Origin of the sequence: Streptomyces sp. ADI95-17 (assembly GCF_003846175.1) — a bacterium.
GTDB lineage: Bacteria > Actinomycetota > Actinomycetes > Streptomycetales > Streptomycetaceae > Streptomyces > Streptomyces sanglieri.
The window spans coordinates 630,962-745,153 of record NZ_ML123048.1; the positions used below are offsets into that span (position 1 = coordinate 630,962).

Genomic DNA, 114,192 nt, shown 5'->3' on the forward strand with positions numbered 1-114,192 from the left:
CCTCGCGCGACATGCCCATCGCGAGGCCGCCGAGCACCACGTTGCGCTCACCGGTCAGATCGCTCATCAGCGCCGCGTTCACCCCGAGCAGCGAGGGCTGCCCGTCGGTGTAGACCTTGCCGTGCTCGGTCGGCAGCAGGCCGGCGATGGCCCGCAGCAGGGTCGACTTGCCGGAGCCGTTGGTGCCGATGAGGCCGATCGCCTCGCCACGGTAGGCGGTGAAGGAGACGCCGCGGACGGCGTGCACCTTGCGCACCCCGCGCGATTCGCCCTTGCCGCGCTTCATGATCCGGCTCAGTGCCGCGGTCGCGCTGCCCTTGCCGCCGCCGGCGCCGTTGACGCGGTACACGATGTGCACGTCGTCGGCGATGACGGTGGGAACGCGCCCCGGAGTCTTGTCGTCAGCCACGGCCGTACCGTTCCTCTGCCTTCCAGAAGTACACGAAGCCCACCAGGCCGACCAGGACCGCCCAGCCGAGCGCCACGATCCAGACGTGTGCCGGCAGGTTGCCCGAGCCGTAGCCGTCGATCAGCGCGAAGCGGACCAGGTCCATGTAGATGGCCGCCGGGTTGTACTGCAGAACGTTGGCGATCCAGTCCGGCTTGTCCTTGAGCATCACCGGGATGGAGAACATGACGCCCGACGCGTACATCCAGGTCCGCATGACGAACGGCATCAGCTGCGCGAGGTCGGGGGTCTTGCTGCCGAGCCGGGCCATGATCAGCGCCAGGCCGGTGTTGAAGACGAACTGCATGACCAGCGCCGGAACGATCAGCAGCCAGGAGAGGCTCGGGTAGCTGCCGAAGGCGATCGCCACGGCCGCCAGCACGATCATCGAGAACAGCAGCTGCTGGAGCTGCTGGAGCGAGAACGAGATCGGCAGCGAGGCGCGCGGGAAGTGCAGTGCGCGGACCAGTCCCAGATTGCCGGAAATGGCCCGCACGCCCGCCATCACCGAACTCTGGGTGAAGGTGAAGACGAAGACGCCGGTCACCAGGAACGGGATGAAGACCTCCTGGGTCATTCCCTTCCTGGTCCCCAGGATCAGCCCGAAGATCAAGTAGTAGACCAGGGCGTTCAGCAGCGGTGTGGCCACCTGCCAGAGCTGGCCCAGCTTCGCCTGGCTGTACTGGGCGGTCAGCTTCGCCCTGGAGAACGCCATGATGAAGTGGCGCCGGCCCCAGAGCTGCCGGATGTATTCGAAGAGCCCTGGCCGGGCGCCGCTCACCGTCAGGCCGTACTTGGCGGCCAGGGCGGCCGAGGTCAGGCCGTCGTCGGCGGATGGTGGGGTGCTCAATGCGACCGCACCATCATGGGTTGTGTCACTCACCAGATGAAACTCTCGTATTCAGGATGCGCAGCCAGTCGCGGGCGCGGCTCGGAGCGGACAGGTCCCGTGAAGAAAACGTACGTCCCATGCTCTCAGAGGTGAGCCTCTCAGATCACGGGAGGTCGGCCCAGTCTGGTCAGCCGCCAGACCGTGCGCCATTTCATCGGGCGGCGGGTGCCGCACGGCGTGGCCCAGCCTTCCCGGAAGCCGCTGAGCCATGCCTTCAGCGCCGGGCCCGAGGGCTTGCGGACCAGGGTCAGCAGCAGCCACACCCCGAGGTAGACGGGGACCAGCGGCGCGGGCAGATTGCGGCGGGCCAGCCAGACCCGGTTGCGGGCCACCATGCGGTGGTACACCGCGTGCCGCGAGGGGGCGGTCGTCGGGTGGTTGAGGACCATGTCCGCGCGGTAGTCGATCATCCAGCCGGCGTCCAGCGCCCGCCAGGCGAGATCGGTCTCCTCGTGCGCGTAGAAGAACCGGCCGGGCAGCGGTCCGACCTCGGCGATGACCTTGGTCCGTACGGCGTTGGCGCCGCCCAGGAAGGTCGTCACGCGTGAGGAGCGCATCGGGTCGGCGGCGCGCAGCCGGGGCACGTGGCGGCGCTGTGTGACCCCGGTGTCCGGGTCGGCGATGCGGAAGCTGATGATTCCCAGCCCGGGATCTGCCTCGAATGCCTGCCGGCAGAGCTCGGCGGTGTCGCTGAGCGGCAGCAGTCCGTCGTCGTCGAGGAAGAGCAGGGCGTCCACGTCGGCGCCGGACGGGCCGAAGGCCTCGATCCCGACGTTGCGGCCGCCGGGGATGCCCAGGTTCTCGGGCAGCTCGACGGTCCGCACCCCCGCGGGGACGTCCGGCACGGGGGCGCCGTTGCCGACGACCACCACCTCGATTCGGTCGCCGTCCTGCCCGGCGACCGAATCGAGGAGAGCGCGGAGCTCGTCAGGGCGGTTGCCCATCGTGATGACGACCGCGCCGAGTTTCATGGGGGTGCTCACTTCAGCCTGCTCGACGCCAGGATCGACACCAGGTGCAGGAGCGTCTGGAGCAGCGCGATGCCGGCCAGCACCGCGACCATGAGACGGCTGAAGAACAGGTCGTCACGGACCGCGTCGAGGACGGCCGCCACCAGGATGACCAGTGACGCCTCGACCCCGAGGATGAGCCGGTGGAACTTGAGCGCGCCGGCGGCCCGGCGGGCGAACGCCATTCCGGACGAGCGCGGCTCCGAAGCGGCCTCCTTGACCGGCGGCAGTCCGCCCTGGTGGCGCGCGACACCCACGAGGTCGGTCTCGGCCTTGATCAGGATGGCGCCGAGGGCCGCGAGCGTACCGAGGAAGGCCCAGAGCCAGTCGATCCGTCCGCTGCCCCACAGGTCGGCGGCGCGCAGGCCGAAGCCGACCAGCACGGCCGCGTCGCAGAGGTACGCGCCGACCCGGTCCAGGTAGACCCCGCCCAGCGAGAACTGCTTCTTCCAGCGGGCCACCTCGCCGTCGACGCAGTCGAGCAGCAGGTAGAGCTGGACGGCGAGCACTCCGAGGAGCGCGCCGGGGATGCCGGGAACGAGCAGGGCCGGTGCGGCGAGCACGCCCGCGACGGTCATCACGTAGGTCAGCTGGTTGGGCGTGACCCTGGTGTTCACCAGGTGCCGGTCGATGCGCAGCGAGATCTCGCGCATGTAGAGCCGACCCGCCCAGTGCTCACCGCTGCGCCGGTCCTTCACGCCCGGCGGGTGCACGACCGGACGGAGTTCAGCTATGGATGGCTTTTGCATAGTCGGCGTACGCGTCCCTGATCTGGTCGGTGGACAGGTTGAGGTGTTCCAGGATCGTGAAGCGCCCCGGACGGGTCTGCGGGGCGTAGTCGACGGCCTGGACGAACTCGTCGGCGGTGAAACCGATCTCTTCGGGCACGACCGGCAGCCCGTGGCGGCGCAGCGTGGCAGCCATGTGCAGCGACTCCTCGCGGGCGCCGCGCAGATGCATGGCGAAGCAGGCGCCGAGGCCGACCTGCTCGCCGTGGCTGGCCGCACGCTTGGGGTACAGCAGGTCGAAGGCGTGGTTGATCTCGTGGCAGGCGCCGGAGGCCGGCCGGGAGTCCCCGGCGACGGACATCGAGATGCCGGTGAGCACCAGGCCCTCGGCCAGCACCTTGAGGAAGGCGTCGTCGCCGATCCCGCCCGGGTGGCGCAGCACGGCCTCGCCCGCCTGCCGGGCCATGGCCGCCGCGAGTCCGTCGATCTCCTCGCCGTTGACCTCGTGGGCGAGCTCCCAGTCGGCCACGCAGGAGATGTTGGAGACCGCGTCGCCGATGCCGGAGCGCACGAAGCGGGCCGGTGCCTGGCGGACGATGTCGAGGTCGATGACCACGGCGATCGGGGTGGGTACTCCGTAGGAGCCCCGGCCGTTGTCGTTGTCGAGCGTCGCGACCGGCGAGCAGAGGCCGTCGTGGGCGAGGTTCGTCGCCACCGCGACCATGGGCAGCCCGACCCGCGCCGCGGCGTACTTCGCCACGTCGACGATCTTGCCGCCGCCGAGGCCGACCACGGCGTCGTACCGGTTGCCCTTGATGTCGTCGGCCAGCTTGACCGCCGAGTCGAGGGTGCCGTCGGTCACGGGGTACCAGTGGGCTCCGGGCAGCGCGGGCGTCAGCCGCTCGCGCAGGGCACGCCCCGAGCCGTCGCTGATCGCGACGGCGAGCTTGCCGGAGGCGGAGATCCGCTGGTCGGCGAGGAGGCCGGCCAGATCGTCCAGGGCGCCGCGACGGATGTCGACGACGACCGGGGACGGAATGAGCCGGGTCAGTACTGGCACGCGATCTCACGGCCCTTCGCGAGGTCGTCGTGGTTGTCGATCTCCACCCACGTGACTTCGCCGATGGGGGCCACGTCAATGGTGAAGCCGCGGTTCACGAGCTCCTGGTAGCCGTCCTCGTAGTAGAGGTCGGGGTCGCGCTCGAAGGTCGCCTTCAGGGCGTCCGCGAGCTCCTCGGCGGCCTCGGGCTCGATGAGGGTGACGCCGATGTACTCACCGGTCGCGGTGGCCGGGTCCATCAGCTTGGTGATGCGCCGCACACCCTTGCCGTCCTCGGTGATGACCTTCATCTCCTCGTCGGCGAGCTGCTTCACCGTGTCGAGGGCGAGGATGATCTTCTGCCCCTCGCCGCGGGCGGCGAGCAGGGTCTTCTCGACGGAGACCGGGTGGACGGTGTCTCCGTTGGCCAGGATGACGCCGCGCTTGAGCACCTCGCGGGCGCACCACAGGGAGTAGGCGTTGTTCCACTCCTCGGCCTTGTCGTTGTCGATCAGGGTGAGGGTCACGCCGTACTTGGCCTCGAACTCGGCCTTGCGCGCGTACACGGCCTCCTTGCGGTAGCCGACGACGACGGCGACCTCGGTGAGGCCTATCTCCGCGAAGTTGGCCAGCGTGAGGTCCAGCACCGTCTTCTCGCCGTCGACAGGCACGAGGGCCTTCGGAAGCGTGTCGGTGTAGGGGCGCAGACGCCGTCCTGCACCGGCTGCCAGTACGAGGCCGATCATGCGGGTTCTCCTTCGTCGTGAACGGCGGGTGCTCCGGAGGACACCCAGAAGCGGATGGACTCCACGAGCACCACCAGTGCCACCGCCACCGCGAGGGTGGTGAGCGCCACGGTGAAAGCCGAATGCTGTGTGAATACGGCGGCGAGTACGGCCACCACCAGGGTGCGGCCCTCGTGCCCACCGATCGTGCGTACCAGCCACTGGGGCGGCGCGCCGGTGCCGCCGCGAATGCGGTACACCGTGTCGTAGTGATGGTAGGCGACCGCCGAGACCAGCCCGAAGGCCGCGGGAAGGGCTCCCGGGACGTCGCTGCGGGCGGCGAGGATCAGGACGGTGCAGTACTCGGCCGCCCTGAATATCGGGGGCACGAGCCAGTCGAGTGCGCCCTTGAGCGGGCGGGCCACCGCCACACCGGAGCAGATCGCGTAGAAGACCGCGGCGAAGATCATCTGCTTGCTGCCGAAGGGCTGCTGCAGGGCCGCGGCGATCAGCGCTCCGGTGCCGACGAATGCGATCACCGGGGCGCTGAAGGCACCCGGGATCCGGGGGCCCCGGGCCGCGACGAACTGGGCGAGGGGTCCGGAGTCGGCCAGCTCGGCGAGGGCACGGGCGGCCCGGTCGGTGCGCTCGGCCTTGCGGGTCAGCGAGCGCAGCAGCCGGCCGGCGGTGGTGTAGCAGGCGGCGAAGGCGCAGCCGATGAGCAGGGCGTAGAAGACGATCCGGGGGGTGGTCACCGCGGTCAGTACCGCGATCATCGCCCAGCGCTCACCGATCGGCAGCACTATCATCCGGCGCACCCAGACGGTCCAGCCGACGCTGTCGAGCCGGTCGGAGAGTGCCGCCGTGGGGCTGGAATTGGCCACCGCGTCGTGGTTGGCCTCGTTGAACGAGAAGTCGATGACGTGCCGGCATGCCTGGAGCACCATCGCGCCGAGGGCGAGCGCCCATACGTCGTCACCGCCGCGGGCGGCGCCGAGCGCGAGGCCCGCGTAGTAGGCGTACTCCTTGGCCCGGTCGAAGGTCGCGTCCAGCCAGGCGCCCATCGTCGAGTACTGCAGCGAGTAGCGGGCGAGCTGCCCGTCGGTGCAGTCCAGGATGAAGGAGAGGAGCAACAGCACCCCGGCCGCGACGTAGCCGCCGCGGGTGCCGGTCGCCGCGCTGCCGGCCGCGATCAGCGCGGTCAGCAGGGACGCGGTGGTGACCTGGTTCGGCGTGAGGCCGCGGCGGGCGCACCAGCGGGCGATGTAGCGGGAGTAGGGGCTGATGAAGAACGTGGTGAAGAAGCCGTCGTGGGCCTTCACCGCGCTGCGCAGCCGCACCGCCTCGTCGTCGACCGAGGCGAGGGCGCTCTCCGCCTCGGCGCGCGTGGGTGCGTCCGTCGGCACGGCCGCGACCAGCGAGCCCAGCTCGGGGCGCTGTACGGAGGTGCCCTCGGCGTCCATGGTGACGGCGAGGCGGCCCGGCACGGTGCGGTCAGTGACCGGTGCGGCGGGCGTGCCCGTGGGGACACCGGCGCCGACGGCCTCGGCCGTGGTGTCCAGGGCCCGGACGAGCGCGGGTCGTGCCTCCGGCTGCGCGGTGAGCGCGCCGGGCACGGTGGCGGCGGGGAAGCGCGGGTCGGTCAGTCCGAGCCGGAGGGCATGGACATGGCCGACGAAACGGGGGTCGACCAGTGCGACCCGGCGGTCGGCGGGGACGGCCGAGAGCAGCCGTGCGGCCTCGGTCACATCGGCGGCGACCTGTACGTCGAAGCCCAGCGACCGCAGGTCGTCCGCGAGCGACGACCCGGGTACCGGTGCACCGGTGAGGATGGCGGTCGACAGACGAACTCACTCCTTGGTGCTGACGGGGTCGGCGCGCGACAGTGCGGCCCGGATGCGGGCCGGCGGCACGTCGGCAGAGGCTATCGGATGAACGGAAGCGCGAGTTCACTGCCTGTTTGCGCTCTGTTCGGGGTGGACCGGCATCATGCGACGCCGTCCGCGATCATCATCGTCGATCGCCGCCTCGCCTGACAAAACGCGAGGGTGCGGCCTCAGCCGGGCCCGCCGCGCCACCTCGCTGACCTGCAAGCATTTCCGCAGGTCAGAGCATATGACAACGGTGTTCAGTGCCGTGTTGCCGGATACCCCCCACCCGTAGTTCACTGGCATTGCCCGGGCCGACCGCGTCCGGGCCGAACAACGACCGGGAGGCGTTCCCCATGGGGGCAGGGCACGACCACGGGCACACACACGGCGGGCCGCCGCCCACCGGCACGGCAGCCGCCGCGTACCGGGGGCGGCTGCGGATCGCGCTCGGCATCACACTCACCGTGATGGTCGTGGAGATCGTCGGCGGTGTGCTCGCCGACTCGCTCGCGCTGATCGCCGACGCGGCCCACATGGCGACCGACGCCCTCGGCCTCGGCATGGCGCTGCTGGCGATCCACTTCGCCAACCGGCCGGCCGGGGTGAACCGCACCTTCGGCTACGCCCGCGCCGAGATCCTCGCCGCTCTGGCCAACTGTCTGCTGCTGCTCGGTGTGGGCGGCTTCCTGCTCTTCGAGGCCGTCGAGCGCTTCATCACCCCGGCCGAGACCAGGGGCGGGCTGACGATCGCGTTCGCCCTGGTCGGCATGGCCGCCAACATGGTCTCGCTGTCGCTGCTGATGCGCGGGCAGAAGGACAGTCTCAATGTGCGCGGGGCCTATCTGGAGGTGCTCGCGGACACGCTCGGCTCGTTCGCGGTGCTGGTCTCGGCGGGGATCATCCTGGCCACCGGCTGGCAGGCCGCCGACCCGATCGCCTCGCTGGTCATCGGCCTGATGATCGTCCCCCGTACCGTGAAGCTGCTCAGGGAGACGCTCAACGTGCTGCTGGAGTCGGCGCCCAAGGGGGTCGACATGGGAGAGGTGCGGGCCCACATCACCGCACTGCCCGGGGTGCTGGACGTGCACGACCTGCACGCCTGGACGATCACCTCGGGGATGCCGGTGCTCTCCGCCCATGTGGTGGTGCGCCAGGACATGCTCGACTCGATCGGCCACGAGAAGCTCCTCCATGAGCTGCAGGGCTGCCTCGGCGTCCATTTCGACGTGGAGCACTGCACCTTCCAGCTGGAGCCGAGCGGCCATGCCGAGCACGAGGCCAAGCTCTGCCACTGACCGGCCCCCGGCCCCGGTCAGACGGGCCATGTAAGGTATTCGCAGAGGCGTTCGGCCTCCCCATGTGCGAGAGAGGAGCTGAGGTTGATGACCGTCGCGACGGCGCCCGCCCGGCGCAGCATCCGGTCCTTCCTCATCTCCCGGGTTCTCGGCTAACGCCCCGACTCCCACCGGGTCGACCCGTTGGCCGGAGCCCTCGTATTCAAGGGTTCCCACGTTGACCGACAACGATCACGCCGTCCGTACCGAGGCGTTCTTCTCCCTGCACCACAACCTGCCCCGGCAGAGCCCTGGCTCCGATGCCACCACCCGGCGGCTGCTGGAGCTCACCGGCCCGTTGCCGCGCCGTCCTCGCGTCCTGGATCTGGGCTGCGGGCCCGGCCGCGCCGCGTTGCTCCTCGCCGCGGAGGCCGGTGCCGAGGTGACCGCCGTCGACCTCCACCGGCCGTTCCTCGACGAACTGCGCGAGGCCGCCGGGGCCCGCGGGCTCGGCGACCGCATCCGTACGGTCCGGGCCGACATGGCAGAGCTGTCCGGCCCCGACTTCCCCGACGGGTCCTTCGACCTCGTCTGGGCCGAGGGGTCCGCGTACAACATCGGTTTCGACACCGCGCTGCGTGACTGGAAGCGGCTGCTCGCCCCGGGCGGCTCCCTCGTCGTCACCGAGTGCGTCTGGACCACGGACGCGCCGACGGCCGAGGCGCGCGCCTTCTGGGACCAGGAGACGTCGATGCGCCCCGTGGCGGGCAACACCGCGGCGGCCGTCGCGGCCGGCTACCACGTCCTCGGGGTGCTGGTACAGCCCGACAGCGACTGGGACGAGTACTACGTCCCGCTCGCCGAGCGCGTGGAGAGCGCCGACGCGTCCGCTCCCGGCATGCGGTGGGCGCTCGCGGCGACCCGCGAGGAGCTGGCCATGCGGCGCGACCACGGCACGGAGTACGGCTACGCCGGCCATGTGCTGCGCCCCGCCGACCCCCGCTGGACGACCCGTCCGGAGACGGCGGCGGACGCGGCGGCCGTCCACGCGGTCAACGCCGCGGCGTTCCCGACTCCGGACGAGGCCGATCTCGTCGACGCGCTGCGCGCCGATCCGGCGGCCTGGCTGCCGGGCCTCGGCCGGGTGGCGACGGACGGCCCGGACGGGGACATCGCGGCGTACGCCCTGCTGACCCGGTGCCGGGTCGGGGACGCGCCGGCGCTCGCGCTGGCCCCGGTGGCGACTGTCCCCGGACACCAGCGCCGGGGCGCGGGACAGGCCGCGGTGCGGGCGGTGCTCGACGCGGCGAGGCTGCGCGGCGAATCACTTGTCCTGGTGCTCGGTCATCCCGAGTACTACCCGAGGTTCGGTTTCGTACCGGCCTCGCGGTACGGGATCCGGCCGGGCTTCGACGTCCCGGACGAGGCGATGATGGCCCTGGTGCTGGACGAGTCCGTGCCGGTGCGGCAGGGCACGATCCGTTACCCGGCCGCCTTCGGCGTCTGACGCACCGTCCGGTCCCGCCGCGCCCCGTGGTGCGGCGGGACCGGACATGCCAGACCCCGAGGTGCGGACAAGCGGCTTTTGTACGGCAGACTTGACCGGAATCGACGGGACCGGCGCACCGGGCCGGGACCATAGCGAAGGATGGGTATGCCGACCACACCAGCCACCGCGGCGCACAGCTCGTCGAACGGCACAGCAGAAGCGATCATGCTCGAACTGGTCGACGAGGACGGCACCACCATCGGTACGGCGGAGAAGCTCGCCGCCCATCAGCCGCCCGGTCAGCTGCACCGCGCCTTCTCCGTGTTCCTCTTCGACGAGCAGGGCAGGCTGCTGCTCCAGCGCCGCGCGCTCGGCAAGTACCACTCCCCCGGTGTCTGGTCGAACACCTGCTGCGGCCACCCGTACCCCGGTGAGGCTCCCTTCGCCGCCGCCGCCCGGCGTACGTACGAGGAGCTCGGCGTCTCGCCCTCCCTGCTGGCCGAGGCGGGCACGGTCCGCTACAACCACCCGGACCCGGCCTCGGGTCTGGTGGAGCAGGAGTTCAACCATCTCTTCGTGGGCATGGCGCAGGACCGGCTGGACCCGGACCCGGAGGAGGTCGGCGAGACCGCGTTCGTGACGGCCGCGGAGCTTGCCGAGCGGCACGCCCGCTCGCCGTTCTCGGCCTGGTTCATGACGGTGCTGGACGCCGCGCGTCCGGCGATCCGGGAGCTGACCGGGCCGTCCGCCGGCTGGTGACGGACGGACGGCACCCGGGTGCGCCGTCGGGTACGGGCGGTCAGGGCCGGGGATTCAGCGGCAGCGCCGCCCAGATGATCTTTCCGCCGCCTGCGGTGTGCTCCACATCGCAGGCCCCGCCCGCTTCCCGGGTGATCTCCCGGACCAGCAGCAGACCGCGTCCGCCGGTCTGCGCGTAGTCCGTCTCCAGGGCCGTCGGCCGGTAGGGGTGGTTGTCCTCGACGGACACCCTGATCCACTCCTCGCCGACGGCCACCTCGACGGCGAGCTCCGGCGAGAGCAGCGCGGCGTGCTTCACCGCGTTGGTGACCAGCTCGGAGACGATGAGCAACAGTCCCTCGGCGACGTCGTCGTCCAGCGGCACGCCCTGGCGTTTCAGCAGATCGCGTACCGCGTGCCGGGCCTGCGGTACGGATACGTCCACGGCCGGAGCTGTGAACCGCCAGACTCCCTCGTACGGGACGGGCCGGGCAGGGACACTCCCGCGGCTCTCCATAGTCCGGTACCCGCTCTCCACTCGGTGGTGACTGCACGTCGAAGTACAGAGTGCGGGGCGTAGTCGGCCCGGGCCGTGCCACTGACCACAAGTCGACTTCTATCGGCGGCTTTTGACCGAACAGAACATCAATGAATCAGCCTTTGGACCGTTTCTGCTCGTTTCCCCGGGGTTGGTCGGTCAGCTCGTCGGTCACCCTCTGTTCCGAAACCATCGAGACGATGCGACGGCCGCCCACACCCATGGCGATCAGGCCGAGCCCGTCGAAGAGCAGCGCCAGCGAGAAGAAGAGTCCCAGTACGTAGAGGCTGCTGTGCGGCCAGTCGAAGAGCACCAGCAGCCCCAGCAGCAGGCCGAAGGCTCCTTGCAGCAGCGTCCAGCCGAACTGCGGGCCGCGCACCACGACGCTGCCCACCAGGCGGAACACCCCGCCGGTCAGGAAGAGCAGCGCGGCGAACATGGTCAGCGCCTCGGCGGTGCCGTGCGGGTGGCGGATGACGACGACCCCCGCGGCGATGTTCAGCGCGGCCACCACGACGCCCAGCCAGAAGTAGTCGCTGCCGCGGGAGTCGATGGCGTGCAGCAGCCCGACGATGCCGCCGAGCAGCAGCAGCCAGCCGAACAGGAGCATCGAGGTCAGCGTCGCGACGCCGGTGTAGACGAGACCGACCAGGCCGGCCACGACGAGCAGGGTGCCGAGCAGGGCGAGCCAGCCGAAGCTGCGGCTCAGTCTCCTGCCCTCGGTTGCGGGATCTGCCACGGGAAGCTCCTCACGGTGCGTACCTGGTCCCAGACCCCTTCTTGATCATAGGTTCGAACCGTACGGATAGCATCCGGCACATGGACCGTACGGAACCCGGGCTGGAGCACACCGTCTCGGACGGCGTCGCCACCGTCGTGATCAGCAATCCCGCCAAGCGCAACGCGATGACGGCCGCGATGTGGGGCGAGCTGCCCGGGCTGCTGGAGCGGCTGGCGGCCGACCCCGGGGTCCGGGTGCTGGTGCTGACCGGCGCCGGGGAGACCTTCTGCGCCGGGGCGGACATCTCCTCGCTGCGGGATCCGGAAGGTGATCCGCAGGCGCTCGCGGTGGCGGCCGAGGAGGCACTGGCCGCGTTCCCCCGGCCGACGCTCGCGGTGATCCGGGGGTACTGCGTGGGCGGTGGCAGCCAGTTGGCGGCCGCCTGCGACCTGCGGTTCGCCGAGGAGGGCGCGTCCTTCGGGGTCACCCCGGCCAAGCTCGGCATCGTGTACGCCGCGTCGTCGACGCGGCGTCTGGTGGCGCTGACCGGCCCGGCCACGGCGAAGCACCTGCTGTTCTCCGGCGAGCTGATCGACACCGCGCGGGCGCTGCGCACCGGCCTGGTCGACGAGGTGCTGCCGGCCGGCGAGCTGGACAAGCGGGTCGAGGCGTACACGCGGACCCTGACGGCCCGCTCTCAGCTGACGCAGGCGGCGGCGAAGGAGTTCGCCGACGGCCGCGAGGACCGGGACGCGTACTGGGCCCGGCAGGCGCGCAGCAGCGGCGACACCGCCGAGGGTGTCGCCGCCTTCCTGGAGCGGCGCACGCCGCGGTTCACCTGGACGACCGGGGCCTGACCGCCCGCGCCCTACTGGAGGAGGTAGTGGCGCTGGGCACGGAACTTCTCGACCATGGCCGCCGGGGCCTTCTCCGGCGATCCCGCGTCGTACGGCGGCTGCGGGTCGTACTCGGTCAGCAGCTGTACGGCCAGGGCGTGCTCGTCGCCCGCGATCCGGCCGGCCAGGGTGAGTCCCATGTCGATGCCGGAGGAGACGCCGGCCGCGGTGACGTACTTGCCGTCGATGACGACGCGCTCACCGGTCGGCTCGGCACCGAACTCCGTCAGCACGTCCAGCATGAGCCAGTGCGAGGTGGCCCGCCGCCCGGTCAGCAGTCCCGCCGCGGCGAGCAGCAGCGAGCCGGTGCAGACGGAGGTGGTCCAGGTGCTGGTGGCATCGGCGGCGCGCAGCCAGCCGAGCAGCGCCTCGTTCTCCATCTGGTCGCGCTGGCCGGGGCCTCCGGGCACGACCACCACGTCCGGTGCCGGTACGTCGGCGAAGGTCCTGTCGGCGACGAGCGTGAGGCTGTCGGTGTCGTTGCGTACGGGGCCGGTCCGCTCGGCGACGAACACGGTCCCGGCGCCCGGGGTGCGGGCGAGCATTTCGTGCGGGCCCACCGCGTCGAGTGCGGTGAAGCGGTCGAAGAGGACGATGGCGATCTGCATGGGTTCCCTTTCGTGGTCGGGCGGTCGGGCGGCAGCGGTCACGTCGTGGCGCGTCGATCGGTGGCGGGGTGGGAGCGGAAGCGTCGGCGGTATTCGGCGGGGGCGGTGCCCAGGGCCTTGACGAACGCGCGGCGCATGGCCTCCGGGGTGCCATATCCGCAGGCGCGTGAGATGCCGGTGACGCCGTCGGTGGTGTCCTCCAGCAGCCTGCGGGCCTGCTCCAGGCGTACGCGGTCGACGTAGCGGCCGGGCGTGAGGCCCGTCTCGGCCTGGAAGGCGCGGGCGAAATGCCGGGGAGAGAGGCGGGCGCGGGCGGCGAGCGCCTCGACGCAGAGGTCCTCGCCGGGGTTCTCGGTGATCCAGTGCTGGACCTCGCGCAGCGGTTCGCGCCGGGCGGTCTGGGCGACGAGCTGGGCGCTGAACTGGGCCTGGTTGCCTGGCCTGCGCAGAAAGACCACGAGGTGCCTGGCGACGGTGAGCGCGATGTCCCTGCCGTGGTCCTCCTCCACGAGCGCGAGGGCCAGGTCGATTCCGGCGGTGACTCCGGCGGAGGTGGCCAGCCTGCCGTCGCGTACGAAGATCGGGTCCGGGTCGACCTCGACGGCCGGGTGGCTGCGGGCGAGGTGCTCGCAGACCGTCCAGTGCGTGGTCACCCGGTGTCCGTCCAGCAGTCCGGCCTCGGCGAGCAGCAGTGCACCGGTGCAGACGGAGACGAGCCGTTCGGGGTGCGGGGCGTGCTCGCGCAGCCAGTCCACGAGCGCCGGGTTGGGGTCGCGGGTGCCCTCGCCGCCGGGGACGAGGAGGGTGTGGGGCGGTTCGGCGTCGGCGAGGCTGCTGTCCGGGACGAGGACGAGGCCGCTGCAGGTACGGACCGGGGCGCCGTCGAGCGAGGCGGTGCGCAGTCCGTACCCGGCCCCGGGGAAACGGGAGGCCCCGGCGAAGACCTCCACCGGTCCGGTGACATCGAGGCTCTGGACGCCGTCGTAGAGGACGACGAGAACGGATCGCTGCGTCATGACCGTCATCCTGATGGGCCCGGATGTTGGCCGCAATGACGAAGAACCCACCTTTTCTGCCATCGCGCGACCCTCGCGATTGCGGCGCCGACCCGGGGCTACCGGGCGTACCGACCAGTCGGTAATGTGCCCGCATGAGTACTCTGCCGCCGCGCGCCGGACGCCGCTGCCACAACGCCATCAACCCGCTGCACTCGACGGTCTACTTCTCCCCCGACCTCGGCAAGGAGCTCGGTGAGCTCGGCATCGACGACCCGAACGCCGCCTATTTCGCCGCGCGTTCGGCGGCGATGGGTGCCGTCGGTCCGGGCACCGTCACGGCGGCGTTCTACAACTTCAACCACGACCTCGTCGCCCGGCATCTGCCCGCCGTGTGGTCCGTCGCCGCCCCGCAGGCGGTGCTGGACGCCCGGCTGCGCGCCGCCGACACCACCCTGCGGCGACTGCTGGGCGAGGAGGTCATCGCCTCCCCGGAGCTGGCCGAGGCGGCCGGACTGGCGCTGCGCGCCGCCGAGGGATGCACCCGACACGCCCGGCCGCTCTACGCCGCGCACGCCGATCTCCCGGTGCCCGAGGAGCCGCATCTGGCGTACTGGCACGCCGGCACACTGCTGCGGGAGCACCGCGGCGACGGCCATCTCGCCGCGCTCCTGACCGCCGGGCTCGATCCGCTGGAGGCGCTGGTCAGCCACACGGCGACCGGCAAGGGGATGTCCCCGCGCTGGGTGCTCACCACCCGCGGCTGGCACCGCGACGACTGGGACGCGGCGCGCGAGCGGCTGCGCGGACGCGGAATCCTGGACGCCGAGGGCGAGTTGACGGAGGCGGGCGTCGCGCTCCGGGCGGAGCTGGAGGAGGCCACGGACCGGATGGACGCGGCCCCCTACGAGCACCTGGGCGCGGAGGGTGTGGAGCGGCTGACCGAGCTGGGACGCGGGTTCCTGTTCACGGCGGCGTCGGCGGGCGCGTTCCCGGCCGATCTGATGGGCAAGGACTGATCCTCCGGCCGGCCCGGTCCGGACGAGAGGCCCCGGGGGTGGCCGGGCGACACGGCGCCCGGCCACCCGGCACAATGCAGGCCAAGGGGCCCCGCCCCGGCAAGCACAGCCAGTAGAGCCAGTACGAGAAGGCGAGTCGGTAGAACCGTGACGACGTCCATCGAAGGCAGGATCGCCGAGGAGCTCGGCGTACGCGAACGGCAGGTGAAGGCGGCCGTCGAGCTGCTCGACGGCGGGTCGACCGTGCCGTTCATCGCGCGCTACCGCAAGGAAGCGACCGAGATGCTCGACGACGCGCAGCTGCGCACGTTGGAGGAGCGGCTGCGGTATCTGCGGGAGCTGGAGGACCGCCGGACGGCGATCCTCGACTCGGTGCGCGAGCAGGGCAAGCTGGACGAGGCGCTGGAGGCGCAGATCCGGGCCGCCGACACCAAGGCGCGCCTGGAGGACATCTATCTGCCGTTCAAGCCCAAGCGGCGCACCAAGGCGCAGATCGCCCGGGAGGCGGGGCTCGAACCGCTCGCCGACGGCCTGCTCGGTGACCCGTCCGTGGAGCCGCTCGCGGCCGCCGCCGCCTTCGTGGACGCCGACAAGGGCGTCGCGGACGGCGCCGCCGCGCTGGACGGGGCCCGTGCCATCCTCACCGAGCGGTTCTCCGAGGACGCCGATCTGATCGGTGAGCTGCGTGAGCGCATGTGGTCGCGCGGGCGGCTGGCCGCCAAGGTGCGGGACGGCAAGGAGGAGGCGGGCGCGAAGTTCGCCGACTACTTCGACTTCGCCGAGCCGTTCACCGCACTGCCCTCGCACCGGGTGCTCGCGATGCTCCGGGGCGAGAAGGAGGACGTGCTCGACCTGGTCATGGAGCCGGAGGAGCCCTCCGAGACCCCGGGGCCCTCCACGTACGAGAACATGGTCGCCCGGCGCTTCGGCGTGGCCGACCGCGGCCGCCCCGGCGACAAGTGGCTCGGCGACACCGTGCGCTGGGCCTGGCGGACCAGGATCCTGGTGCACCTGGGCATCGATCTGCGGCTGCGGCTGCGCACCGCGGCCGAGGACGAGGCGGTACGCGTCTTCGCGTCGAACCTGCGCGATCTGCTGCTCGCCGCACCGGCAGGTACGCGCGCCACGCTGGGGCTGGACCCCGGCTTCCGTACCGGTGTGAAGGTCGCCGTCGTCGACGCGACCGGAAAGGTCGTCGCGACGGACGTCATCCACCCGCACGTCCCGGCGAACAAGTGGGACCAGTCGCTGGCCTCGCTGGAGCGGCTGGCGAAGGCGCACAATGTCGACCTGATCGCCATCGGCAACGGCACCGCTTCCCGGGAGACCGACAAGCTCGCCGGTGAACTGATCGACAACCACCCGGAGTTGAAGCTCACCAAGGTGATGGTCTCCGAGGCCGGCGCCTCGGTGTACTCGGCCTCGGCCTTCGCCTCGCAGGAACTCCCCGACATGGACGTGTCGTTGCGCGGGGCCGTCTCCATCGCGCGGCGGCTGCAGGACCCGCTCGCCGAGCTGGTGAAGATCGACCCGAAGTCGATCGGGGTCGGCCAGTACCAGCACGACCTGTCCGAGGTGAAGCTGTCGCGCTCGCTGGACGCGGTCGTCGAGGACTGTGTGAACGGTGTCGGTGTCGACGTCAACACCGCGTCCGCGCCGCTGCTTTCGCGGGTTTCCGGGATCGGCTCGGGGCTCGCCGAGAACATCGTCGCGCACCGCGACGCGAACGGCCCCTTCCGGTCGCGCCGGGCGCTGAAGGACGTGGCGCGGCTGGGTCCGAAGGCGTACGAGCAGTGCGCGGGCTTCCTGCGCATCCGGGGCGACGATCCGCTGGACGCGTCGAGCGTGCACCCGGAGGCGTATCCGGTGGTGCGGTCGATGGTGAAGCGGACCGGCGGCGATGTCGCGTCGCTGATCGGCAACACCGGTGTGCTGCGGTCGCTGCGGGCCGACGACTTCGTGGACGAGAAGTTCGGTCTGCCGACGGTCACCGACATCCTGAAGGAGCTGGAGAAGCCGGGGCGCGACCCGCGGCCCGCCTTCAAGACGGCCACCTTCAAGGAGGGCGTCGAGAAGATCGGTGATCTGGCGTCCGGCATGGTACTGGAGGGTGTGGTCACCAACGTCGCGGCGTTCGGCGCGTTCGTGGACATCGGCGTGCACCAGGACGGCCTGGTGCACGTGTCGGCGATGTCGCGGACGTTCGTGAAGGACCCGAGGGACGTCGTGAAGCCGGGCGACATCGTGAAGGTCAAGGTCATGGACGTCGATGTGCCGCGGAAGCGGATCTCGTTGACGCTGCGGCTGGACGACGAGGCGGCGGCCGACGCGGGCGCTCAGGGCGGCGGCCGGCGGCGCGAGCGCGGTGAGCGCGGCGGACAGGGCGGCCGGCCGCCGAGGCAGCGCCAGGGCCAGGGGCAGGGCGGCCAGGACCGGCGCGGCGGCGGCTCCGCCCGTCAGGCACCCGCGCCGGTGAACAGCGCGATGGCGGACGCACTGCGGCGGGCCGGACTGACGGACCCGGACCAGGGCGGCAGGAAGCGGTAGCCGCACCCGGGGCGGGGAGGGGCGAGCCTGTGACGGCCCCTCCCCGCCCTTCCTCTTCTCTTCACGGGTCCGGTGAGTACGCCCCGGACCACGAACCGGTGCCCTCTTCGCGGCGCCCCCACTCTCGCGACCCGGGCGTACCCCGTTCCGCCCGCGCGATCCGGGGCATTCGCCTTCCGGGGCTCCTGCACGCGCCTCCCCCGTCGATGCCACGCGTGCACGCGGCCGATCCACCATCCGGACGGAACGCCTTGTCGGTATACCAAATCGGTCTCAGGTGAACGTAAAGCCCGGCAGAGGGCGCAGAATTGGGAAACACGATCCCTTTGGCATACCAGGAGGGGTGATGGATCGTCCGGGCTGCCGGTCTCCGGGCCGCCGGTGACGGCCCGGAGCGGGGCTCAGAGCTCCGTGATCCGTCCCGCCGCCACCTCGACCCGCCGGGTCGTGCGTACCGCTTCCAGCATGCGCCGGTCGTGCGTGACCAGCAGCAGCGTTCCGGTGTACGAGTCGAGCGCCGACTCCAGCTGCTCGATCGCGGGCAGATCGAGGTGGTTCGTGGGCTCGTCGAGCACCAGGAGGTTGACGCCCCGGCCCTGGAGCAGGGCGAGCGCCGCCCGGGTGCGTTCGCCCGGGGAGAGCGTCGTGGCGGGGCGCATCACATGGTCGGCGCGCAGGCCGAACTTGGCGAGCAGGGTGCGCACTTCGGCCGGTTCGGTGTCGGGCACGGCGGCGCAGAACGCCTCCAGCAGTGACTCCGAGCCGTGGAAGAGCCTGCGTGCCTGGTCGACCTCGCCGACCACCACGCCCGAGCCGAGCGTCGCATGGCCGGAGTCCAGCGGGAGGCGGCCGAGCAGTGCGGCGAGCAGGGTGGACTTGCCCGCTCCGTTGGCGCCGGTGATGGCGACCCGGTCCGCCCAGTCGATCTGCAGCGACGCCGGGCCGAAGGCGAAGTCCCCGCGTACGGCCTGTGCTTCGCGCAGGGTGGCCACGACCGAGCCGGAGCGGGGCGCGGCGGCGATCTCCATCCGCAGTTCCCATTCCTTGCGCGGTTCCTCGACGACATCGAGCCGTTCGATCATGCGCTGGGTCTGCCGGGCCTTCGCGGCCTGCTTCTCGCTCGACTCGCTGCGGAACTTGCGGCCGAGCTTGTCGGAGTCGGTGGCCTTGCGGCGGGCGTTCTTGACGCCCTTGTCCATCCAGGAGCGCTGCATCTGGGCACGCCCTTCGAGGGCGGAGCGCTTGTCGGCGTACTCCTCGAACTCCTCCCGGGCGTGCCTGCGGGCGCGCTCGCGCTCCTCCAGATAGGCCGCGTAGCCACCGCCGTACAGATTGATCTGCTGCTGGGCGAGGTCCAGTTCGAGGACCTTGGTGACCGTGCGCATCAGGAATTCGCGGTCGTGGCTGATGACCACGGTGCCCGCGCGGAGCCCGGAGACGTAGCGTTCCAAGCGCTCCAGGCCGTCCAGGTCGAGGTCGTTGGTGGGCTCGTCGAGCAGGAAGACGTCGTAGCGGGAGAGCAGCAGGGAGGCCAGGCCCGCGCGGGCGGCCTGTCCGCCGGAGAGCGCGGTCATCGGCAGGTCGAGGCCGACGGTCAGTCCCAGCTCGACGGCGACCTCGTCGGCGCGCTCGTCCAGGTCCGCGCCGCCGAGGGCCAGCCAGCGCTCCAGTGTCTCGGAGTACGCGTCGTCCGCGCCCGGTGCCCCGTCGACGAGGCCCTGTGTGGCTGCGTCCATCGCGGCCTGGGCCTCGGCGACGCCGGTGCGGCGGGCCAGGAATTCCCGCACCGTCTCGCCGGCCCGCCGTTCCGGCTCCTGCGGGAGGTGGCCGACGGTGGCGGTGGGCGGGGAGAGCCGCAGCTCGCCCTCCTCCGGCCGGTCGAGCCCGGCGAGCAGCCGGAGCAGGGAAGATTTTCCGGCGCCGTTGACTCCGACGAGACCGATCACGTCACCGGGCGCGACGACGAGGTCGAGTCCGGCGAAGAGTGCGCGGTCGCCGTGTCCGGCGGCGAGGTCCTTGGCGACGAGAGTGGCAGTCATCAGGGTGTCGATCCTAATCGGCGCCGGGGGCCGGGCCGCCCGGCCGGTCGCGCTCCGGCCGGGCGGCGGGCGTCCTCAGCCGTCGCGCGGTGGGTCCGCCGGGCCGGCGGGGTCCCGGTCGGGTCCGTGGTCCTCGTGGAGCCCGGTGGTGATTTGGCTGCCGCCCGGACCGATCCGGATCTCGAAGTCACCGGCGTATTTCGCGTGCCCTTCGATGACTGCGGATTCGACGGCTTCCACACCGAATTCACGCCGGACGATCAGCGGGTCCTGGCGCAGGTCCCGCATCAGCGCCACACACATGCCGATCATGACGACGGTGAACGGCGCGGCGACCAGGATCGTGAGGTTCTGGAGTCCGGCGAGCGCGTCGCCCTTGCCGTTGCCGATGAGCAGCATGATCGCGGCCACGGCTCCGGTGACCACGCCCCAGAAGACGACGACCCACTTGGCGGGTTCGAGGATGCCCTTCTGGGAGAGCGTGCCCATCACGATGGAGGCGGCGTCGGCGCCCGAGACGAAGAAGATGCCGACCAGGATCATCACCAGCAGGCTCATCACGGTGGCGATCGGGAACTGCTGGAGCACGCCGAAGAGCTGTGCCTCCTGGGTGACGGCGTTGCCGAGCCTGCCCGCCTCCTGGAGGTTGATCGCCGTACCGCCGAAGATCGCGAACCACACCAGACTGACGGTGCTGGGCACCAGGATGACGCCCCCGATGAACTGGCGGATCGTCCGGCCGCGGCTGATCCGGGCGATGAACATGCCGACGAAGGGCGTCCAGGAGATCCACCAGGCCCAGTAGAAGACGGTCCAGTTGCCGAGCCACTCGGCGACGTCGCCCTTGCCGGTCGCCTCGGTGCGTCCGGCGAGCTGGGCCAGATTGCCGAAGTAGGCGGCGATCGAGGTGGGCAGCAGGTCGAGCACGATGATGGTGGGGCCGGCGACGAAGACGAAGACGGCGAGGACCAGGGCGAGGACCATATTGGTGTTGGAGAGCCACTGGATGCCCTTCTCCACACCGGAGATCGCCGAGGCGACGAAGGCCACCGTCAGCACGGCGATGATCAGCACCAGCAGTCCGGTGCCGGTCTCCTCCTTCCAGTGCAGTTCGTGGAAGCCACTGCCGATCTGGAGGGCGCCGAGGCCCAGGGAGGCGGCGGAGCCGAAGAGCGTCGCGAAGATGGCGAGGATGTCGATCAGCCGGCCGAGACCGCCGTGGGCGTGCCGGGCTCCGATGAGCGGCTCGAAGACCGCGCTGACCGTCTGCCTGCGGCGGCGCCGGAAGGTGCTGTACGCGATGGCCAGACCCACCACGGCGTAGATGGCCCAGGGGTGGAGCGTCCAGTGGAAGAGGGTGGTGGCCATCGCCGTCTGCATCGCCTCGGCGGCGTCGGCGGGGTGGGTGCCGGGCGGCGGGCTGGTGAAGTGCGCGAGCGGCTCGCTGACCCCGTAGAACATCAGGCCGATGCCCATGCCGGCGCTGAACATCATGGCGACCCAGGACACGGTCCGGAATTCGGGCTCCTCGCCCTCCTGACCGAGGGCGATCTTGCCGTAGCGGCTGACGGAGAGCCAGAGGGCGAAGACCACGAAGCCGGAAGCGGCGAGCATGAAGGCCCAACCGCCGTTGTGGATCAGCCCGTTGAGCATGGAACTGGAGATGTCCTCCAGCGAGTCGGTGGCGGTGGCTCCCCAGACCACGAAGGCGAGGGTGAGCACGGCGGTGACGCCGAAGACCGCCCGGTCCGTCGTGGGGTGCCGGTTCCGGTCCGGGTCGCCGGGGAGGTCCGCCGTCACCGACAGTTCACCCCGGCCGCCCGTTCTCTGTTCGTCCTGCGACACGAATGGCACCTTTCACGGAAGCAATATTTTCGCTCTCCGTAGGCAGTACCACACGCAGCGCTCACCTCCCGGGATCAACAAGCGGTACCGGTCGGCGCACCGGTCCCCGGGTCCGCAGCCCGCGGCGCTACGCGTGGCCGCCGCCCGGGACGCGGGCGGCGGGGCGCGGCGGTGCGACGCCCCCCGCGTCGGCGGTCCCGGGGCTGTCCGGGACGGCTGCGGAGCCCGTGGTGGCGCGGACGAAGGCTCCGGTGCCGCCGACGAACGGCAGCTTCGCGAAGGTGCGGGCCAGGTCGATGGTGAGGGTGGGGGTGGAGTCCGGCGGGTCGATGAGGTCGCGGTCGGTTCCGGCGACGATCAGGGCGAGGCGGTGGCCGGCCGGGACGACATGGTCGGTGGCGGCCAGGTCGATGGTGAGGGTGACGGCCTTGCCGGGAGTGAGGGGGCGGCCCTTGCGCGCGTCGGCGTATGTGCCCAGGTCGGCCCAGCCGCGGCTGACCACGGTCCGGTCGACGGTGGCGGTGCCGGCCCTGGTCTCCTTGAAGCAGGAACTGTCCCCCGCGGTGCTCGCGCCCCAGCAACTGCGCTCGGTGAGGGTGACGATGCCCTCGCCGGACGAGCCGTAGTCACGGATGGTGTCGGGGCCGATGTCCACGAGGACCGCGGAGAGGTGGGCGGTCGTCGTGGACGGGGTGGCGGTGACGGTGACTCTGGAGGAGCCGGAGAGCCGCAGGCCGGTGGTGAGCGGTGCGGTGCGGAAGCCGGCCTTGGCGCCGGTGGTCCGGTCCAGGTCCGCGGCCCACTCCGTCTCGCTCTGCGACGGATCGTCGGTGAATGTCTCGGTGGCGCCGGGGCGGGCGGGCTTCAGGGCCAGAGTGCCGACGCCCGGCGCGTTCCCGGCGCCGGGGCGCACGGTGGTGACGTGGGTGGTGCGGGGCGGCCAGACCCGGTCGGTGGACCACTGGTCGGGGTGGCGTTCGATGTCGGCCATCGGCTCACGGTCGATGCCGTTGTCGTAGCCGAGCAGGTAGTGGTCGAACCAGCGGTGCAGTGTGTCGACCCATTCGGCGCGCCGGTAGTCGAACGGATCCACGTGTCCGGTCTGGGAGAGCCAGATCTTGCGCTCCACGCCCCGGTCCGCGAGCGCGTCCCACCACTGGCCGAGGTGCTTGGTCCGGACGTTGAGGTCCTGCATGCCGTGTACGGCGAAGACGCTGGCGCGGACCTTGCGGGCGTCCTTCACGTAGTCGCGCCCTGTCCACAGGCCCGTCCAGTCGCCGGTGCGCGGGGCGCCGTCGACGAGCCGTTGCTGGACCGCGGCGCAGCGGCCCTGCGCCTCGGGGCTCTCCACGTAGCCGGAGAGCCATTCGGGGCCGCTGCCGTAGAGGGGTGCGCCCTGCGCGAAGTAGTAGTCGTACCAGGAGGAGATGGCACCGATCGGCACGATGGTCCGCAGCCCCTCGACGCCGGTCGCCGCGACGCCGTTGGCGACGGTGCCGTCGTAGCTCTTGCCGATCATCCCGGTGCGTCCGTCGGACCAGCCGGCCGAGGCGCGCGCGGAGCCGGTGCGGGTGGTGTAGGCGCGGGCGCGGCCGTTGAGCCAGTCGATGACGGCCTTGGCGGACCGGACGTCCGATCGGCCCCCGACGTCCACACAGCCGTCGGACCGGTTGGTTCCGGCCAGATCGACGGCGACGAAGGCGTAACCGCGCGGCACGAAGTAGTTGTCGTAGTGCAGCGGGAACTGTACCGGCCGGCCGTCGGCGTCGTATGTCTTGAGCTGGCCCTCGTTGCCGCGCCCGCAGCAGGAGTAGTACGGGCTGGCGTCCATGATCACGGGGATCTTCCGGCCCTGCCGGGCGGGTTCGCGCGGCCGGACGATGTCGGCGGCGACGCGGTCGTTGCGCCCGTCCCCGTCGCCGTCCAGGCCGGTGTCGACCCAGACCGATTCGCGGACGGCATCCCCGTACGAGTAGACGGGCCTGCTCTCCGGTGGCCGGGCCTTCCCGGGGCTCGCGCCCTGGGCGCCGGCCGGTGAGAGCAGAACGGCCATCAGGGCGGCGACGGCCGCCACCACCAGCGATCGGTAACTCGAACGGGGGCCACGCGCACGAATCGGCATGGGCGGAAGGTACCCCGGTCAACTCCTCCGCGACAGAGGGCGATCAGCGAGATGAATGGCATGATCATGGCGTAAATTCGACGGGCCGGAGTGGCGGCCGAATGGCGATCGTGTGACAGCTGTGGCCATGGACACGACTGTTGCGACGGTCGCTGAATAGTGTCGACGTGACGGTTCGAAAGATCATTCGCCCCGACGACTTGGAGCATTCCGTGCACCGCAGATTCATCGTCCCGAGCGCAATCGCGGCCTCCCTGCTGCTGGCGATCCCGGCCTCGGCCGCCGAAGGCACCGTGGGCGCCCCGGGCATCGGCGACCCCTACTACCCGGCCAGCGGCAACGGCGGCTACGACGTGTCCCACTACGACCTGCGGCTGAAGTACCAGCCCTCGACCGATCTGCTGGAGGGCACGGCGACCATCCTCGCCACGACCACCCAGGAACTCAGCCGCTTCAACCTGGACTTCGGGCTGGAGGTCTCCGAGGTGCGGGTCGACGGCAAGAAGGCCGGCCATGTGAAGAACGGCGAGCAGGAGCTGGAGATCACCCCGGCCGCTCCGCTGGCGAAGGGCAGATCCGTCTCGGTGGTCGTGCGGTACGCCGGGAAGCCCTCCGAGGTGAAGATCAACGGCTGGACGTCCTGGGTCCGCACCCCGGACGGCGCGGTGGCCGCCCAGGAGCCGGAGTCGGCCGCGTGGTGGTACCCGAGCAACGACCACCCGCTGGACAAGGCGACGTACGACATCTCGGTCTCCGTCCCGGACGGCACCCAGGCGATCAGCAACGGCAGGCTCCAGTCCCAGAGTTCGAAGCTCGGCTGGACCCGCTTCAACTGGCGCTCCGCCCAGCCGCAGGCGACCTATCTGACGACGCTGGCGGTCGGGAAGTTCGACATCACCACGGACACCACGTCGGACGGGCTGCCGGTCGTCAACGCCTACAGCAAGGACCTGGGTGCCAACGCCGGTGCGGCCCGCGCCAGCATCGAGCGGACCGCCGAGGTCGCCGAGTGGCTGACCGGTATCTTCGGGCCGTACCCCTTCGACGCGCTCGGCGGCTACTCCCCCAATGTGACCAGCGGCTTCGCCCTGGAGACCCAGACCAGGCCGTTCTACAGCCCCAAGCAGTTCGCCAACGGCTCCAATGTCTCGGTCGTCGTCCATGAGCTGGCGCACCAGTGGTACGGCGACAGCGTGTCCCTCAAGGGCTGGAAGGACATCTGGGTCAACGAGGGCTTCGCCCGCTACAGCCAGTGGCTGTGGTCGGAGAAGGAGGGCGAGGGAACCGCGCAGGAACTGGCGGACTACACCTACGCCCTGCACCCGGCCGACGACCCCTTCTGGGAGGTGAAGCCGGGCGACCCGGGCCCCGACAACCAGTTCGACGCGGCCGTCTACGACCGGGGCGCGATGGCGATCCAGGCGCTGCGCAACGAGCTGGGCGACGAGACGTTCTTCGCGCTGCTGAAGGGCTGGCCCGCCGAGCACGCGCACGGCAACGCGAGCGTGAGCGACTTCGTGACATACGCGGAGCGGGTCTCGGGCAAGCCGCTCGCCGCCCTCTTCGACGCCTGGCTGTTCCGCGCGGAGCGGCCCGCGGCCCCGGCGGCGGCCGGCCCGCACGCCCTGCACTCCGCCGGGCAGCCGGCCCGTCCCGCCTCCTGGAAGAAGATCGCGGCGACGAACTCCGTGCACGACCACCGCTGACCGGAACGCGGACCGGGTCCGGACGCCGTCGCCCCTCCTCCTCCACGTGGGGCGACGGTGCCCCCGGCGGCGGGCCGGCGGCGCCGGTTAGGCTGATGGCGTCGGTGCTGTCCGGCCGGCCCCGGCCGTTTCCGGCCCGATTCCGCGTGTACGAGGAGCGTCCCTTGCCCGGTCCGTCCCACGACCCCGCCGCCGATGCCCGCCCCACCCTGGAAGCGGTGGCGGCCCGCTCCGGGGTCTCCCGGGCGACGGTCTCCCGGGTGGTGAACGGCGGGGCCGGGGTGCGCAAGCCGCTGGCGGACCGGGTGCGCAAGGCGGTCGAGGAGCTCGGCTACGTACCGAACCACGCGGCCCGGACCCTGGTCACCCGGCGCAACGGCGCGGTCGCCGTGATCATCGACGAGCCGGAGTTCCGGATCTTCTCCGACCCGTTCTTCTCTCAGCAGATCCGTGGCATCAGCCGCGAACTCACCTTGCACGACTCCCAGTTGGTCCTGCTCCTGGTGGAGGGCAGCGGAGACTTCGACCGGGTCGCCCGCTATCTGGCCGGTGGCCATGTGGACGGCGTGCTGGCCTTCTCGCTGCACACCGACGACGAACTCCCCGCGATCATCCGCAGGTTCCGGGTGCCCACCGTGTACGGCGGCCGTCCGGGCCTGCCGGGCGCCGCCTCCGAACTGGCCGTCCCGTACGTCGACTGCGACAACCGCGGCGGCGCGGCCGCGGCCGTACGCCATCTCGTCGCCCTGGGGCGGCGGCGGATCGCGCACATCGCCGGACCGCCCGACCAGACCTCGGCCCTGGACCGGGTGGACGGCTACCGCGACGTGCTGCCCGACAACGATCCGACGCTGCTCGCGGAAGGCGATTTCACCGTCGAAGGCGGCGCGCGGGCGATGGCGGAGCTGCTCGATCGCCACCCCGGTCTGGACGCGGTCTTCGCCGCCAACGACCTGATGGCCTCGGGCGCCCTGCGGGTGCTGCGCGAGCGCGGCCGCGGTGTGCCGGACGAGGTGGCCCTGGTCGGCTTCGACGACATGGTGTCGATAGCCGAGGCCACCGAGCCGCCGCTGACGACGGTCCGTCAGGACGTGGAGGGCATGGGCCGGTTGATGGTGCGGATGCTGATGAGCCGGCTCGACGGCGAGGCCGGGGGCGACGAGCAGGACTCGGTGATCACACCGACCGAGCTGGTGCGCCGGGCCTCCGCGTGATCCCGCGGTGGGCCGCCCGTGCCCTGCGCGCGTACGGGAGATAGCGCAGCCGCTCGGGGAGCACCGGCACCACACGCCGCACCACCCCGCTGAAGCGCCGCAGTCTGCGCTCCTGCCGGTCCGTCCACTCCAGCCCGATGGCCTCGCGTGCCTCCGGCGGCATCAGCCCGATGGTGACGAAGCGCCGGAACCGGGCCAGCGGCGGGAACAGCACCGGCCACAGCACCTTCAGCAGCAGCCTGAGCGGCAGGGGTCCGCGGTCCGGCGGCGGGACGGGGCGGTCGACGGCGACCAGGTCCTCGACGACCGCGGTCGCCCCGATCTCGTCGGCGAGCACCTTCCGGTAGTACGGCCAGAACTCCTCGATCGTCTGCGGCATGTCCCGGTCGTGGATGCCGAGGATCCTGCCGACCTGGAGCCATTCCCGGTACAGGGCGCGTTCCTGTGCCGGGGTGAGCGGCCGGACGAGATAGCGGGCGGCGTGCTGGTAGACCGGGAAGCCCGTGGCGTGCACCCACGCGTAGTTGGCGGGCGACAGCGCGTGGTAGCGGCGCCCCCGGGTGTCGGTGCCCTGGATGGTGTGGTGCAGGGCGCGCAGCCTGCGCCCCTCCTCGGCCGCCGCCTCGCCCCCGTACACCCAGAGCTGGAGCGAGCGCAGGGACCTCTCGCCGCGTCCCCAGGGGTCCGTGCGGAAGACGGAGTGTTCGTCGACCCCGGCGCCGACCGCCGGGTGTGCCACCTGGAGGGTGAGCGCGGCGGGCAGCATCAGCAGGGCCCGGATGTCGCCGGAGAGGCTCCAGAGCACACCGCCGGGTGGCGGCGGTACGGGTTCGGCGCCCCTGGCCGGTTCGCTGCTCATACGGTGCTCCCGACGGTCGGCGGGCGCACGGCTCGGCGCCCGGTCCCCTGTGTGACCCAGTATGCGAGCGCCCGGGAAGTCATGCGCACCGGCCCCCCGCGGCAGCCCGTCGCATGCCCGGTCGTCGGTGGTGTTGACGGGACTCGTGAAACAAGTCGATAGTATTTGTAACTTTGACTCCCGGGCCGGACGGTCTCTCATGTTCCTTGCGCAGAGGGTGAGTTGGTCCGTCGCGCAGCGACAACACACAGGAGGGCCCCGCAGGGAGTCGGTACCCGGACAGGAGGGCGCACCATGGGCCGATACAGCCGCCTGCACGAGATACGCCGGATGGATCCGGCGCGCGACTACGCCGAGATCCTTCGGCTGATCTCCCAGTACGAGTTCCCCTGGGACTACCGGCAGGGGGTGAGTGTCGCCTTCCTCCGGGACTACGGCGTGCCCCGGATCTCCCTGCTCCTCGACCGGACCCAGGAGTTCGAACGGGCCGGGCAGAAGCGGTACGACGACACGGTGCTGATCGGGTACGAGATGGCCGCCGACGGCTTCGACTCGGAGCGCGGGCGGGCGGCGGCGCGTCACCTCAACCGGATCCACGGCAAGTACAGGATCCCGAACGACGACTTCCGCTATGTCCTCGCGACCACGGTCGTGGGGCCGAAGCGCTGGATCGACCGGTTCGGCTGGCGTCCCCTGTGCACCCAGGAGGTCCAGGCCCTGGTGGAGGCCGGCCGCAGGACGGCGGCGATGATGGGCATCGAGAGGGTGCCCGACACCTACGAGGGGTTCGAGCGGCTCCTCGACTCCTACGAGGAGCGGATGTTCGCGTACGACCCGGCGAACCGGCGGGTCGCGAACGCCACGTTCCGTGTGATCGCGAGCTGGTATCCGCGTCCGTTGCGGCCCCTGGTGGCGCGATTCGCGCTCGGGCTGCTGGACGAGCCGCTGCTGGCGGCGCTGGGCTTCCGGCCGCAGCCGCCGTGGGTGCGGGCCTCGGCGTCGGCGGCCCTGCGTCTGCGCGCGCGCTGTGTCCGCAGGCTGCCGGCCCGGCCGCGCAGGTTTCCCGCGCGCCCTCGGCCCCGTTCGTACCCCTTCGGCTGGCGGCTCGACGACCTCGGACCGCACTGGGCCCGCAACCGCCCCTTGGAACCCCTGCCCGACGAGACGGAAGGCCGCGCCGGTGGTGCTACCCGGCAGCGAGCAGCGGCACCAGATAGCGGCGGGCGAACTCCCGCACCTGGGTGTCGTCGTCCAGCTCGAAACAGCTGACGGGGTTGAGGAGGAAGGAGACGGTGATCCGCACCATCAGTTCGGCGACCGGGGTCGGATCGCACGCCGGCCGGCCCTCCGCGCGCCGGGCGTCCCGCAGCCGGTCCGCCAGGTACTCGCGGATGGCGAGGAAGGCCGGTCCGCTCTCCAGGGTCAGGAACGGCAGCATCGTCTCGGGCTCCAGCCTCAGCAGACCGCCGATGAGCGGATGCTCGCGGATGTGCCGGAGAACCGCGGCGAAGCCCTCGACGAGCCGGTCCTCCGTCGTCGGCAGCGCGGCCACGGCATCGTCCACCTCCACGACGAAGCGGCGGTACTCGCGCAACAGACAGGCGGAGACGAGGCTGTCCTTGCCGCCGATCCGGCGGTACACGGTCACCCGTGAGACCCTGGCGCGCTTGGCGACGTCGTCGACGGTGGAGCGGCGCAGCCCGAAGGTCATGAACTGCTCGCGCGCGGCGTCCAGGATCTGCTCGCTCAGCGCGTCGGAGGGCGGCGTCGCGCGGAGCGCCAGGGCCAGCCGTGTCTCGTCGGTGCTCCGTGCCGTCATGGGCCCTCTCCCGTTCCGCCGCGTCCACTCCCACGATAGGAGTCGATACGGAGTGACTCACCCCGTATCCCTGTATCAGCGAGGGCAGGGCGCCCACCGGAGTCCGGTGGGCGCCCTGCCCTCGGTACGAAGGTGCGGTCGGTACTACTCGCAGGTCCCGGCGAACGTCTCGCGGGTCACCACGTCGGTGGCCGCCGCGCTCGTGTCCAGCCAGGCGACGCGCTGTCCGTCCCCGAGCGACGGGGCGAGCTGGGCGCCGGAGGAGCAGGAGATCCGGCTGTAGTCGTCGGCACCGGCGATCACGTCGGCGGTCTTGGCGACCATCGCCTTGCCGGGACCGCTCCACGAGCCGAGGGCGCCCCAGAAGTCGTAGGTGGAGTAGGCGAAGTACTCGTCGTTGACCGAGAACTGGGCGAGGTAGGTGCTCGACGGGTACCGCAGTGTCGCTGCCTTGGACAGGTCGTCGAGCGGAGCCGACACGAACTTCGAGGACGGAACCAGGAAGCCGCCGGTCTCACGCCAGAACACCCGGTCCGAGGTGATCTGGATGCCCGAGATGTAGTTGAAGAGGAAGCCGGAGATGCGCTTGGTCTGCGTGGTGCCCTTGGCGATGTCGTAGACGGTGACCCAGGTGCCGTCGACTCCGGCCCAGGCGATCCTGCCGTGCTTCATCGCGAGCCGGGCGGCCTTGGTGCCGGCCTCCGGGGTCACGTTGACCGTCGTTCCGTCGGCCTTGCGGAGCATGACGTCCTGCTCGCCGTCGGGAGTGGTGCTGATGTAGGCGAGCGCGCCGTTGTCGGTCACCGGCTCGGTCTCGTCGGCGCCCGGCAGGTCGACCAGCTTCTTGATCGCGCCCTGGCCCTTTGCGCCGGTCCGGTAGATGCCGATGCCGTCGGCGGTGATCCGGGTGAAGACGATGCGGTCGTCGTCCAGGGAGGGGTCGAGCAGATAGGCGTCCTTCTGGGCCACCTCGTGCACCGGCTTCTTGCCGAAGCGGCCCACGGTGATGCCGAAGGCGGCGCTGCCCTGGTCCCAGGCGATGGCGTCGCCGTGGCTGATCGCGTAGACGTCGCCGTTGATCTGGGCCGCCTGCTCGTCGACGCCGCTGTAGACCTCGTAGGCGGGCAGGATGTCGGCGCCGATGGTGGTGCCGTCGTGTGTGCCGCCCTTGCGCTCCCAGCCGGCCTCGATGCCGTGGTCGTCGAAGGCCTTGCCGATGGTGGCGAGGTCGGCCTTGGAGACCTTCAGGGACTTGGCGGCCAGGGTCACCGCGTTGCGCATGTCGGTGAAGCCGGACAGCGGCGTGAGGTAGTTCTGCGCGGAGCGGTAGATGATGCGGTCCGCGAGCTCGGTGTCGAGGTTCTTGCGGATGTCCCACAGCGCGCCGCCGACGATGGTGGAGTTGTAGTGCACCCCGCCGTTGTCGATGTCGAGCGTGATGGGCTCGTAGTCCTTCTGCGCGTTGCGCCCGTCGTTCAGGTCGCGCAGGGCGCACTCCTCCAGCGGCTTGGTGCCGTTGCAGAGGTACTCCCCGATGAGGCCGGACGTCGGGTCGCTCATCGCGACGCCCTTGTCGGCGGTCTCCATGGCGTTGCCGAAGTAGTCGGATATCGCCTCGTTGAGCGCGCCCGACTGGTTGAGGTAGACGAGCCCGGCGGAATGCTCGGTGACCCCGTGCGTCATCTCGTGGCCGACGACATCCAGGCCGACGGAGAGCGGTACGCCGTCCATGTGGCCGTAGACCATCTTGGAGCCGTCCCAGAAGGCGTTGGCGTAGTCCTTGCCGTTCGCGGCGACGTTGACGACGGATTGGATCGTGCCGCCCTTGCCGTCGATGCCGTCGCGGCCGATCCGGTTCTTGTAGAACTCGTAGACCTTGGCCGCGTTCAGGTGGGCGTCGACCGCGCCCGAGGAGGTGTTCGCGCCGTCGAAGCGGTCGCTCGCCGAGGTGCTCAGCGGGATGTCGTCGGTGACCGGGCCGCCGGCGACGAGCGTGTATTCCTTGCGCTGCGCGTCGTAGGTACGTATCTGGCCGCCGGTCCGCGGGTACATGGCGCGCGTCGAGTCGACGAGCGTGTACGAGCCGTCCGCCTCCTTGCTGACGTCCAGCTTCGCCTCGCCGCCGTCGACGCGTACGCCCGTCCCCTGCGCGGGCGACGCGTCCGCCGCGTCGATGTTGTTGTACGAGAGCGCGATGCCGCCCACCCGTGCGTCGACGTACACCTCCTGGCGCACCGGGCCGCCGTCCGCCTCGGCGCCGGTGACGGTGAAGTGCCAGGCGAGCCTGCCGCCGTGGGTGTCGGGCAGCACGGACAGGCCGTGCGCCTCGGTCTTCGCGCCCCGGACTCCGGACAGGCCGCGGTCGAGCGTGAACATCCGCTGCTTCGCGGTGGCTTCGGCGACCTTCGGTGTGGTGGAGACGGTGAGGTCGGTGTAGAGCGTGCCGGTCGCGGAGGTGACCTGCCGGCCGCCGTCGGCCGCCTCGGTCTGGACCGCGTACTCGGCGCCGAAGACCGGCACGCCGTCGTGCTGCTGCTGGAATCGCACCGAGGACTGCTTGCCCTCCTCGGTGGTGCTCAGCGTCTTCAGGTCGGAGACCGGGACCTTGTACGTGTCCTTGTGGTCCTTGATGTGGGCGCGGGCCGCCTCGGCGGGGGTGCCCTGCCGGGCGGTCCGGTCCAGGCCCTGGGTCATCGCCGGGGCGACGGCCACCGGCTCCGTCGGCTGCGCCGTGGCGGTGTCGTCCGCCCAGGCGGGTGCGGCCAGCAACGTCGCGCCGGTCGCGGCGGCGACCACTCCGGTCGCCAGCATCCGCAGCACACTCGTTCGTCTCACGGGACCTCCCCATCGCACACCTGCGCCTGAACCACGGGGGCTCAGGCGTTGACGTGCTGATCGTTCGCCATGGAGATCGGGTGAACAAGAGATGACGCTGGCGCGAAAGTGCCGTGGCGTAATTACGCCTCAGCTGCCTTCCGGGGCCCCGGAGTTGTCCGCGATGTCGGGCAGCCACCCGGCTCGTGCGGCGTACCAGCCGAGCTGGAAGCGGGTGGCCGCGCCCACTTCGTCCATCAGCGCGTGCAGTCTCCGCTGGACGGTGCGGTGGCCCATGCCCAACTGGCGGGCTATGGCCGCGTCGGTCAGGCCGACGTGGAGGAGCGCCACGATCTGCCGGTCGATCGCCGCGACCGGGGCCTCGTGTTCCTCCTCCGTACCGGAGACGCTCAGTCTCCAGCCCTTCTCGAAGTGCTCCTCGAAGAGCGAGACCAGCGCGGCGAGCAGGCCGGTCCGGTGCACCACGAGCGCCACCGGTTCCGCCTCGCGCTCCGGGTCCAGCGGCAGCAGGGCGACCCGGCGGTCCACGATGGCGAGCTTGATCGGCAGCCGGTCCGTGACGGAGATGTGCTGGCCCTGGGCGACACAGGAGGCCAGTACGGCCGCGGTCTCCGGGTGCTCCAGCCATTCGCGTTCGACGACGCTGCGCACGGTCACGCCGCGGTCCATCATCTCCGAGTCCACCTCTTGGTGGTTGTCCTCGAAGCTGAGCACCGCGGGCACATGCCTGGCCGGCACCAGGGTGCACACCTCGGTCCTGGCCTGGCGCTGCATGGTCAGCAGGCGTCGCCGGATCGCCGCCGGACCGGACAGCACCTCCACCGGTGCCCCCGACGCGTGCGACTGGGCCGCGCGGTGGCGTTCGGTGAGGTCGCCGACCAGCGACTCGACGCGGTGCAGCGCGGACCGGCGGGATTCCAGGAACGGCCCGAGCGCGAGGACGGGCGAGGCGGCCCGGTACCGGACGGTTCCGTCGGCGTCCGGCCGCGAGGCGCTGGCGAGCCCGCGTTCGACGAGCGAGTCGAGGACGCGTGCCGCCTCGGGGCCGCTCACCGGGCCCGCGAGCGCGGCCGGTTCGCTGTCGGGACGGTCCACGAGCAGGCGGTAGACCGCATCCTCGTCCGCCCCGAGGCCGAGCAGGGTCAGCAGGGACATGTCCACCGGGTCGCGCGGTGCGGCGGCTTCGGGGCGCCCGGGCTCTCCGCGCCCCGTCTCGGCACCCGTCACCGGCCCCACCCCTTCCCGCCGCCCCTCGACCGGGGTCAGATTATCCGGCGGAACACGGCCGGACGGCTCCTAGTCGAAGTCGTACACCGTCACCGGTATGCCCCGTCCGGTCAGCCGCCGCTCTATCAGGGGCTCGATCCGGGACCACTTCCCGCCCGCGAGCCCGCAGCCGATCCGCGGCATGTGGACCGAGGCCCCCAGCTCGCGGGCCCGGACGGCCACCGCCTCCAGGGCCGTGTCGATCGCCTCGTAGCGCACCGGAACCCCGTTGCTGCCCGTGCGCATCCCCCGCTGGCCCACCGTGTTCGCCACCCAGATGTACGGGCTCACCTGCACGAACTGCACCGCGCCGAGGGCGAAGTCGTTGCCCGCGCGCTCCCGGTGCCAGCGGCGGTAGGCCGCCTCGGGCTCGGGCCAGCGGCGGGAGACGGCCAGGACGAACCCCTTGCCCCAGCCGCCGAGGTCGTTGCAGACGTGGACGATCAGCTTGACGCCGTTGCCATGGGGTGCGGTCGCGTCCCCCCGTACATATGAGATCTCGGACATGGCAGCAGGCTACGTCCCGCCTCTGACACCGAGCACTTTCACATCAATGGTGAGACAGCAATACTGTTGCACCGGGGCGGGCCACGCGTACAGCCGCTCGCCCTCAGGGTCGGACACGAGGAGCAGACATGGCGACCGGCACCGAGGAGCCGACGCTCACCGTCGACGAGCTGGCGGCGCGCGCCGGTGTCACGGTACGCACCGTGCGTTTCTACAGCACCCGGGGTCTGCTGCCGCCCCCGGTGATCGGGCCGCGCCGGGTCGGGCACTACGGCCACGAGCACCTGTCCAGGCTGGCGCTCATCGAGGAGCTCCAGCACCAGGGCATGACACTTGCCGCGATCGAACGCTATCTGGAACAGCTGCCGCCGGACCTGAGCGCGCACGACCTGGCGATCCACCGCGCGCTGGTGGCCTCGTGGGCACCCGACTCGGCGGAGGACGCGACGCGGGCGGAGCTGGAGCGGCGGGCCGGCCGGGCACTGACCGAGCAGGACATCGCGCGGCTGGCCGCGATGGGTGTGCTGGAACGCGCGGAGCCGGTCGACGGGAGGTACCGGGTGGATCCGGGGCTGCTGCGGCTCGGCGTGGAGCTGCTCGGTGTGCCGATCGCCCACGAGACGATCCTGGCCGCCCGTACGGTGCTGCTGGAGCACTCCCGGTCCGCCGCACAGGACCTGACCCGGCTGTTCCGGGACGAGGTCTGGGGTCCGTACCGCGAGCGGGAGGCGGACCCCGAGCACGTGGCCGCCATGAAGTCGCTGTCCGCCCATATGCAGCCGATGGTGCTCCAGGCACTGGTGACCGCGTTCCAGCGGTCGTTGAAGCAGGAGCTGCGGGCCGCGTTCACGGCGGAGTGAGCGCGGCCCGCGGGTGGTGCGTCAGTCGTGGAAGGTCTCGCCCTTCTCGGCCTTCTCCACGAGCAGCGCGGGCGGCAGGAAGCGGTCGCCGTACCGCTGCGCGAGCTCCCGGGCGCGGGCGACGAAGCCGGGCAGGCCGCCCTCGTACCCGTTGATGTACTGGAGCACGCCGCCGGTCCACGGCGGGAAGCCGATGCCCATGATGGAGCCGATGTTGGCGTCGGCGACGGTGATCAGGACGTTCTCCTCCAGGCAGCGGACGCTGTCCAGCGCCTCGGAGAACAGCATCCGCTCCTTCATGTCGATGAAGGGGACGTCGGTGTCCGGCTTGGTGAAGTGCTCCCGAAGTCCGGGCCAGAGGCGGGTGCGCTTGCCGGCCTCGTCGTACTCGTAGAAGCCCGCGCCGCCGCTGCGTCCCGTGCGGCCGAACTCGTCGACCATCCGGTCGATGACCGCGTCCGACGGGTGTCCGGGCCAGGTGCCGCCGGCCTCCTCGACGGCCCGCTTGGTCTCGTTGCGGATCTTGCGGGGCAGGGTGAGCGTCAGCTCGTCCATCAGGGAGAGCACCTTGGCCGGGTACCCGGACTGGGCCGCGGCCTGCTCGACGGAGGCGGGCTCGACGCCCTCGCCGACCATGGCGACGCCCTCGTTGATGAACTGGCCGATGACGCGCGAGGTGAAGAAGCCGCGCGAGTCGTTGACGACGATCGGGGTCTTCTTGATCCGGCGGACCAGGTCGAAGGCGCGGGCCAGGGCCTCGTCGCCGGTCTGTTCGCCCTTGATGATCTCGACCAGCGGCATCTTGTCGACGGGCGAGAAGAAGTGCAGCCCGATGAAGTCGGCCGGGCGCGAGACGCCCTCGGCGAGGACGGTGATGGGCAGCGTCGAGGTGTTGGAGCAGAGCAGCGCGTCCGGCTCGATGATGTCCTGGATCTCCTGGAACACCTTGTGCTTGAGCGCGGTGTCCTCGAAGACGGCCTCGATGACCGCGTCGCAGCCGGCCAGGTCGGCCGGGTCGCCGGTCGGGGTGATCCGGGCCAGCAGCTCGTCGCGCTTGGCCTCGGTGGTGCGGCCCCGGGAGAGCGCCTTGTCGAGCAGCTTCTCGCTGTACGCCTTGCCCTTGGCGGCGGCTTCGGTGGAGACGTCCTTGAGGACGACCTCGATACCGGCGCGGGCGCAGGAGTACGCGATGCCGGCGCCCATCATCCCGGCGCCGAGCACGGCGACCTTGTCGACCTGGCGTTCCTCGATGCCCTTGGGACGGCTGGCACCGGAGTTGACGGCCTGGAGGTCGAAGAAGAACGCCTGGATCATGTTCTTCGCGACCTGGCCGGTGACCAGCTCGGTGAAGTACCGGGCCTCGATGGTCAGCGCGGTCTCGAAGTCCACCTGGGAGCCCTCGACTGCGGCGGCCAGGATGTTGCGCGGCGCGGGCATGGGGGCGCCCGCGAGCTGCTTCTTCAGGTTGGACGGGAAAGCCGGCAGGTTGGCGGCGAACTTCGGGTTGGACGGGGTGCCGCCGGGGATCCGGTAGCCCTTGACGTCCCAGGGCTGCTGGGACTCGGGGTGGGCGTCGATGAAGGCGCGGGCCTTTTCGAGCATCTCCTCCCGGGTGGCGGCGACCTCGTGGACCAGGCCGTTCTCCAGGGCGCGCGACGGGGTGTACTGGGTGCCCTGGAGGAGGACCTTCAGCAGCGCGTCGGCGATGCCCATGAGGCGTACGGTGCGGGTGACGCCGCCACCGGCGGGCAGCAGGCCGAGGGTGACCTCGGGCAGGCCGATCCGGGAGCCGGGGGCGTCGAGGGCGACGCGGTGGTGCGAGGCGAGCGCGATCTCGTAACCGCCGCCGAGCGCCGCGCCGTTGATGGCGGCGACGACCGGGATGCCGAGGGTCTCGATGCGGCGCAGCGAGTTCTTGATGGCGGTGCCGGTGTCGAAGGCCAGCTGGGCGTTCTCCGGACCGATCCTGATCATGTCCTTGAGGTCGCCGCCCGCGAAGAAGGTCTTCTTGGCGGAGGTGTAGATGATGCCGCGGATGGCGTCCTTCTCGGCCTCGGCGCGGTCGGCGACGGCCGCGATGGAGTCCTTGAACGCCTGGTTCATCGTGTTGGCGGACTGGTTCGGGTCGTCGAGTACGAGGGTGACGACGCCGGTCTCGTCCTGTTCCCAGCGGATGGTCGTGCTCTCGGTCATGTGTCTGTCTTCTCCGTAAGCAGGGGTGGCCGGGGACGGTCAGAGACGCTCGATGACGGTGGCGATGCCCATGCCGCCGCCGACGCAGAGGGTGGCGAGGCCGTACCGCTGGTCACGGCGCTCCAGTTCGTCGATGAGGGTGCCGAGGATCATCGCGCCGGTGGCGCCGAGCGGGTGGCCGAGGGCGATGGCGCCGCCGTTGACGTTGATCTTGTCGAGGGAGAGCCCCATGTCCCTGGCGAAGCGGAGGACGACGCCGGCGAACGCCTCGTTGATCTCGACGAGGTCGATGTCGTCGATGGTCAGCCCGGCCTTGGCGAGGGCCTTGCGGGTGGCGGGCGCGGGGCCGGTGAGCATGATGGTCGGCTCGGAGCCGGAGACGGCGGCGGAGATGATCCGGGCGCGCGGCGTGAGTCCGTAGCGCTCGCCGACCTCCTTGTTGCCGATCGCGACGAGCGCGGCGCCGTCGACGATGCCGGAGGAGTTGCCCGCGTGGTGGACGTGGTCGATCTTCTCGACCCAGTGGTACTTCTGCAGCGCCACCGCGTCGAAGCCGCCCATCTCGCCGATCGCGGCGAAGGACGGCTTGAGCGCGGCGAGCGAGTCGGCGGTGGTGCCGGGCCGCATGTGCTCGTCGTGGTCGAGCACGACGAGGCCGTTGCGGTCCTTGACGGGGACGACGGAGCGGGCGAAGCGGCCGTCCTTCCACGCTTCGGCGGCGCGTTCCTGGGAGAGCGCGGCGAATTCGTCGACGTCGCGGCGGCTGAAGCCCTCGATGGTGGCGATGAGGTCGGCGCCGACGCCCTGCGGGGCGAAGCCGGTCTCGAAGTTGGTCATCGGGTCCATCGCCCAGGCGCCGCCGTCGGAGCCCATCGGCACCCTGGACATCGACTCGACGCCGCCGGCGAGTACGAGGTCCTCCCAGCCCGAGCGGACCTTGGCGGCGGCCAGGTTGACGGCCTCCAGGCCCGAGGCACAGAAGCGGTTCTCCTGGACGCCCGCGACGGTGTCCGGGAGGCCGGCCGCGATGGCGGCGATCCGGGCGATGTCGGAGCCCTGGTCGCCGAGCGGGCTGACCACGCCGAGGACGATGTCGTCGATGGCCGCCGGGTCGAGGCCGGGGAAGCGGCTGCGGAGTTCGTGGATGAGGCCGACGACGAGGTCGATCGGCTTGGTGCCGTGCAGGGCGCCATTGGCCTTGCCGCGGCCGCGCGGGGTGCGGATCGCGTCGTAGACAAACGCTTCGGTACTCAAGACAGCAGCCTTTCGAGGGTGGTTGTGCGACAGGATCAGGCGAGCAGCGAGCGGCCGATGATCTCCTTCATGATCTCGGTCGTGCCGCCGTAGATGGTCTGGATGCGGCCGTCGGTGAATGCCCTGGCGACGGGAAAATCCGCCATGTAGCCGTATCCGCCATGGAGTTGGAGACAGCGGTCGGCGGCGCGCTTCTGCAGTTCGGTGGCCCACCACTTGGCCATCGAGGCGTGCACGGCGTCGAGCGTGCCGTCGGAGTGGTCGACGATGCAGCGGTCGATGAAGGTGCGGGTGACGGCGCACTCGGTGGCCATCTCGGCGATCTCGAACCGGATGTGCTGGAGCTTGGAGAGCGGCCTTCCGAAGGCCTCGCGCTCCTTGACGTACTTCGTGGTGATCTCCAGGAGGTGTTCCGCGGCGGCGATCCCGGCGACCGCTATGCCCATCCGTTCCTGTGCCAGATTGGTCATGAGATGGATGAAGGCGCCGTCCCGTTCGCCCAGCAGGTTCTCCTTGGGCACGCGGACGTCGTTGAAGAACAGCTCCGCGGTGTCCTGGGACTTCTGGCCGATCTTGTCGAGGTTGCGGCCCCGCTCGAAGCCCTCCGCGCCGCGTTCGACGACGATCAGCGAGAGCCCCTTGGCGCCGCCCTCCGGGGTGGTCCTGGCGACCACGACCACCAGGTCGGCGAGGATGCCGTTGGAGATGAAGGTCTTGGAGCCGTTGAGCAGCCAGTGGTCGCCCTTGTCCTCGGCGGTGGTGCGGATGCCCTGGAGGTCGGAGCCCGCGCCGGGTTCGGTCATGGCGATGGCGGTGATGGTCTCGCCGCTGCAGAATCCGGGCAGCCAGCGCCGCTTCTGCTCGTCGGTGGCGAGGCCGGTGAGGTAGGGGCCGATGATGTCGTTGTGCAGCCCGAGCGCGAGGCCGGGGGTGCCGGCCCGGGTGAACTCCTCGGCGAGGACTGCGCTGTAGCGGAAGTCGGTGTTGCCGCCGCCCCCGTACTCCTCGGGCACGGCGAGGCCCAGCAGCCCCTGCCGGCCGGCCGCGAGCCATGCCTCGCGCGAGACGATGCCGTCCTTCTCCCACTGCTCGTAGTGCGGGAGAACCTCCTTGGTGAGGAAGGTACGCACGGTCTCGCGGAACGCCTCGTGCTCTTCGGTGAAGATCTGCCGCTGCACTGCGTGCCTCCTGGAACCAGTTCTTGACGGTGGGGACCGGCCGGTCCGGTGCGGGCCCGCCGGGGATCACATCGAGCCGCTCGTCAGCCGGCGTCCCGCTCCGGGGGCCGCGCGATGCCGGGTACGCCCCAGTCGGCGGCCACCGCCTCGGTGTCCGCGCCGGGCCGGGCGGGTGCGCGGCGCACCGAGACGGGGGTCGCGGAGAAGCGCGGTGCGGGCGCCGGCTGGGTGAGCCCGTCGTGCTCGACGAAGGTGGAGCGGGCCGCGAGGTGCGGGTGGTGCGGCGCCTCGCGGAGCGAGAGGACGGGGGCGACGCAGGCGTCCGACCCCTCGAACACCTCGGTCCACTCGGCACGCGTACGGGTTCTGAACCGGTCGGCGACGACGGTGCGCAGCTCCTCCCACCGGCCGATGTCACTCCGGTCCGGGGCGTCGTCCCCGATCCCGAGAAGCCTGCCGAACTCCTCGTAGAAGCGCTGTTCCAGCGGCCCGACCGCCATGTACTGGCCGTCGGCGGTCTCGTACGTGCCGTAGAAGGGGCAGCCGCCGTCCAGGAGGTTGGAGCCGCGCCGGTCCTGCCAGCCGCCGGCCGCCAGCATTCCGTGGATCATCATGGCGAGATGGGAGGCACCGTCGACGATGGCCGCGTCCACGACCTGGCCCCGGCCGCCGGGGGTGCGAGCGTGCTGGAGGGCGGCGAGCACACCGACGACGAGATAGAGCGAGCCGCCCGCGTAGTCGCCGACGAGATTGGCCGGGACGGTGGGCGGCTCGCCGGGTTTGCCGATCATGGAGAGGGTGCCGGTGAGCGCGATGTAGGCGACGTCGTGGCCGGCCCGCTCGGCGAGCGGCCCGTCCTGGCCCCAGCCGGTCATCCGCCCGTAGACGAGCCGCGGATTGCGGGCCAGCGCCGCGTCGGGACCGACGCCGAGGCGTTCGGCGACGCCCGGCCGGAAGCCCTCGATCAGGATGTCGGCGCGCTCGACCAGATCGAGCACCCGGGCGGCTCCGTCCTCGGCCTTGAGGTCGACGAGCACGGAGCGTTTGTTGCGGTTGGTGAGGTCGTACGCGGGGTCGATGCCCAGCCCCGCACCGCCGGGCCGGTCGACCCTGACGACGTCGGCGCCAAGGTCGGCCAGGAGCATCGCGGCGAACGGGCCGGGTCCGATGCCTGCCAGTTCGACCACCCGCACCCCTGACAGCGGGCCGTGCGAGCCGTGCTCTGTCGTTGCCATCGAGCCCCCAGCGGTATGACACAACTGATGTAACAGCGATGATGCTAAGAACGCGCCACGCTCCGCACAACCCCTTGGGGCGAGCAAGCGCTTAGTTCTTTCTCCGGGATCCTCTCCCATGAGGGCCGCCCGGCCGCACACCGCCACGACCCCCTCCGCTAACCTCTGCCTGCCACATCGGCGCCGGCCCCGCGGAGGCACGTATGAACAGGCAGAACGGGGCACAACGCCCCTTTGACGTAATCCTCTTCGGTGCCACCGGCTTCGTGGGCGCCCTCACCGCCGAATATCTCGCCGCCCACGCGCCCTCCGGCTGCCGCTGGGCCGTGGCCGGACGCGACCGGGCCAAGCTGGAGCGCCTGCGCGAACGGCTCGCCGCGATCGACCCGGGCTGCGCGGAGCTCCCGCTGCTGCACGCCGACGCCGGGGACGAGCACTCGCTGCGCGAACTCGCCGAGTCCGCCCATGTGGTGGCCACGACGGTGGGCCCCTACGTCTGGTACGGCGAGAAGCTGGTCGCGGCCTGCGCCGAGGCGGGGACGGACTACGCGGACCTCACCGGCGAGGCGGAGTTCGTGGACCGGATGTATCTGGAGCACGACGCGCGGGCCCGCGAGACCGGGGCCAGGATCGTGCACGCCTGCGGCTTCGACTCCGTACCGCACGACCTCGGGGTGTACTTCACCGTCCAGCAGCTGCCGCGGGACGTCCCCCTGACCGTCGACGGCTTCGTACGCAGCAACGCCGTCTTCTCCGGCGGTACGTTCGCCTCGGCGCTCACCGCGATGGGCCGCGGCCCCCGGATGCTCAGCGCCGCCCGGGAGCGCCGGCTGCACGAGCCGCGGCTGGTCGCCCGCCGGGCCCGCGCCCTGCTCGGCACCCCGCACTTCAGCGCGGAGACCGGCACCTGGGCGCTCCCGCTGCCGACGCTGGACCCGCAGGTCGTCGAACGCTCGGCGCGGGTGCTGGCCCGCTACGGCCCCGACTTCCGCTACCGCCACTTCGCCTCGGTACGCCGCCTGCCCGTGGCACTCGGCGGCACGGCCGCGGTCGGCGCACTGCTGGGCGCCGCGCAGGTCCCGGCGGCCCGGTCCTGGCTGATGGACCGGTACGAGCCGGGCAAGGGGCCGGACGCGGAGCGCCGCCGGCGCAGCTGGTTCACCGTGCGCTTCGTCGGCGAGGGCGGCGGGCACCGGGTCTTCACCGAGGTCTCGGGCGGTGATCCCGGCTACGACGAGACGGCGAAGATGCTCGCCGAGTCCGCGCTGTGCCTCGCCCTGGACGAGCTCCCGCCGGCCTCGGGTCAGGTCACCACGGCCGCTGCCATGGGTGACGCGCTGCTGGAGCGGCTGCGCTCGGCCGGTCTGCGCTTCCGGGTCGCGTCGGCCCGCTGAGCGACGGTCGCCCGGGGCGGGTGGACGGCTCGTCCGCGTGGTGACCCGTGCCGGCCGGGGCGACGCGCACTCGTACGGGTGATGTCCGCTGCGCGCCCGGATCCTCCCGTGCCCCCGGCGACGGGCCCGTGACCAGCCGCTCCGCCGCGTAAGCGCAGGCAGGAGCACCTCCGGGAAGAGGTGGGAGCGGAGCGGCCCCGCGGTGCGGGCGGGTCGGCCGCTCCTCGGCCGTCCGGCACCGAACGGGGCTTTCACTACGATCTGCGTCCCGCGGGTCGGCGCACCTGGGCACGTTCCCGATGCACGGCGTTGACCTGCGGCTATGCACACAGAGAGTCGGGGAAGAACCATGACGGACAACACTGTGGCGGGCCGGGACGAGCAGCCGGGGCGAGCGCTCGCCGAGTTGCTGAGGAACTGGTGGGAGTCGTCGGCCCGCGACGGCCGCGAGAAACCCACTCAGCAGTCCCTCGCCAAACGGCTCGGTGTCGACCAGACCACCCTGTCGCGCTATCTGAATCCCACCCACGCCTCCAACGCACCGCGCAGGATCGTCGAGCAGTTGCACTCGGCGCTGCGGGCTCCGGCCGACGACCTGGTCCGGGCGTGCGCCCTGGCCGAGGCGGCGGCGGGGGCGGCCCCGTCCCGCAAGCGCCCGGCGGCCACGGCCGCGCCCGGAACGGCGTCCGTGCCCGCCGGAACGGCGTCCGTGCCCGCCGGACCAACGGGCCGGCGCGGGGCGACGGCCCGTTGGTGGGACCGCTCCCCCGTCGCGTATCCGACCCTGGCCATCGCCTCGCTCCTCCTGCTCGTGCTCGGCGGCTTCGTGTGGTGGCTGGCGCCGACCGCCTGGCAGAGCGATGCCAAGGCCACGGCGAACGTGTCGGACCGGCCGTCGCAGGGCACGGACTGGCCGTTGGCCCGCAAGGGCGATGTGCTCTGGAAGGCGCGTACGGTGCAGTTGCTGCTGCGGGCCAACGGCTTCGACGTGAAGGTCGACGCCGACTACGGTCCGGCCACGGCGGAGGCCGTGAAGCAGTTCCAGTCCGCACACGGTCTGACCCCGGACGGCAAGGTCGGGAAGGACACCTGGCCACTGCTGGTCATCACGGTCGACTCGCGCACCACCAAGCCCGACGCCGTCACGGCGGTGCAGTACCTGCTGCACCACGCCGGGGTGCCGACCGACAGCACCGGTACGTACACCCTCTCGACCATGCGGTCGCTCAAGGAGTTCCAGGAGTCCCGGAATCTGCCGGCGACGGGGACCGGGGACGAGGGCACCTGGCGCGCGCTGCTCAACGCCCAGGGGCCGGATCAGCACGAATAGCCGCGGGCCGCCGGGCAGGCGGACAAGTGGCGGCCGTGCGCCGTGGGCTCAGAGCGCCCAGGAAACCAGCGTGCAGATCATCGAGACGGCCCAGACCGCTCCCGCGATCATCCCGAGTGTCATCCCTATCGCGACCCGGCGCTGAGCGAGGTAGACGGTGCCGGGTCGTGTGGGCGTTCGATGTTCGTTCATGCGTACAAGCTTGCCGGTGATGATCGGCAAACGGTATCCGTACGCGTACTCAAGGGCCCCACGCCGTCAGACGGCCGCCTCCCGCAGCGCCTTCCGGCAGAGCGAGTCGGCCCTGCGGGTGGTCTCCGGCTGACGGAAGTCGCGGGCCAGCAGCAGGGTGTGGGCGCAGGCGTTGTCCAGGCCGGTCCGGTGTCCGACCGACACGAAGACGGGCTTCACGCCGTCCTGGGTACGCAGCGCCCGGCCCACCTCCTCCTCGCCGTCGAGCAGCGGGGACCAGTCGCCGCGACGGGGGCCCGGCTGCTCGTACGAGAAGGTGAAGGGGTTCTTGGCGACGCCGATCACCGGGAGGCCGGTGAGCACCCCGAGGTGGCTGGCGAGTCCGAAGCGGCGCGGGTGCGCCCGGCCGTATCCGTCGCAGATCACCAGTCCGGGGTCGACCGGCAGGGATTCGAGCGCGGCCAGCACGGTCGGGATCTCCCGGAAGGCGAGGAGGCCGGGGACGTACGGGAAGGTGACCCGGCCGACGGCGGTGGTCTCGGCGACCACTTCGAACGTCGCCCCGTCGAGGACGACCGCCGCCGCGACGACGACATCCCGCTCGTCGTCGTAGGCGACGTCCACCCCCGTGACCCGGCCGGTTCCGGGCGGCGGGCCGGGTTCGTCGAGCACCACCCGGGAGCGCAGGGTGTCCTGGACGGCCCGGGCTTCGGCCTCACCGGCGGGCATCGGAAGGTTTGTCATGGTGCGGCCGATTCTAAGGGCTGCCCAAGGGACGGGCCCGGGGTCCGCCGTGGCCCGGCGTCCCCGTAGCCTGGAGATCATGTTTGTACTCGAACTGACCTACACCGCCCCTTTCGAGCGCGTCGACGAGCTGCTCCAGGACCACGTCGTCTGGCTGGACGCGCAGTACGCGGCGGGGGTGTTCATCGCGTCGGGCCGCAAGAACCCGCGCGACGGCGGGGTGATCCTGGCCGTCGGGGACGACCGCGCGGGGATCGAGAGGATCGTCTCGCAGGATCCGTTCTCGGTGCAGGGCGTGTGCGCGTACCGCATCACCGAATTCATCGCGACGAAGACCTCGGACGAACTCGCCCCCTACCGGCAGCAGTTGCCCGCATAGCGGGCGCTCGGTACGGAACGGGCCATGCCGTGGAGTACGCACACCGTCGACCTCCGGTCCGACCGCGTGATCAAGACGTTCCGGCCCGGCAGTCACGCGGAGTGCGAGCGGGAGTGGCGCGCGCTCGGGCTTCTCGCCGCGTACGCACCGGGCCTGGCCCCGGTCCCGCACAGCGTGGACCTCGCGGCGGAGGAACCGGTGGTGATGATGGAGCGCGTGCCGGGCGAGCCGCTGCGTAGTCGGCCGCTCGACGACCGGCGGCTGCGGGCCCTGGCGGCGGCCGCCGGTGAGCTGTACTCGGCGGTGCCGGCCGATGTCCTGGCCGGGGTCCCCGTGCGGCCCGACCGGCAGCAGCAGCTCATCGCCCGGATCCGTGCCTGGGTGCCGCGGGTGCGCCCGCGAGCGGGCGGCGAGGTGGGCGAGGCCATGGACCGCGGTCTGGCCTGGCTCTCCCGTTCGGGCATGGACCGGGCCGGCCGGCCGGACGTCCCGATGGTGTTCGGGCCGGGGGACGGCAACCTCGCCAACTACCTGTGGGACGGCACTCGTGTACGGGTCGTCGACTTCGAGGACTCCGGTCTCAGCGACCGGCCCTTCGAACTGGCGGAGATCACGGAACACGTGGGCGCCTGGACCGGCCCGCCGCTCGATGCGGCGGCGTTCCTCGGTCTGTTCGACCTGACCGCCGCCGAACGTGCGCGACTGCCGGAATGCCGCAGGCTGCTGGCGCTCGTCTGGTTGTTCCTTCTGTCCTTCGACGACCCCCGGCATCCCCGTAACCCGCCGGGAACGGCCGAACGGCAGGCAGCCCGGCTGTCCGGGCTGCTCGCCTGAGGCCGGGGCCGCGGGCAGGCCTCCCCGCCGCCTGCCCGACGGTGCGGGGAGGCGGCGGGGAAACCCTGCGGCCCGTGGTGGTCCCGGCTACCGGGCCGGACGCTGTCCCGCGTGTGCCACGCGGCCCTTCTCTCCCGCGGCCCAGCAGCCGCCGTCCGGGGTGCAGTCGACGGTGTCGTACGAGCCGGTGTCGACCGTGCGCCAGGTGCGGCCGCCGTCCGTCGTGAGGTCGGTGCCGGTCGGGCCGACCGCCAGCGCGCCGGACCTGCTGTGCGGCAGCCAGGCGACGCCCGAGCGGTAGGCGGTGGGCGGGGTGGCGGCCTGTCGCCAGCTGCGGCCCGCGTCGCCCGTCACCGCGGCGGCGTTCGGCGACGGCTCTCCGGCCCGGTAGTCGCCGCCGACCGCGATGCCGTGGTGCCGGTCGCGGAAGGCGAGCCCGAAGACGCCGCGGGCCGGGTCGCCGGCGGGGATGGTCGATTCGGTCGCGGTCCAGGTCAGCCCGCGGTCGGCGGAGTGCAGCACCCGCGCGGTGGCGGCGCCTCCGGTGGCGAGCCAGACGTCCCGGGGGCCCGACGAGACCAGGCACTGGCCGCTCGCGGCGAACCCGGCCTCACCGGACTGGGCCCGCGGCATGCCCGCGTCGGGCAGCACCCGCCAGTTCCGGCCGCCGTCCGAGGTGGACAGGATGCGGTACTTGCCGTCCACGGGATCGCTCATCGCCAGTCCGTGCCGGCTGTCGAAGAAGGTGAGGCAGTCGTAGAAGGCACGCGCGTCGGTGTTGCGGAACGACTCCGTCCAGGTCGCTCCCCCGTCGTCCGTGCGGAACACCCGGGAGGCCTCGCCCTCCCCGATGGCCAGGGCCACCGCGCGCCGGCCGTCGAACGCCTCGATGTCGCGGAACTCCAGCGCCTCCCGGGCCGCGCCCGGCGGCGACACATCGCGCCAGTTCCTGCCCCCGTCGGAGGTGCGCAGCACCGTACCCCCGGTGCCCGCGACCCAGGCGGTGCGGCGGCTGACCGCGGCGAGGCCGCGGAAGCGGGCGTCGGTCTTGGTGTCGGTGAGCGTCCAGGCCGGTCGTTCGCCGGGCCGGTGGTGTTCCCACGGTGTCGCCGCGGCTGCCGGTGTGGCCAGTGCCGCGGTCAGCGCCGCCGCACAGAGTCCCCATGACATCAGTCGTCTCGTCTTCCCCTTGACCCTCATGGCGCTGGAAGCTAGCCCACGAGCGGTGCCCAGTCCAGGGCACGCCGCCGGGAAGCGGCCGAGCGCCGGGTCCTGGCGGTGATACAGCTCACGCCACCTTCCGGTGCACGGATGAGGGACTTCCCTCGTCTGTATCAGTGCCGGGAACCGTTCATCTGGCCGAGAAAGGGAGCAGGTCTTGTCCACAGTCATCGAGCAGTCCGTGCAGGCCCGCATGGTCGCGTCCGCGCCGCGGATGGAGACCCTTCCCGCCACTCTGCACTACGACCCGAAGGATCCGTTCGCCGTACGCATGGCGTTTCCCGCTCCGGCGACCCTGGAAGGCACCGAGGTCGCCTGGGAGTTCTCGCGCGAGCTGCTGGCGGCGGGGATGGACGGGGCGGCCGGTGTCGGGGACGTACGCGTCAGGCCGTTCGGCTACGAGCGTACGGTCCTGGAGTTCCATGCCGTCGAGGGAATCGCGATGGTGCACGTCCGCACGGCGGAGCTGCGCCGTTTTCTGGAGCGGGCGCAGGAGATGGTGCCCGTCGGTGACGAACACCGGTTCCTGGATCTCGACCGCGGTCTGACCGATCTGCTCGGCGGTCCCTGCTGAGGCCTCTCGTCCGGCGGTGCGGACCGGCCCCGGGCCCGGCCGTACGGGGCGGGGCGTCAGCTGTGGAGTAAGGCCCAGGCCTTGCAGCCGCCGGACGGGGTCAGCGCGGGCGCCAGCCCCCAGTCCCCGCCGTGCGCGCCGACCGCGGCGGCCAGCAGCCACATGCTGTCGCTGCGGCGCTCGCGGCATTCCTCGGACCTGACGGCCGAGCTGTGGGAGGGGTGCTGGTCGTAGAGGGTGATGCGGAGTGCGTCGAACTGCCAGTGCACCCGCAGCAGCATCTCCCGGTCCGGGGTGAACCGGTAGGCGGTGGCGACCAGTTCCGAGGCGGCGAGTACGGCCGGCTCCCGGAGGTCGGCCAGGCCGTGCCGGGAGAGAAGGTCACTCACGGCGCCGCGTGCGAGGCCGGCGCAGAAGGCGCCGCCGGGCAGTGCGAACGAATAACTCAGGTTGTCCGCCACCGGTGGGTGGGGTCCGGCAGATGTGACGGCCGGAAGACAACGCAGTGCGCCCTTCATCAAAATGCTCACATTTCGGTAATTGTGGTGACGATCACACATAGGCGCGATCGCCGCGTGTGAGACTGGCGCTACCGACCGTAGCGCACCCCGGAGCACAGTGCTACTACTTGTGCGGTTCCGGTCATTTCGTTCCCCGCCCCCGGAAGGAAACACACCTTGCCGCCCAGAAGCACCCCGACCGCCCGGCAACAGCGACTCGGGTACGAACTACGCAAACTGCGCGAGCAGTCGGGCATGCCGGTACAGCAGGCCGCCGCACTGCTCGGCGTCGACCGCACCCGCATCCCGAACATCGAATCGGGGCGGTTCGGCATCAGCGCCGAACGGGTCCGCACCCTCGCCTTCAACTACGGCTGCCCGGACACCGGACTGGTCGACCTGCTCGCCGAGATGGCCCAGGAGCGCGCCAGGGGCTGGTGGGAGGAGCACCGCGGACTGCTGCTGCCGGCCCTGCTCGACATCGCCGAACTGGAGTACCACGCGGTGGAGTTGACGACCTCCACCACCACGCACATCCCCGGTCTCCTGCAGACCGAGGAGCATGCGCGGGCGGTCTTCGACACGGCCGATCCGCGACTGCCCGGACCCGATCTGATGGCCCGGCTGTCGCTGCGGCTGCGCCGCCAAGAGGTACTGGAGCGGGACCGTCCGCCGTTGTACGAGTCGGTGGTCCACGAGGCGGCGCTGCGCATGCAGTTCGGCGGCCCGAAGGTGGCGCGGGCCCAACTGGAACACATCCTGCGACAGTCCGAGCGGGACCGGATCACGGTCCGGGTGATCCCGTTCGCGGCCGGCGGTTTCCCGGGCGCCGGGCAGTCGTTCACCTACGTGGGCGCCGCGGTGCCGCAGCTCGACACCGTGCAGCTCGATTCCTCGCATGGTTCGATGCTGCTGGACTCCGACATGCAACTGCGCCGCTATCGCGGCCTGTTGGAGCGTCTGCGCACACTCGCGCTGCCCGTCGAGGAATCGCGCGACTTCATCCGATCCATAGTCCAGGACCTCTGAGGAGCGACCATGACCGATATCTGCTGGGACGAAGCCTTCTGCAGCGAGGGCGCCAACTGCTTCCGCTTCGGACTCGACGACCAGGGCAGGGCGTACATCGGCTCCACCACGGACACCACCGCCTATGTCAGCGACTCCATGGAGGCGCTGCGGGCCCTGATCTCCGCGGTGAAGTCCGGCGCGGCGGACCATCTGCTCTGACCATACGACCCGACCGCGCCCGTGCCCCCGCGATGGTTCGCTCCGAGTACGCCGACAGCTCTGAGCGCCCCGCGGCCGGGGGCCGGCCGGTCCCGGTCAACCGGAATCCGCCGGTACGTATCCCCCGCGGCATGCCGCACCGTATCCCGTTCACTGCCCCGCATCCACCCCGGGACCTGCGCACATAACGTTACGTAACCGGGCATCGCGAGAGCGGGCTTGGCGGCGGCCTTACCGCCGCTTTAACCTACGGTCTCGTAACCTACGTATCCGTAGGTAATTCTCCCGTCCCCAGGAGTCCCCCGTGACGATCACCGCTCCCCACCTCGGCAGCCCGAAGGCGTGGACCGACGCCCAGCTGCTGTACGCCCTGGAAGAGGTGGTGGAGAAGGAGCTCAACCGCCATCTCAAGGTCGCCAAGGACTGGATGCCCCACGAGTACGTGCCGTTCTCCGACGGACGGAACTTCCCCGGCGTGTTCGAGGACGGTGAGGCCTGGCAGGCCGACCAGTCCAAGGTCACCGACATCGGCAAGATCGCCCTGGTGGTGAACCTGCTGACCGAGGACAACCTCCCGAGCTACCACCACGAGATCGCCTCCCTCTTCGGCCGTGACGGCGCCTGGGGCACCTGGGTGCACCGCTGGACCGCCGAGGAGGGCCGGCACGGCATCGTGATGCGGGACTACCTGCTCACCTCGCGGGCCGTCGACCCGGACAAGCTGGAGCAGTTCCGGATGGCGCACATGGCGGAGGGCTTCGAGTCGGACAACCGGCACTCGATGCTGCACTCCGTGGCGTACGTCGCGTTCCAGGAGCTGGCCACCCGCGTCTCGCACCGCAACACCGGCCACCAGTCGGGCGACCCGGTCTGCGACCGCATGCTCGCGCGGATCGCGACCGACGAGAACCTGCACATGGTCTTCTACCGCAACCTTCTCGGTGCGGCCTTCGAACTCGCCCCGGACCTGACGATGCAGGCCGTGCGCGATGTCGTCGTCAACTTCCGGATGCCCGGTCACGGCATGCCGGGCTTCGAGCGCGCCGCCGCGCAGATGGCGATCGGCGAGATCTACAACATGCGCATCCACCACGACGACGTGATCCAGCCCGTGCTGCGCTACCTGAGGGTCCTCTCCATCGACGGCCTGGGCCCCGAGGGCCTGAAGGCGCAGGAGGAGCTGGGCATGTACATGGGCGGTCTGGACAGCGAGGCGGCGAAGTTCGACGAGAAGCTGGCCGCCCGCAGGGCACGGATGGCCGCGCGCGCCGGCGCCTGACGGCCCCGGGTCCGGCAGCCCCCGTCCGGCGTTCGGACGGACAGGGGCTGCCCGGTCTCACACCGTTTCGTGCAGGTCCCGCGCGTAGTGCTCGATGGCCGCCCGGTACTGACGCACATACGGGTCCGTGCTGCTGGTCGCGAGCAGTTCCAGCAGCAGCCGCATCGCCTCGTGGTGCTCACCGGTGTTGAACAGCGCCATGGCGAGAAACGTCCGCAGCGCCCCGTCGTCGGGGAACCGCTCGACACCGCCGCGCAACACCTCCACGGCCTTCTCGTACTGCCCGAGCACCCGGTACGTGCTCCCAAGGCCCAGGAGCGCGCCCCGGCGGTCCTCCTCCGAGAGCCCGGTCCCGCCGAGGCCGCGTTCGTAGAACGGCACCGCCTCGGCCTCCAGCCCGAGCACATCGTGGGCCCAGGCGGTCTGATAGGCGATCTCCGCGTCCGCGGGGAACTCGGCGCAGAGGGCCAGCAGTCGCTGCCTGGCCTCCTCCCGGTGGCCCTCGGTGCGCAGTTGTACGGCCGCCGCGAGCGAACTGTCCCGGTCGTGATCATTCATACGGGCATCGTCCCAGGCCGGCGAGCCGCTCCGGTCACGGCCCCCGCCCCTCGCGTCACCGCGCGGCCGGCTGCAGCGCGTCCTCCCGGATCAGTTCCGCCGCCTTCAGCCGGTCGGGGTCGCCGATGCCGGAGCGGATCAGCAGATACGGCGAGCCGACGGCTCCCGCGCTCAGGACGACCTCGCGGCGGGCGGTGATCACCGGCGCGCCCGGGGCGTTCTCGGTGATCACGCCGACGGCCCGGTCGCCCTCGAGGGCGAGCGCACGGACCCGGACGCCGGTCAGCACGTCCAGGTTGGGTCGGCGGCCGGCCGGTTTCAGATAGCCGTCCGCCGCGCTCCAGCGGCGTCCGCCCCGCTGGCTGAGCGGGGTGATCGCGCAGCCGCTGTGGTCGGGGCCGTTCAGCTCGGCCAGCAGCGGGAGGTCCTCGTCCTGACAGGCGTCCAGGAAGGCGTCGGTGAGCGGGTTGGGGTCGCGGGGCGGCGAGATGAGCAGCGGGCCCTCGGTGCCGTACACCGTGCCGTCCGCGGTGTCGCCGGTCCACCGTTCCGCGCGCCTGAAGCAGCGGGCGAGCGCGTCGTACGACCAGTCCTCGCCGGCCGTCCCGGCCCAGGCGTCGTAGTCGTCGCGGTGGCCGCGCACCCACATCATCGCGTTGATCGACGAGCAGCCGCCGAGTGTGTGGCCACGCGGCCAGTACAGTTCACGGCCGCCGAGGGCCGGCTGTGCCACCGTGCTGAAGTCCCAGTCGTACGCCGTCCTGAACAGCTTCGGGAAGGCGGCCAGGATGCGGATCTCCGGTCTGCGGTCACGCCCGCCCGACTCCAGGAGCGCGACCCGGACCGTCGGGTCCTCGGAGAGTCTCGCGGCCAGGACACAGCCGGCCGGTCCCGCTCCGACGACGATGTAGTCGTACTCGCTCAACCCGGATCCCCTTGTGGCTCTCGCGAACGCCGCAACGGATGCGCGGAGGTCCGAATCGTCGTACGGCAGGGCGTGTTCGGACCTCGGGATCGCCGCCCTCCGATCCGAACGGGTGAGCTCAGTCGCGTCCGGTTCTGCGCAGCCGGTCCCGCTCCTTCTCGGACAGCCCGCCCCATACGCCGAAGCGCTCGTCGTTGGCGAGGGCGTACTCCAGGCAGGCCTCGCGCCCCTCGCAGGCGTTGCAGAGCTGCTTGGCCTCGCGGGTGGAGCTGCCGGGGGCGGGAAAGAAGAACTCGGGCCCCGCCTGGGCGCACAGCGCAGTCTCCTGCCAGGCGAGTGCGGGGTCGGCCGCGGTGTTGATCAGCATGCGGTCCACAGTGCCCGGTCGCGATAAACGACCGATCAACGCTTCATCAATGCGGCGCGCCGGTGAGTTCCGGTCAGCTCTGCGGCGGCGGCGCGCTCTTGATCAGAGCGAATTCGGCCCCGTCCGGATCGGCGGCACCGGCGAACTTTCCCACACCTTCCATCTCCGTGGGTTCCAGGGTCAGCCGGCCGCCCAGCCGTTCCACGTCCGCGGCCGCCTCGTCGCAGTCGTCCACCTCGAAATAGGGCAGCCAGTGCGGCCCGGCCGCTGCCCTCGCCGGCACCGTGTTCAGCGGTACGAAGCCGCCGAAGCCCGCTTCCTCGCCCCCGCCGCCGGTCCGGATCACCATGTAGGAACCGCCGCCCCCTGGGTACGGCGCCCGGACGCTCTCCCATCCGAAGACCGCGCTGTAGAACGCGGCGGCCGCGGGCACGTCCGGGGTGTACAGCTCGGCCCAGCAGAGACTTCCGGGGACGCCCACGGCGCCCAGGCCCGGGTTCTCCCCGGGCTGCCAGATGCCGAAGAAGGCCCCTGCCCGGTCCTTGAATCCGGCCATCCTGCCGAAGTCCAGGACATCCATCGGCGCGAACGGTACGGTGCCGCCGGCCTGCTGGACCGCCTGCGCCGTGGCATCGGCGTCCGACGACCGGAAATACACCGACCAGGACGGCTCGCCCTGCTCCTCGGTGACTGTCATCGCGCCGCCGACCGTCCTCCCGTCCAGCGTGAACATTCCGTAGCCGCCGGTCTCCGGACCACCGGCCGCGTACTCCCAGCCGAAGAGGCCGGTGTAGAAGTCGACGGCCCCGTCGAGATCGGGTGTGCCCAGATCGGTCCAGTTGGGCGCTCCATCGACATAACGGGTGGTGAGCATGGCCGGCTCCTTCGGCGGTGCCCGTGCCGTGCGGCACGGCGGTCCTTCCCGACGCTCCGAGTCTCGCACCGGGCAGCGGCCACCGCAGCCCGCGCGGCCGGTACGGCGGCCGACGAACGCGCCCCCCGGGCCGGGACCGGCCGATCCATGTCCGTGAGCGCGGCGGGACGGACTGGTCGGTGTTCGACATCGGCCGCAGTGATCGATGAAACGTATCATTGACCCTGTTCGAAGGTGTCTGTTCTCGTGCCCCTCCGGCGGCCACCAGAGGCTTCGTACCGGGGCTAAGGGTTGCGGATAAGGATTCACCGTCCAGGAGTCGGCCGGCCGCCGCGGCCCGGCCCGGGAGGTACGCAGCAGTGGTCAGCATCCGAGAGGTCGCCGAACTTGCGGGGGTCTCCGTGGGAACGGTGTCCAAGTACTTGAACACGCCGCATCGTGTGGCTCCGGCGACCTCGGACCGGGTGCGCCGGGCGATCAAGGACCTCGGCTATGTCCGCAACGAGGCGGCGCGGCAGATGCGTACGGGGCGGAGCAACACCCTGGCCTTCGTCGCGCTGGAGCTCAGGAACCCGTTCTTCGGCGAGGTGGCGCACGCGGTGGAGCGGCGGGCCGCGGAGAACGGGCTCTTCCTCGTGCTGGCGAGCAGCGACGGCGATCCGGTGCGGGAGTCCCAGTACATCGACATGTTCGTGCAGCAGCGGGTGCACGGGCTGATTCTCGCGTCCGGGACCACCCGGCCGGAGGACTTCGAACTCCTGGCGGCACGCGGCATCCCCACCGTGCTGGTGGACGCCTACGCCCCGTCGGACCGCTTCTCGTCGGTCGCGGTGGACGACGCGCTCGGCACCCGGCGGGCCGTGATCCACCTGATCGAACAGGGGTGCCGGTCGATCGCCTTCGTCGGCGGGCCGGAGTCGGTCCGCCAGATCGGTGAGCGGCTCGACGGCGCGCGGAAGGCCGTACGGGAGCACCCCGGTGTGACGCTGGAGGTGATTGCCACCGAGGAGCGCATCGTGACCGCCGGGCTGCACGTCGGGGAGGTCATCGCGGCGCGCCGCCCGGCCGAGCGGCCGGACGGCATCGTCGCGGCCAATGATTCGGTGGCCCTGGGCCTGATGCAGTCGCTCGGGAACCGGGCCGGGTTGCGCGTCCCCGCCGACATCGCGCTGGTCGGCTTCGACGACATGGAGTTCGCGGCCACCACGACGGTTCCGCTGACGACCGTGCGGCGGCCCCGCGACATCTTCGGGCGGACCGCCGTCGACCTGGTCCGGGACCAGGCCGAGGCCGGCGTTCCGCTGCCGGTCCGCACCATTGTGATCCAGCCGGAGCTCATCGTCAGGGAGAGTTCCCTGCGCCGCGGACGTCCGGGCGCGTAGGGCGGTTCGTCACTCGGGGTGCACCCGGAGTTCGAAGTGCGCGGTGGCGCCGGTGTGGCGCAGGTCGAGGCTGTGGACGGTGGTGCCGGTCGCGTCCTGGCGTACGTGGGGGTAATGGTTCACCCGTGGCTGCCACGCGCTCGCGTCGTAGTGCAGCCGCAGGGCTGCGGTGTCGCCCTGGATCAGGGCTTCGCCCGGTGCGGTCGACTCGATCGGGGCGAAGGACATGAACCGCTCGGTGATGTCGAGCGGGGTCTGGGCCCCGAACTGGTCGCGAAGGGTGAGCACTCCGTCGGCGAAGGTGAACTCCCGGACGAGGGAGGTCAGTCCGGAGACGGGGTAGGCGGCGGAGCCCTGCTCACGGCCCCCGACGTCTGGGACAGCGGCACGGTCGCCTCCGACGCCTCGGTACTGGTCCCCTACGACGGCCCCGAACCGAGGCCGCGCACCCGCCCTTCAACCACTACGCGTACGGCTCGGTGGGCGAGTGGATGTACGCGCGCATCGCCGGGATCGCGCCGGGCGGTCCCGGGTTCAAGCACCTGGTCGTCCGGCCCAGGCCCGGTGGCGGGGTGAACGAGGCGCAGGCCCGCTTCGACTCGCCGTACGGACCGGTCTCCACCGGCTGGAGCACCGCCTCGGGCACCTTCCGGCTGGAGGTCTCGCTGCCGGTCAACACCACCGCCGAGGTGTGGATTCCGGCATCCGCCGCGTCGCAGGTGGCCCACGGCTCGGCGCGGTTCCTGCGTCTGGAGGACGGCTGCGCGGTCTTCGCCGTCGGCTCCGGCACACATCGCTTCTCCGCCTGAGCGACGCTCTGTCCACGGCAGGGGCGGGGGCACTCCTCGGTGCTCCCCGCCCCTGCCCGGTCAGCGGGTGACGCCCAGCGCCGGAAGCACCGTCTCCGCCACCCGGTAGGCCTCCTCCAGCAACGGGTTGCCGGAGAGGATGAAGGTGTCGACGCCCAGCTCCTCGAACTCCTTGAGGCGCTGGACGACCTGGGCCGTCGAGCCGACGACCGCGGTGCCCGGCCCCGGCCGGAACAGGCTCATCCCCGGCCACATGTTGGGGTGCGTCTCCAGCTCCCGGGCGTGCGCCGGGACCTTGCCGCCGTGCTGGCGGAACTGGCGCTGCCACCCCACGCCGTCCTCCCCCGCCCGGTCGCCGAGCTGCCGGGCGTACGTCGCCCCGCTCGTCACATCGAGGAGCCGGTCGGCCGCCGCCCAGGCCTCGTCCTCGGTGTCCCGGACGATGAGGTGGAGCCGGAGCCCGATCCTGAGCGTGCGGCCGTACGCCGCGGCCCGTGCCCTGACCCGCTCCAGCTTCTCCTTGAGCAGGTGCGGGGGTTCGCCCCAGGTGAGGAAGACGTCGACGTGCTCGGCCGCCATCTCGATCCCGGGGGCGGACGAGCCGCCGAACCAGAGCGGGATGTGCGATTCCTGGACCGGCCGCAGCTCCCTGAAGGACGCGCCCGCGTTCTTCAGGTCGTAGAAGCGGCCCTTGTGGTCGAAGACCTCACCCGCCGTGAGCCGCTTCACGATCGACCAGTACTCGGCGCTCAGCTCGTACCGCTCGTCGTGCTCGACGTGGAGTCCGTACTCCTGGAGCGATTTGGTGGAGCCGTTGACGACGTTGAAGCGGAGCCGGCCGCCGAAGAGGTGGTCGAAGCTGAGTGCCATCTTGGCGAGCAGGGTGGGCGAGATCAGCCCGGGGTGGACGGCCAGCAGGGGCTTGAACGCGGTGCTGGTGGAGGTGGCCAGCGCGCTGCCGAGCGGCCACACGTCGTACAGGTCGGTGGCGAGCAGCGCACCGCTGTAGCCGAGGCGTTCGACCGTGCCGGCGAGCTGGGCGAGGTAGCCGAGGTCGACCGGGCGCCGGCCCTCGGGTTCCCAGGGGTAGGCGCCTTCGCGCGGGATGACGTACCAGAGGACTTCGGTCGCCATGTCGTCATACCGCCTTGTCCGCGCCGGAGCCGACACCCTCGCCGGCACCGGCGAGGGCGTGGGCCACGGTGACCGGGCGGTCGATGAAGCCGGTGCGGTGGAAGATGTCGGCCGCTTCCTGTTGCTCCGCGACGAAGGCGTCGGTGACCGGCTCGATCCGCCACGGCAGGGTGCGCAGCGCGGTCTCCCAGTCGTCGGCGCTTCCGCCGAGGTCGGCGGCGGCGATCTCGGCCGCCCGGCGGGGATGGGCCGCCGCCCAGTCGTCGGCCCGCTGGAGGGCGCGGGTGAGCGCCTCGACGACCTCGGGGCGGCTCTCGGCCAGGTCGCGGCGTGCGAAGAAGACGGAGCGGTCGGTGATCACGTCGCCGGTGCGGATCAGGGTGCGCAGTCCGCCGGTGCGGCGGGCCGCGGCCAGTTGGGCGCCCTGGGCCACCCAGGCGGCGATGGCGCCGGTGCGCAGCAGTTCCTCGCTGTCGTCGGCGCTGCGGACGGCGGTGATGTCGTCGGCGTAGGAGAGCCCGGCGTCGTCGAGCGCCTTGGCGACGAGGTGGGTCTGCCAGGAGCCGATCGCGAGGTGGACGGTGGCGCCCTTGAGGTCGGCGACCGTCCGTACGGGGCTGTCCTCGGGGACCAGGAGCGCGCCGTGTTCGGGGCGCGGGGCGGAGACGGCGGTGTAGACGATGTCGTGGCCGGCGGCCTGGGCGGTGACCGGCGGGGTGGAGCCGGTGCCGCCGAAGTCGATGACGCCGCGGCTGAGGAGTTCGCCGGTGCGGACGCCGTTGGTGTACGGGTGGAAGACGACGCTCTCGCCGAGCGGGGCCAGTTCCTCCTGGGCGAGGCCGAGCCGGGTGAGGTGGTACAGGTGGTAGAGGGACGGGTTGCTGCTGTGCACACCGATGGTGATGGTCATTCAGATCACTCCGACTTCGGTACGTTCGGGGGCGGTTGAGGGCTGCGGGGTCGTCGCGACCCCGAGGTCGTCGAGGAGGCGTCGGCGCAGCGCTCCGAAGGCGGGGTCGCCGGGGTCGCGCGGCCGGTCGACGGTGACCGGTTCGTCGGTGACGAGCCGGCCGTCGCGCAGTACGGCGACCCGGTCGGCGAGCCGTACGGCCTCGTCCACGTCGTGGGTGACGAGGAGGACGGCGGGCCGGTGCTTCCGGCACAGCTCACCCACCAGGTCCTGCATCTTCAGCCGGGTCAGGGCGTCGAGTGCGGCGAACGGCTCGTCGAGCAGCAGCAGTTCGGGTTCGCGGACCAGGGCGCGGGCGAGGGCGACCCGCTGCGCCTCGCCGCCGGAGAGGGTGGCGGGCCAGGCGTCGGCGTGCCGTTCGAGACCGACCTCGGCCAGGGCCCGCAGCCCGTGCCCGGAGCGGCCGCGCGGCAGGGCCACCGTCACATTGGCGAGGACCTTCTTCGACGGTACGAGGCGGGGTTCCTGGAAGACGACGGTACGGGCCTCGGGGACGAGGACCTCTCCGCCGTCGGCTCCGTCGAGTGCGCCCAGGATGCGCAGCAGGGTCGTCTTGCCGCTGCCGCTCGCGCCGAGCAGGGCGACGAACTCGCCCCGTGCGATGTCGAGCCGGAGGCCGTCGAGCACGGCACGGTCGCCGAAGACGCGCCGCAGTTCCCTCACGCGTACGGCGGGCCGGGGGGCGGGGTCGGTCATCGGGTGGCTCCCTGTGTGGTGCGCCAGGGCATCAGTACGCGTTCCAGCAGCCGTACGACCATGTCGGCGGTGAGTCCGAGCAGCCCGTAGACGAGGATGCAGACGGCGAGGATGTCGGTGCGGGCGTAGCTCTGTGCCTGGGACATCAGATATCCGATGCCGGCCGTGGCGTTGATCTCCTCGGCGGCGATCAGGGCGATGACGCTGAGGGTCATGGACAGCCGCAGCCCGGCGAGCAGGGACGGCAGGGCCCCGGGCAGGACGACTTCGCGTACGAGGGCGAAACGGCCCATGCCGAAGCTGCGCATGGCCTCGACGAGTTTGGGGTCGGTGTTGCGTACCCCGCTCGATGTCGACACGTACATCGGGAAGGTGGTGGCGACGGCGATCAGAAGGATCTTCGCGGTCTCGTTGATCCCGAACCAGACCATGAACAGGGGCACCAGGGAGAGGAACGGAATGGTGCGCAGGGTCTGGATGGAGGAGTCGAGGAGTTCGTCGCCGAGGCGGGTGAATCCGGTGGTGATGCCGAGGACGAGTCCGGCGGCGAGCCCGATGAGGAGGCCGAGTCCGGAGCGGGTGAGGGAGGTGGTGAGTGCGTCGGGCAGCTGCCCGTTGCCCCACAACTCCCCCACCGCGCGCAGCACTTCACCGGGCGATGCGAGTACGTCGGGGGTGAGGACTCCGGTGGCGGACGCCGCCCACCACAGGACGAGGAGGGCGATGGGGCCGAGTGCCCGGACGGTGGCGGAGTAGGTGCGGCCGCGGCCCCTGCGCCGTTGCGGGCGGGGCCGGACGAGGCCCTGGTGCGCGGTGGTCCCGCTCATTTCAGCTTCTCGATGTCGAGGAGGTGGGTGGCGACGTCGACCTTGTCCGGGGTGACCTTCTGCTCGGCGTAGAAGCCGGCGACGTCCTCGAAGCGTTCGATGTCCTGCGGTCCGATGGCATCGACCGTGCCGCCCTCGCGGGTGAACGCGGTCTGGACCTCCTTCGCCTTTCCGGTGACGGCGGTCGGCCCGACATCGGTGAAGACGTTCAGATACGCGGCCGGGTCCTGCTTCTCCTTGGCGCTGGCGTCGTGGAGGTACCGGTACAGCGCCTTGACGACCCCGGGGTGCTGCTCGGCGAAGCCGGTGCGTACGGCGTTGAGGCTGTAGTTGTCGGAGCCGATCGCGGCGCCGTCGGCGACGAAGTGCGCCTTGCCGCTGCCGATCTCGGCCACGGCGTACGTCGCCCAGACCGCCCAGGCGTCGACCTTGCCCGCGTTGAACACGGCGGCCGTCTGGTCGGGCCGCAGATAGACCCGCTCGACCTTCTCGGCGGGGATGCCGGCCTTGGCGAGTGCCTTCAGGAGCAGGTATTCGCCGGTGCCGCCCTGGTTGACGGCGACCTTCTTGCCGACCAGGTCGGCGACCGATCCGATACCGGAGCCGTTCTTCACGAGGATGCCCTCGCCGGCCGCGTCCGGGTCGACGGCGGTGAAGAACTTGAAGCCGGGGCGCTGGGCGAGCGAGGTGATGCCGGAGGTGATGGAGCCGGTGGCGATGTCGAGCTGGTTGGCGTTCATCGCCTGGGCGGCCGGGGCGAAGGGTCCGGCGCTTCCGGTCCAGCGCACCTTGGCGCCGGCCTTCGCGAGCGCCTTGTCGAGGCTGCCGTCCTTCTTGCCGAGGGCGAGCACTCCGGAGTTGCCGGGGTCGGGGATGCGGATCTCGACCGTGCCCCCGGCGCCGGAGCCGCTGTCGGCCTCGGACGAGCCGCAGGCGGTGAGGGCGAGGAGTGCGGTGGCCGTGAGGAGCGCGGGGGCGGCGGCCGTGCGCAGTGGTCGGGGAAGGTTCATGGTGTCGGGGGTCCTCACAACTCGGGGGCGAAGGCGCGGTGGGCGGGGCGGGAGGCGGCCAGTGCGGTGGCGCGGCGCAGCGGCTCGGGGTCGGCCCAGGCCGTGATGTCGACGGGTTCGGGCAGGAAGCCGTGGGCGCGCAGCCCGGCCTCCTGCTCGGCGAGCAGGCTCAGTCGGTCCGGGGAGAGACCGGGGTGGAGGGTGAGATGGGTGCCCGGCCGGTAGGCCCCGGTGACGCCCTCGGCGCCCGCGCCGGTCTCGGCGCCGAGGATCCGGTCGACCTCGGCGGGCTGTTCGGCGGCCCAGTCGGCGGCCCTGAGCAGGACGGCGAGGAAGCGGTCGACGAGGCCGGGGTGGTCGTCGAGGAGCTGTTGGTGGACGGTGATGGGGCGCGGGGTGCCGTTGTTGACGCGGAACCGGCGGTCGGCCAGTTCGTCGAGTTCGACGGCGACCTCCGCACCGGCCCGCCGGGCGGCCTCGACGGCCAGGGCGCCCTTCACGTACACGGCGTCGACGTCGCCGCGCCGCAGCGCCGCCAGCTCGGGACCCCACTGGTCCCGGTGTCCGGCGGCGGGCACGTCGACGAACGTGGCGTCGTCCGGCCCGAGTCCGGCGGTGGCGAGTGCGCCCTCGAAGCCGCGCAGGGCCATGGCCCGCCAGAAGTCGATGGCAATGTCGTGCACGGGTGCGGCGAGCCGCAGTCCGCGCAGTGCTTCGACGCCCCGGATCCCGGTGCCGGGACGGACCAGTACGGTCTGCCGCTCCTCGATCCAGGTGAGACCGATCAGCCGGGTCCGCTCCCCGCGTGAACGGGCCCACAGCGCGGGTACGTTGCCGCCTTCGCGGAACAGGCCCGGCAGGGCGTGGGTGTAGTGGGCGGCCCGGTCGACGCCGGGTGCGGCGTCCTGGAGGGACCGCACCTCGATTCCGTCGGGGGCGAACTCTTCGGTGAGCCACCGGCGGTCGGCGGCGATGCCGGTCGCGGTGGGTACGGGACAGCGGGTGAACCAGAGGGTCCGGGGCAGGACGGCATGCGTCATGGAGTCTTCCCGAGGGGTCGGCGAAGCGGGGGGCGCGCAGCGGGACGGTGTGGTGGGCGCGCGGCAGGTACGTCGGGGGTGTGGGACCGCGTACGGCGAAGCGCTCCGGACCGTGTCGGATCGCGGCGGAGTGAGGTGTGAAAGGGGCTGCGGGGGGAGCGGTCAGCGACAGGCGGCGCTGGAGACCCGCGCCAGGTCGATGTGACGGCGCAGCGTCAGGGCGAGCGGGACCGGGGCGGCGTGGGCGGGGGGCGCTGTTCGGCGGCCGGCCATGGCACTGCTCCCTTCCGCTCGTCGGTGGTGACGTGGTGCAGACTGCCACGGACCCGGACCGGCCCACAACTCGCTTCCCATGATGTGGGATCGAGCGTGAACGGAGTGTTTCCCGGCCAGGTACCAGTCAGGAACCCGGCCAGGAATCCGTACCTTTCAACTCCCGTAATGTGGCAACCGAATGCCCCCGAGCCCCTGACGAGCGGAGAGTGGACCGACATGACCGAGGCCGCGGCAGCACGTGCTCCCGGTGGCGCCCAGGCCGTCCGGCGCGCCCTGGACGTGCTGCACTGCTTCCACGACAACGGCCCCGACCTCAGCGCCTCCGACCTCGCCCGCCGCCTCGGGCTCTCCGCCTCCACGGCGCACCGCCTGGCCCGCACCCTGCTCGGCGCGGGCTTTCTGGAGCAGGACGCCCGCACCTCCCGCTACCGGCTGGGCCCCGCCGTCACCGAGCTGGGCAGGCTCTCTTACCACCAGCGGGGCCTGCATCTGGCCGCCCCCGAGCTGACCGATCTCGCCGAACGCACCGGCGCCACGGCCGACCTGGCGCTGCGCAGCGGCCCCCACGCGGTGATCGTGGCGGGCGGTTCGGTGACGCCGAAGGTGGGGCTGCGCAGACCGCTGCACTCCACCGCGCTGGGCAAGGTCCTGCTGGCCTGGGCCCGGCCGGGCGAGGGCGGGCCCTCCTCGCTGCCCCCGCTGCCCGCGTTCACCGACCGGACGATCGTCGAACCGGCGGCCCTGGAGGTCGAGTTGGCGAAGGTGCGGTCCGACGCCTACGCGCTCAACGACGGCGAGTCGGCGCACGGGGTGCGGACCCTGGCGGTCCCGGTCCTGGACGGCGCCGGTCATGCCCGCTTCGCCCTGGCGGTCCGGGCCACCCCGTCCGTGATCACGGACGCGCGCACCGACTGGTTCCTGTCGCAGGCCCGCTCCTGCGCGCGGGCCCTGGAGGTCCTGCTGCTCTCCCCGGCCGAGCGCCGTCCGCCGAGGCCCTGAGCAGCCCGGTCTGTCGGTGCCGCGTGGCACGATAGGACGCGTCCGGGGCAGGTGCCGGGCAGGACGGCAGCCGGGCTGCGCGGACAGAGGGACGTACATGACACAGGCCGGAGCGACGGAGGACGGGGCGCCCACGGGTAGGGCCGCGCGCGAGCTGCTGACGCGGGCCGAGCGGCTGCTGGAGACGGCGCGCGCCGTGCCGGCCGATCACACCCGTGCCGTCGATGCCGTGCACACCGCGCTGAAGCCGCTGCTCGACTCCCTCGTGCGCCGGGAGCTCGCCACGATCCCGGCCTCCAGGCTCAAGGACGTCACCGAGGGCAGGCTGCGGATCGGCGCGGTCGAGCAGGCCGGGTTCACCACCGTCGGCCAGGTCCACGAGACCAGCCGCTACGAGCTGCGCCAGATCCCCGGGGTCGGTGCGCAGACCGCCGACCAGGTGCTGGCCGCGGCCGGGCAGATCGCCCACGCGGTGCGGGACACCGTCGCGGTCCGGATAGACGTGGACGCCCCGGACGACGCCACGACCGCTCTGGTCGTCGCACTGCACCGGCTGGTCGAGGCCGGTCCCGACGTGCGGCGGGCGGTGGCCGCCGCGGGCCGGCTCGTCGGGCGCCTCGAACCCCTGCTGGCCGCCGCGGGACCGGCGCGGGGGCGGCTGCGCATGGTGTTCACCCGGCGCCAGGCCCGCTCCCGGGCGCTGGAGGCGGTCGCCGAGGTGCGGGCCGTCGTCGCCGAGGCCGACGAGCGGGGACTGCCCCTGCTGTTCGGGCAGGTCTCGGTCGATCTGCTGCGGGGCGCGGAGTCGGACGTCGCGGCCTGGGTGGACTTCGAGCTGCGCTCGGCCGAGTACTACAGCCTGATCGCCGAGCTGTCCGGCACCGGACCGGACCGGGACGCGGCCGAGGGGTTCCTGCCGTCCGGGATGGCGGACCGGGTGCGCGGTCTGCGGCTGGACGACGCCCATCTTCGGGTCTCGCTGCGCGGCTACCAGTCGTTCGGCGCCCGGTTCGCGCTCGCGCAGAAGCGGGTGATCCTCGGTGACGAGATGGGGCTCGGCAAGACCGTGCAGGCCATCGCCGCGCTCGCGCACCTCTCGGCGCGGGGCGAGACGCACTTCCTGGTGGTCTGCCCGGCGAGCGTGCTGATCAACTGGGCGCGCGAGATCCGTGCCCGCTCCACCCTGCGCACCCTGCCGGTGCACGGCCCCGAGCGGCAGTCCGCCTTCGACGAATGGCGTCGCGGCGGCGGGGTCGCCCTCACCACGTTCGACGCCCTGCACACCCTGCCGGCCGCCCCGGACTGCGGCACCCGGCCCGGCATGCTGGTGGTCGACGAGGCCCATTACGTCAAGAACCCCGCCACCCGCCGGTCCCGGGCCGTGTCCGGCTGGACGCAGCACACCGAACGGGTGCTGTTCCTGACCGGTACGCCCATGGAGAACCGCGTCGAGGAGTTCCGCAGCCTGGTCCGTCACCTCCAGCCGGAGCTGGCCCCCTCGATACACACCACCCACGGGGCCGCCGGTTCGCTCGCCTTCCGAAGGGCGGTCGCCCCGGCCTATCTGCGGCGCAACCAGGTGGATGTGCTGACCGAACTCCCGGCGCTGGTGCAGGTCGACGAGTGGGAGGAGCTCAGCCCGGAGGATCTCGACGCCTACCGCGAGGCGGTGGGTGCCGGGCACTTCATGCGGATGCGCCGGGCCGCGTACGCCCGGCCCGCGACGTCCGCGAAGCTGAACCGGCTGCGCGAGCTGGTGGCCGAGGCCGCGGCCAACGGCCTGAAGGTCGTGGTGTTCTCCTACTTCCGTGACGTGCTCCAGACGGTCGGACAGGCCCTGGATTCACCGGTGTTCGGCCCGTTGTCGGGGAGCCTCGCGGCCGACCGCCGCCAGCGGCTGATCGACGATTTCGCTGCCGTGGACGGCCATGCCGTTCTGCTCAGCCAGATCCAGGCGGGCGGAGTCGGACTGAACATGCAGTCGGCCTCGGTGGTCATCATCTGCGAGCCGCAGATCAAGCCGACGATGGAGCACCAGGCGGTGGCCCGCGCCCATCGGATGGGACAGATACGGACCGTCCAGGTGCACCGGCTCCTCGCGGCCGACAGCGTCGACGAACGGATGCTGGACATCCTGGCCCGCAAGGAGCGGCTGTTCGACCTGTACGCGCGGCGCAGCGACGTCGCCGAGACGACGCCGGACGCGGTGGATGTGTCGGACGGGGCGCTGGCCCGCCGCATCGTCGAGGAGGAACAGCTGCGGCTGGCGACCGGGGCGGACGCCCCGGCGCTGGAGGTGCCGGAGGGCTGACGCCGTCGGGACGTACGCGCCCGACGGCGTCCCGGCGCCGCGGACCCGCCGTGTCAGGAGCGGTGTGCCGCCGGATCGTGCGCAGCGGTGTCCTTCGCCGGTTCCTTCGCCGTTTTCTTCGCCGTTTTCTTCGCCGCACCCTCGGATGCCGTGCCGTGGGCCGCCTTGTGGTGCGGTTCGTACCCCGGCACGGTGCCGTCCGGCTTGGCGACCAGCAGCAGTCCGGCCATGCCCATGTCGGAGTGGCTCTGCACATGGCAGTGGTACATCCAGGCGCCCGCACCCACGTGTTCGCCCGCGACGACCTGGAAGCCGAAGGAGTCCGCCGGGCCGACGATCTTCGTGTCGATGACCCGGCTCGGATCGTCGGGGCCGGTGAGCAGCCCGGTCCGGTTGTCCGCCCAGCGATGACCGTGGATGTGGAACGTGTGGTAGTACTCGCCGTGCGTGATCATGACGACTTCGAGCCGGTCCCCCACCGTGGCCTCGAAGTTCGGGCTCTCGTGGGCCGGTCTGTTGTTGATCGTCATGTCGTTGAAGACGATCGTGATCGTCTTGTCCGGCAGGATGTCGCCCTTGCGCCGGACGATCAGCGGACCGTAGAGGCCCTTGCGGATGCCGCCGGTGCCGTGATCGGTGCCGACGACATGGTCGTGGTAGTGCCAGTAGCCCGCGCTGCCCGGCTGCCAGGTGCCGTCCTTGCGCCGGCCGGGGGCATGGGTGCGCCAGGTGTAGGTACGGGTGGCGCCGGGTTCGACGATGCTCCTGTTCATCCGGGTGCCGTCGCTCGCGATGTCGTAGTCGACGCCGTGCGCGTGGAGGCTGGCCGCCACATCCGTCGTGTTCTCGAACTCGATGTGCAGGGTGTCGCCCTCGTTGATCTCGATGAGCGGGCCCGGGACCGATGCCTTGCCCTTCTCCAGGCCGTACCCGAGCTGACCGTCCGCCAGTTTCTCGGCGTACAGCTTGAGATGGCGGACCACACCGCCGGCCGGGGCGGTCTCCACCGCGGGTTCCGCCGAGCTGGCCTCGATCGCACCGAGGGACAACGATGTCAGGCCGGTCGTGGCCGCCACTCCGCCGCCGACCAGCAGCCGCCGGTTGAAGCTCCTTCTGTCCATGCCGAACTCCCCACCGATCCAAGGAATTTGGAGCGCCGAGCCGCCCCGGACGGGCCATACCGTAGCCGGAGGACTCCCGTTTATCCACAGTCAGGACAAAGTTCGTGCGATTGCTGCCATAGCTATTGGCGGACCACGAAAAGAGGTCTAGCTTCATGCGCTGTTGCAGTGACCAAAGAGGGGTGGGTGACCACATGCAGCGCGCACCACATCACAGGTCCAGATCGCGACGCGGACTCGCGGCGGGCCTCGCGGCCGGCGCACTGACCGCTTCCCTGCTCGGCGCCAGCACGGCCGAGGCCAGGCCCTATCCGGAGCCGCCCGGCTCCCTGGCGACAACGTTGTCCCTGCCGTCGCCGCCGGGCGGCGCCGACGTCAAGGTACTGGTGTTCCACGCCTCGGCCACCGAGGAGTCCCCGACGGTGGACGCCGGGATCGCGGCGATCGAGAAGATCGGCCTCACCGGCCCGGAGTCCGGCCGGTTCAAGACCGTCGCCACCGACGACCCGGCGGTCTTCACCAACGGCAAGAGGCTCGGCAAGTTCAACGCCGTGGTCTTCCTGACCGGCGGCGGCGACGTCCTCGACCCGGAGCAGGAGGCCGGCCTGGAGGCGTACATGGAAGCGGGCGGCGGCTTCCTCGGCATCCACGACGCCGCGCGCACCGAGCCGTACTCGGACTGGTTCACCGGCCTGGTCGGCGCCCGCCCGGCCGCCGACAGCCCGGCCGCCGTACAGCGTGCGACGGTCGAGATCGGTGACCGGCAGCATCCGGCGACCAAGAACCTCCCGCTGGAGTGGAAGCGCCCCGACAAGTGGCTGAACTGGACGAAGAACCCGTCCGGCGACGTGCACACCGTGGCCCGGGTCCGCGAGATCACCTACAAGCCCGGCGCGAGTGCCAACGGCTGGGACCACCCGGTCTCCTGGTGCCGCGACTACGACGGCGGCCGGTCCTTCTACACGGCGATGGGCGGTACCGCCGACAGCTTCGCGGAGACCGACTTCCGCGACCATCTGCGCGGCGCGCTGGACTGGACGACCCGGATCTCGCAGGCCGACTGCAAGGCGACGATCGACTCCAACTACAAGGCCGAGCGCGTCACCCAGCCCAACCAGCCGGGGCAGAACGACCAGATCGGCGAGCCGCACGGCCTGGTCACCGCCCCCGACGGACGGGTGCTGTACATCGGGCGCGGCGGCGCCGACAGCAGCAGGCCGGTCGTCACCGACTGGAACGACCCGGACATCGGCAAGGGTCTGGGACAGATCCACGTCTACGACCCGAAGACCAGGAAGGTCACCCTCGCCGGTGAGCTGACGATCTTCGGCAACAAGGGCGGCGGCGACGAACTGATCAAGGTCGAGGAGGGGCTGCTCGGCATCGAGCTGGACCCGGACTTCGAGAAGAACGGCTGGGTGTATCTGCACTACACCCCGCACTCGAAGCTGGACCGTGACAAGCAGATGGCGGTGCGCCAGGTCTCCCGCTTCACCATGGACCTGACCACGAACAAGCTGGACCTGTCGTCGGAGAAGGTGCTGCTGCACTGGCCTGTCCAGGTCCACAGCTGCTGCCACGCGGGCGGCGGGATGGCCTGGGACTCCAAGGGCAACCTGTACATCGCGACCGGTGACAACAACTCCTCCGGCTTCAGCGACGGTTACTCCGGGAACAACCCGCAGCCGAACTACAAGGGCGTCTCGTTCGCCGATGCCCGCCGCACCGCGGGCAACACGAACAACCTCAACGGGAAGATCCTGCGGATCCACCCCGAGGACGACGGCACCTACACTCTGCCCGAGGGCAATCTCTTCACCGGCAAGGAGCCCGACGAGGGCGGCGGCAAGACCCGGGGCGAGATCTATGTGATGGGCGTGCGCAACCCGGCCCGGATCTCCGTCGACAGGTCGACGGACACGCTGTACGCGGGCTGGGTCGGCCCCGACGCGGGCGCGCCCTCCACCACCTGGGGTCCGGCCAAGTACGACACGTTCGCCGCGATCACGAAGGCGGGCAACCACGGCTGGCCGTACTGCATGGGCAACAAGCAGCCCTACCGGGACCGCAATCTGCCCGACCCCACCAAGCCGCTCGGCTGGTACGACTGCGACCATCCCAAGAACGAGTCGCCGAACAACGACGGCCTGGTGAACCTGCCGCCGGTCACCGCCAACACCATCTGGTACTCGCCGCAGGGCGGCGGCGTGGACTACCCGCGCGACGCCAACGGCATCCCGAGCTACAAGGTCGAGGACCAGAAGCAGTTGCTGCCGTGGCTCAAGGGCGGCGGCCAGGCCACGATGAACGGCCCGGTCTACCGGTACGACGCGGCGAGCACCAGCGCCGACAAGTGGCCCTCCTACTGGGACGGCAAGTGGTTCGTCGGTGACTTCTACGACGACACCCAGCCCCGGCACGCCGTGCTCACCGACCCGAAGACGGTCGGCAAGGGCGGCCTGCCGACCCACGCCGAGTCGCTGCGGAAGATCATTCCGGTCGGGGCGGACGGCATCCGGAACCTGATGGACTGGAAGTTCGCCCCGGACGGTTCGCTGTACGTCCTGGACTACGGGCGCGGCTTCTTCACCTCCGACTCCAAGTCCGCGCTGTGGCGTGTGACGTACAAGGGCGGCGGTCCGACCCCGGCCGCCGGGGATCTGGCCAGGAAGGCGGCAGTGCAGTGAGACATCGTCCGGTTCTCTCCCGAAGGCGGTACCGCCCCGCCAGGCTGTGGCTCGCGCTGCTGGGTTCGTTCCTGATGGTGCTGGGGCTGACCTCGACGGCGGCCTACGGCCGTACGGCGGCTCCCGGGGAAGCGGATGCGGCGGCCGAGCAGGTTCTCACCTGGACCGCGGGCGACCCCATCGACCACTATCTGTCCGCCCCGAAGACCGCGGTGGCCGGCAGGGCGACCATCGTCTTCGAGAACAGCGCGGCGACCGGCAACACCACCGGGATGCCGCACACCCTCACGTTCAGCGTCTCGGACCCGGAGTTCAACAACGATGTCGCGCTGAACATCCTGGCCAACCCGGGCGACGACCAGGGTGGCAAGCACACCGCCGAGGTCACGCTCACCCCCGGCCGGTACTTCTACCACTGCACCATGCCGGGGCACGAGGCGATGCAGGGCATTCTCACCGTGACCGACGGCGGTGGCGGCGAGGACACCACGGCGCCCGGCACGTCGGCGAAGGTGGACGGTGACAAGAACGCCGACGGCGCGTACATCGGTCAGGCGACGGTCACCGTCTCGGCGACCGACGACGGTTCCGGCGTCGACACCGTCGAGTACGCGGTCGGGGCGGACGGCGCCTGGCAGCCGTACACCGCACCGGTCGTGGTCGACGAGGTCGGTCCGCACACGATCCGCTACCGGGCCACCGACAAGGCCGGCAACGCGGCGGCGGAGAAATCGGTCGACTTCGCGGTCGCCGCACCGCCGACGGACGACAAGACCCCGCCGGAGACCTCGGCGACCGTGTCCGGCGAGAAGGACGACCAGGGGCGGTACCTGGGCATGGCGACGGTCACCGTGACCGCCTCCGACACCGGGTCCGGCGTCAACACCATCGAGTACGCGGTCGGGGCGGACGGCGCCTGGCAGCCGTACACCGCACCCGTGATGGTGCACGAGACCGGTACGCACACGGTCCGCTACCGCGCCACCGACAAGGCCGGCAACGCGGCGGCGGAGAAATCGGCCGACTTCACCGTGGTCGCACCGCCGACGCAGGACAAGACCCCGCCGGAGACCTCCGCCAAGGTCGAGGGCACCAAGAACTCCGACAACGCCTACATCACCAGCGCCAAGGTGACCCTCACCGCGACCGACGCGGAATCGGGCGTGGACAAGGTCGAGTACTCGCTCGACGGCGGCCCGTACCTCGCGTACACCACCACCGTCATCGTCGACCGGGTCGGCTATCACACCGTCGCCCACCGGGCGACGGACAAGGCCGGCAACACATCCGTGGCGAAGCAGGTGTCGTTCACCGTCGCGGAGAGCGGGGGCGTACCGGCGCCGAACTGCCCGGAGTTCGACGAGCGGCTCACCGTCATCGTCGGCACGGTCGACACCGGTGTCCCCAACCGCATCACGGGCAACCGCTGCACCATCAACGAGCTGATCGAGGACGAGAAGGACTGGTCCTCGCACGCGCTGTTCCTCAAGCACGTGGACGGTGTCCTCGACAAGCTGCTCACCGCGGGTGTGATCGACGCCCGTGAGCACAAGAAGATCTACCGGGCGGCCAAGCAGTCCGGCATCGGCGAGCCGGGCCAGGACGAGGGCTACCGGAAGCTCTTCGACGGCACGGCCGAGTCGCTGGCCAAGTGGCAGCAGGTCGGCGGCGGGAAGTTCGGTCTCAACGCGGACGGCTCGATCACCAGCTCCACGACCGTGGACGGCATGGGGATGCTCTGGTTCCCGGGCCGGCAGTACGGCGACTTCTCGCTCAAGCTCCAGTGGCGCGACGACGCCCCCGGTGCGGGCAACGCCAACGGCGGTGTCTTCGTCCGCTTCCCGAACGTCCACGACAACCCGGAGGAGTCCCGCCCGGAGTGGGTCGCCATCAAGTACGGCCATGAGGTGCAGATCCTCGACAGGCCGGACGGCGACATGTACAAGACCGGCTCCGTCTACGGCTTCGACCGGGTCGGCCTGGCCGGCGCCGGGGTCACCCCCAAGGGCACCTGGAACGACTACGAGATCCGGGTGGTGGACCAGCACTACTCGATCTACCGCAACGGTGTCCTGCTGAACGAGTTCGACAACGACCGCGGCCAGGTCTTCGAGCCGCCGCGGGGCGACGACCCGGGCACCGACGGCAGGCGGTACTCGTCCGGCTACATCGGACTCCAGGTCCACAGCACCTCGGACGTCATCTCGTACCGCGACATCCGTATCAAGGAGCTGTAGCCCGGGACCGGTTCAGGTGGCCGTGGCCGCATGCTGAGGCATGTGGTCACGGCCTCCCGGGTGCCGGTGGCGCCACACCCAGAACACCGTGCAGGAGACCACCGCCCAGGCGCCCAGCACCAGATACGGAAAGATCCGCTGGTGGCCCTGGTAGTACACCGCGGTGTGCTGGGCGTTGACGGACGCGCCCGGCGGCAGCCAGCGTCCGATGTGCCCGAGCACGGACGGCAGGAGCGGCCAGGAGACCGCCCCGCCGGACGACGGGTTCCCCAGGAGCACCATCACTCCCCAGGTCGGGATCATCGCCCAGCGCCCCATCAGGGTGTTGAACATGGAGAAGACCATGCCCGAGGTGAACATCGTGAACGCCAGGATCATCCAGGACTCGAAGAACGGCAGGTCCACCGCGCCCAGCCACCAGTCCACCACCGCGGCGATGGCGAAGCCGCCGAGCAGCGAGTAGCCGATGGTGAAGGCGATCCGTTCCAGCGGGATCAGGGCGCGGGCGTGCACGCTCAGCTGGATCGCGCCGACGAAGCCGATGATGACCGCGGCGAGCGAGATGTAGAACAGGGCGAGACCGCGCGGGTCGCCGCGTTGCAGGGGCTTGATGTCCCGCACGGCGACCGGCTCCCCGGTCTCGGCCCCCACCTTCACCGCGGACTCCGCGAGCAGCTGGGCGACCGCGGCACCGGAGGCGCTCGCCACGTCCAGCGAGACACCGCGGTCGCCGGCCCGCATGATCGCGAAGACCTCCTGTTCCTCCAGTGCTTGACGGGCCTGCGCCCCGGTCGCGAAGACATGGATGTCGAGCGAGGCGTCGAGCGCCTTGTCCATCGCGGCGACGAACTCCTTCCCGCTCTCCGTCGCCGGCCGGCTGACCACGGCGGCCGGGATCCGGTGCGGGGTCGGGTTGGCCATCGCGTAGGTGTAGGAACCGGCGAAGAGCCCGGCGGCGGCCGCCAGGATGAACACCAGGACGGTGGCGGGGAAGTAGGGCGAGTCCTTGTAGGCGGCCCATTTCTGGCCCCGGGTGAGCGGTCTGCCGTGCGCCCCGTGCGCCCCGTGCGGCGCGGCGTGCTCCGCGTCGTCGGGCGCGCTCATCCCGCGGGGTCCTCGTCGTGCCGGGCCCGGCTCGGCTGGACACGTTTCGGCTCGCCCGGCATCTTGGGGTACTCCGGCGGGTACGGCATGTCGCCGAGTCCGCGTTCCCGCTCGTCCCGGTCCGCCAGCTCCAGCAGCCCGTCGAGCCGGAAGGCGTGGTCGTCCATGTCCGCGTGCACATCGCCCACCTCGGCGTAGCGCTTCGGCATGGTCCTGATGTCGAAGTCGCGCGGTTCGGCGTCGTCGATCTCCTCCCAGCGCAGCGGTGCGGAGACCGGGGCGTCGGGGCGCGGGCGTACGGAGTAGGCGGAGGCGATCGTGCGGTCGCGGGCCGTCTGGTTGAAGTCGACGAAGATCCGCTCGCCGCGCTCCTCCTTCCACCAGGCCGTGGTCACCCGGTCCGGCATACGGCGTTCCAGTTCCCGCCCGGCGGCGATGGTGGCCCGTCTGACCTCGGTGAACGTCCACTCCGGTGCGATCGGGACGAAGACGTGGATGCCCCGGCCGCCGGAGGTCTTGGGCCAGCCGCGCAGCCCGTGGCCGTCGAGCACGGACCGCAGCTCGTGGGCGGCGCGCACCGCGTCGGCGTAGTCCGTGCCGGGCTGCGGGTCGAGGTCGATGCGGAGTTCGTCCGGGTGGTCGGTGTCGGCGCTGCGGACCGGCCAGGGGTGGAAGGTGAGCGTGCCGAGGTTGGCCGCCCAGATGACGGCGGCGAGCTCGGTGGGGCAGATCTCGTCGGCGGGCCGGCCGCTCGGGAAGGCGATCCTGGCCGTGGGGATCCAGTCGGGAAGGTTCTTCGGGGCCCTCTTCTGGTAGAAGAACTCGCCCTCGACGCCGTCCACGAAGCGCTGCAGGGTGGTGGGCCGGTCGCGCAGGGCCCGGGTGATGCCGGCCCCCACGGCCAGGAAGTACTCGGCCACGTCCCTCTTGGTGTAGCCCCTCTCCGGGAAGTAGACCTTGTCCGGATTGGAGAGCCGTACGGCCCGTCCGCCGGCTTCGAGCTCCACTGCTTTCACCGCTGCACCCATGACGGTCACGGTAGGCCGGGCTCACATATGGCGCATATCGGGAGACTTGTGCCAGGTGATGCGTGAGAATCGGCCCATGGATCTGCCGGTGATGCCTCCCGTGAAGCCGATGCTCGCCAAGTCCGTGTCCAGGATCCCGCCGGGCATGCAGTACGAGGCCAAGTGGGACGGCTTCCGCGCGATCGTGCACCGGGACGGCGAGGAGGTGGTGATCGGCAGCCGCACCGGCAAGCCGCTCACCCGCTACTTCCCCGAACTGGTCACCGCCGTCCGGGACAATCTGCCGCCGCGCTGTGTGATCGACGGCGAGATCGTGATCGTGTACGAGGGGCGGCTCGACTTCGACCGGCTCAGCGAGCGCATCCACCCCGCCGATTCCCGGGTGCGGCTGCTCGCCGAGCAGACCCCGGCCAGTCTGATCGCCTTCGACGTCCTGGCGGTGGGAGACGATTCGCTGCTCTCCACCCGGCAGTCCGACCGCCGCGCCGTACTGGAGGCGGCCCTGTCCGGCGCCTCGGCCCCCGTCCACCTCGCCCCGGCGACCACGGACCCGGCGCTCGCCCAGGAATGGTTCGAGCGGTACGAGGGCGCGGGGCTCGACGGTGTGGTGGCCAAGCCGCTCGATCTGCCGTACCGCCCGGACACCCGGGTGATGTACAAGATCAAGCACGAGCGGACCGCGGACTGCGTGGTGGCGGGGTACCGCTTCCACCGGAGCGGTCCGGTCGTCGGCTCGCTGCTGCTCGGCCTGTACGACTCCGCGGGCGTGCTCCAGCACGTCGGCGTCTGCGCGGCCTTCTCGATGAAGCGCCGCGAGGAACTGGTCGCGGAGCTGGAGCCGCTGCGCGTCGGCTTCGCCGGTCACCCGTGGGCGGCCTGGGCCGATGCCGAGGCCCACGAGCGGGCCCGGCTGCCCGGGACGCAGAGCCGCTGGTCGGGGAAGAAGGACCAGTCGTGGGTGGCGCTGCGCCCGGAGCGGGTCTGCGAGGTGGCGTACGACCACATGGAGGGCGACCGTTTCCGGCACACCGCCCAGTTCCGCCGCTGGCGGCCGGACCGCACCCCCTCCGGTTGCACGTATGCGCAGCTGGAGGAGGTGGTGCGGTACGACCTGGCCCAGGTGCTGTCAGCCGGTGGACGCTGAGCCGGACGGTGTGGCGCACGGGTCCTCGGTGGCGCTCGGGTCGGGGTCCGGGGACTCGGCCGTCCCGGTCGGGTCGGGTGACGGTGACGGTGATTCGGTGGGGCAGCCGGGGCCCGGCTCGGTCGTGCCGGGGTCGGGGCTCGTGCCGGGGTCCGGGGTGGCCGGTCCGCTGTCGGTGGGATCGGGTGATCCGGTGCCCGGGTCGGTGGGGTCCGGGGAGAGGGTGGGGTCCGGGGAGCCGGTCGGTGATCCGGAGGGCTTCGGGGTGGTGGACGGCGAGGGCTGGTGCGAGCCGCCGGGCTGCGGGCCCACGATGATGCCGCCGTCAGGGGCACCGGGGCCGCCGACCGGGTGCTTCGGCTTGTTCGGTCCGCCCGCGCCGGGGCTCCTGGGCACGGTGCCCTTGCCGTCGGCCACCGGATGGATGCCCTTGCGGTAGAACTCCAGCCAGGACAGCACGGTGCGCAGATAGGTGTCCGAGTGGTTGTAGCTGAGGATCGCCCTGTCCAGATCGGCCTTCACCGACAGATCGCGCGGTCCGGCGCAGAGGTAGTGTCCGGCGGCCAGTGCGGCGTCGTAGATGTTGTTGGGGTCGCGGCGCCCGTCACCGTTCCCGTCCCGGCCCCAGTGGGCCCAGGTCGACGGGATGAACTGCATCGGGCCGACCGCCCGGTCGTAGCGCCGGTCGCCGTCGTACGCGCCGCCGTCGGTGTCCGGGATGTTCGCGAATCCCGCCCCGTTGAGCACCGGTCCCAGGATCGGTGAGAGCGTCGTGCCGTGGGCGTCGACCCGGCCTCCGCCCGCCTGGCCGGACTCGACCTTGCCGATCGCCGCGAGTAACTGCCACGGCAGCCGGCAGCCGGGGTCGGTCCGCCCGAGTGTGCTCTCCGCCTTGCGGTAGGCGGCGAGCACCGTGGCGGGGATGCCCGCCTCGGACCACGAGCGGGCGGCGGCCGGGCTCTGCTTCTTGCCGGCCTTCGGTGGCTTCGGCGACTGCAGCGGCGGCAGTTCGGTGTGGTACGAGTCGTCGTTGGGTACGTGCGACCACTTGACCTCGTCGGTCTCCGGACGCTCCTTCGGCGGCGCTTCGTGAGCGACGGTTCCCGGTGCCTGGGACGCGGTGAGCGCGGCCATCGCGGCGACCGCGACCGCCGTGCCGCCGAGTCCGCGGCGCATCGTGCCGTTGAACCTCATGCGTGCTCCCCTCTCCCCCCGGGTCACCGGGTGAACGTATCGATGGCGGAGATCCGCCAGGTGTCGCCGCGGCGAACGGCGTCCACGGCGAACATGGCCGCCGCGTAGGTCGTCTCGTCCGACTTGCCGGTACGGGTGTTGCTCTGGTCGGCGAAGATCAGCAGCCGGGCCCGGTCGCCGTCCAGCAGCTCCACACCGCTGTCGGTGACGGTGGTGGTCAGCACGAGCTTCTGCTTCTGCCCCTGGGCCCGGACCTGGGCGAGCATGTCCTTGTGCTGCTGCACCGCCTTGCCCACCAGATGCGTACCGGCCGCCTGTTCGGACTTCTCGGGCGAGGCGTAGTCGTAGGAGAAGACCGCACCGACGGCGTCGGCGATCTGGCCTTTCACCTCGCTGGTCCGGCCGATGTCGGTGAGGGCGGTGTTCTGCCGGGACGGCTCGTCGCGCAGGCTGCCGGCCGAGGCGAACGCCCAGGCGGCGAAGGCGCCGAGCAGCACCGTGAGGGCGCAGAGCACGGCGGGCAGCCGGACCCGGAGGCGGGAGGGCCGTTCGCCCTTCGGTTCGTTCTTCTCCGGGGCCGCTGCCGGGCCGGCGTCGTCCCCGGCCTCGTCCTGCGCGGCCTCGTCGTCGGTGCCGGTGTCCTTCGCGGACGGGTCCGGCGCCGGTGCGTCGAGTGCGGTGTCCGGGGCCGCGGTCCCGCGCGCCGGGGCGGCGGCGCGCTCCGCGGCGACGGTGGCCAGGCGGCGCTGACGGTTGACGAGGTGACGGGTCGTCGACATGTCCGGTGGTCCTCTCGGTGGCGGGGTGGGAGTCGGTGGCGTGACAGGCGGTCGGGCGACCGCCTCTCAGCCGGCCGTGTTGCCGACGGGTGCCTGGCCGAGGGCGCTGAGCTTCCACCCCTCGGAGGTACGGCTGAGCCGGCCGAGCATCCGGCTCTCCTTCACCGCGGGCTTGCCCTTCGGCGCGGTCACGGTGACCCGCAGCGCCACCATCACTCCGGCCTTCCCGGCCCGGTCGTCCAGCTCGGTCACCGCCCCGGACAGGATCCGGGCCGTGCTGACCGTCTTCGCCTCCTGGATCTGCTTCACGAACGCGTCCCGCCCGTCGACGAGTTGCTGGTGCAGATCGCCGGTGGTGGAGTCCTCCCAGCTGTCGAGTCCCTTCGCCAGCTTCCGGTGGTCCAGCGTGTTCATGTTCTGTACGGCCTGCTCCCCCGCCGCCAGTGCGTCGTCGCGCGCCTGCGCGTACGCCGCCGACTCGTCGTGCGCGGCCTCGTAGCGGGAGACTCCGCCCCAGGCCGCCGCGCCGGCCGCCACGACGGTCAGCACGACCGCCGCCGCCATCAGCGGGTTCCTCGTGATCCGTACCCGTGCCATTGCTGTCTCTCCCCTGCCGGCCGATCCGTACCGAGTTGCGCGTGTGTGGGTACTGCTATCTGGAGGTGATCTCGACCACGGTCCAGTGACCGTCCCGCAGTTGGGCGGTGACGGAGAGCTGGGCGGCGGCGGTGGTGGCCGGCTTGCCCTCGCGCTCGTAGACCTGGTCGAGGAAGACCAGCAAGTGGGCGCTGTTCTCCGTCAGCCGGGTCACCCCGGCGCGCACGACATGGGTGGTGAGGGTCAGCTTCTGGTCGGCGGACTGCTTCTCGACCTGGCCGAACAGGGCGGCGTACTGCTGGAGCGCCTTGCCCGCGAGCAGTTGCTTCGCCGACTCCTTGGTGACGGCGGTGGCCTGCGGGCTGTAGGAGAAGACCTTGCCGAGCGCGTTGCTGACATCTCCCGCGACCCGGGTCGTCGCCTCGCTGTCGGTCAGTGCGCGGTTGGCGGTGGCGGGGGTGTCGCGCAGCGCTCTGCCCTGGGCGAAGAGCACCCCGCCGGCCACGAGGAGCACGACGGCCAGGACCGCCGCCACGACGCGGGGCCACCGCCGGGCGGGGGCGGGCGGGTCCGGCTGCCCCTCGTCGGTGACGGCACCGGGCTCCGCCGCGGCCTCCTCGTGTTCCTCGACGTCCCGCGCGTCCACGTCCGTGCTCACGACCGCCGAACCTCCCCGCTGTTTCATGCGCCGCTCCCGACCGGGATCGCGGTGAGCGCCTTGACCTTCCAGCCGTCCGCGGTCCGGGACAGTGTGGCCTCGAAGCGCTTGCGTTCGGTGCCGCTCCTTCCGGTGCGCGGGGTGACCTCGACATCGACGGTCGCGATCAGCTCCGCCGTCCCGGTCCGCTCGTCGAGCGCGGTGAGCGCCGCGTCGGTGACCTTCCCGCGTGCGGTGGCACCGGACTTGGTCAGCTCCTTCGCGTCCTTGCTCCGGGTGCGTGCGAGCTGGTCGTGGAGCGGACCGGTCGAGGAGTCGAGCCAGGCGCCGAGCCCGGCGTCCACGGTCCGGGCGTCCTTGGCGTCGAGGCTGTTCAGCCGGGCCAGGTGGTGCTTGCCGTCGGCCAGCGCGGCATCGCGGCTCTTCGCGTACGCCAGGCTGTCGTCGCCGCGCGCCTGGGCGTACGACCAGCCGCCGAGGGCGCAGATCAGTACCGCGGCGAGCAGCGCCGCCCAGCCGGTCAGGGTCCTGGTCCGGGGCGTCATCGGCCGCCTTCCTGTCCGAGTCCGAGCAGTCCGGCCATGCCGTCGTCGGCGGCCGGGGCCCGGCCGGTGACACCGAGCGCCCCCGGGAGCCGCTTCTCGGATCCGTTCCCCAGCAGCATCGAGCCGGGCCGGGCGGGCTCGGGCACGGCGCCGCCCTCCGGCGCGTTGGCGCTGCCGCGGACGTTGATGCCGGTGCCGGGCGAGGAGGTGCAGCGGGCCTTGGTGTTGACGGACGGGCCGGCCGAGGTGTCCAGGCCGCTGCGGTAGACGGTGCCGCCGTATCCGGCGGTGCAGGGCAGGGGTTCGAAGAAGGTGACCGACATGCCGAACCGGGCGCCCTTCTCGTCGATCGCGCTGGATCCGGCGGCGGCCACCGCGGGGAGTTTCACCAGGAGTTCCTCGATGCCGCGCTGGCGGGTGACGGCGACCTCGGAGGTGGTGAGGAGGTTGGCGACGACGACGCCGAAGCTCGGGTCGAGATCCCGCAGCAGTCCGCTGATCTGTCCGGTCGCGTCGGGGGCGACCGCGATCAGCTTGCGCAGATCGGTGTCGGATCCCTTGAGCTGTGCGGCCAGTTCCTTGGCGCCGGATGCGAAGCCCTTGAGTGCTTCGCCCTGTTCGGCCTGGGTGCGCAGTACGGTCCGGCCGTCGGCCATCAGCCGGGTGTTGACGGGCAGGGCGTCGTCGGCCGCCTGTACGAACTCGCTCCCGGTGTCCAGCAGTACCTGGAGGTCGTCGCCGCGTCCCTCGAACGCGGTGCCGAACTCGTCGACGACCGTGCGCAGGGATTCCAGGTCGACCGAGCCGGCCAGGTCGTTGACGCTGGTGAGGACGTTGGTGACGGGGGCGGGGACGGTGGTGTCGGCCTGGTCGATGACGGAGCCGTTCGCCAGGTACGGGCCCTCGGTGCGGGTGGGCCGCAGGTCGACGTACTGCTCGCCGACCGCGGAGAGACTGGCGACCACGGCCTTGAGCCCGTCGGGGATCTTCGGGGCGTCCTTCTCGATGCGCAGTTCGGCCTCTACCCCGTCGTCGGTGAGCTCGATCGGCCCGACCCGGCCCACCGAGACACCGCGGTAGGTGACGTTGGAGTGGGTGTACAGCCCTCCGGTGCGCGGGAGTTGGACCTTGACGGTGTAGTAGCTGCGCAGGCCGATGTAGTGGCCGAGGTCGGCGTAGCGCACTCCGAGGTAGCCGAGTACGAGCACCGCGATGATCAGGAAGGAGATGTTCTTGAGCCGGATGGCGAGGGTGATCATCGGCTGCTCCCGTTCGTGCCCGCCGTCGGTACCGCGGGGAGGGGCAGCGGCAGCGCCCGGCTGGTTGTGCCGGTCCCGGTCCCGGTTGTGCCGGTCCCGGTCCCGGTCCGCGGCGGGACCGCCGGGACGATCGGCGGGACGATCTGTGTGCCGGGCATGGCCGTCACATCCAGGTAGACGTTGAGGTAGTCGCCCTTCACCCCGCGCAGCACCTCGTCCGTGAACGGGTAGGTGAGCAGCACCTGGAGGGAGTCGGGCAGGTCGCGGCCGGAGTCGGCGAGCGCCTTGAGGCTGGGGGCGAGGGCCTTGAGGTCGGCGATCATGTCGGCCTTGCTCTTGTTGACCGTGTCGACGGCCACGGTGGAGAGGGTGTCGAGCGAGCGCAGCATGGTCAGGAGCGAGCCGCGCTGCTTCTCCAGGACCTTCAGGCCGGGGCTCAGCCCGGTGAGGACCGTGCCGACGTCCTGTTTGCGGGTGGCGAGGGTGGCGGAGAGCCGGTTCACCCCGTCGAGGGCGTCGGTGATGTCCTTCTTGTGGTCGTCCAGGTCGGTGACGAGGGTGTTGACCCGGCCGAGCATGGAGCGGATCTGGGGTTCGCGTCCGGCGAGTGCCTTGTTGAGTTCGGTGGTGATGGTCTTGAGCTGGTTGACGCCACCGCCGTTGAGGAGCATCGACAGGGCGCCGAAGACCTCTTCCACCTCGGGGTTCCGGTTGGTCCGGGTCAGCGGGATGCGGTCTCCGTCGGCGAGCCTGCCCTGTGCGGTGCCGCGTGCCGGGGCGGCGAGCTGGATGTACTTCTCGCCGAGGAGGCTGGACTGTTCCAGGTGGGCGTAGGCGTTGGCGGGCAGTTCGACCTTGCCGTTGACGCGCATGGTGACCTTGGCGTTCCAGCTGCCGGAGCCCAGGGAGACCTTGGTGACCCGGCCGACGGCGACATCGTTGACCTTGACCGATGCCTGCGGGGCGAGGCTGAGCACGTCGGCGAATTCCGCGGTGATCTCGTACGGGTGGTCGCCGAGGTCGGCGCCGCCGGGCAGCGGCACCTGGTCGATCCCGGTGAACGACGGCAGGCCGGAGGAGGTCACGACGAGGGCCAGGCCGACGCCCACGGCCAGCACCGCGGCGATGCCGGTCGTGCGGGGCCCGGGTCTGCGCAGCGCACGGTTCATCGGTTCGCCCCCTTCTTTTCCGTGACGGTCTTCGCCGGGGTGCCGTAGACGGTGCCGACGGCGGGGAGCGGCAGGGTGGGCAGCGCCTTGCGGCGTGCGCTGTCCACGGGGGTGAGGCCGGCGAGTCCGCTCGCCTCGGTGAGCGGTCCCATGGAGAGCTCGTTGAGGTTGGTGCGTCCGTTGAGGGTGCGGTTGACCGGGTCGTAGGCGTTGACGACGTTGCCCGCGGCGAGCGGCAGCGTGTCCATCGACTCGGCGAGCGAGGCCCGCTGGTCCACCAGGGTCTGGGTGAGCGGCACCAGGGCGTCGACGTTCGCCTTCAGGGCGCCGCGGTTCTTCTGGATGAAGCCCTTGACCTGGCCGAGTGCGGTGCCGAGTTCCTTCAGCGCCGCGCCGAGGTTCTCCTTGTCGTCGGCGAGGAAGCCGGTGACCGAGTTGAGCTGCTGTTCGGCGGCCCGCACATTGCCGTCGTTGTCCTTCAGCATGGTGGTGAAGGTCTGGAGGTAGGACAGCGTGGCGAAGAGGTTGCCGCTGCTTCTGTCGAGGGTCTTGGTGGCCTTGCCGAACTGCTCGATGGAGTCCCCGATGGCCTTTCCGTTGCCGTCGAGGTTCTTGGCCCCGGTGTCCAGGAGTCCGGAGAGCGCGCCGTCGGCGTTGGCTCCCTCCGGGCCCAGGGCCTTGGAGAGCTCGGTGATGGAGTCGTACAGCTGGTCCACCTCGACGGGGGTGGCGTTGTTCGCGGCCGGCAGTACGGCGCCCTCCGCGAGCTCCGGTCCGCCGTCGTAGGCGGGGGCGAGCTGGACGTAGCGGTCGGCGACGAGGCTGGGGGCGACGACCACGGCGTGCGCGGCCTTGGGGACCTTGACGCCCTTGTCGACGCGCAGGATCACCTTGACCTCCTTGCCCCGGGGCGTGACCGATTCGACCCGGCCGACCCTGACGCCGAGGATCCGCAGGTCGGATCCGGCGTAGACGCCGGTGGCCTGGTCGAAGTAGGCGGTGACGGTGGTCGTTCCCTCGTCGTCCATGGCCATCACGCCGGTGGTGGCCGCGACGGCCACCACGGCGAGTCCGGCGCCGATGCCGACGATGCGCTTCATTCTCATGTCAGCGGCCGCCTTGCTGCTTGGGTGGCTTGCACTCGGCCCCGGCGGGGGTGCCCGCGGGCACGTACTCCTTCGGGACGACTCCGCAGACGTAGTTGTCGAACCAGCGGCCGCTGCCGAGGGTGTTGCCGACGAGCCGGCTGTACGAGCCGGCCAGCGAGAGCACCTTGTCGAGGCTCTTGCGGTTCTTCACCAGTACGGCGGTGACCCGGCCGAGCGAGTCCAGGGTGGGCTTCAGCTGCTTGTTGTTGTCCTTGACGAGGCCGGTGAGCTGGGTGCCCAGGTTCCGGGTGCCGGTGAGCAGCAGGTGGATGGAGTCGCGGCGGGCCTGGATCTCGCCGAGGAGCAGATTGCCGTCCTTCAGCAGGATCTCGAAGCTGCTCTTCTTGCCGGCGAGCGTCTTGGTGAGCTGCTTGCTGCCCTTGAGGAGGGTGGCGAGTTCGGCGTCCCGTTCGGAGACGGTCTTCGAGAGGGCGGAGAGCCCCTCGGCCGCGCTCTTCACGTCGGGCGGGGAGTCCTTGAAGGTGGCGGAGATCGTCTCGAAGCTCTTGGCGAGCTGTGCGGTGTCGATCTCGCCGATGGTCTCGCCGAGTCCGTTGAACGCCTGGGTGACGTCGTACGGGGAGGTGGTGCGGCTCGCCCGGATGCGCTCGTCCGGGTCCTGCGGGGCGTTGCCCAGCGGGTCGACGGCGAGGTACTTCTCGCCGAGCAGGGTCTTGATGGCGATGCCCACGGTGGAGGAGTTGCCGATCCAGACGTCCTTGACCTTGAAGCTGACCTTCACCTTGGGACCGTCGAGCGAGACTCCGGTGACCTCGCCGACCTTCACTCCGGCGACGCGTACCTCGTCGCCCTCGCTCAGTCCGGCGGACTCGGTGAAGTCGGCGCTGTAGGTGGTGCCGCCGCCGATGAAGGGCAGTGAGTCGACGCGGTAGGCGCCCAGGCCGACGAGGGCGAGGACGAGCAGTCCGACGACGGCCACGGCGACGGGGTTGCGTTCCCGTACGGGTTTGATCCTCATGACTGGCACCTCGGCTTCCTGACCTCGATGCCGGTGGGCGGGGCACTGCCGTCCTCGGTCGTCACTCCGCTGACCTTGGCCTCGCAGAGGTAGAGGTTGAGCCATGAGCCGTACGAGGTGAGCCTGCTGATCGCCGCCATCTTGGCCGGGGTCTTCTGCAGGAAGTTCTCGATCTGCGGGGTGCCCTTGCCCAACTGGTCGGAAAGGCGCCCGAGTTGCTTGATGTCGCTCTTGAGGGGCGCCCGGCCGTCTTCGAGGAGGTCCGCGGTGACGGTGGTGAGCGCGCCCATGGCGGTGACCGCCTGGCCGAGCGGCTTGCGGTCGCCGGCGAATCCGGTGACGAGCTTCTGCAGGGTGACGACCAGGTCGTCGAATCCGGCCTCGCGGTCGTTGACGGTCTTCAGGACCGTGTTGAGGTTCTTGATCACCTCGCCGATCACCTTGTCCTTGGCGGCGACCGTACCGGTCAGCGAACCGACGTGCGAGAGGATGCTGTCCACGGTGCCGCCCTCGCCCTGGAGCACCTGGACGATGGAGCCGGCCAGCTGGTTGACGTCGGGCGGGGAGAGCCCTTCGAAGAGTGGCTGGAAGCCGTTGAAGAGCTGGGTGAGGTCGAGCGCCGGGGTGGTGCGGGAGACCGGGATGGTCGCTCCGGCCGCGAAGCTCCGGCCGACCGGCCCGGCCCCCTGGTCGAGGTCGATGTAGCGCTGGCCGACCATGTTGAGGTACTTGATCGAGGCGGTCACCGACGCGGGGAGCTTGCGCCCCTTGCGGACGGCGAAGCCGACCTCGGCGAGCCTCTTGTCGGCCACCCGGATGGATTCGACCTGTCCGACCTTGACCCCGGCGATCCGGACGCTGTCGCCGACGACCAGTCCGGTGGCGTCGGTGAACCTGGCCTTGTACGTGGTGGTGTCGCCGACGCTCGTGTTGGCGATGGAGAGCGCCAGCACGGTGGTGGCCAGCGCGGTCACCAGGATGAAGACGATGGACTTCGTGAGCGGAGCGGCGAGAGAGCGGCGCTTCACTTGAGCTTCACCTCCGCACCGCGGAAGGCCGGACCGATGAGCACGCTGCTCCAGTCGGGCAGGGTCTGCGGCTGGACTTTCAGTGAGGGAGCGACCAGCTCGTTGACGAGCCGGCTCTCCTGCGGGGAGTTGGGCATGCCGAGACCGGACTTCGGTTCCGACGGCGCGGCGCCGGCCGGTTCGCCGGCGGGTGCGGTGACCGGCGTCGCCGAGCGGGTGTCCGCGGTCGGTACGGCCCTGCCCACGTACGGCACGGAGTAGCAGTGCGGTCCGCCGGTCGCGCCGTAGACCGGGGTGTCCTTTCCGGGCAGGTACTTGCCCTTGGACTTCACGGGCTTGACGGTGACGTGGAGTCCGGGCTTGTCGGTGCCCTTGCCGAGCGCCTTGTCCATGGCCGGGACGAAACCGGCCATGGTGCGCAGGGTGCAGGGGAATTCGGCGGAGTACTTCGCCAGCAGTTCCAGCGTCGGCCTGCTCTCGGCGGAGAGCCGGATCAGGTTGTCCTTGTTCTCCCGCAGGAACGAGGTGAGGTCCTGGGCGGAGGCGGTCGTGGACCCGTACAGCCCGGCGAGCTGTGCCTGCTGTTCGGCGATGGTGCCGCTGGTGGTGGTGAAGTCGGTGAGTGCGTCGAGCACATCCGGCGCGGCGTCCCCGTACACCTTGCTCACCTTGACGAGTTCCTTGATGTCGGCGTTGAGCGTGGGGAGTTGGGGGTTGAACTTCGCCAGGTGGGCGTCGAGCGTGGCGAGGGTGTCGCCGAGCTTCTCGCCGCGTCCTTCGAGGGCCTGGGAGACCGCGCCGAGGGTGGCGGCGAGCTTCTCCGGCTTGACCGCGGTGAGCAGTGGCAGGACGTTGTCGAGGACCTCCTCCAGCTCGATGGCGTTGCTGGAACGGTCCTGCGGGATGACGGAACCGGCCCGCAGCGGCTGCGTGGAGGGCAGTTCGGGCGGTACGAGGGCGACGAAGCGCTCCCCGAAGAGCGTGGTGGGCAGCATCTGGGCCGTCACGTCGGCCGGGATCCGGTCGAGCTTGCCGGGGTCGATGGCCAGGGTGAGCCGGGCCCCGTCCCCGTCGGCCGCGATGTCGCGGACCTGGCCGACGACGACGCCGCGCAGCTTCACATCGGCGTTGTCGTGCATCTCGTTGCCGACGCTCGCGGTGCGTACGGTCACGGTCGCGTCGTCGGTGAAGTCCTTCCGGTACACCGAGACCGAGACCCAGACGAGCACGGCGGGCACGAGGAGGAAGGTGACTCCGGCGAGTCTGCGGCGGACGGTCTGCGTCCGGTGGGAGTTCATCAGCCGGCCACCTTCACCGTCGTGGTCGCGCCCCAGATGGCGAGGGAGAGGAAGAAGTCGGTGACGCTGATGAGCACGATGGCGTTGCGCACCGACCGGCCGACCGCGACCCCCACTCCGGCGGGCCCGCCGGTGGCGTGGAAGCCGTAGTAGCAGTGGGCGAGGATCACCATCACGCTGAAGATCAGCACCTTGAGCACCGACAGCAGCACGTCGTCCGGGGAGAGGAAGAGATTGAAGTAGTGGTCGTACGTGCCCGCGGACTGCCCGTTGAACAGGACGGTGATGTAGCGGGACGCGAGGTACGAGGAGAGCAGCCCGATCGCGTACAGCGGGATGATCGCGACGACCCCGGCGATGATCCGGGTGGAGACGAGGTACGGCATGGACCGCACCCCCATCGCCTCCAGGGCGTCGACCTCCTCGTTGATCCGCATCGCGCCGAGCTGGGCGGTGAAGCCCGCGCCGACGGTCGCGGAGAGCGCGAGTCCGGCGACGAGCGGGGCGATCTCGCGGGTGTTGAAGTAGGCGGAGATGAAGCCGGTGAAGGCGGAGGTGCCGATCTGGTTGAGGGCCGCGTATCCCTGGAGGCCGACGACGGTGCCGGTGAACAGGGTCATCGCGACCATCACGCCGATGGTGCCGCCGATGACACCGAGACCTCCGCTACCGAAGGCCACTTCGGCCAGCAGCCGCTGGACCTCGCGCAGATAGCGCCGCAGGGTTCGCGGAACCCAGATCAACGCACGTACGTAGAAGGTGAGTTGTTCGCCGGATCGGTCGAGCCAGCTGAGCATCGACATCGGTCAGCTCCCCTTCGCGGGGACGATCTGGAGGTAGATCGCCGTGAGGACCGTGTTCACGAAGAACAGCAGCATGAAGGTGATGACGACGGACTGGTTGACCGCGTCGCCGACGCCCTTGGGGCCGCCGCGCGGGTTGAGTCCCCGGTAGGCGGCGACGATGCCCGCGATGAAGCCGAAGATCAGCGCCTTGACCTCGCTGATGTACAGGTCGGGGAGCTGGGCGAGGGCGGAGAAGCTGGCCAGGTAGGCGCCGGGGGTGCCGTGCTGGAGGATCACGTTGAAGAAGTAGCCGCCGAGCGTGCCGACCACGGAGACGAGCCCGTTCAGCAGCACGGCCACCAGCATGGTCGCGAGGACGCGGGGGACGACGAGGCGCTGGATGGGCGAGACGCCCATGACCTCCATCGCGTCGAGTTCCTCGCGGATCTTCCGCGATCCGAGGTCCGCGCAGATGGCCGAGCCCGCGGCGCCGGAGATCAGCAGGGCCACGATGATCGGGCTGGCCTGCTGGATGACGGCGAGGACGCTGGCGCCGCCGGTGAACGACTGGGCGCCGAGCTGCTGGGTCAGCGAGCCGACCTGGAGGGCGATGACCGCGCCGAACGGGATCGAGACGAGTGCCGCGGGCAGGATGGTGACGCTGGCGACGAACCAGAACTGCTCGATGAACTCCCTTACCTGGAAGGGCCGTCGGAAGACCTCCCGGCTCACGGTCGCGGCGAGGGAGAACAGCTTCCCGGTCTCGCGCAGCGGGGAGAGCAGCCGGTTCGGCGGCTTTTCCGCCGGACGCTTCGGCGCCTCCGCACCGGCCGCCTCGGTGGACGGCGGCTCGGGGGGCAGTACCGGCATGGGGACCGTCACAGGCGTTCACCGCCCATGGCCGGGGTGTAGCTCTTCATGATGGCCGTGCGGGCGGCCTCGGGCAGCTGGCCCATCATCGACAGGACCCGTTCCCGGCGGCGCAGCGCGGCCTGCCGGACGGGCATGCCGGGCGAGGGCTCCAGCTGGGGTACGACGGTGCGCGGCGCGTTGGCGGAGCTGATGCCGACCCCGTAGCCGTTCATCTCCTCCTCGGCGAGGGTGGCGGCGTCCTTCTCCTCCGCCATCCCGATGGGTCCTTCGCGGCGTCCGGCGAGGAACTGGGAGACGACCGGCATGTCGCTGGTGAGCAGCACCTCTCGCGGTCCGAAGGTGACGAGGTTGCGGCAGAAGAGCATCCCCATGTTGTCCGGGACGGTGGCCGCGATGTCGAGGTTGTGGGTGACGATCAGCATCGTCGCGTCGATCTGCGCGTTGAGATCGATGAGCAGCTGGGAGATGTACGCGGTGCGGACCGGGTCGAGTCCGGAGTCCGGTTCGTCACAGAGGATGATCTGCGGGTCCAGGACCAGGGCGCGGGCCAGGCCGGCCCTCTTGCGCATTCCGCCGGAGATCTCGCCCGGCAGCTTGTCCTCGGCGCCGAGCAGGCCGACGATGTCGATCCGCTCCATGACGATCCGACGGATCTCCGATTCCTTCTTGCGGGTGTGTTCACGCAAGGGGAAGGCGATGTTGTCGAAGAGCGACATCGATCCGAAGAGCGCGCCGTCCTGGAACATGAGCCCGAAGAGTTTACGGGTCTCCATGATCTCGCGTTCCGGGCTGTTCACCATGTCGACGCCGTTGATGAGGACGCGCCCCTGTTCCGGCTTCAGCAGACCGATGATGGATTTCAGGAAGACGGTCTTTCCGGTGCCGGAAGGCCCGAGCATCACGCTCACCTCGCCGGCGGGCAGCGTGAGGGTGACGTCCTGCCAGATGTTCTGCTTGCCGAAGGACTTCGTGAGGCCCTCGACGACTACTTCGATTCCCATCGGCCCTCCTTCGAAGTTGTTGTGAACGAAGTCATCTGTCAGCGCTCCGGCTCTCAGAAATGCGTTGGCGGCTCGTCACACATGCACCAGGAGGCGCACGCTATGTCCGCCGAAACCGCCAGGACAAGCCGTTGAACAGCGGAAATCGACGAACCGGTCTCTCGGTGTGGATCATTTGTCACCGAGTGACAAAGCCGGATGCGGGCTTTGTCGAAATCTGCGCAAGGTTTCCGGCCCACGAACCGGGGCCCCGCGGCCGGCGAACCGGAGCCACTGGGGCCCCAGAGGTACCGAACAGGCAGCAGCGGATACGTTTTCCCGCTGCTCAACGGGACGCTACGGCCCGGTAACCAGCCACCGCAATACCGGTTCGTAAACTTTTTGCACGCCATTCGGCGGCCCTTTTGTTTTTGTGAGCGAGTGAGTATTGCGCATCGCTCACTTGTCGATAAGTGAGTCCGTCGGTGCACCGGTATGCAAACGCCCGCCGCGCCCGGAAGAATGTGCCGGGCGGGGCGGGCGGCATCGCCGATCCCCGTACTCCGCGAAATGAGGTACCGGAGAGATACCTACCGCGCCACTCCCGCGTGCCAGCTCTCCGAAAGCAGCCGGCCGGCGTCGGGAGCCGCCGCGCCGGGCAGTGCCAGGCCCCCGGTGTACGTGGCCGCGTTGTTGAGCACCAGGTTGTTCTTTCCGGCCGCCGACGGCAGCGCCGTCTTCAGGTTGACCGCCCAGTTCAGCTCACCGAGGGTCAGGGGTCCGCAGCCGCTCACCCCGGGGACGGCGAAGCCCGCGTCACCCTGCGCGTTTCCGGTCAGCTCGATGCGGTTGAGCAGACCGCCGGTGTTCGCCGTGCCGTTGGCGTCGAAGCGCTTGCTGCCCACGGCCGGCTGGGTGAGGTTCTGCGGGCGCAGCACGACCGGGTCGGAGGTGGTCCCGATGAAGCACTTCGAACCCAGGAAGGGGTTCTCCAGATGGATGCGGACCGGGATGTCGACGATCGTCTTCCCGCTCTGCATCCCTGCGGCCACGTCGAAGTTCCTGGGCGTGCCGGCCGACTGCACCGTGGCGACGACCCGGTTGAGGCTGTTGTCCGTCAACTGCTTGCAGATGTCGGTGACCACCGGGATCCCGCTCGGGCACATGAGGCCGAGCAGACCGCCGGGAATCTCCGTCGGCGCTCCCACGATCGCCCCGCCCGCGGGCGGCACGACCTTGGACTCGCCCGTCGCCGTGTTCCGCACGACGCCGAACTGGAGGTCGTTGGCACCGGTCGTCGCCAGGGTGTTGCCGAGCTTGATGGAGCCGCTCTCGGAGTGCGAGGCCACGCAGATCGCGATGTTCGTCTGGCCGTCCGCGGCCAGCATGGCCGGGTCGTCGACCGGACACCGGGTGAAGGGCGCCCAGTTGCCGTTCATCTCCTGGGCGGAGGCGGCGCTCACCGGCGAGGTGCTCAGCGGAATGCCGACGGCGACCGCCACCAGCGCGCCGAGGAGGGCGGGTCTGACACTTTTCGGGGCAGCTCGCATGATTGGTCCAGCCTTTCTGGGGATCCGGGAGTCAGCGCTTGCGGAACAGCTCTCAGCGTTCGGGCTCGGGCTTCGGCGGCTCGGGACAGTTCGCCGGAACGCCTTCGACACACAGCGGGGACTGCATCATTTTCGTGTAGTTGCCCTTCCCGGAGACCGAGGCGGTGAAGAGGTTGTCGAGATCCTCCGTGACACCGCATCCGGTGAAAGGCGGCACATCCGCGTAGCCGGTCAGCGGCCCCCCGGTCTTCACCGTGTAGCCCTCGGGCCCGCCCGCGCCGGACGCCCCCTTGCCGACCAGCTGCAGCGTCATCGGGCTCGCACTGCGGCAGTTGGGGCCGACGTCCAGCGGCTCCCCGTTGACCTCCACGTCGTAGAGGCGCGCGCGCATGGGAGCGATGGCGGTCGTCGTCTCCTTGTACTTCTTGGTCTCCGGGTCGGGGGCCGAGTCGCCCAGCGTTCCGATGTCGATCCTGCCTTCGAGGATCAGCTCCACCTTCGCCGTCGTCGGCATGAAGCCGAAGGTGAGGAAGGTGGCCTCGGCCGGCGGCATCTGGGCCTTGCCCTTGTGGTCGAGCGTGCCGTCGGTGGTCAGCCAGCTCTTCACGCCCGTCGGGCATCTGAGGAAGGAGACGGACGTGTTCAGGTTGAGGCGAAGATGTCCGGGGTCGTTGAACTTGATCGCCCCGGCCAGTTTGTTGACGTTGGAGTATCCCGCCATGTAGCCGTGGGCCGGCTTGGGCACCTGCGGGAGCGGACCGGTCATGACCGTGCAGTCGGCGGGTGGCTGCACGCCCCCCGACGGCGGATCCGCTGCCCGTCCGGCCTTCGCACCGCCGGACCGGTCGGGAATGGTACCCCCGGACGGCTCGGGGGCGGCCCCGGAAGGCGGCGTGGTTCCGCTCTCCGGGGGAACGGTGACCTTGGCCAGTTCCGCGCTCTGGTCCGGATCGGCCTTGCACGAGAAGGCCAGCGGAGGTGGCGCGTCCCCGGCGCCCTCCGCGGCGCGCGGGGCGAGGCCCACGTCCAGCTGCCCCAGGGCGAAGAGCACGTCGCCGCTGGATCTCGGCGTGATCGTCGGAACCTCGCCCGTCGCCCGGAGCGAGAGGTCGCCCGTGGCGGGGAGGGGGAACTCCGGGATCTCCAGCCCTTGCCAGGGCACTTCCGTCGACTCGCCCCGCTGCGAGACCTCGGTCAGCATCCGCGCGGATCCCGAGACGGCCACCGGTTCGGCCCCCGGCGACGCGGAGAGCACGGAACGCGGGAGCTCGAAGGAGAGGGCCACGTCCCGGGGCCGGATCGCCGTCCCGATGCTCGTGGTCACCGGCAGCTCCGCCGCGATGTGCACCGCGACCGGCTGCGCGCCGGAGGGAAGGTCACAGGTGTAGGCGACGTCCGCCTCGGCGGTCCGGGTGTCGGTCGCGGCTCCCGTCCCCGGCATGAATCCCGCCACGAGCGTCACCGCACCGACTGCGGCGATGCGCGCGGCGCGCCGCGGGTCCGTGGTCCTTGTTCTCATCTCGGCCTACCTGCCGTCGTCTCGGTGCTCGGCACTCGTGCGTGTTGCGATGGGACCTGCCGACGGTGGGCCGCGGAGAGGAGGTGGATCTCCGCTCCGCGGCCCTTCCTTGCCACCGGCTCCGGTCCGGTTACGGCGAGGTGATGGTGAGCGGCGCAGCGACCTTGTACGTCGCGTCGAACGTCGCCGAGTCACCCGCGTTGAGCAGCCCCGAGCAGTTGACGGCGCTGTCGACCTTCAGGCCGGTGCCGGTGTTGATGTCGAGTTCACCGGTGGCGTTGTTGTACGTCACGTTGCTCACGGACCCGGAGATCACGGCCTTGCAGGTGCCGAGGATGGTGTCACCGGTCAGGTTGACCTTGACCCCGGACAGCTTTCCCGAGGTGATGCCACCGCTGTAGCTGCTCGCGTCGATGCTGATGACAGCACCCGATGCGAGTGAGGCCGTGAAGTTCGAGCCGAGCGGTCCCGGGCACGGGCTGGCCGTGGATCCCCAGGCAGCGGCGGTGATCTTCGCGATGCCGACACCGGTGGAGTACGTGCCGCTCGGAGCGGTGCCACTGGCGGTACCCACCGAGCAGTCCACCTGCTGGCTGGTGTTGGTGTCGACCAGGGTCGCCACCGTGCCGGCCTTGAGCTGGGCCGTGAAGGTGCCGTTCGCGTTGGGGTTGACCACGGTCCACTGCGCGAGGGCGGTGGCCGAGGCCGACGTGGCGGCGAAGCCGAACGCGGCTGCGGCGACGGTCGTGGCGAACAATGCTCGTCTGAGGGTGTTTCTCACGGAACTTACCTCCGGGAAGTGGAGTTGGACGTACCCGATTACCTCGCACCACGCCCTGGGAATGGGCTCGGCACGAGGGCGGCTCACATCGTGGAACGCAGAAGTCGATGGACTCGACTGCGTGATCGAACTCCGTGCGGATCGAACGTTACGAGCCAGTAGCCCAACGCGGCAATACCCGGCGCAGAAAATCCCCGCGCCTCTCGGCAAAAGCATTCCGCCTTAGCGACAACTCAGCAGATCGCCGCGATTTTCTATACGAAAGTGAGTAGTTACGGCAGTGTCATGCGCCCCGGCCCCCGCCGGACACTCATCCCAGGCGCAGTCACCGGCGGCGGGCCGGCCCGCCGACCGGCCACGTACCCGCCGGTAAGATCGTCGGAACCCCGGCCGAATGACGCCCTGGCGCACCGCGTCCACCGCGCGGCCCAACCCCCGCAGGGCGTCACGGAACACCGCCCCGGACCGCGGAACACGCCACCACCGGCGAGCCGCCGACGAATTATCCATTCCGGCCGACCGGTTTTGACATTTACCCGTCGGCCCCAGAGGATTCCCCTTCCCCGAATAGCATGTTCCCCTTGTAATTCCGCGGACCCAAGAGGCGGAAAATGGCCGCGTCCAGCCACGGCCGCAGCACTCCGGGAAGACGAACACCAGCGGCACGAATCCACGCCGATCACCCGGCCGGAATCCGTTACCCACGGTTACTTTCTTGTCGCCGGGGGAGCAGATGTCCGAAAAACATTGTCCTGAAGTGAGCACTGGCGTCCCACCTGCACCGAAGCACCACAACGGGGCCGAGATATGTGCCCCTTGCACTTCGATCTTGTCCAAGTAGTGGGCACAACCGCTGACTTGGTCTATCTTCATCGCGAACTTGGTACGCACCTGTCGGTTCGTGGGAGCGCTTTCCCCACCGCCTGTCCCCCCACCGGGCGCCGGAGAGCAGGGGGGACTGTCATGCCTGAACTCATTCAGCCGTTGGACACGGGGGATCCGCTGGGGCCGCTCCCCCAGGAATTCGCCGCCATCATGCGGCCCGAACTGCCGAGCCTGATCAAGGAGATCGGCGTCGAGGTCACCCGGGCCTACCCGGAATACGCCAGACTGCTCGACGGCCCCAACGGACAGGCCATCAGGGTCGGCGTGGAGCAGAGCCTCTCCTCCTTCGTCGACCTGGTCGCCGAGCCGTCCGCGTCGACCTCGCTGCGCGACGACATGTGCCGCCGCTTCGGGCGTTTCGAGGCGTACGAAGGCCGCACGATGGAGACGCTCCAGGGCGCCTACCGCCTCGGGGCCCGGGTAGCACTGCGCCGGGCCAAGAAGGTCGGCCGGAGTCACAACTTCTCGCCGGCCCTCATGCTCAGTTTCGCCGACGCGCTCTTCACCTACATCGACGAGCTCGAATCCCTCTCCCGGGAGGGCTTCCTGGAGGTGCAGTCGCAGACCGGCGAACAGACCGAGGCCATGCGCCGGCGTCTGCTGCACCTGATCCTCGCCGGACGCCCCTCGCCCCGTACCGCCATCGCCGAACTGTGCGAACAGACCGGATGGGCGCTGCCCGACGAGGTCACCCTGGTCGCCGTCCGCTCCCCCGCCGCCCTGGACCGGGCCGTGGCCGACCGCGATCTGCTGGCCGATCTCAGCGCACCGCAACCACACTTATTGGTTCCCGGAGCTTTCGACGACGCCCGAAGACGCATGCTGGACGAGGCGCTCCTCGGCACCCACGCCGCGATCGGCCTGACCGTGCCCATCGCCCTGGCCTCGGACTCGATCCGCTGGGCCCGGCGCGTGCTCGAACTCGTCGACACGAACATCATCGACGACGCACCCGTCATCCTCTGCGAGAACCACCTCATCACCCTGTGGCTGCTCTCCGACCCGGTACTGGTCGACCAGCTCGCCCAGCGGGAACTGGCCCCCATCTCCGGAATCAGCGCCACCCGCCGGGAACGGCTGGTCGAGACCCTGCGGATCTGGCTGGACACCCGTGGCACCGCGGCCCACATGGGCGAGTTGCTGGATGTCCATCCGCAGACGGTCCGCTACCGGATGCGCAATCTGGAGTCCATCTTCGGCGAGCAACTGACCGTTCCCGAGAGCCGGTTCTCCACCGAGGCCGTGCTTCGGGCGCTCCAACTGCGGGCCCGTGGCGACGAAACACCGCTCTGAGCCGGCTTTCGGCCGGATCACGGTCCTCACCACGAGTCAACTTACTTACGGGTAAGGCGAAATAGACGGTCACTCTCAAACGGTTGCCACACGGAGACGTTCTCAACGAGAAACCCGGAACCGCGTCCCGTACATATGGAGAAGTCGGCCGCCGCACCCGGCGGCCGAACCGAGAACCACCTCCTGGCCGACCATTCCGAGAGGGATCCCCCCATGACCGCCTCACACCTCCTCGTCCCCGTGCCGATCCCGGACCGGGTCGCCGCTCTGATCGGATCCTGCATCCCGCCGCACATCCTCCAGGCGGAATTCGACGCCGACTGCGCCGCGCGCGAGGTGCGCAGGTTCCGCGGCCCGCGGCTCTGTGACGAGGACCGGGCCGACCGCGAGCAGGCGCTCTCCGAGCTGGCCCGCGCCAACAAGATCCTCGCCGCCCATCACCCCCGGCTCGCGGTGCGCCCCGGCAGCCCCTGGTGACACCCTCCGCCGCATCCGTCTTGCGACGGGGCGGCGCCTACTTCGACATTCCGAAGGCCTGATCCCATGAGCTGTTTCTCCCTCGCCCTCGCCGAGGAGCAGCAGGATCTGCGGGACTGGGTGCACGGCTTCGCCGCCCAGGCCGTCCGCCCGGCGGCGGCCGAGTGGGACGCACGGGAAGAGACCCCGTGGCCCGTCATCCAGGAAGCCGCCCGGATCGGGCTGTACGGCTTCGAATCCCTCGCGGACATGTACGGCGACCCCACCGGTCTCTCCCTCCGGATAGCCAACGAGGAGCTGTTCTGGGGCGATGCCGGCCTGGATGGCCCGCAACGACCGGACCTTCGACGCCGGGCAGGGTTCCATGTCCAAGCTGCGCGCGGGCGAACTCGCCGTGGCGGCGACGGAGAAGGCCGTCCAGATCCTCGGCGACGCCGGGTACAGCCGGGATCACCCGGTCGAGCGGATGTACCGCGACGCCAAGATCTACACGATCTTCGAGGGTACGAGCGAGATCCAGCGGCTGGTCATCGCGCGGGCGATCTCCGGTCGCCACATCCGCTGACCGCCGCGTTCCGCCGGCCCTTCCCGCACGCGAGTGCCCCGGTCTCAGCCGGTGACCGGGGTGAACCGCACCGGCAGCGAGCGCGGGCCCCGGGTGAAGACGCCGTGCTCGGTGGGGGTGAAACCGTCCGCGAGCCGCAGATCGGGCATCGCGTCCAGCAGTTGGTTCACCCCCGTCTCCACCTCCGCCCTGGCCAGCAGCGCTCCGACGCAGAAGTGCCTGCCGAGCGCGAACGCCAGGTGGTCGGCGGCCGCCGAGAAGGCGGTGGTGCTGGTCAGGTCGGAGCGGAAGATGTCGAAGCGGTCGGGCTCGCGGTAGCGCGACTCGTCACGGTTGGCGGAGCCGATCAGGCAGGTGACGGTGGCCCCCGCCGGGACCGTCCCGCCGCTGAGCTCCACCTCCTTCGCCGTCTGGCGCATGATCATGTGGACCGGCGGGGTGTGGCGCAGGGTCTCGGCGAAGGCCCGGTCGATGAGACCGCGGTCCTCCCGTACGGCGGCGAGCTGCTCGGGGTGGGTGAGCAGATTGGCGAAGACGGAGGCGATGGCCTTGTCGGTGGTCTCGCCGCCCGCCGCGAGCAGCAGGCTGCAGAAGGCCTTGATGTCCTCGTCGCTCATCCGCACCCCGTCGACCTCGGCGGCGCAGAGCGCGGAGAGCAGGTCGTCGCCCGGCTCGTCCCGGCGCCGCCGGATGACCGGGATCATGTACTCGGCGAACTCCCGGCGGGTCCGCTCGCCGGCCTCGGCCACCTCCGGGTCGCCCGCCAGATTGCCGAGGAAGGCGATGACGGTGGTGTACCAGCCGTGGAAACGTCCGTGGTCCGCCCGGTCCAGGCCGAGCATGTCGGCGATGACGAGGACCGGGAAGCGGGTGGCGAAGGCGGAGACGAGATCGGCCTCGCCGGTGTGCCGGAAGGCGTCGATCAGCCCGCCTGCGTTGCGCTCGATGACCGGCAGGAACTTCTCCTGGAGGTCCGTGCCCCGGAAGGCGGGGGCGACCAGGGCCCGGCGGACGGCGTGCTCGCGACCGCTGAGCTGGAGGATCGTCCGGCCGTGGACGGGTTCGATCTGCCAGTCGTAGTTGTCGGTGGTGAACTCCCCCGCCCGGTCCTTGAACACCCGCTCCACGTCCTCGTACCGGGAGACGATGTAACTGTTCGTGGCCTCGTGCCGGATCAGCGGCGCGCTCTCGCGCATGATCCGGTACGCCCCGTAGGGATCGGCCGCGAAGGCGGGCGAGAGAATGTCGGGCAGCGACGGCGCTTGCGATGCGGCCGGCTCGTACGGGGCAGACGTCATGACGCTCCAGGGTCGTGAACGGGCAACGCCGTCAAGGTTATTGATCAGCTGCCCACCGACACACCCCTTGGGGGAACGCCATGCCCGCCGGCCCGCGACCGTCCGTCCTGTACGTCACCGACCTCGCCTACGAGGCGCGTGGCCGCCGCTACTGCGACGAGGACATCCGGCTGACCGCACGGCTGCGGGAGGAGTTCGACGTCGCGCTCTGTCACCCCCGGGACGCCGCCGCGCTGCTGGACGGCTTCGACACGGTCGTCATACGCAACAGCGGTCCGGTGCTGCACTACCAGGAGGCGTACGACGCGTTCCGCGCACGGGCGCGGGAGCTGGGCACCCGGGTCTACAACCCGTTGCACGGCCGCGGCGACATGGCGGGCAAGCAGTATCTGGTCGATCTGAGCAGGGCCGGTCATCCGGTGATCCCCACCGTGGACCGGGCCGCTGATCTGGGGACGCTGCCCGAGGCCCCCGAGTACGTGGTCAAGCCGAAGCTGGGGGCCGACTCGGCCGGGCTGCGGTTCGTACGGGAGGCCGCGCTGCCGGAGGGCGCGGACGGCACGCTGCTCGTCCAGCCCCGGATCGACTTCCGATACGAGGTGTCCTTCTACTTCATCGACCACGACTTCCAGTACGCGCTGTACGCCCCGGACCCGGAACGGCGGTGGGTGCTGGAGCCGTACGCGCCGGACGCGGCCGATCTGGCGTTCGCCCGCGGCTTCGTGGAGTGGAACAGCCTCGACCACGGCATCCAGCGGGTCGACGCCTGCCGGACCGCGCGGGGCGAGCTGCTGCTCGTCGAGCTGGAGGACCTCAATCCGTATCTCTCGCTTGACCGGGTGGCGGAGCCCGTACGGGAGGCCTTCGTGACCCGGCTGAAGGCTTCCCTGCGGGACCTGCCGGCCTGACGACCCGTCCGGCCGTCCCCCACATGCGGGAGGGACGGGGCGGTGTGAAGGTGCAAGCGTGACCACTGCCAGCGAGACCGCCACCGTCGCGCAGAGTGCCGCCGCGCCGCCCGTACTCGATCCGCGCCGCCGGAACATCGTCTTCGCGACGATCGTGCTGGGGATCCTGCTGGCCGCCCTGGACCAGACGATCGTCGGCACCGCGCTGCCGACGATCGTCTCGGACCTCGGCGGCGCCGCCCATATGTCCTGGGTGGTGACCGCGTATCTGCTCGCCGAGACCGTGGCGACGGTCCTGGTGGGCAAGTTCGGCGACCTGTTCGGCCGGAAGATCATCTTCCAGCTGTCGGCGATCATCTTCATCACCGGCTCGTTCCTCTGCGGTCTCGCGACCAACATGACGCTGCTGATCGTCTGGCGCGGGCTGCAGGGCATCGGGGCCGGCGGGCTGATGGTCACCTCGATGGCGCTGATCGCCGATGTGATCCCGTTGCGCGAGCGCGGCAAGTACCAGGGCGCGATCGGCGCGGTCTTCGGGGTGTCGACGGTGATCGGGCCGCTGCTCGGCGGGCTCTTCACCGACCATCTGAGCTGGCGCTGGGCGTTCTACGTCAATGTGCCGATCGCGATCGTGGTGGTCATCGCCGCGGCCCGGACGATCCCCTCGGTGAAGGCCGCCGGCCGGCCCGTCATCGACTACCTGGGCATCGCGATGGTCACGGTCGGCGCGAGCGCGCTGATCCTGGCGACGAGCTGGGGCGGCAACGAGTACGCGTGGGGCTCGCCCGTCATCCTCGGTCTCTTCGCGGGCGGCCTCGTCGCGCTGGCACTCTTCTGCCTCGTGGAGTTCCGGGCACAGGAACCGATGCTGCCGATGCGGCTCTTCCGGAATCCGGTGTTCACGGTCTGCTCGGTCCTGAGCTTCATCGTGGGCTTCGCGATGCTCGGCGCGATGATCTTCCTGCCGACCTATCTGCAGTACGTGGACGGGGACTCGGCGACCCTGTCCGGCGTGCGGACGCTGCCGATGGTCCTCGGGCTGCTGGTCGCCTCGATCTTCAGCGGCAACGTGGTCTCCAAGACGGGCAAGTACCGGATCTTCCCCATCGTCGGCTCGCTGATCATGGCGGTGGGGCTGTATCTGCTCTCCCGGATGGGCCCCGGCACCGGGGTGTGGCTGGAGTCGCTGTACATGCTGGTGCTCGGGGTCGGCATCGGTCTGGCCATGCAGGTCCTGACGATCGCCGTGCAGAACACGGTGGACTACGCGGACCTGGGCACGGCGACATCGGGCGTGACGTTCTTCCGTACGCTCGGCAGTTCTTTCGGCACGGCGGTCTTCGGCACGATCTACGCGAACGCGCTGAAGCCCAATCTGACCGACGGCGTCGCGGCGGCGGCGCGGGCGGGCGGTGACCCCGCGGTGCTGGCGAATGCGGCGCAGAGCCCGGCGGGGCTGCACGCTCTTCCCGCCGCGCAGTCCGCGCCGCTGGCCCAGGCGTACGCGGACACGCTGCACACCGTTTTTCTGTGGACGGTGCCGGTCGCGGTGCTGGGGTTCTTCGTCTCGCTCTTCCTGAAGCAGGTGGAGCTGCGGGACACGGCCCGCGTCGGTTCGACGGACATGGGCGAGGGCTTCGCGCAGCCGGGCGCCGGCGACTCCGCCAAGCTCCTCGAATTCGCCGTGGCCAAGATCCTGCACGGGGCGGGCCCTGACACGGCCCGGCGGATCGTCGCGGACTCGGACACCCGGCTGGACATGGCGGGCGCCTGGGCGGTGATGCAGGTCGAGCTGTTCACCCGCATGGTCGGCCACGCGGGTCTGCGGCTGATCGCGACCCGGCACCGGCTGCCGCCCGAGGTGCTGGTGCCGGTCTTCGACCGGATGATCGAGGAGGGCTATCTCACCGGCGACGGTCATGTGTTCACACACACCGCCGCCGGGAGCCGGGAGGCGGCGGCGATCACCGACGCCTGGGCGCGGTGGCTGGGCGAGCGGCTGGACGAGCACGGGACGCGGGCGGACGACCGGCAGCTGCGGGCCGCGGTGGACGTGATCGCCAAACGGCTGCTGGCGGAGGACCTGGCGCAGGAGCTGTCACCGCGGAAGGCCCTGGCGGGCACGGCGGCCTGACCGGCTCCGGCCACAACACCCGCGGGTGTCAGTCGACGAAGACCGCGGTCGCGTACACCCAGGCGCCGTCGTACCGGACGAAGCGGCTCTTCTCGTGGAGCGAGTCCGGCCGCCCGTCGTCCGTGAAGTGTGCGCGGAAGGTGACCGTGCCCGAGGTGTGGAACGGGCTGCCGTCGGTCGTCTCCAGCACCTCCAGGCGCACCCATCGCATCCCGGGATCGAAATCGACGGAAGGCGGCCGGGTGTCCGGGTGCCAGGTGCGCAGCAGATACGCCTCGTCCCGGACGACGAAAGCGGCGTACCGGGAACGCATCAGCGACTCGCAGGTCGGCGCGGCGACGGTCCCGGCGTGCAGTCGGCCGCAGCAGTGCGCGTAGGTCGCGGGCAGGCCGCACGGGCACGGCGATTCCGCGGTGACCGCGGGGGTGCGTGCTGCGGCGGGGGCGGGCCGTCCCGGTCGTTTCGTGCGTCGTGACATGCGTCCATTGTGACCTGCGGCCGGGCCGGCTCAGGGGACCGGGGTGAACCGGCGGCGGTACTCGCCGGGGGTCAGTCCGGTACTGCGGCGGAAGTGGGTCCGCAGGTTGGCCGTCGTACCGAGTCCGCTGGTGCGGGCGACCACGTCGAGGCGCTCCTCGCCGCGCTCCAGCAGGCGCCGGGCGAGTGTGACCCGGCGTTCGGTCAGCCAGCCGAGCGGGGTCGTGCCGAGCTGGGCGCGGAAGCGGCGGTGCAGGGTGGCCGGGCTGACGGCGGCGCGGGCGGCGAGGCCGGTCACCGTGAGGTCCGAGCCGAGGCGTTCCTCGGCCCAGGCGAGGAGCGGGCCCAGTGAGGTGTCGGGGACGTCGGGCAGCGGGTGCTCGGCGAACTGGCGCTGGCGCCGTCGCGGTGGACGCCGAAGACCAGCCGGCGGCTCACGGCCGCCGCGATCTCGGCGCCGTGGTCCGCGCGGATGATGTGGAGTCCGGATGGGGGTCATGAGCGATGACACGACGAAGAACAGCCCCGGCCCGGTCCTGCTGAGCGATGCGCTCGGCACGTTCGGGACGCTGTGGAGTCCGCGGATCGTGACCCGCGTCAACGACTACGACGTACGCGTCGCCAAGGTCCGCGGAGAGCATGTGTGGCACGTCCACGAGGACACCGACGAGTTCTTCCAGGTGCTCGACGGTGCCCTGGACATCCGTCTGCGCGAGGCGGACGGAGAACGGACCGTCACCCTCGGCCGGGGCGCGGTGTTCGTCGTCCCGCGCGGCATCTGGCACAAGCCGCACTCCGCCGAGGGGGCCTCACTGCTGCTGTTCGAGCCGTCGGGTACGTCGACGGTGGGCGACCGGCACGACGAGGTTCCCGGCCATGTGGACGCGACGACCGGCCATGAGCTGGGCAGCTGAGCCGGGCGGGGAGCCGAACAGGACGGGAACCTGCGGACCAGGAGGGTGCGGTGCCGGTCAGGGCTTGCGGGCGACGCCCGCGTAGCCGGGGATCGGCTCGCCGCCGGGGACCTCGACGACCTCGCCGAGCTCGGGGTGCCAGTCCGCTGAGAGCGAGACGCCGGGCTCGACCAGTTCGAGCCCGTCGAAGAACGTGGTGAACTCGGCGTGGGAGCGCAGGCGCAGCGTCATTCCCCGGGCCCGGTACATGGCGGACGCCTCCGCCGCGCGCTCGGGGTCGAAGTCGCCGGTGGTGTGCGAGAGCACCAGATAGCTGCCGGGGGCGAGCCGTTCGACGAGGCGGTCGACGAGCTCGGCCGCGCCGTCCTCGTCGTCCAGGAAGTGCAGCAGGGCGAGCAGCGACAGGGCGATGGGCCGGTCGAAGTCCAGCACCCGGCCGGCCTCTTCGAGGATGGCTTCCGGCTTGCGGGCGTCGGCCTGGATGTACTCGGTGGCGCCCTGCGGGGTGGAGCGCAGCAGGGCCGCCGCGTGGGCGAGGACGATCGGGTCGTTGTCGCAGTAGACGATGCGCGCGTCCGGGGCGGTCCCCTGGGCGATCTGGTGGAGGTTCGGCTCGGTCGGTATGCCGCTGCCGATGTCCAGGAACTGGCGGACGCCGTTCTCGGCGAGCCATCGGGTGGCCCGGTGCATGAAGGCGCGGTTCACCCGGGCCATGTCCCGCCCCCGGGCGTCGAGGGCGAGCAGCTGCCGGGCCATCTCCTCGTCGACCGGGTAGTTGTCCTTGCCGCCGAGGAACCAGTCGTACATCCGGGCGGGATGCGGCTTGGTGGTGTCGATCTCGATGGCTCGGGGGTCGTGCCCGGTCATAGCGCGCTCCATGGGTCCAGAGGTCGGCGAACAACAAGAGTCTGGGGCCGGGACGGCCCCGGCGCTGCGGATTCGGGCAGGAAAGCCGGTCCGGCTGCGGGGCCGGCCCGCCCGGGAGGCCGCGGAATCAGGTGAGCAGGAAGTCCGCCTGACCGGACTTGGCGCCCTGGATGAAGGCGGCGATCTCGCGTGGTGAGTAGATCAGGGCCGGGCCGTCGGGATCGGCGGACTGGCGTACGGCGATTCTGCCGTCGGACAGCTTCATCGCTTCGACGCAATTGCCTCCGTTCCCACCGCTCCACGGCTTGTGCCAGCCCTCGGAGCCGAGTTCGGCGGCCGGCATGCCGTTGTATATGGGATCCATCACAGCTCCTTGCGGAAGTCCCGGAGGATTTCCTTCGTGCGTTGTGCAGTTGCGGCCTGAGCCGCCATGCGGTCCATGACTTCGAGGTAGGAGGCCACCTCGGGGCGCGCGTCGAAGTAGACGGCACCGGTCAGGTACTCGCTGTAGACCATGTCGGGGAGTTCGGGGACGCCGAAGCGGAAGAGGACGAACGGGCCGTAGGTGCCCGGGTGGTGCCCCGTCGAGAACTCGGCGATCTGCAGGGTCACATGCGGCAGCTCGATCGCTTCGAGCAGCCGGTCGATCTGTTCCCGCATGGCTTCGACGCTGCCGACGGGACGGCGCAGCACCGTCTCGTCCATCACCACCCACAGCTTCGGTGCGTCCGGCCGTGTCAGCAGGGACTGGCGCTGCATCCGCAGCGCGACATGGCGCTCTATGTCCTCGGGTCTGGTCTGGCCCACGGCTCCGGTGCGCATCACCGAGCGCGCGTAGTCCTCGGTCTGCAGCAGTCCGGGGACGAAATGCGGCTCGTACATGCGCAGGAGGCTCGCGGCGCCCTCCAGGCTGACGTACATGCTGAACCAGTCGGGCAGCACATCGTGGAACCGCTGCCACCAGCCGGGCTTGTTGGCCTCCTCGGCGAGCTCCACGAAGGCGTCGGCCTCGTCGTCGCCGACCCCGTAGGCCTTCAGCAGCATCTGCACATAAGGGATCTTGAGAGCGACCTCGGCGGTCTCCATCCTGCGTATCGTCGCAGGTGCGACCCGCAGCACCTTGGCAGCCTGGTCACGGCTCAGGCCGACACGCTCCCGCAGATCCTGCAGGCGCTTGCCGAGAACGACCTGACCCACGGTCGGGGCGGACCGCGGTTCGCTCACTTCAGACCTCCCCATGCGCTGTTTTTGAGCAGTGTGCCATGCGCGGGCCGACCAGAACACAGCCACTCTGGAAATTTCAGAGTGCCCCTTGCCAAGTGTTCACGACAGGGGGAGAGTTGGTGAGTGAACCAGTTCACGATGTCGCGACCGCCCTCATTCCCATGGGTGTGCGGAGCGTGACGCAGCCCCCACTGTGAGGAATCGGTTGTGGCACCTGGCAGTGCGCTCATCCCCCGGCTCATGGATCTCAGTCCCGGGACGGAGGCGCTCCGGTACTGCTTCGCCCTGCCCGCGCACCCCGAATCGGTGGCGGGTGCACGGCGGCTGACCCGGGCCCGGCTCGACCAGTGGCAGCTCGACGCGGACGCCCACGACTCGGCGATCCTGATCGTTTCGGAACTGGTCACCAACGCGGTCGTGCACACCATGAGCGCTCGCGTGCTGTGCGAGCTGCGCTGCCTCGACAGACGGCTGCGGATAGCCGTGCAGGACCAAGGACACCAGCCCGGCGGGCCGCAGCTGCGCCGTACCTCCGACGACGAGCACGGACGCGGCCTGCTGCTCGTCGACGCGATGTGCAGTTCCTGGGGTTCCCGCGACGCGGGCAACGGCTCGGGACGCATCGTCTGGGCGGAACTGCCGCACGGCTCGGAGCGCGCATGCTGAAGAACGCGATGTCCCATCTCCTCGGCACCCGGCGCCCCCGCGAACTGCGGCCCGCCGCCGGTCCGGTCGGCACGGTCCAGCTGCCGCTGCCGCCCGCACTGTCGGCGAGCCTGGGGTGCGACGCGGTGGGGGTGCCCGCCCGGTACGGCTTCCGGCTGATGTCCCACCTGCCGCGCACCGGCTGCGTCTTCGCGGACGCCGAGCGCTGGTGGTGGATCGTGCCCGCGGGCTCCGACCTCGATCTGGACTGGCCCTCGCAGGCCTGCTACGCGAAGGGGGCGTTCGTCCCCGCGGTCCGGCCCCGGCTGATCCACCAGCCCGACAACCGCACGCCCTACACCCCGCCCATCCCGCTGTTCCTGATGGTGTGCCAGGTCACCGGTGTGGCGCCGTCCTGGGCACCCTCCGGCGGCGAGCGGGCCGTTTCCGCTCCGTGACGATGCCGGGCGGGGTCACCGGATTCTGGTGAGGCACGGAATCGATGGCGTACGAGGAGACGGGGCGGTGCGGCGCGCCCGGACGGCCGCGCCGGACCGGTGTCCCACGGACCGTCACCGTCCGGAGCCGACCGGGGTAGTGCGGTGCGGGCAAGCGCCTCACCCAGCGCCTGACCTGCGGTTCTACCCGTAAGACACCCCGGTCACGCTGCGTTGTCAGTGCTCCGTTCTAGTGTGGCACCACTGATCGAAAAGCCCGCTGCGGAGCGGGCTGCGGGCGGGAAGGGGGCGGAACTGTGCGCCGCTGGGAATATGTCGAGGGCACTGCGTCGAAGTTCTGGGAGACCGAGGCCGAGGGCGCCGTGGTGACGGTGCGCTACGGGCGGTGCGGGAGCGAGGGTCGTACGCAGGCCAAGGAGTACGCGTCGGCCGAGGCCGCCGCCGCCCAGGTCGTCAGGACGATCACGGAGAAGGAGAAGAAGGGGTACCGCGAGGTCGAGGCGTCCGCTTCGACGCCCGCCGCCCCGGACACCGCGGCAGTCACCGGCACGGCTCCGGCAGCGGCTGCGACCGCCCCTGACGCGGTCGTGGACGACAGCGCGACCGTTCTCCCCGACGAGGACACCTTCACCCTGCCCGACAGCTGGAAGCGGTTGCTGCACCCCCGGCGCGGCGGAGTGCGCCGCGGGCCGGCCAAGGCGAAGCGCGAGACGTTCGAGGCGATCGAGACCAAGCTCGCGGAGGAGGCCGCCTGGATCGCGGAGTTCGCGGACTCGCCGCGTTCGGACTCCGCGGCGGCCGAAGCACTGCGCGCACACCTCGGCGGAGCCCCCTCTCCGGCCGGTGCGGCCGCGCTGACCGCGATCACCGACGCCTCTGGATGGGCGGACTTCTGGTCCGAGCGCTACGGCCTCCCGTTCGCCGCACGGGCCGCGACCGAAGTCTTCTCGGTCGACGCCGACTGGCAGCAGAGCGGCCTCACACGGAGCGCACCCCGGCTCAGGGCGCTCCCGGGCCCCCGCCACCAGTACTGGGCCTGGCACCACCGATCGCCGATCGACCGGGTCCGTGCGCTGCTCGCGGCAGCCGACGAAGCCACGTACCGGGCGGCGGTCGAGGCACTGGCCGAGTGCCGCACCGACACCCTGCGCAGGATCATCGTCGCCTACCTGGTCCCGAGCGAGACCGGCTGGGTCGACGAGCTCTGCGCGGATCCGGCGGTGCACGCCGAGCAGGACCGCACGCTGCGTGCCATGGTGTTCAGCTCGCTGTACTCGGCCGACCAGATGGCGCTGTTGCCCTACCGCCCGGACTACACCCTCGGCGTCGCCACCATCGCCACCGTCGCCGAGGGCGTCGGCCCGGCCATCGCCCCGGCACTGGCCGACACCCTCGACGGCACCCACTACTACTCGGACAGCGTGAAGCTCGCCGCCGGCGCCCTGGTGGAGCTGCCGACGGACGATGCCTTCCTCGGCCTGCTGGCGCATGCGGACTCCAAGCACGTCCGCCCCTCGCTCCTCGAAGCCATGCGCCGCTATCCGGTACGGGCGGTGCGGCTGCTCGCCGCCGAGGCGGGCGGCAGTCCGTCAGCGGCGTCCCGGTCCCTGCAACTGCTCCGGACCCATGTCGGTGCCCACCGCGAAGTGGTGTCACTGGCGCTCGGCGATCTCGGCCCCGAGGTCGTGGAGATCATCGAGCCGCTGCTCAACCCGGTGGATCTGGTCGCCGACGCACCGGTGGACGCCCTGCCTGCCGTGCTGACGGCTCCGCCGTGGTCCCGGCCCCGCACCACGGTCAGGGCCAAGCCCGTGACCGGGCTGACCGCGGTCTCCGAGCCCGTGCTGGAGTGGCTGCCCGAGGAGCGGGCGGCCTGGGCGGCCACCTCCTCCTGGTACACGCAGAATCGCAACAACGGCGACATGCACGAGTACATCGACGTGCTGCGCCAGGAGTCGCCCCCCGGTGATCTGCGCTCGGCGTGGGTGTTCGTGCACGGCGACGAGGACGTGGTCGCCCCGCTCCTCGCCACCTGGGATCCGGACGATCTGTGGGACGGCGAGGACACGCTCAAGCCGATCGCCGCGCGATTCGGCCTGGCCGCGCTGCCGATGCTGTTGCGTGCCGTTCCCAGGCAGCCGAGCGCGCTCGCCCCGCTGTTTCTCCCGTTCGTCGACGTGGACGTCGCCCGGCACATGGCCGACTGGGCGGTCCGGCTGAAGTCCACCGCGTCGACCGCCCGTGCCTGGTTCGCCCGGCACGGCGTGGCGGCCGCCCCGCTCCTGGTCCCGGCCGCCGTGGGCAAGGCGGGCGCCGCGCGGAACGCCGCCGAGCAGGCACTGACATCGATCGCCACGACGCACGGCGACGAGGTGGTCCGCGAGGCCGCCCGGGCGTACGGTCCGCAGGCCGCGGCGGCGGTGGACGAGCTGCTGGCCGCCGACCCGCTGGAGCGCGCGCTGCCCGTCAGGATGCCGGTGCTGCCGGGCTGGGCGGAGCCTTCGGTGCTGCCGCAGATCACGGTCCGGTCCGGCGGTGCGCTGCCGGTGGCGGCGGTGCGCAACGCCCTGATGATGCTGGCGCTGTCGAAGCCCGGTGAGGTGTACCCGGGAGTCGCCGCGCTGACCGGGGCGGCCGAGTCCGCTTCGCTCGCGGAGTTCGCCTGGGCCCTGTTCGAGCAGTGGCGGATGGCGAACATGCCCGCGAAGGAGTCGTGGGCGCTGCACGCGCTGGGGCTGATCGGCGACGACGAGACGGTCCGCCGGCTGACCCCGGTGATCCGGTCCTGGCCCGGTGAGTCGGCGCACCACCGGGCAGTCGAGGGTCTCGATGTGCTGGCCGCCATCGGCAGCGACGTGGCGCTGCTGCATCTGCACGGCATCTCGCAGCGGGTGAAGTTCAAGGGCCTCAAGGTACGGGCCGGGGAGAAGATCGCCGAGGTGGCCGCAGGACTGGGGCTGACCGGCGAGCAGCTCTCCGACCGCCTCGTGCCCGACCTCGGGCTGGACGCCGACGGTTCGACGGTCATCGACTACGGCCCCCGTTCGTTCACGGTCGGATTCGACGAGCAGTTGCGGCCGTACGTGCTGGACGGTGACGGCAAGCGCCGCAAGGACCTGCCGAAGCCGGGTGCCCGCGACGACGCGGAGCTCGCCCCGGCGGAGCGCAAGCGGTTCATGGCACTGAAGAAGGATGTCCGGACGATCGCCTCCGACCAGGTGCGGCGTCTGGAGGCCGCGATGGTGACCGGACGTTCCTGGACGGCCCAGGAGTTCCAGGAACTGTTCGTCGGCCATCCGCTGCTGTGGCACCTGGTGCGCCGGCTGGTGTGGCTGAGCGATCCGGAGGACGGGACGCGCAGCGCGTTCCGGGTTGCGGAGGACCGTACGTTCGCCGACGCGGAGGACGACGTCTTCGTCCTGGCCGATGACGCGACGGTGCGGCTCGCGCACCCGCTGCACCTCGGTGACGAACTGGCCGCCTGGTCGGAGCTGTTCGCCGACTACGAGATCCTGCAGCCGTTCCCGCAGCTCGGGCGTGGTGTGCTCGCGCTCTCCGAGAAGGAGACCGACGAGTACCGGCTCACCCGGTTCGAGGGGCTCAAGGTTCCGATCGGGAAGGTTCTCGGGCTGCAGCGGCGCGGCTGGGAGCGCGGGGTGCCGCAGGACGCCGGGGTGGAGCGCTGGATCTCCAAGCGGCTGAGCGACGACTGCTATCTCGTGATCGCGTTGGACCCGGGCATCGCGGTCGGCGTGGTCGACATGTTCCCCGACCAGACCCTGGAAACGGTCTGGCTCGACACCCGGCCCGACGATCACTGGAGGCGTGGCGAGTATCAGCACCGCTTCACCGGCCTGGACGCGGTGACCGTGTCCGAGTTCCTGAACGACCTGGCCGAACTCACCGAGGACGTCGCGTCGTGACCGCGCACGAGGAGACCCGTGCCGCGGCGCCGGGCGGCGGGGCCGAGCCGGTGCAGCGGCCCCCGGCCGAGGTCCGGTACGCCGAGGAGCTGGCGGCACTGCGCGCCGACGACCGTGATCCGCGTCCGCCGGGCTGGGAGCTGAGCCTGCGTGCGGCACGCCGGTTCATCATCGGTGACGCGGACACCGGCATCGGCCGGAAGTTCGTCGGCAACCCCTCGCTGGTGGACCGGGCCCTGGTGACGCTGGCGACGAGCCGTGGGCTGATGCTGGTCGGCGAGCCGGGCACCGCCAAGTCGCTGCTCTCCGAGCTGATCGCGGCCGCGGTCAGCGGCGACTCGACGCTGACAGTGCAGGGCGGCGCGGCCACCACCGAGGACCAGATCAAATACGGCTGGAACTACGCGTTGCTGGTCGCCGAGGGGCCGTCCACCCGGTCGCTCGTGCCGGCCCCGATGCTGCGCGGCATGGCGGAGGGCAGGCTCGTCCGGTTCGAGGAGATCACCCGCTGTCCGCTGGAGGTGCAGGACTCGCTGCTGTCGCTGCTCTCCGAGCGGGTGGTGGCCATCCCCGAGCTGACCGGGCCGGACGGCATGGTCTTCGCCCGGCAGGGCTTCAATGTGATCGCCACCGCCAACACCCGGGACCGGGGCGTCAACGAGATGAGCGCCGCGCTCAAGCGGCGGTTCAACTTCGAGACGGTCTTCCCGATCCCCGACCTGGACACCGAACTGGCCCTGGTCGAGGCCGAGGTGACGACCCTGCTGCGGCGCTCCGGTGTGGAGCCGCCGCCGGACCGGGATGTGCTGGAGGTCCTGGTCGGGACGTTCCGGGAGCTGCGTGCCGGGGCCGGTGAGAAGGGCGGTGCCGGTCCGGACCGCCCGTCGGCGGTGATGAGTACGGCGGAGGCCGTGTCCGTCGCCCACGCCGTGGGAGTGCGCGGCTGGTTCCTGCGCGGCGAGCCGGGCAGCGCCGCCGATGTGGTGGCGTGTCTGGCGGGTACCGCGGCGAAGGACAGCCCGGAGGACCTGGCCCGGCTGCGCCGCTATCTGGAGCAGCAGGTGCCGCGCCGCCGCGGACCGCAGTGGAAGGCCCTGCACGACGCACGCCATCTGCTGGCCGACTGATGTCCACGGTGTTCCTGGGGGTGCGTCACCACTCCCCCGCCTGTGCACGGCTCGTCGAACGGACCGTCGCGGAGCTCCGGCCCGCCCAGGTGCTGATCGAGGGTCCGGCTGAGATGAACGGCCGGCTGGACGAGCTGCTGCTCGGGCACGAGCTGCCGGTCGCGGTGTTCAGCCACTACCGCGACGGACAGCGGGCCGCGACGTCCTGGGCCCCGCTGTGCGACTACTCGCCGGAGTGGGTCGCGCTGCGGGCGGGGAGGGCGGCCGGGGCACAGGTCCGCTTCATCGATCTGCCGGCCTGGCATCCGGCGTTCGCCGAGCGCACCAACCGCTACGCCGACGCTGAGGCGCGTTACGCGGAGGCGACGGAGCGGCTGTGCCGGCAGTTCGCGGTGGACTCCTCCGACGCCCTGTGGGACCGCCTGTTCGAGGTCGAACCGGACAGCGGTCTCGCCGAGCGGCTCGACGCGTACTTCGCGCTGGTGCGCGGTGACGCGGAGGCCGACGCGGGCGACCGGGCGCGGGAGTCGTACATGGCCGCGTGGGTGCGGGCTGCCGTGGCGGCGGCCGGTGACCGGCCGGTCCTGGTGGTCACCGGTGGTTTCCATCAGCCGGCGCTCCGCGCGCTCACCGATTCCCGTGCGCGGGACGGGGCGGACGGCGACGGCTGGGAGCGGGGCGCGGACGGGTGGCCGGTGGTACCCGCCCCGCCGGACGGCGCCATGGCCGGGAGCTTCCTGGTGCCGTACTCCTTCCGGAAGCTGGACGCGTTCGCCGGGTACCAGTCGGGGATGCCGTCGCCGGGCTACTACCAGCAGGTGTGGGAGGCGGGCCCCGAGGCCGCGGCGGACGGCCTGCTGCGGGTGGTCGTCGAGCGGCTGCGGGCCCGGAAGTACCCGGTGTCCACCTCCGATCTGATCGCCGCCCGCAGCCTGGCCGAGGGGCTGACGGCGCTGCGCGGCCATCCGAGTCCGGCCAGGATCGATGTGCTGGACGGCCTGGCGGGCGCTCTGATCACGGACGATCTGGACCGGCCGCTGCCGTGGACCGGCCGGGGCACGCTGACGGCGGGGGCCCACCCCGCGGTCGTCGAGATGGTCGCGGCCTGCGGCGGCGACCGCACGGGGCGGCTCCATCCGCAGACTCCGGCGCCGCCCCTGGTGCATGACGTGGCGGCGCAGCTCGCCGGGCTGGCGCTGGACGGCGGCCCGGAGGCGACGTACCGCCTCGATCTCACGGACGCCACCGACCTGGAACGCAGCCGGGTGCTCCACCGGCTGCGGGTGCTGGGTGTCCCCGGCCAGGTGCGGACCGCCGGTCCCACCCACGGCGTCGACCCGGTGTTCACCGAGCGCTGGGAGGCGCAGTCCGTCCTGGGGCGCGAGGCCGCGCTGGTGGAGGCGGGGGCGTACGGGGCCACCCTGGCCGAGGCGGCCGCCGTCGCCCTCACCGAGCGCACCCGGAGCGGTACGGCGGAGGCCGATGGTCCGGCGGGGGCGCTGTTCGACGCGGTGCTGTGCGGAATGGGCGGGCTCTCGGAGCAGCTGCTCGAAGAACTCTCCTCCTGTGTACGCGAGTTGCAGGCCACCGGACCGCTCGGGGAGATACTCGCCACGGCTCTCGGGCTGTGGCGGCACGACCGGGTGTTCGGCATGGCGCGCGGTCCGCTGCTCGCCGCCGTGATCGACGGGGCGACGGAACAGCTGCTGTGGCTCCTGGAGGGTGCGCGCGGCTCGTCGGGGGTGGACTTCCCCCGGCTGCGGGCGGTGGTCGCGGTGCGCGACGCGGTGCTGCACGCACCGGAGTTGCTCTCCGTCACCCGTGAGGTCGCGGCCGGGATCGCCCGGCGGATCGCCGAGGACCCGCAGGCCCCGATCGATGTGCGCGGTGCCGCGTTCGGGCTGGCCCGGTCCCTGGGCCGGGTCCCGGGAGCCCCCGGCACGTCCGGCGATCCGGCCCGGGTGGTGCGTACGGTGGCGAGGGCCGGTGCCGATGCGCTCGGCGACTGGCTGGCCGGGCTGTTCGCGCTCGCCCGCGACGAGGTGACGGGCGCGGCGGGCAACGACGACGGCCGCGGAACGGACGGCGCGGCCGAGTCGCTGATCGATGTGCTGGACGGCCTGGTCAGCGCGTTGTCCGACGAGGAGTTCCTGTCGGGCCTGCCCGCGCTGCGGCAGGCCTTCACCTTCTTCCCGCCGCGCGAGCGGGACCGGATCGCCGCCCGTCTGCTGGAACGGCGAGGGGTGCGCGGCTCCTCGCGTTCCCTGCTCCGGACCACCGCGGACCCCCTGCTGATCGCCCGGGCCCGCGCCCTGGAGGAGTCCGTGTCCCGACTGCTGGCCCGCTACGAACTGGATGCCGCCCCATGACCACGCCCGAACAGGCACCCCGCCGGGCACCCGGGCCCGAGAAGGGTTCCGGCACTGTTCCCGACGCGGGGCTGGAGCGCTGGCGGCTGGTCCTCGGCGCCGCCGCCGAACGGCACACCGGGCAGCCGGGTCCGGCCGACGCCGGCCGGGACGCCGCGCTCGACTGGCTCTACGGCCGTGACCCCGAGCTCACCCGGCGCGGGGTGCGCCGTTCCGGCTCGACTCCCCGGACGGGCGGCGACGGGCCGTCCGCGGTGACCGCGGTCGACTGGCTCGACGACATCCACCGGCTCTTCCCGAAGGAGACCGTCGAGCGCCTGGAACGGGACGCCGTCGAGAAGTACGGCATCCAGGAGATCGTCACCGACCCCGCGGTGCTGGAGCGGGTCGAGCCCAGCCAGACGCTGCTGCGTGCCGTGCTGCGCACCAAGCATCTGATGAACCCGCAGGTGCTGCGGCTGGCCCGGCGCATCGTCGAGTCGGTGGTGAGACAGCTCATGGCCAGGCTCCAGCCGGAGATCCGCCGGGCGTTCCACGGCACCCGCTCCCGCAGGCCCAGCCGGGTGCCGCTGGCGAGGGACTTCGACTTCCGGCAGACCGTGAAGGCCAACCTCGCCCACTACCAGCCGGACGAACGGCGCCTGCTCATCGAGCGCGCCCACTTCCACTCCCGCACCCGACGCCATGTGACGCAGTGGCAACTGATCCTGCTGGTCGACCAGTCGGGCTCGATGGCCGGATCGGTCATCCACTCCGCGGTGACCGCCGCGTGTCTGTGGGGCCTGCCCGGCCTCAAGACACACCTGGTCGCCTTCGACACCCAGGTGGTGGACCTGACCTCGGACGTGACCGATCCGGTGGAGCTGCTGATGCGGGTCCAGCTGGGCGGCGGCACCGACATCGCACGGGCCGTGGAGTACGGCGCGGGCCTGGTGGAGAACCCGCGCCGCACCGTCGTCGCGCTGATCACCGACTTCTACGAGGGCGGCGACCCGTACCGGCTGGTGCGGGCGGTGCGGGGGCTGGTGGAGCAGGGCTCGACCGTGCTGGGGCTGGCCGCGCTCGACGAGGACGCCGACCCGGACTACGACCGGGTGACGGCCGGGAAGCTCGCGGCGGCCGGGGCGCACATCGGGGCGATGACGCCCGGTCGGCTCGCCGAGTTCGTCGCCGAGAGGCTGGGCCGATGACCGAGCCGAGGACCTCCGCGGGGACCGGCGCCGCCGTGCGCCCCGATCTGCTCGCCCTCACCCCGGACACGCTCGCGGCGCTCGCCAACCGGGGCCTGGTCAAGCGCGCCACGAAGGAGTTGGACGCGGGGACGGTGCCCGTGCTCACGACCGATCCGGACACCACGGTGCGGGCCAGGTTCGACGACGGCACGACCTCGGCGCTGCCGCCCGGCACCGGCCTGGACGAGGGCGACTGCAGCTGCGCCGCACCGGGCGTGTGCCGCCATCTCATCGCCCTGGTGCTGGCCCATCAGCGCAGCGCCGCGTCCGATCCGGACGGCGATCCCGCCGCGTTCACCGACTGGTCCCCGGGCAGCACCGACGACGACGCGCTCACCGACGCGGTCGGCGCCCGCCCGGTCGCCTCGGCGCGGCGCACCCTCGACCGGGGCTATGCCGCTCTCGTGCACCGCCCGTCCCCGGATCACCCCGAGCCCCGGGTCGAGCTCCCCACGTGCACGGTGCGTTTCCCGGTGCCCGGCGAGATCGCCCACGCGTTGACGGACGCGGCCGCCTCGCTGCGAGGTGAGGTGGTGGCGCTGGCGGTCTGGGCGTTCCGGGCCGCCGACGCCACGGACACCGACGAGCGTTCCGTACCCGTCCAGGTCGGCGGCCGGGCCGCCGCGCCGCCCACGGCGCTGCCCGTGCTCGACGCGGCCCTCGGGCTGGCCGGCGAACTGCTGGCGGAGGGCGTGGCCCATGTCGGCCCGGTGCACGGCGGAGCCCTCGCCCGCGCCGGTGCCGCGCTGACCGCCCGGTCGATGCACTGGCCCGCGGGCGCGATCGCCGAGCTGGCCGACCAGCTCACCGCGTACGCCGACCGTACCGCCCAGTACCGCCCGGAGTCGGTCGCCGCCCTGCTCACCGAGGTGCACGCCCGGCGGCGGGCCGCCGGGCATCCCGGGGTGCTCGGCACCCGCGAGGCCGGGGACACCCCGCTGCGCCGGGTCCGGCTGGTCTCGCTCGGCTGCCGCGTCCACGGCACCGGGCAGTCCCTGACCTCCGAGGTGTACTTCGCCCACCCCGGCGCGGGCACGGTCCTCGTACTGCGCAAGGCCTGGACGGCCGCCGAGGGCAAGGAGCTGTCCGCCCACCGGCTGGCCACCCGTCGTGTCCTGGGCACCACACTGGCCTCGCTGGCCGGCGGAAGTCTGGTCAGCGAGAGCGTCCGGCGCACCCCGAGCCATGCGCTGACGGTGGCCCGGGGCAGGCTCGGCACGACGACGATCACCCCGGTCGGCGCGGCCTGGACCGAACTGCCCGAACCCTTGCTGGTACGGGATCTGACCGCACTGGCCGAAGGCTGGGCCAACAGGCCGCCGCGGCTGATCCGGCCCCGGGTCGAGGCGGAGGCGGTCCATGTCGTCGAACTGTCCGAGGTGGAGAGCGTCGGTTACGACCCCGCCGAGCAGCGCCTGGAAGCCGTGGTGCGGGATGCGGCGGGGGGCCGGGTGCTGGTGGCGTCGGAGTACCGGCCGGAGTGCCCCGGTGCGCTGGACGCCCTGGCCGATGCCCTGGAGGGCGGCGCCACGCACATCAGCGGTTCGCTGCACCGGTCCGGCGGCGGGGTGCGGATCGATCCGCTCGGGGTGCTCACCCCGGCGGGGACGGTCGTGCCGGATCTCGCCGCCGGTGACGGTTCCACGGCCCTGGCCGCGGTGGTGCGGCGGTCGTCCGATCCGCTGACGGCCGCGCTGGAGGAGGCGATGTCCGCGATGTCGGCGGTGCCGCACAGCGGGCTGCGTCATCTCAACGTCCCCGCCCGTGCCCGGATCGACGAAGCGGCGACCGCGCTGTCCCGCACCGGTCTGGCCCGTGCCGCGACGCTGCTGCGCGCCTTCACCGAGGCACTGGACGACGGGGCGCTGCCGGCCGGGGAAGCCCTCGCGGCCCGTTCCCGGGCGTGGCTGGACGCCCAGCTCCACCTCCTGGTCAGCAGCGAACTCCGCGCCTCCGCACCGGCGTCCGGGACCCCCGGAGCCCCTGGAGCCGCTGGAGCCGCTACGGACGGTTCAGATAAGCGAGTTGGGGATGGACCTTGATGTAGCCGTCGACGAGGCGTCCGGCCACGGTCACCGAGTCGACCAGCGGGTGCAGTGCGAAGGCCTTCACGGCGGTGGCGCGGGATCCGCTCGCCGCCGCGTCCAGCACCGCGCGCTCGACCGCCTTGACCGCGGTGACCAGCCCGACGGCGTGGTACGGGAGCGGATCGACGGCGACGGGGTGGGCACCGTTGGCGTCGACCAGGCACGGCACCTCGATGACGGCGTCCGCGTCGAGCACCGGGAGCGTGGTGCGGTTGCGGACGTTGAGGATGAGCGAGGTCCGTTCGTTGCGGGCGACGGCCCGCATCAGGGCGAGCGCCACCTGCTCGTAGCCGCCGGACTCCAGATCGCTCTCGTCCCGCTCGCCGACCCCGGCGACCTCTCTGTTCTCCGACATGTAGGTGGCCTCGCGCTCCGCGCGGGTGCGGTCCCAGGCGGACAGGGCGGGGGTGGTGGGGTCCTTCATCCGGGCGTAGAAGCCCTCCTGCTGCTCCCGCAGGAAGGCGCCGCGGGTCTGTTCGGCGTCCTGGTAGGCGCGGACCGCTTCCCGGTTGAAGTAGTAG

General features: G+C 71.1%; 101 protein-coding genes and 3 pseudogenes (1 of these 104 running past the window's edge). 38 read left to right on the forward strand and 66 right to left on the reverse strand.

What is annotated here, in order from left to right; all coding sequences use genetic code 11:
* The 7 genes from EES42_RS25845 to EES42_RS25875 all read right to left on the reverse strand — a co-directional run.
* On the reverse strand, positions 1-409 hold a 409-nt coding region (locus tag EES42_RS25845), incomplete at its 3' end, for an ATP-binding cassette domain-containing protein (protein WP_124720890.1).
* A complete protein-coding gene (locus EES42_RS25850) occupies positions 402-1,331 on the reverse strand; it encodes an ABC transporter permease (protein ID WP_124720636.1) in 930 nt (309 codons plus the stop codon). The genes EES42_RS25850 and EES42_RS25845, both read right to left, overlap by 8 nt.
* Before the next feature lie 107 nt (positions 1,332-1,438).
* Positions 1,439-2,311 (reverse strand): glycosyltransferase family 2 protein, encoded by an 873-nt coding sequence (locus tag EES42_RS25855; RefSeq protein ID WP_206433592.1) that lies wholly within the window; start codon positions 2,309-2,311, stop codon positions 1,439-1,441.
* An 8-nt stretch (positions 2,312-2,319) separates the two neighbouring features.
* The gene (locus EES42_RS25860) at positions 2,320-3,099 is read right to left on the reverse strand and encodes a CDP-alcohol phosphatidyltransferase family protein (RefSeq protein ID WP_124720638.1); all 780 of its coding nucleotides are present in this window, start codon (positions 3,097-3,099) and stop codon (positions 2,320-2,322) included.
* Positions 3,077-4,138 carry an iron-containing alcohol dehydrogenase family protein gene (locus tag EES42_RS25865; RefSeq protein WP_124720639.1) on the reverse strand — a complete coding sequence of 354 codons (1,062 nt, stop codon included), beginning with the start codon at positions 4,136-4,138 and terminating at the stop codon, positions 3,077-3,079. Before EES42_RS25865 ends, EES42_RS25860 begins: the two co-directional genes overlap by 23 nt.
* The gene (locus tag EES42_RS25870; protein ID WP_124720640.1) at positions 4,126-4,863 is read right to left on the reverse strand and encodes a phosphocholine cytidylyltransferase family protein; all 738 of its coding nucleotides are present in this window, start codon (positions 4,861-4,863) and stop codon (positions 4,126-4,128) included. Before EES42_RS25870 ends, EES42_RS25865 begins: the two co-directional genes overlap by 13 nt.
* Complete coding sequence (locus EES42_RS25875; protein ID WP_241196613.1) at positions 4,860-6,629, reverse strand: DUF5941 domain-containing protein; 1,770 nt, start codon at positions 6,627-6,629, stop codon at positions 4,860-4,862. Before EES42_RS25875 ends, EES42_RS25870 begins: the two co-directional genes overlap by 4 nt.
* Before the next feature lie 437 nt (positions 6,630-7,066).
* Here EES42_RS25875 and EES42_RS25880 point away from each other — a divergent pair, with 437 nt between their 5' ends.
* From EES42_RS25880 to idi, 3 genes are all read left to right on the forward strand, one after another.
* Complete coding sequence (locus tag EES42_RS25880; protein ID WP_124720642.1) at positions 7,067-8,008, forward strand: cation diffusion facilitator family transporter; 942 nt, start codon at positions 7,067-7,069, stop codon at positions 8,006-8,008.
* Between the two features lie 217 nt (positions 8,009-8,225).
* On the forward strand, positions 8,226-9,494 hold the full coding sequence (locus EES42_RS25885) for a bifunctional class I SAM-dependent methyltransferase/N-acetyltransferase (RefSeq protein ID WP_124720643.1): 1,269 nt from the start codon (positions 8,226-8,228) through the stop codon (positions 9,492-9,494).
* Between the two features lie 147 nt (positions 9,495-9,641).
* Complete coding sequence (idi, locus tag EES42_RS25890) at positions 9,642-10,235, forward strand: isopentenyl-diphosphate Delta-isomerase (protein WP_124720644.1); 594 nt, start codon at positions 9,642-9,644, stop codon at positions 10,233-10,235.
* A 40-nt stretch (positions 10,236-10,275) separates the two neighbouring features.
* On the opposite strand, the gene EES42_RS25895 is transcribed toward idi, so the two are convergent.
* Together EES42_RS25895 and EES42_RS25900 are read right to left on the reverse strand one after the other, a co-directional pair.
* Positions 10,276-10,731, reverse strand: coding sequence for an ATP-binding protein (locus tag EES42_RS25895; protein WP_124720645.1), 456 nt, complete (start codon positions 10,729-10,731; stop codon positions 10,276-10,278).
* A 136-nt stretch (positions 10,732-10,867) separates the two neighbouring features.
* Positions 10,868-11,491 (reverse strand): HdeD family acid-resistance protein, encoded by a 624-nt coding sequence (locus tag EES42_RS25900; RefSeq protein ID WP_241196584.1) that lies wholly within the window; start codon positions 11,489-11,491, stop codon positions 10,868-10,870.
* A gap of 80 nt (positions 11,492-11,571) precedes the next feature.
* Between EES42_RS25900 and EES42_RS25905 the strand changes: the two genes are divergently transcribed.
* A complete protein-coding gene (locus EES42_RS25905) occupies positions 11,572-12,330 on the forward strand; it encodes an enoyl-CoA hydratase/isomerase family protein (RefSeq protein ID WP_124720646.1) in 759 nt (252 codons plus the stop codon).
* Positions 12,331-12,341: 11 nt separating this feature from the next.
* Here the strand turns inward: EES42_RS25905 and EES42_RS25910 are convergent, their stop codons facing one another.
* Positions 12,342-12,977: a DJ-1/PfpI family protein gene (locus EES42_RS25910; RefSeq protein WP_124720647.1), complete on the reverse strand. Its 636-nt coding sequence runs from the start codon at positions 12,975-12,977 to the stop codon at positions 12,342-12,344.
* Between the two features lie 38 nt (positions 12,978-13,015).
* The gene (locus EES42_RS25915; RefSeq protein ID WP_124720648.1) at positions 13,016-13,993 is read right to left on the reverse strand and encodes a GlxA family transcriptional regulator; all 978 of its coding nucleotides are present in this window, start codon (positions 13,991-13,993) and stop codon (positions 13,016-13,018) included.
* 134 nt (positions 13,994-14,127) lie between these two features.
* Here EES42_RS25915 and EES42_RS25920 point away from each other — a divergent pair, with 134 nt between their 5' ends.
* The gene (locus EES42_RS25920) at positions 14,128-14,991 is read left to right on the forward strand and encodes an SCO6745 family protein (protein ID WP_124720649.1); all 864 of its coding nucleotides are present in this window, start codon (positions 14,128-14,130) and stop codon (positions 14,989-14,991) included.
* A gap of 147 nt (positions 14,992-15,138) precedes the next feature.
* Positions 15,139-17,538 carry a Tex family protein gene (locus EES42_RS25925; RefSeq protein WP_124720650.1) on the forward strand — a complete coding sequence of 800 codons (2,400 nt, stop codon included), beginning with the start codon at positions 15,139-15,141 and terminating at the stop codon, positions 17,536-17,538.
* 401 nt (positions 17,539-17,939) lie between these two features.
* On the opposite strand, the gene EES42_RS25930 is transcribed toward EES42_RS25925, so the two are convergent.
* The 3 genes from EES42_RS25930 to EES42_RS25940 all read right to left on the reverse strand — a co-directional run bounded on the left by EES42_RS25930 (position 17,940) and on the right by EES42_RS25940 (position 23,544).
* Positions 17,940-19,577, reverse strand: a complete 1,638-nt coding sequence (locus tag EES42_RS25930) for an ABC-F family ATP-binding cassette domain-containing protein (RefSeq protein ID WP_124720651.1) — start codon at positions 19,575-19,577, stop codon at positions 17,940-17,942.
* Positions 19,578-19,652: 75 nt separating this feature from the next.
* A complete protein-coding gene (locus EES42_RS25935) occupies positions 19,653-21,422 on the reverse strand; it encodes a BCCT family transporter (RefSeq protein WP_124720652.1) in 1,770 nt (589 codons plus the stop codon).
* Positions 21,423-21,549: 127 nt separating this feature from the next.
* Positions 21,550-23,544, reverse strand: coding sequence for a Xaa-Pro dipeptidyl-peptidase (locus EES42_RS25940; protein WP_124720653.1), 1,995 nt, complete (start codon positions 23,542-23,544; stop codon positions 21,550-21,552).
* A 212-nt stretch (positions 23,545-23,756) separates the two neighbouring features.
* Here EES42_RS25940 and EES42_RS25945 point away from each other — a divergent pair, with 212 nt between their 5' ends.
* Positions 23,757-25,250: a M1 family metallopeptidase gene (locus EES42_RS25945; RefSeq protein WP_124720654.1), complete on the forward strand. Its 1,494-nt coding sequence runs from the start codon at positions 23,757-23,759 to the stop codon at positions 25,248-25,250.
* A gap of 164 nt (positions 25,251-25,414) precedes the next feature.
* On the forward strand, positions 25,415-26,464 hold the full coding sequence (locus EES42_RS25950; RefSeq protein ID WP_124720655.1) for a LacI family DNA-binding transcriptional regulator: 1,050 nt from the start codon (positions 25,415-25,417) through the stop codon (positions 26,462-26,464).
* On the opposite strand, the gene EES42_RS25955 is transcribed toward EES42_RS25950, so the two are convergent.
* A complete protein-coding gene (locus EES42_RS25955; RefSeq protein WP_124720656.1) occupies positions 26,427-27,323 on the reverse strand; it encodes an oxygenase MpaB family protein in 897 nt (298 codons plus the stop codon). The genes EES42_RS25950 and EES42_RS25955 overlap by 38 nt on opposite strands.
* 294 nt (positions 27,324-27,617) lie before the next feature.
* On the opposite strand from EES42_RS25955, the gene EES42_RS25960 reads away from it, so the two are divergent.
* Positions 27,618-28,592, forward strand: coding sequence for an oxygenase MpaB family protein (locus tag EES42_RS25960; RefSeq protein WP_241196585.1), 975 nt, complete (start codon positions 27,618-27,620; stop codon positions 28,590-28,592).
* Here EES42_RS25960 and EES42_RS25965 read toward each other — a convergent pair.
* The 4 genes from EES42_RS25965 to EES42_RS25980 form a co-directional block, all read right to left on the reverse strand.
* Positions 28,510-29,142, reverse strand: coding sequence for a TetR/AcrR family transcriptional regulator (locus tag EES42_RS25965; RefSeq protein ID WP_124720657.1), 633 nt, complete (start codon positions 29,140-29,142; stop codon positions 28,510-28,512). The two genes, EES42_RS25960 and EES42_RS25965, sit on opposite strands and share 83 nt — an antisense overlap.
* A gap of 144 nt (positions 29,143-29,286) precedes the next feature.
* A complete protein-coding gene (locus EES42_RS25970) occupies positions 29,287-31,977 on the reverse strand; it encodes a M4 family metallopeptidase (protein ID WP_124720658.1) in 2,691 nt (896 codons plus the stop codon).
* A gap of 129 nt (positions 31,978-32,106) precedes the next feature.
* Positions 32,107-33,204: a hypothetical protein gene (locus tag EES42_RS25975; RefSeq protein WP_124720659.1), complete on the reverse strand. Its 1,098-nt coding sequence runs from the start codon at positions 33,202-33,204 to the stop codon at positions 32,107-32,109.
* Positions 33,205-33,273: 69 nt separating this feature from the next.
* Positions 33,274-33,750: a macro domain-containing protein gene (locus tag EES42_RS25980; protein WP_124720660.1), complete on the reverse strand. Its 477-nt coding sequence runs from the start codon at positions 33,748-33,750 to the stop codon at positions 33,274-33,276.
* Positions 33,751-33,878: 128 nt separating this feature from the next.
* Here EES42_RS25980 and EES42_RS25985 point away from each other — a divergent pair, with 128 nt between their 5' ends.
* Complete coding sequence (locus EES42_RS25985) at positions 33,879-34,610, forward strand: MerR family transcriptional regulator (protein ID WP_124720661.1); 732 nt, start codon at positions 33,879-33,881, stop codon at positions 34,608-34,610.
* A gap of 21 nt (positions 34,611-34,631) precedes the next feature.
* Here the strand turns inward: EES42_RS25985 and EES42_RS25990 are convergent, their stop codons facing one another.
* From EES42_RS25990 to EES42_RS26005, 4 genes are all read right to left on the reverse strand, one after another.
* A complete protein-coding gene (locus tag EES42_RS25990) occupies positions 34,632-36,803 on the reverse strand; it encodes a 3-hydroxyacyl-CoA dehydrogenase NAD-binding domain-containing protein (protein WP_124720662.1) in 2,172 nt (723 codons plus the stop codon).
* A 39-nt stretch (positions 36,804-36,842) separates the two neighbouring features.
* Positions 36,843-38,057, reverse strand: a complete 1,215-nt coding sequence (locus EES42_RS25995; protein WP_124720663.1) for an acetyl-CoA C-acetyltransferase — start codon at positions 38,055-38,057, stop codon at positions 36,843-36,845.
* A 35-nt stretch (positions 38,058-38,092) separates the two neighbouring features.
* Positions 38,093-39,235, reverse strand: a complete 1,143-nt coding sequence (locus EES42_RS26000; protein ID WP_124720664.1) for an acyl-CoA dehydrogenase family protein — start codon at positions 39,233-39,235, stop codon at positions 38,093-38,095.
* Between the two features lie 83 nt (positions 39,236-39,318).
* Positions 39,319-40,470: a CaiB/BaiF CoA transferase family protein gene (locus EES42_RS26005; RefSeq protein ID WP_124720665.1), complete on the reverse strand. Its 1,152-nt coding sequence runs from the start codon at positions 40,468-40,470 to the stop codon at positions 39,319-39,321.
* A gap of 203 nt (positions 40,471-40,673) precedes the next feature.
* Between EES42_RS26005 and EES42_RS26010 the strand changes: the two genes are divergently transcribed.
* Both EES42_RS26010 and EES42_RS26015 read left to right on the forward strand, forming a co-directional pair.
* Positions 40,674-41,864, forward strand: a complete 1,191-nt coding sequence (locus tag EES42_RS26010) for a saccharopine dehydrogenase family protein (RefSeq protein WP_124720666.1) — start codon at positions 40,674-40,676, stop codon at positions 41,862-41,864.
* Positions 41,865-42,213: 349 nt separating this feature from the next.
* Positions 42,214-43,194, forward strand: coding sequence for a peptidoglycan-binding protein (locus EES42_RS26015; RefSeq protein WP_164495319.1), 981 nt, complete (start codon positions 42,214-42,216; stop codon positions 43,192-43,194).
* Positions 43,195-43,242: 48 nt separating this feature from the next.
* Here EES42_RS26015 and EES42_RS44900 read toward each other — a convergent pair whose 3' ends face one another.
* Positions 43,243-43,386: a morphogenic membrane protein MmpA gene (locus EES42_RS44900; protein WP_164495320.1), complete on the reverse strand. Its 144-nt coding sequence runs from the start codon at positions 43,384-43,386 to the stop codon at positions 43,243-43,245.
* A gap of 66 nt (positions 43,387-43,452) precedes the next feature.
* Positions 43,453-44,130, reverse strand: coding sequence for an endonuclease V (locus EES42_RS26020; RefSeq protein ID WP_241196586.1), 678 nt, complete (start codon positions 44,128-44,130; stop codon positions 43,453-43,455).
* A 79-nt stretch (positions 44,131-44,209) separates the two neighbouring features.
* On the opposite strand from EES42_RS26020, the gene EES42_RS26025 reads away from it, so the two are divergent.
* Both EES42_RS26025 and EES42_RS26030 read left to right on the forward strand, forming a co-directional pair.
* Entirely contained in the window at positions 44,210-44,509 is a 300-nt protein-coding gene (locus EES42_RS26025; protein WP_124720668.1) for a YciI family protein, read from the forward strand.
* Positions 44,510-44,533: 24 nt separating this feature from the next.
* Complete coding sequence (locus EES42_RS26030) at positions 44,534-45,343, forward strand: phosphotransferase family protein (RefSeq protein WP_124720669.1); 810 nt, start codon at positions 44,534-44,536, stop codon at positions 45,341-45,343.
* A gap of 87 nt (positions 45,344-45,430) precedes the next feature.
* On the opposite strand, the gene EES42_RS26035 is transcribed toward EES42_RS26030, so the two are convergent.
* Entirely contained in the window at positions 45,431-46,513 is a 1,083-nt protein-coding gene (locus tag EES42_RS26035; RefSeq protein WP_124720670.1) for a WD40/YVTN/BNR-like repeat-containing protein, read from the reverse strand.
* A 208-nt stretch (positions 46,514-46,721) separates the two neighbouring features.
* On the opposite strand from EES42_RS26035, the gene EES42_RS26040 reads away from it, so the two are divergent.
* Positions 46,722-47,138: a spore wall synthesis regulator SsgD gene (locus tag EES42_RS26040; RefSeq protein ID WP_124720671.1), complete on the forward strand. Its 417-nt coding sequence runs from the start codon at positions 46,722-46,724 to the stop codon at positions 47,136-47,138.
* A 56-nt stretch (positions 47,139-47,194) separates the two neighbouring features.
* Here the strand turns inward: EES42_RS26040 and EES42_RS26045 are convergent, their stop codons facing one another.
* Positions 47,195-47,599 carry an ATP-binding protein gene (locus EES42_RS26045; RefSeq protein WP_241196587.1) on the reverse strand — a complete coding sequence of 135 codons (405 nt, stop codon included), beginning with the start codon at positions 47,597-47,599 and terminating at the stop codon, positions 47,195-47,197.
* Positions 47,600-47,815: 216 nt separating this feature from the next.
* Here EES42_RS26045 and EES42_RS26050 point away from each other — a divergent pair, with 216 nt between their 5' ends.
* The 3 genes from EES42_RS26050 to EES42_RS26060 all read left to right on the forward strand — a co-directional run bounded on the left by EES42_RS26050 (position 47,816) and on the right by EES42_RS26060 (position 50,147).
* Positions 47,816-48,667 (forward strand): Scr1 family TA system antitoxin-like transcriptional regulator, encoded by an 852-nt coding sequence (locus tag EES42_RS26050; protein WP_124720672.1) that lies wholly within the window; start codon positions 47,816-47,818, stop codon positions 48,665-48,667.
* Positions 48,668-48,676: 9 nt separating this feature from the next.
* Positions 48,677-48,868, forward strand: a complete 192-nt coding sequence (locus tag EES42_RS26055) for a hypothetical protein (RefSeq protein WP_124720673.1) — start codon at positions 48,677-48,679, stop codon at positions 48,866-48,868.
* Positions 48,869-49,172: 304 nt separating this feature from the next.
* Positions 49,173-50,147 (forward strand): acyl-ACP desaturase, encoded by a 975-nt coding sequence (locus EES42_RS26060; RefSeq protein ID WP_124720674.1) that lies wholly within the window; start codon positions 49,173-49,175, stop codon positions 50,145-50,147.
* 57 nt (positions 50,148-50,204) lie between these two features.
* Here the strand turns inward: EES42_RS26060 and EES42_RS26065 are convergent, their stop codons facing one another.
* The 4 genes from EES42_RS26065 to EES42_RS26080 all read right to left on the reverse strand — a co-directional run bounded on the left by EES42_RS26065 (position 50,205) and on the right by EES42_RS26080 (position 52,871).
* Positions 50,205-50,705 (reverse strand): tetratricopeptide repeat protein, encoded by a 501-nt coding sequence (locus EES42_RS26065; protein ID WP_124720675.1) that lies wholly within the window; start codon positions 50,703-50,705, stop codon positions 50,205-50,207.
* Positions 50,706-50,760: 55 nt separating this feature from the next.
* Positions 50,761-51,630 carry a GMC family oxidoreductase gene (locus EES42_RS26070; protein WP_124720676.1) on the reverse strand — a complete coding sequence of 290 codons (870 nt, stop codon included), beginning with the start codon at positions 51,628-51,630 and terminating at the stop codon, positions 50,761-50,763.
* A 118-nt stretch (positions 51,631-51,748) separates the two neighbouring features.
* On the reverse strand, positions 51,749-51,997 hold the full coding sequence (locus EES42_RS26075) for a WhiB family transcriptional regulator (protein WP_124720677.1): 249 nt from the start codon (positions 51,995-51,997) through the stop codon (positions 51,749-51,751).
* Positions 51,998-52,070: 73 nt separating this feature from the next.
* Entirely contained in the window at positions 52,071-52,871 is an 801-nt protein-coding gene (locus EES42_RS26080; RefSeq protein WP_124720678.1) for a VOC family protein, read from the reverse strand.
* Between the two features lie 359 nt (positions 52,872-53,230).
* On the opposite strand from EES42_RS26080, the gene EES42_RS26085 reads away from it, so the two are divergent.
* On the forward strand, positions 53,231-54,253 hold the full coding sequence (locus EES42_RS26085; protein WP_124720679.1) for a LacI family DNA-binding transcriptional regulator: 1,023 nt from the start codon (positions 53,231-53,233) through the stop codon (positions 54,251-54,253).
* 9 nt (positions 54,254-54,262) lie between these two features.
* Here EES42_RS26085 and EES42_RS26090 read toward each other — a convergent pair whose 3' ends face one another.
* Positions 54,263-54,541: a hypothetical protein gene (locus EES42_RS26090; protein WP_124720680.1), complete on the reverse strand. Its 279-nt coding sequence runs from the start codon at positions 54,539-54,541 to the stop codon at positions 54,263-54,265.
* A gap of 167 nt (positions 54,542-54,708) precedes the next feature.
* Here EES42_RS26090 and EES42_RS26095 point away from each other — a divergent pair.
* Positions 54,709-55,062, forward strand: a pseudogene (locus EES42_RS26095) (alpha-L-rhamnosidase C-terminal domain-containing protein); the annotation flags it as partial.
* Positions 55,063-55,122: 60 nt separating this feature from the next.
* Here EES42_RS26095 and EES42_RS26100 read toward each other — a convergent pair.
* From EES42_RS26100 to EES42_RS47625, 7 genes are all read right to left on the reverse strand, one after another.
* Positions 55,123-56,196, reverse strand: a complete 1,074-nt coding sequence (locus EES42_RS26100; protein ID WP_124720682.1) for an LLM class flavin-dependent oxidoreductase — start codon at positions 56,194-56,196, stop codon at positions 55,123-55,125.
* 4 nt (positions 56,197-56,200) lie between these two features.
* A complete protein-coding gene (locus EES42_RS26105; protein ID WP_124720683.1) occupies positions 56,201-57,106 on the reverse strand; it encodes an ABC transporter substrate-binding protein in 906 nt (301 codons plus the stop codon).
* Positions 57,107-57,862, reverse strand: a complete 756-nt coding sequence (locus EES42_RS26110; protein ID WP_124720684.1) for an ABC transporter ATP-binding protein — start codon at positions 57,860-57,862, stop codon at positions 57,107-57,109.
* Positions 57,859-58,689, reverse strand: coding sequence for an ABC transporter permease (locus EES42_RS26115; RefSeq protein ID WP_124720685.1), 831 nt, complete (start codon positions 58,687-58,689; stop codon positions 57,859-57,861). The genes EES42_RS26110 and EES42_RS26115 overlap by 4 nt, the downstream gene beginning before the upstream one ends.
* Positions 58,686-59,699, reverse strand: coding sequence for an NrtA/SsuA/CpmA family ABC transporter substrate-binding protein (locus EES42_RS26120; protein ID WP_124720686.1), 1,014 nt, complete (start codon positions 59,697-59,699; stop codon positions 58,686-58,688). Before EES42_RS26120 ends, EES42_RS26115 begins: the two co-directional genes overlap by 4 nt.
* 14 nt (positions 59,700-59,713) lie before the next feature.
* Positions 59,714-60,739 carry an ABC transporter substrate-binding protein gene (locus EES42_RS26125; protein ID WP_124720687.1) on the reverse strand — a complete coding sequence of 342 codons (1,026 nt, stop codon included), beginning with the start codon at positions 60,737-60,739 and terminating at the stop codon, positions 59,714-59,716.
* Between the two features lie 162 nt (positions 60,740-60,901).
* Positions 60,902-61,012, reverse strand: coding sequence for a putative leader peptide (locus tag EES42_RS47625; RefSeq protein ID WP_346775429.1), 111 nt, complete (start codon positions 61,010-61,012; stop codon positions 60,902-60,904).
* 219 nt (positions 61,013-61,231) lie between these two features.
* On the opposite strand from EES42_RS47625, the gene EES42_RS26130 reads away from it, so the two are divergent.
* Positions 61,232-62,014: an IclR family transcriptional regulator gene (locus tag EES42_RS26130; protein ID WP_124720688.1), complete on the forward strand. Its 783-nt coding sequence runs from the start codon at positions 61,232-61,234 to the stop codon at positions 62,012-62,014.
* A 97-nt stretch (positions 62,015-62,111) separates the two neighbouring features.
* Positions 62,112-64,325, forward strand: coding sequence for a DEAD/DEAH box helicase (locus EES42_RS26135; protein WP_124720689.1), 2,214 nt, complete (start codon positions 62,112-62,114; stop codon positions 64,323-64,325).
* A 53-nt stretch (positions 64,326-64,378) separates the two neighbouring features.
* On the opposite strand, the gene EES42_RS26140 is transcribed toward EES42_RS26135, so the two are convergent.
* Positions 64,379-65,446: a multicopper oxidase domain-containing protein gene (locus tag EES42_RS26140; RefSeq protein WP_124720690.1), complete on the reverse strand. Its 1,068-nt coding sequence runs from the start codon at positions 65,444-65,446 to the stop codon at positions 64,379-64,381.
* A gap of 194 nt (positions 65,447-65,640) precedes the next feature.
* Between EES42_RS26140 and EES42_RS26145 the strand changes: the two genes are divergently transcribed.
* Both EES42_RS26145 and EES42_RS26150 read left to right on the forward strand, forming a co-directional pair.
* Positions 65,641-68,133, forward strand: coding sequence for a ThuA domain-containing protein (locus EES42_RS26145; protein WP_124720691.1), 2,493 nt, complete (start codon positions 65,641-65,643; stop codon positions 68,131-68,133).
* Entirely contained in the window at positions 68,130-70,370 is a 2,241-nt protein-coding gene (locus EES42_RS26150) for an OmpL47-type beta-barrel domain-containing protein (RefSeq protein WP_124720692.1), read from the forward strand. Before EES42_RS26145 ends, EES42_RS26150 begins: the two co-directional genes overlap by 4 nt.
* Before the next feature lie 12 nt (positions 70,371-70,382).
* Here EES42_RS26150 and EES42_RS26155 read toward each other — a convergent pair whose 3' ends face one another.
* Together EES42_RS26155 and ligD are read right to left on the reverse strand one after the other, a co-directional pair.
* Complete coding sequence (locus EES42_RS26155; protein ID WP_124720693.1) at positions 70,383-71,474, reverse strand: ABC-2 transporter permease; 1,092 nt, start codon at positions 71,472-71,474, stop codon at positions 70,383-70,385.
* Positions 71,471-72,502 carry a non-homologous end-joining DNA ligase gene (gene ligD / locus EES42_RS26160; protein WP_241196588.1) on the reverse strand — a complete coding sequence of 344 codons (1,032 nt, stop codon included), beginning with the start codon at positions 72,500-72,502 and terminating at the stop codon, positions 71,471-71,473. The genes EES42_RS26155 and ligD overlap by 4 nt, the downstream gene beginning before the upstream one ends.
* A gap of 76 nt (positions 72,503-72,578) precedes the next feature.
* Between ligD and EES42_RS26165 the strand changes: the two genes are divergently transcribed.
* Entirely contained in the window at positions 72,579-73,646 is a 1,068-nt protein-coding gene (locus EES42_RS26165; protein WP_124720694.1) for an ATP-dependent DNA ligase, read from the forward strand.
* Here EES42_RS26165 and EES42_RS26170 read toward each other — a convergent pair.
* From EES42_RS26170 to EES42_RS26250, 17 genes are all read right to left on the reverse strand, one after another.
* Positions 73,629-74,840 (reverse strand): lytic transglycosylase domain-containing protein, encoded by a 1,212-nt coding sequence (locus EES42_RS26170; RefSeq protein WP_124720695.1) that lies wholly within the window; start codon positions 74,838-74,840, stop codon positions 73,629-73,631. The two genes, EES42_RS26165 and EES42_RS26170, sit on opposite strands and share 18 nt — an antisense overlap.
* Before the next feature lie 23 nt (positions 74,841-74,863).
* Positions 74,864-75,619 carry a hypothetical protein gene (locus tag EES42_RS26175; protein WP_124720696.1) on the reverse strand — a complete coding sequence of 252 codons (756 nt, stop codon included), beginning with the start codon at positions 75,617-75,619 and terminating at the stop codon, positions 74,864-74,866.
* Between the two features lie 66 nt (positions 75,620-75,685).
* Entirely contained in the window at positions 75,686-76,183 is a 498-nt protein-coding gene (locus tag EES42_RS26180; RefSeq protein WP_124720894.1) for a nuclear transport factor 2 family protein, read from the reverse strand.
* Between the two features lie 88 nt (positions 76,184-76,271).
* On the reverse strand, positions 76,272-76,874 hold the full coding sequence (locus tag EES42_RS26185; protein WP_124720697.1) for a hypothetical protein: 603 nt from the start codon (positions 76,872-76,874) through the stop codon (positions 76,272-76,274).
* Positions 76,875-76,897: 23 nt separating this feature from the next.
* Positions 76,898-77,419 carry a hypothetical protein gene (locus EES42_RS26190; protein WP_124720698.1) on the reverse strand — a complete coding sequence of 174 codons (522 nt, stop codon included), beginning with the start codon at positions 77,417-77,419 and terminating at the stop codon, positions 76,898-76,900.
* Positions 77,416-78,678, reverse strand: coding sequence for an MCE family protein (locus EES42_RS26195; RefSeq protein WP_124720699.1), 1,263 nt, complete (start codon positions 78,676-78,678; stop codon positions 77,416-77,418). The genes EES42_RS26190 and EES42_RS26195 overlap by 4 nt, the downstream gene beginning before the upstream one ends.
* A complete protein-coding gene (locus EES42_RS26200; protein WP_124720700.1) occupies positions 78,675-79,847 on the reverse strand; it encodes an MCE family protein in 1,173 nt (390 codons plus the stop codon). The genes EES42_RS26195 and EES42_RS26200 overlap by 4 nt, the downstream gene beginning before the upstream one ends.
* Entirely contained in the window at positions 79,844-80,953 is a 1,110-nt protein-coding gene (locus EES42_RS26205; protein WP_124720701.1) for an MCE family protein, read from the reverse strand. Before EES42_RS26205 ends, EES42_RS26200 begins: the two co-directional genes overlap by 4 nt.
* A 1-nt stretch (position 80,954) precedes the next feature.
* Positions 80,955-81,974: an MCE family protein gene (locus tag EES42_RS26210; protein ID WP_124720702.1), complete on the reverse strand. Its 1,020-nt coding sequence runs from the start codon at positions 81,972-81,974 to the stop codon at positions 80,955-80,957.
* Positions 81,971-83,002, reverse strand: a complete 1,032-nt coding sequence (locus EES42_RS26215; RefSeq protein ID WP_124720703.1) for an MCE family protein — start codon at positions 83,000-83,002, stop codon at positions 81,971-81,973. Before EES42_RS26215 ends, EES42_RS26210 begins: the two co-directional genes overlap by 4 nt.
* A complete protein-coding gene (locus EES42_RS26220; protein ID WP_124720704.1) occupies positions 82,999-84,300 on the reverse strand; it encodes an MCE family protein in 1,302 nt (433 codons plus the stop codon). The genes EES42_RS26215 and EES42_RS26220 overlap by 4 nt, the downstream gene beginning before the upstream one ends.
* Positions 84,300-85,103: an MlaE family ABC transporter permease gene (locus EES42_RS26225; protein WP_072485014.1), complete on the reverse strand. Its 804-nt coding sequence runs from the start codon at positions 85,101-85,103 to the stop codon at positions 84,300-84,302. Before EES42_RS26225 ends, EES42_RS26220 begins: the two co-directional genes overlap by 1 nt.
* 3 nt (positions 85,104-85,106) lie before the next feature.
* Positions 85,107-85,967: an MlaE family ABC transporter permease gene (locus EES42_RS26230; RefSeq protein WP_124720705.1), complete on the reverse strand. Its 861-nt coding sequence runs from the start codon at positions 85,965-85,967 to the stop codon at positions 85,107-85,109.
* The gene (locus tag EES42_RS26235) at positions 85,964-86,959 is read right to left on the reverse strand and encodes an ABC transporter ATP-binding protein (protein ID WP_124720706.1); all 996 of its coding nucleotides are present in this window, start codon (positions 86,957-86,959) and stop codon (positions 85,964-85,966) included. Before EES42_RS26235 ends, EES42_RS26230 begins: the two co-directional genes overlap by 4 nt.
* 569 nt (positions 86,960-87,528) lie before the next feature.
* The gene (locus tag EES42_RS26240) at positions 87,529-88,488 is read right to left on the reverse strand and encodes a hypothetical protein (RefSeq protein WP_164495321.1); all 960 of its coding nucleotides are present in this window, start codon (positions 88,486-88,488) and stop codon (positions 87,529-87,531) included.
* Positions 88,489-88,540: 52 nt separating this feature from the next.
* Positions 88,541-90,007: a DUF6801 domain-containing protein gene (locus EES42_RS26245; protein WP_124720707.1), complete on the reverse strand. Its 1,467-nt coding sequence runs from the start codon at positions 90,005-90,007 to the stop codon at positions 88,541-88,543.
* Between the two features lie 130 nt (positions 90,008-90,137).
* On the reverse strand, positions 90,138-90,788 hold the full coding sequence (locus tag EES42_RS26250) for a hypothetical protein (RefSeq protein WP_124720708.1): 651 nt from the start codon (positions 90,786-90,788) through the stop codon (positions 90,138-90,140).
* Positions 90,789-91,751: 963 nt separating this feature from the next.
* On the opposite strand from EES42_RS26250, the gene EES42_RS26255 reads away from it, so the two are divergent.
* The 3 genes and pseudogenes from EES42_RS26255 (at position 91,752) to EES42_RS26265 (ending at position 94,008) form a co-directional block, all read left to right on the forward strand.
* Positions 91,752-92,966: a helix-turn-helix domain-containing protein gene (locus EES42_RS26255; protein ID WP_124720709.1), complete on the forward strand. Its 1,215-nt coding sequence runs from the start codon at positions 91,752-91,754 to the stop codon at positions 92,964-92,966.
* Between the two features lie 213 nt (positions 92,967-93,179).
* Positions 93,180-93,443, forward strand: a complete 264-nt coding sequence (locus tag EES42_RS26260; protein WP_124720710.1) for a hypothetical protein — start codon at positions 93,180-93,182, stop codon at positions 93,441-93,443.
* Positions 93,444-93,509: 66 nt separating this feature from the next.
* Positions 93,510-94,008 (forward strand): annotated as a pseudogene (locus tag EES42_RS26265) (acyl-CoA dehydrogenase family protein).
* Positions 94,009-94,052: 44 nt separating this feature from the next.
* Here EES42_RS26265 and EES42_RS26270 read toward each other — a convergent pair.
* Positions 94,053-95,306 carry a cytochrome P450 gene (locus EES42_RS26270; RefSeq protein ID WP_124720711.1) on the reverse strand — a complete coding sequence of 418 codons (1,254 nt, stop codon included), beginning with the start codon at positions 95,304-95,306 and terminating at the stop codon, positions 94,053-94,055.
* 80 nt (positions 95,307-95,386) lie between these two features.
* Between EES42_RS26270 and EES42_RS26275 the strand changes: the two genes are divergently transcribed.
* Entirely contained in the window at positions 95,387-96,214 is an 828-nt protein-coding gene (locus EES42_RS26275) for an ATP-grasp domain-containing protein (protein ID WP_124720712.1), read from the forward strand.
* Positions 96,215-96,272: 58 nt separating this feature from the next.
* Positions 96,273-98,348 carry an MDR family MFS transporter gene (locus EES42_RS26280; protein ID WP_124720713.1) on the forward strand — a complete coding sequence of 692 codons (2,076 nt, stop codon included), beginning with the start codon at positions 96,273-96,275 and terminating at the stop codon, positions 98,346-98,348.
* 28 nt (positions 98,349-98,376) lie between these two features.
* On the opposite strand, the gene EES42_RS26285 is transcribed toward EES42_RS26280, so the two are convergent.
* Positions 98,377-98,826 carry a YchJ family protein gene (locus tag EES42_RS26285; RefSeq protein WP_124720714.1) on the reverse strand — a complete coding sequence of 150 codons (450 nt, stop codon included), beginning with the start codon at positions 98,824-98,826 and terminating at the stop codon, positions 98,377-98,379.
* A 30-nt stretch (positions 98,827-98,856) separates the two neighbouring features.
* Positions 98,857-99,311, reverse strand: a pseudogene (locus tag EES42_RS26290) (helix-turn-helix domain-containing protein); the annotation flags it as partial.
* 11 nt (positions 99,312-99,322) lie between these two features.
* Here EES42_RS26290 and EES42_RS26295 point away from each other — a divergent pair.
* On the forward strand, positions 99,323-99,739 hold the full coding sequence (locus tag EES42_RS26295) for a cupin domain-containing protein (protein WP_124720715.1): 417 nt from the start codon (positions 99,323-99,325) through the stop codon (positions 99,737-99,739).
* Positions 99,740-99,796: 57 nt separating this feature from the next.
* On the opposite strand, the gene EES42_RS26300 is transcribed toward EES42_RS26295, so the two are convergent.
* From EES42_RS26300 to EES42_RS26310, 3 genes are all read right to left on the reverse strand, one after another.
* Entirely contained in the window at positions 99,797-100,606 is an 810-nt protein-coding gene (locus tag EES42_RS26300; protein WP_124720716.1) for an SAM-dependent methyltransferase, read from the reverse strand.
* 127 nt (positions 100,607-100,733) lie between these two features.
* Positions 100,734-100,970 (reverse strand): DUF397 domain-containing protein, encoded by a 237-nt coding sequence (locus EES42_RS26305; protein WP_124720717.1) that lies wholly within the window; start codon positions 100,968-100,970, stop codon positions 100,734-100,736.
* Positions 100,970-101,830, reverse strand: a complete 861-nt coding sequence (locus EES42_RS26310; RefSeq protein WP_124720718.1) for a helix-turn-helix domain-containing protein — start codon at positions 101,828-101,830, stop codon at positions 100,970-100,972. Before EES42_RS26310 ends, EES42_RS26305 begins: the two co-directional genes overlap by 1 nt.
* A gap of 207 nt (positions 101,831-102,037) precedes the next feature.
* On the opposite strand from EES42_RS26310, the gene EES42_RS26315 reads away from it, so the two are divergent.
* The 7 genes from EES42_RS26315 (at position 102,038) to EES42_RS26345 (ending at position 113,626) form a co-directional block, all read left to right on the forward strand.
* Positions 102,038-102,496: an ATP-binding protein gene (locus tag EES42_RS26315; protein ID WP_124720719.1), complete on the forward strand. Its 459-nt coding sequence runs from the start codon at positions 102,038-102,040 to the stop codon at positions 102,494-102,496.
* Positions 102,490-102,933, forward strand: a complete 444-nt coding sequence (locus EES42_RS26320) for a hypothetical protein (RefSeq protein ID WP_124720720.1) — start codon at positions 102,490-102,492, stop codon at positions 102,931-102,933. Before EES42_RS26315 ends, EES42_RS26320 begins: the two co-directional genes overlap by 7 nt.
* A 296-nt stretch (positions 102,934-103,229) precedes the next feature.
* Positions 103,230-106,856, forward strand: coding sequence for a WGR and DUF4132 domain-containing protein (locus EES42_RS26325; protein ID WP_124720721.1), 3,627 nt, complete (start codon positions 103,230-103,232; stop codon positions 106,854-106,856).
* Entirely contained in the window at positions 106,853-107,983 is a 1,131-nt protein-coding gene (locus tag EES42_RS26330) for an ATP-binding protein (protein ID WP_124720722.1), read from the forward strand. Before EES42_RS26325 ends, EES42_RS26330 begins: the two co-directional genes overlap by 4 nt.
* Positions 107,983-110,352, forward strand: a complete 2,370-nt coding sequence (locus EES42_RS26335; protein WP_124720723.1) for a DUF5682 family protein — start codon at positions 107,983-107,985, stop codon at positions 110,350-110,352. The genes EES42_RS26330 and EES42_RS26335 overlap by 1 nt, the downstream gene beginning before the upstream one ends.
* The gene (locus tag EES42_RS26340; protein WP_124720724.1) at positions 110,349-111,542 is read left to right on the forward strand and encodes a VWA domain-containing protein; all 1,194 of its coding nucleotides are present in this window, start codon (positions 110,349-110,351) and stop codon (positions 111,540-111,542) included. The genes EES42_RS26335 and EES42_RS26340 overlap by 4 nt, the downstream gene beginning before the upstream one ends.
* The gene (locus EES42_RS26345) at positions 111,539-113,626 is read left to right on the forward strand and encodes a hypothetical protein (RefSeq protein WP_206433574.1); all 2,088 of its coding nucleotides are present in this window, start codon (positions 111,539-111,541) and stop codon (positions 113,624-113,626) included. The genes EES42_RS26340 and EES42_RS26345 overlap by 4 nt, the downstream gene beginning before the upstream one ends.
* Here EES42_RS26345 and EES42_RS26350 read toward each other — a convergent pair.
* Positions 113,586-114,192: the 3' end of a 6-phospho-beta-glucosidase gene (locus EES42_RS26350; protein WP_124720725.1), read on the reverse strand. The gene runs 740 nt beyond the window's last position; 607 of the gene's 1,347 nt are visible here — the last part of the coding sequence; its start codon lies off the right edge, out of view — the gene reads right to left on this strand; it ends in the stop codon at positions 113,586-113,588. The two genes, EES42_RS26345 and EES42_RS26350, sit on opposite strands and share 41 nt — an antisense overlap.

Bases quoted from the DNA above. Each gene is read 5' to 3' on its own strand.
- EES42_RS25895 (WP_124720645.1), bottom strand. From the start codon at position 10,731: ATGGAGAGCCGCGGGAGTGTCCCTGCCCGGCCCGTCCCGTACGAGGGA.
- EES42_RS25880 (WP_124720642.1), top strand. From the start codon at position 7,067: ATGGGGGCAGGGCACGACCACGGGCACACACACGGCGGGCCGCCGCCC.
- EES42_RS26110 (WP_124720684.1), bottom strand. From the start codon at position 57,862: ATGACCGACCCCGCCCCCCGGCCCGCCGTACGCGTGAGGGAACTGCGG.
- EES42_RS26200 (WP_124720700.1), bottom strand. From the start codon at position 79,847: ATGAACCGTGCGCTGCGCAGACCCGGGCCCCGCACGACCGGCATCGCC.
- EES42_RS26075 (WP_124720677.1), bottom strand. From the start codon at position 51,997: ATGCTGATCAACACCGCGGCCGACCCCGCACTCGCCTGGCAGGAGACT.
- EES42_RS26320 (WP_124720720.1), top strand. From the start codon at position 102,490: ATGCTGAAGAACGCGATGTCCCATCTCCTCGGCACCCGGCGCCCCCGC.
- EES42_RS25870 (WP_124720640.1), bottom strand. From the start codon at position 4,863: ATGATCGGCCTCGTACTGGCAGCCGGTGCAGGACGGCGTCTGCGCCCC.
- EES42_RS26300 (WP_124720716.1), bottom strand. From the start codon at position 100,606: ATGACCGGGCACGACCCCCGAGCCATCGAGATCGACACCACCAAGCCG.
- EES42_RS26125 (WP_124720687.1), bottom strand. From the start codon at position 60,739: ATGACGCATGCCGTCCTGCCCCGGACCCTCTGGTTCACCCGCTGTCCC.
- EES42_RS25940 (WP_124720653.1), bottom strand. From the start codon at position 23,544: ATGCCGATTCGTGCGCGTGGCCCCCGTTCGAGTTACCGATCGCTGGTG.
- EES42_RS26340 (WP_124720724.1), top strand. From the start codon at position 110,349: ATGACCACGCCCGAACAGGCACCCCGCCGGGCACCCGGGCCCGAGAAG.
- EES42_RS25985 (WP_124720661.1), top strand. From the start codon at position 33,879: ATGGCGACCGGCACCGAGGAGCCGACGCTCACCGTCGACGAGCTGGCG.
- EES42_RS26120 (WP_124720686.1), bottom strand. From the start codon at position 59,699: ATGAACCTTCCCCGACCACTGCGCACGGCCGCCGCCCCCGCGCTCCTC.
- EES42_RS26190 (WP_124720698.1), bottom strand. From the start codon at position 77,419: ATGACGCCCCGGACCAGGACCCTGACCGGCTGGGCGGCGCTGCTCGCC.
- EES42_RS26100 (WP_124720682.1), bottom strand. From the start codon at position 56,196: ATGGCGACCGAAGTCCTCTGGTACGTCATCCCGCGCGAAGGCGCCTAC.
- ligD (WP_241196588.1), bottom strand. From the start codon at position 72,502: ATGGGTGCAGCGGTGAAAGCAGTGGAGCTCGAAGCCGGCGGACGGGCC.
- EES42_RS44900 (WP_164495320.1), bottom strand. From the start codon at position 43,386: ATGAACGAACATCGAACGCCCACACGACCCGGCACCGTCTACCTCGCT.
- EES42_RS26105 (WP_124720683.1), bottom strand. From the start codon at position 57,106: ATGACCATCACCATCGGTGTGCACAGCAGCAACCCGTCCCTCTACCAC.
- EES42_RS26030 (WP_124720669.1), top strand. From the start codon at position 44,534: ATGCCGTGGAGTACGCACACCGTCGACCTCCGGTCCGACCGCGTGATC.
- EES42_RS26145 (WP_124720691.1), top strand. From the start codon at position 65,641: ATGCAGCGCGCACCACATCACAGGTCCAGATCGCGACGCGGACTCGCG.
- EES42_RS25860 (WP_124720638.1), bottom strand. From the start codon at position 3,099: ATGCAAAAGCCATCCATAGCTGAACTCCGTCCGGTCGTGCACCCGCCG.
- EES42_RS25920 (WP_124720649.1), top strand. From the start codon at position 14,128: ATGAGTACTCTGCCGCCGCGCGCCGGACGCCGCTGCCACAACGCCATC.
- EES42_RS26155 (WP_124720693.1), bottom strand. From the start codon at position 71,474: ATGAGCGCGCCCGACGACGCGGAGCACGCCGCGCCGCACGGGGCGCAC.
- EES42_RS26255 (WP_124720709.1), top strand. From the start codon at position 91,752: ATGCCTGAACTCATTCAGCCGTTGGACACGGGGGATCCGCTGGGGCCG.
- EES42_RS26180 (WP_124720894.1), bottom strand. From the start codon at position 76,183: ATGGCGGCGGCGGTCGTGCTGACCGTCGTGGCGGCCGGCGCGGCGGCC.
- EES42_RS25980 (WP_124720660.1), bottom strand. From the start codon at position 33,750: ATGTCCGAGATCTCATATGTACGGGGGGACGCGACCGCACCCCATGGC.
- EES42_RS25965 (WP_124720657.1), bottom strand. From the start codon at position 29,142: ATGACGGCACGGAGCACCGACGAGACACGGCTGGCCCTGGCGCTCCGC.
- EES42_RS26335 (WP_124720723.1), top strand. From the start codon at position 107,983: ATGTCCACGGTGTTCCTGGGGGTGCGTCACCACTCCCCCGCCTGTGCA.
- EES42_RS47625 (WP_346775429.1), bottom strand. From the start codon at position 61,012: ATGGCCGGCCGCCGAACAGCGCCCCCCGCCCACGCCGCCCCGGTCCCG.
- EES42_RS26275 (WP_124720712.1), top strand. From the start codon at position 95,387: ATGCCCGCCGGCCCGCGACCGTCCGTCCTGTACGTCACCGACCTCGCC.
- EES42_RS26305 (WP_124720717.1), bottom strand. From the start codon at position 100,970: ATGGATCCCATATACAACGGCATGCCGGCCGCCGAACTCGGCTCCGAG.
- EES42_RS26285 (WP_124720714.1), bottom strand. From the start codon at position 98,826: ATGTCACGACGCACGAAACGACCGGGACGGCCCGCCCCCGCCGCAGCA.
- EES42_RS26205 (WP_124720701.1), bottom strand. From the start codon at position 80,953: ATGAGAATGAAGCGCATCGTCGGCATCGGCGCCGGACTCGCCGTGGTG.
- EES42_RS26170 (WP_124720695.1), bottom strand. From the start codon at position 74,840: ATGAGGTTCAACGGCACGATGCGCCGCGGACTCGGCGGCACGGCGGTC.
- EES42_RS25960 (WP_241196585.1), top strand. From the start codon at position 27,618: ATGGGCCGATACAGCCGCCTGCACGAGATACGCCGGATGGATCCGGCG.
- EES42_RS25930 (WP_124720651.1), bottom strand. From the start codon at position 19,577: ATGACTGCCACTCTCGTCGCCAAGGACCTCGCCGCCGGACACGGCGAC.
- EES42_RS26055 (WP_124720673.1), top strand. From the start codon at position 48,677: ATGACCGATATCTGCTGGGACGAAGCCTTCTGCAGCGAGGGCGCCAAC.
- EES42_RS26115 (WP_124720685.1), bottom strand. From the start codon at position 58,689: ATGAGCGGGACCACCGCGCACCAGGGCCTCGTCCGGCCCCGCCCGCAA.
- EES42_RS26210 (WP_124720702.1), bottom strand. From the start codon at position 81,974: ATGAGGATCAAACCCGTACGGGAACGCAACCCCGTCGCCGTGGCCGTC.
- EES42_RS26175 (WP_124720696.1), bottom strand. From the start codon at position 75,619: ATGTCGACGACCCGTCACCTCGTCAACCGTCAGCGCCGCCTGGCCACC.
- EES42_RS25915 (WP_124720648.1), bottom strand. From the start codon at position 13,993: ATGACGCAGCGATCCGTTCTCGTCGTCCTCTACGACGGCGTCCAGAGC.
- EES42_RS26235 (WP_124720706.1), bottom strand. From the start codon at position 86,959: ATGGGAATCGAAGTAGTCGTCGAGGGCCTCACGAAGTCCTTCGGCAAG.
- EES42_RS26065 (WP_124720675.1), bottom strand. From the start codon at position 50,705: ATGAATGATCACGACCGGGACAGTTCGCTCGCGGCGGCCGTACAACTG.
- EES42_RS26140 (WP_124720690.1), bottom strand. From the start codon at position 65,446: ATGGACAGAAGGAGCTTCAACCGGCGGCTGCTGGTCGGCGGCGGAGTG.
- idi (WP_124720644.1), top strand. From the start codon at position 9,642: ATGCCGACCACACCAGCCACCGCGGCGCACAGCTCGTCGAACGGCACA.
- EES42_RS25990 (WP_124720662.1), bottom strand. From the start codon at position 36,803: ATGACCGAGAGCACGACCATCCGCTGGGAACAGGACGAGACCGGCGTC.
- EES42_RS26080 (WP_124720678.1), bottom strand. From the start codon at position 52,871: ATGCTCACCACCCGTTATGTCGATGGAGCGCCCAACTGGACCGATCTG.
- EES42_RS26240 (WP_164495321.1), bottom strand. From the start codon at position 88,488: ATGCGAGCTGCCCCGAAAAGTGTCAGACCCGCCCTCCTCGGCGCGCTG.
- EES42_RS26195 (WP_124720699.1), bottom strand. From the start codon at position 78,678: ATGATCACCCTCGCCATCCGGCTCAAGAACATCTCCTTCCTGATCATC.
- EES42_RS26345 (WP_206433574.1), top strand. From the start codon at position 111,539: ATGACCGAGCCGAGGACCTCCGCGGGGACCGGCGCCGCCGTGCGCCCC.
- EES42_RS26225 (WP_072485014.1), bottom strand. From the start codon at position 85,103: ATGTCGATGCTCAGCTGGCTCGACCGATCCGGCGAACAACTCACCTTC.
- EES42_RS26005 (WP_124720665.1), bottom strand. From the start codon at position 40,470: ATGGCAACGACAGAGCACGGCTCGCACGGCCCGCTGTCAGGGGTGCGG.
- EES42_RS26010 (WP_124720666.1), top strand. From the start codon at position 40,674: ATGAACAGGCAGAACGGGGCACAACGCCCCTTTGACGTAATCCTCTTC.
- EES42_RS25855 (WP_206433592.1), bottom strand. From the start codon at position 2,311: ATGAAACTCGGCGCGGTCGTCATCACGATGGGCAACCGCCCTGACGAG.
- EES42_RS26015 (WP_164495319.1), top strand. From the start codon at position 42,214: ATGACGGACAACACTGTGGCGGGCCGGGACGAGCAGCCGGGGCGAGCG.
- EES42_RS26165 (WP_124720694.1), top strand. From the start codon at position 72,579: ATGGATCTGCCGGTGATGCCTCCCGTGAAGCCGATGCTCGCCAAGTCC.
- EES42_RS25910 (WP_124720647.1), bottom strand. From the start codon at position 12,977: ATGCAGATCGCCATCGTCCTCTTCGACCGCTTCACCGCACTCGACGCG.
- EES42_RS26020 (WP_241196586.1), bottom strand. From the start codon at position 44,130: ATGACAAACCTTCCGATGCCCGCCGGTGAGGCCGAAGCCCGGGCCGTC.
- EES42_RS26135 (WP_124720689.1), top strand. From the start codon at position 62,112: ATGACACAGGCCGGAGCGACGGAGGACGGGGCGCCCACGGGTAGGGCC.
- EES42_RS26035 (WP_124720670.1), bottom strand. From the start codon at position 46,513: ATGTCATGGGGACTCTGTGCGGCGGCGCTGACCGCGGCACTGGCCACA.
- EES42_RS26025 (WP_124720668.1), top strand. From the start codon at position 44,210: ATGTTTGTACTCGAACTGACCTACACCGCCCCTTTCGAGCGCGTCGAC.
- EES42_RS26295 (WP_124720715.1), top strand. From the start codon at position 99,323: ATGAGCGATGACACGACGAAGAACAGCCCCGGCCCGGTCCTGCTGAGC.
- EES42_RS26130 (WP_124720688.1), top strand. From the start codon at position 61,232: ATGACCGAGGCCGCGGCAGCACGTGCTCCCGGTGGCGCCCAGGCCGTC.
- EES42_RS26270 (WP_124720711.1), bottom strand. From the start codon at position 95,306: ATGACGTCTGCCCCGTACGAGCCGGCCGCATCGCAAGCGCCGTCGCTG.
- EES42_RS26245 (WP_124720707.1), bottom strand. From the start codon at position 90,007: ATGAGAACAAGGACCACGGACCCGCGGCGCGCCGCGCGCATCGCCGCA.
- EES42_RS25905 (WP_124720646.1), top strand. From the start codon at position 11,572: ATGGACCGTACGGAACCCGGGCTGGAGCACACCGTCTCGGACGGCGTC.
- EES42_RS25955 (WP_124720656.1), bottom strand. From the start codon at position 27,323: ATGAGCAGCGAACCGGCCAGGGGCGCCGAACCCGTACCGCCGCCACCC.
- EES42_RS26260 (WP_124720710.1), top strand. From the start codon at position 93,180: ATGACCGCCTCACACCTCCTCGTCCCCGTGCCGATCCCGGACCGGGTC.
- EES42_RS26220 (WP_124720704.1), bottom strand. From the start codon at position 84,300: ATGAACTCCCACCGGACGCAGACCGTCCGCCGCAGACTCGCCGGAGTC.